Raw genomic sequence first — 111,486 nt, 5'->3', positions numbered from 1 at the left:
GCCCTCGCCGTCGACCACGAGCTCGGCGCCCGCCTCGAGCGCCTCGCCCGTCGCCGGGTCGAGGAACGCCACGGTCGCCGGGTCGAACTCGCCCAGGTCGTTGTCCAGCACCGGCACCGTCACGGCATCGCCGATCGCGTTGCCGAGGTCCGCGTCATCCTGCGCGTCACCGACGTAGCCGACGGTGATCGACGCCGTCACGACGTCGCCGTCGAGGTCGGTGACCTCGTAGGCGATGGGCGTCGGGTCGCCCTGGAAGCCCTCCTCGGGCGTGAACGTCACGACCGAGCCGTCGATCGACCACGTGCCCTCGCCAGCGACGACGAGCGGCTCGCCGGCATCCAGCACCGTGCCGTCGGCGTCGACGAGCGACAGCGACGCCACGTCGAAGGCGCCCGCGTCGTTCGCGAGCACGTCGATCGGCACGGCCTCGCCCACGACGTTGTCGACGTCGGCGTCGTCGTTCGCGACCGACACCACCGTGATCGTGATCGTGGCCGAGCTCGCGTCGCCGGACAGGTCGGCGACACGGTAGGTCACGACGGTCGGGTTGCCCTCGAAGCCGGCCTCGGGGGTGAACGTCACGGTCGAGCCGTCGATCGTCCACACGCCCTCGCCGACCACCGTCAGCGGTGCGCCGGGTGCGAGGGCCTCGCCGGTCGCGGGGTCGACGAGCGTGATGGTCGCGGGGTCGAAGACGCCCACGTCGTTCGCGAGCACGTCGACCGCCACGGGCGCGCCGATGACGGCGCCGAGCTCCTCGTCGTCCTGCGCGACGCCGACGTAGCCGACGACGATCGCGGCGCCCGTGACGTCGCCGGACAGGTCGAAGACCAGGTAGCCGATCGGGGTCGGGTCGCCCTGGAAGCCCTCCTCGGGGGTGAACGTCACGGTCGAGCCGTCGATCGACCACACGCCCTCGCCGTCGACGACGAGCGACTCGCCGGCGCCGAGCACCGTGCCGTCGGCGTCGACGAGCGCGAGCGACGCCACGTCGAACGCGCCCGCGTCGTTGGCGAGCACGTCGATCGCGACGGCGTCGCCCACGACGTTGTCGACGTCCACGTCGTCCACCGCGACGCCGACGTAGCCGACGGCGACGGAGGCGCCGGTCACGTCGCCGGAGCGGTCGGCGACCTCGTAGCGGATGGGGGTCGGGTCGCCCTGGAAGCCCTCCTCGGGCGTGAACGTCACGGTCGAGCCGTCGATCGACCACGTGCCCTCGCCGTCGACGACGAGCGACTCGCCGGCGGCGAGCGTCGTGCCGTCGGCGTCGACGAGCGCGAGCGTCGCCGGGTCGAGCACGCCGGCGTCGTTCGCGAGCACGTCGATCGTGACCGGGCTGCCGACCGTGTTGTCGAGGTCGGCGTCGTCGGCGGCGACGGGGAGGTAGGTGATCGTGATGGTCGCGTCGGAGAGGTCGCCCGACAGGTCCGCGACGCGGTAGGTGACGACCGTGGGGTCGCCCTCGAAGCCGTCGGCCGGCGTGAACGTCACATCGCCCGTGGCCGGGTCGATCGACCACGTGCCCTCGCCGTCGACGACGAGCTCGGCGCCCGCGTCGAGCGCCTCGCCCGTCGCCGGGTCGAGGAACGCGACCGTCGCGGGGTCGAACGCGCCCAGGTCGTTGTCGAGCACCGGCACCGTCACGGCATCGCCGATGACGTTGCCCAGATCCGAGTCCGCCTGCGCAGCACCCACGTAGCCGACGGTGATCGACGCCTGCGTGCGGTCGCCCGAGCGATCCGCGACCTCGTACCGGATCGGCGTCGGGTCGCCCCGGAAGCCCACCTCCGGCGTGAACGTCACGACCGAGCCCTCGATCGACCACGTGCCCTCGCCATCGACGACGAGCGACTCGCCCGCATCCAGCACCGAGCCGTCGGCATCCACCAGCGACAGCGACGCGACGTCGAGCACGCCCGCATCGTTCGCCAGCACGTCCACCGGCACAGCCGTGCCCGGGACGTTGTCGACGTCGGCGTCATCCGCCGCGACCGGCACGTAGCCGACCGTGATCGACGCACCCGTCACGTCACCGGACAGGTCGGTCACCTCGTACGCGATCGGCGTGGGATCGCCCTCGAAGCCCTCGGCCGGCGTGAACGTCACGGTCGACCCCTCGATCGACCACGTGCCCTCACCCTCGACCACCAGCGGCTCGCCGGCGCCCAGCACCGTGCCGTCGGCCGCGACGAGCGACAGCGACGCCACGTCGAAGACGCCCGCGTCGTTCGCGAGCACGTCGATCGCGACGACCGCACCGATCGCGTTGCCGAGGCGCTCGTCGTCGACGGCGGCACCGACGTAGCCGACGACGATCGCGGCGCTCGTGAGGTCGCCCGACAGATCGGCCACCTGGTAGCGGATGGGGGTCGGGTCGCCCTGGAAGCCCTCCTCGGGCGTGAACGTGACGGTCGGGCCGTCGATCGACCACGTGCCCTCCCCGGCGACGACGAGCGGCGCGCCGGCGTCGAGCACCGTGCCGTCGGCGGCGACGAGCGAGAGCGTCGCCTCGTCGAAGACGCCGGCGTCGTTCGCGAGCACGTCGAGCGCGACGGCGTCGCCCACGACGTTGTCGACGTCGGCGTCGTCGACCGCGACGGGCAGGTAGGTGATGGTGATGGTCGCCTGCGACACGTCGCCCGAGAGGTCGGCGACCTCGTAGGTCACGACCGTCGGGTCGCCCTCGAAGCCGTCCTCCGGCGTGAACGTGACGTCACCCGTCTCCGGGTCGATCGACCACGTGCCCTCGCCGTCGACGACGAGCTCCGCGCCCGCCTCGAGCGCGTCGCCCGTCTCGGGGTCGAGGAACGCGATGGTGGCGGGGTCGAAGACGCCGAGGTCGTTCGCGAGCACCGGCACCGTCACGGCGTCGCCGATCGCGTTGCCGAGGTCCGCGTCATCCTGCGCGTCTCCGACGTAGCCGACTGCGACCTCGGCCGACGTGACGTCGCCCGACAGGTCGGTCACCCGGTAGCGGATGGGGGTCGGGTCGCCCTGGAAGCCCTCGGCCGGCGTGAACGTCACGGTCGAGCCGTCGATCGTCCACGTGCCCTCGCCGTCGACCGCGAGCGGAGCCCCCGGTGCGAGCACCGTGTCGTCCGCTGCGACGAGCGAGAGGGATGCGACGTCGAAGACGCCGGCGTCGTTCGCGAGCACGTCCTGCGCGACGGCCTCGCCGACGACGTTGTCGAGGTCGGCGTCGTCCTCGGCCACGGGCAGGTAGGTGATCGTGATGGTCGCGGTGCTGATGCTGCCCCGCTCGCTCGCCACCTGGTACGTCACGACGGTGGGGTCGCCCTCGAAGCCGTCGGCGGGCGTGAACGTCACGTCGCCCGTCTCGGTGTCGATCGTCCAGGTGCCCTGGCCCTCGACCACGAGCTCGGCGCCGGGCGCGAGCGGCTGGCCGTCGGCACCGATGAAGGCGACGGTCGCGGGGTCGAGGATGCCGAGGTCGTTGTCGAGCGCAGGCACGGTCACGGCGTCGCCGATCGTGTTGCCGAGGTCGACGTCGTCCTGCGCGTCGCCCAGGTAGGTGACGGTGATGGATGCGCCCGTGACGTCGCCCGAGAGGTCGACGACCTCGTAGGCGATCGGCGTCGGGTCGCCCTCGTAGCCGGCCTCGGGCGTGAACGTGACGGTCGAGCCGTCGATCGACCACACGCCCTCACCGGGCACCGTGAGCGCGGCACCGGGTGCGAGCACCGTGCCGTCGGCGTCGACGAGCGCGAGCGTGACGAGCGCGAAGACGCCCGCGTCGTTCGCGAGCACGTCGATGGACACCGCGGTGCCGACGACGTTGTCGAGGGCGCTGTCGTCGGCGGCGACGGGCAGGTAGGTGATCGTGATGGTCGCGGTGTTCACGAGCCCGGCGTTGTCGGGGACGCTGTACGACACGACGGTCGGGTCGCCCTCGTAGCCCGCCTCGGGCGTGAAGGTGACGACGGCCGTCGCGGCATCGATCGTCCACACGCCCTCGCCGGCGACCGTCAGCGGCGCACCGGGTGCGAGCGTGACGCCCGTCGCCGGGTCGATGAGCGACACCCGCGCGGGGTCGAAGATGCCGAGGTCGTTCTCGAGCACGTCGATCGAGACGGCCTCGCCGATCGTGTTGCCCTCGTCGACGTCCGCGATGGTGGCCGGGATGTAGGTGACCGTGATGGTCGCGCGCGAGACGTCGCCCGACAGGTCGGCGACCTGGTAGGTCACGACCGTCGGGTCGCCCTCGTAGCCGACCTCCGGCGTGAAGGTGACGTCGCCCGTGTCGGGGTCGATCGTCCACGTGCCCTGGCCCGCGACGACGAGTGCCGCACCGGCCTCGAGCACCTCGCCCGTGGCGGGGTCGAGGAACGCGACCGTGGCCGGGTCGAACACGCCACGGTCGTTGTCGAGGATGGGCAGCGTCACGGCGTCGCCGACGAAGTTGCCCTCGTCGACGTCGGCGATCGCGACGCCCACGTAGCCCACCGTGATCGTCGCCGAGCGGGTGTCGCCCGAGCGGTCGGTGATCTCGTAGTCGATCGGGGTCGGGTCGCCCAGGAAGCCGCGCGCGGGCGTGAAGCTCACGACCGAGCCTGCGACCGTCCACACGCCCTCGCCGTCGACGATCAGCTGCGCGCCCGGTGCGAGCACCGTGCCGTCCGCATCGACGAGCGAGAGGGATGCGACGTCGAAGTCGCCCTGGTCGTTCGCGAGCACGTCGACCGGCACCGCGGTGCCGATCGCGTTGTCGACGTCGACGTCGTCGTTCGCGACCGACACGTAGTCGACCGTGATGGATGCGCCCGTCACGTCGCCCGAGAGATCCGTCACCTGGTAGCGGACGGGGGTCGGGTCGCCCTCGTAGCCCGCCTCGGGCGTGAAGGTCACGGTCGACCCTGCGATCGACCACGTGCCCTCGCCGGCCACGACGAGCGGCGCACCGGGTGCGAGCACCGTGTCGTCGGCCGCGACGAGCGACAGCGACGCGACGTCGAAGACGCCCGCGTCGTTCGCGAGCACGTCGACGCCCACGGCGGTGCCGATCGGGTTCCCGAGATCCTCGTCGTCGACGGCGACCGGCAGGTAGGTGATCGTGATCGTCGCCTGCGACACGTCGCCCGACAGGTCGGCGACCTGGTAGGTCACGACGGTCGGGTCGCCCTCGAAGCCGTCCTCCGGCGTGAACGTCACGTCGCCCGTCGCCGGGTCGATCGTCCATGTGCCCTCGCCTGCGACGACGAGCTCGGCGCCCGCCTCGAGCGCCTCGCCCGTCTCGGGGTCGACGAACGCGACCGTCTCGGGGTCGAAGACGCCGAGGTCGTTGTCGAGCACCGGCACGGTCACGGCGTCGCCGATGGCGTTGCCGAGGTCGGCGTCGTCCTGCGCGACGCCGACGTAGCCGACGACGACCTCGGCCGACGTCACGTCGCCCGAGAGGTCGGCGACCTCGTAGCGGATGGGCGTGGGGTCGCCGAGGAAGCCCTCCTCGGGCGTGAACGTGATGGTCGAGCCTGCGATCGACCAGGTGCCCTCCCCGTCGACCACGAGGGATGCGCCGGCATCGAGGGTCTCGCCGTCGGCGTCGACGAGCGCGAGCGTCGCGACGTCGAGCACGCCGAGGTCGTTCGCGAGCACGTCCTGCGTGACGGCGTCGCCCAGCGCGTTGTCGACGTCGGCGTCGTCGGCCGCGAGCGGCACGACGTTCGCCGAGATCGTCGCGCCGACGACGTCGCCCGTGACGTCGGCGACGCGGTAGTCGACGGGCGAGGGGTCGCCCTCGAAGCCCGCCTCGGGCGTGAAGGTGACCACGCCGTCCGCGACGCTCCACGTGCCCTGGCCTGCGATGGTCAGCGGGGCGAGGGGCGCGAGCGGCGCACCCGTGGCGGGGTCGACGAACGCCAGGGTCGACTCGTCGAAGTCGCCCGTGTCGTTCGCGAGCGGCTCGACCACGGAGGGCTGGCCGGCGGTGACGTCGTCGGCGACGTCGTCGGCGGCCGACGGCACGTAGGTGACGGTGACGGTCGCCGACGCGCGCTCGCCGCGGTCGTTCGCGACGCGGTACGTGATGGGCGTCGGGTCGACGAGGAAGCCGTCGACGGGCGAGAAGGTGATCGCGCCGGTCGCCGCGGCGATCGACCACGTGCCCTGGCCCGCGACGACGAGCGGTGCGCCGTCGGCGAGGTAGGTGCCGGTCGCGGGGTTCAGGATCGCGACGGTCGCGGGGTTCAGCGTGCCGGCGTCGTTGGCGAGCACGTCGACCCTGACGTCGTCGCCGATCGTGTTGCCGAGGTCCTGGTCGTTCACGGCGAGGGGCGCGACGCGGACGGTGATCGTCGCGGCCACGACGGTGCCGCCGTTGCCCGTGACGCGATAGCCAACGGGCGTGGGCGACGTGAGGAAGCCCGCGGCGGGCGTGAAGGTGACGATGCCGGCCCCGTTCACCGACCACGTGCCCTGGCCGGGCACGGTGAGCGGTGCGAGCGGCGCGAGCGGCGTGCCCGTCGCGGGGTCGACGAACCGGAAGGTGCCGCCCTGGAACACGCCGAGGTCGTTCGTGAGCACGTCGAGGGAGACGGGCTGCCCGGCCGGGTTGCCCTGCGAGAGGTCGTCGACGCCGACGGGCGTGTAGCGCACGGTCACGAGCGCGGACGTCGCGTTGCCCTGCGCATCCGTCGCCCGGTAGCGCACGGGCGTGGGGTCGCCCTCGTAGCCGGCGGCCGGCGTGAACGTGATGGCGCCGGTCGTCGGCGCGATCGACCAGACGCCCTGGCCGGCGACGGTGAGCGAGGCGCCGGCTGCGAGCGGGGTGCCCGTCGCCGGGTCGATGAGCGCGACGGATGCGGGCACGAGCCCGCCCTGGTCGTTCGCGAGCACCGACTGCGTCACGGGCTGGCCGATGGTGTTGCCGGTGCTCGTGTCGTCGACCGCGCCGGGCGCGTAGTCGACGGTGACGGTCGACGAGCCGCGCAGGCCGTTGGCCTTCGCGACGCTGTACGCGATGGGCGTGGGGTCGCCGGTGAAGCCCGCCTGCGGCGTGAAGGTGATGGCACCCGTCGTGGTGTTCACCGTCCACGTGCCCTGGCCGGGCGCCGTGTAGCTCGTGGCCGCGGGCGCGCCGCCCGGCGGCTGGATGCGCACGCTCGATGCGACGACGGTGCCGTCGTTCGCGACCGTCGGCACGGTGACGGGCTGGCCGATGACGTTGCCGACCGACGAGTCGGGCGCCGGCGTCGGCGCGGTGCGGTCGACGGGCAGCTGCACGACGTCCGTGCCCGTGACGGTGCCGCGGGCGGTCGAGGCCGTCACGGTCGCCGTGTTGTCGAGCGTGCCCGTGCCGGAGGAGAAGTCCGCGGCCGTCGCGGTGCGCGTGGCCGTGCACGTCATCGTCGCGTTGGGGGCGAGGGTGCCGCCCTGGCCGGGAGCCGCGCAGGTGAGGCCCGTGAGGCCCGGCATCGGGTCGGCGAGCGTGACGTTCGTCGCCGTGAGCGTGCCCGTGTTGCGGATGAGGTACGAGTACGTGATCGTCTGGCCGATCGCCGTCACGGCGGTCGTCGTCGTGGTCTTGTCGACGAAGATCGACGCGGTGCCCGGCGTGTTCGTGAACGTGCAGACGACGGGGGTGCCGTTGGCGCCCGCGGGGATCGTCGCGCTCGCGACCTGGCCGGAGCCCGACGACAGCGCCGTGCCCGTCGCCGCGTTCACGCACTGCCACGTCGTGAGGTACTGGGCGAGGTTCGTCGTGCCGGCGGCCGTCTGGGTGACGGTGTAGCTCGTCTGCGGCAGCGTGAGCTGCGGGCCGGAGATCTCGGCGGGCTGCTGGTTCTGCAGGCCGGTCTCGGCGCCGGCGGTCGTGCCGGTGGGGGCGTTCGCGCCGGTCGGCACGTCCGTGCCCGAGATCGTGGTGGTGAACTGGTCGCCGGCGGCGATGCGACCTCCGGGAAGCGTCACCTGACCGCTGATCGACGACGGCGTCGCCGCGGAGGCGAGGTCGGTCACGTTGGCGGCCGCACCCGTGATCTGGACAGTGTCGATGATCGCCCCGGACGTCGGGTTGACCTGCGTCAGCCCGACGGTTCCTGCGGATGCGTACACGTACAGGTATCCATCGCCGCCGAAGGCGATGGAGTTCACGTTGCCGGGGCCGCTGAAGACCGAGCCGAGGGGACTGGCCGCCGCCGTGGCGGGCGGAGCCGTCGTGCCGGCCGCAGCGGGCACGCGGTAGATCTGCCCGCTCGTCGCACCTCCGGCGACGAAGAAGAGGTTGCCCGTGCGGCCGAACGCGATGTCGCCGTTCTCACCGGGGGGAGCCGTCGCGAAGGAGAAGGTGTTGGTGTTCGCCGAGACCGTGTTGGACACCGGGTTGTAGGTGCTCAGGACGAGCGAGCCGTTGGAGAAGCCGCCGAAGTAGTAGAGGCCGTTCGCCGGGTTGAACCCGCCCATGGTGTTGCCGACCGCCGCGGCGGGTCGGACGATGGACTCCAGGACGGGTGCCGCCGCACCGCCCGGCGTGTACTCGTAGATGCGCGAGTCTGCCGCGCCGCCATTCGTCCAGAACATCTGCGCGCCACCCGGGCTGAGCGCGAGCTGGTTGAACACGCCGGTCGGCGACGGCACCGTGTACGCGGAGGCCGTCACCCCGGTGTCGCGGTCGACCGACGAGATGATCGGATAGTTCGTCGGCGCCTGCGCCGTCCCGGATCGCGACGTGATGTACAGCGTCGTCGGGTCGAAGTTCGGCGCGGCCTGGGCGGTCGTCGCGTCGGTCGTGGGCAGCACGGTCGTGCCGATGACCATGGTCGCGGCGACGAGCAGCGCCGCGGTCGCGGCTCGTGCCGCGCGCATGGCGCGACCCGCTCCCGAGATCGACGGGGCGGGGAGGCGAGACGAGCGTGCACGGCGCAACGGATGCTCCAGGGATCGAGCGGGATGATCGGGCACCCCGAGATCGGGGTACAACGAACGACGTTCGCGAGCCTAGCCAGATGATTCGAAGACGCGCCATGGCGACGCTGCCCTTCGCCCTCGGTCAGCCGGATCGGAGCTCGAAGATCGTTCTGTCGCGCAGCCGGCGCGAGTCGGGACTCACGCGAGGATACGCGATGAGGATCCTTCGACACCAGATGTCTGGACGGATTGGACGATGCATGCGTTCGGCGTGTCGCGCCGCGGCGACCCCCCGAAGGCGGCGGCCGCACCGGCTCTGCGGGCCTCGCTCGTCGGAGCATGCTGCGCCATGCGGGTCCGCCTCTGCCTCTGCCGTGCGCTCGCCTCCGCCTCCCCCTTCGCTCGCATCCGCCTCCCCCGCTCGTGCCCGCATCCGCCTCCACGCACGCGTCCGCGTCAGGCGCCCGCGTCCGTCGCCCTCGGCGTCGCGATCCCCTGCGCGTCCGCGATGTCCACCCCCGCTGCACCCGGCAGGTTCGGGCGCTAGCGTCGAGCCATGCGCGATCGCACCGACATCGAGTGCTGGCTGACCGACATGGACGGCGTGCTCGTCCACGAGAACCATCCGCTGCCCGGCGCGCAGGCGCTCATCCAGCAGTGGACCGACGAGGGCACCGAGTTCCTCGTGCTCACGAACAACTCGATGTTCACGCCGCGCGACCTCGCGGCGCGGCTGCGCGCATCGGGCCTCGAGGTGCCCGAGGAGCGCATCTGGACGTCGGCGCTCGCGACCGCCGACTTCCTCAAGCAGCAGAAGCCCGGTGGCGCCGCGTACGTGCTCGGCCAGGCGGGCATCATCACGGCGCTGCACGACGCGGGCTTCACGATGACCGAGACCGATCCCGACTTCGTCGTCGTCGGCGAGGTGCGCGACTACTCGTTCGAGGCGATCACGAAGGCCATCCGCCTCATCGACGGCGGTGCGCGCTTCATCACGACCAACCCGGATGCGACCGGTCCGAGCGCAGACGGCCCGCTGCCGGCCACCGGCGCGGTCGCGGCGCTCATCACGGCGGCGACGGGCAAGATGCCCTACGTCGTCGGCAAGCCGAACCCGATGATGTTCCGGTCGGCGCTCAACAAGATCGGCGCCCACTCCGAGAACACGGGCATGATCGGCGACCGCATGGACACCGACATCATCGCCGGCATGGAGGCGGGCCTGCACACGGTGCTGGTGCTCACGGGCATCACGACGACGGCGTCGATCGACCAGTACCCCTTCCGCCCCGACGAGATCGTCGAGGGCGTGCACGAGCTCCTGACGGCGGAGCCGGCCGAGTCCGACGTCGACGCCGACCGCCCGCACGCCGACCTCTGAGCGCGTTGCGCCCCTGACTGGTCGCTCGTTGCGCCGACTGGTCGCTCGTTGGGGGTGACTGGTCGCTCGTCGTCCCAAGCAGCGACCGATCACCCCTACGAGCGACCAGTCGACCACCCCGAGTGACCGGTGGGCCGAGGCGAGCGCGCGGGCGTCAACCCGAGGCGAGCAGGCGAGCCGTGTGCACCGCGAACGCCGCAGCCGTCGCGAAGGATGCGGCTGCCGCAGCGGGCAGCAGCACGTCGATGCCGCGCATCGGCACCTCGCGGCCCGACAGCCCGTCGAGGCGAACCCATCCGTAGACCGCTGCCTTGCCCTGCGCCAGCGCGAGGATGCCGAGCACGGCCGCGAGCGCCAGCGCGGCCACGCCTGCGACGAGCATGCCGAGCTGCACCTCGCCCGACCCGAGCAGCGCACCGAGCGCGAGCCCTGCGCCCACGGCGGCGGTCGCGACGGGCAGGATCCACCAGCGCACGGGCGGCCCGAAGCCGCGCGCGATGACGATCGAGAAGAGGACGGCGACGGCCATCGACGTCGCGCCGGCGATCACCCCGCCCCACGCCGCCGCGCCGCAGACGCGTGCGGAGGCCTCGCACGCGAGGGTCAGGTCGGCGAGCCCGGAGCCCGACAGGGCTGCGAGCACCGACCCGAAGCCGAGCAGCACCCACGACGAGACGAGCCCGAGCCATCCCGTGCCCGGCTGCCCCAGCACGACGGCGCGCGGCGTCGGGTACAGGCGGGAGCGCGGCATCCCTCCACGCTAGCCCCGCCGCGTGCCGCGCCCGAGGGGTCGACCGGGCGCTCGTTGGGAGCGACTGGTCACCGGTTGGGGTGACTGGTCGCTCCTGCGAACGACGAGCGACCAGTCACCCCCGACGAGCGACCAGTCAGACCCGACGAGCGACCAGTCACCCCCGACGAGCGACCAGTCGAAGGACGTCCGCCCTCAGCCTCGGCGCTTGCGCACGTCGAGCTCCTCCTGCATGTCCTCCAGCTCGACGCCCTTCGTCTCGGGCACGCGCAGCAGCACGAACACGAACGACAGCGCCGCGAAGAACGCGTAGAACCCGTACGCGAAGGTCAGCCCGATCTCGGCGAACACGGGGAACGTCGTCGAGATCGCGAAGTTCGCCAGCCACTGCGCCGCCGCGGCCACGGCGAGCGCGCCCGCGCGGATGCGGTTCGGGAACATCTCCCCGAGCAGCACCCACACGACCGGACCCCACGTCGCGCCGAAGCCGACGACGAACAGGTTCGCCGCCACGAGGGCGATCGTCGACCACGGGGCCGTGAGCACCGCCTCGCCGTCCTGCAGCGTCGCGAACGAGAACGCGAGCGCCATCGTGCCGAGCGACACCGCCATGAGCGCCGAGCCCGCGAGCAGCATGAGCCGGCGCCCGACGCGGTCGATGATGAGGATCGCCACGATCGTCACGACGATGTTCGTCACCGAGGTGATGACGCTCGTGAGCAGCGCATCCGACTCGTCGAACCCGACCGAGCGCCACAGCGTCGTCGAGTAGTAGAAGATCACGTTGATGCCCACGAACTGCTGGAACACCGACAGCAGGATGCCGACCCACACGATGGGCTTCAGGCCGAGGCGCGAGCCCAGCAGGTCGCGCAGCGACTCGCGATCCTCGCGCTCGAGCGACGTGCGGATCTGCTCGATGCGCAGGTTGACGTCGGGCTCGCCCGTGAAGTCGAGCAGCACCTGCGACGCCTTGTCGACGTCGCCGCGCGCCACGAGGAAGCGTGGCGACTCCGGCAGCCGGATGGCCATCACCCCGTAGATCACGGCAGGGATGGCCTCGGCCATGAACATCCAGCGCCACGCCTGCAGCCCGATCCACAGCTCGCCGGCCGCGCCGCCTGCGACGGCAGCGAGCGCCGCGTTCGACAGCAGCGCCGTGAAGATGCCGAGCACGATCGCGAGCTGCTGCAGCGAGCCGAGCCGGCCGCGCACGTGCGCGGGCGAGACCTCGGCGATGTACGCGGGGGCGATGACGGATGCGGCGCCGACGCCGAGGCCGCCGATGACGCGCCAGATGATGAGGTCGACGACGCCGAACGCGAGGCCTGAGCCGATCGACGAGACGAGGAAGAGCAGCGCGGCGACCATCATCACGGGGATGCGGCCGAAGCGGTTCGCGATCTGCCCGGCGAACCAGGCGCCTGCGACGCAGCCGAGCAGCGCCGACGACACGGCGAAGCCCTTCACGGCGGCCGAGAGCTCGAACTCGCCGGCGAGCGCGTCGACGGCGCCGTTGATGACGGCGGTGTCGAAGCCGAAGAGGAAGCCGCCGAGCGCGGCGGCGATGGCGATGCCGACGACCCTCGCGTTGATCCTGCTGTGTCCGTCGCCCGCCATCGCTGCCTCCTGGATCCGTGTCGTGCCTCGGCACGCTACGCCTCCTCGGCCGCGCGCGGACGCGGGCTGCGCCGTCGCCGCGCGGACGGTAGGGTCGCGCCGTGATCCCCGACGACTGGATGCCGCATCGCCGTGCCGACGGCGAGACCGTCGGCTACGTGCACCTCGCCGACGGCGGGCTGTTCCAGGCGATGGACCTGCTGGGCAGGCCGCTCGGCGAGCCGGTCGAATGGCTCGAGGTCGAGGCGCTGCTCGACGAGCACTCGATCGCGTGGCTCGACGGCGCCTGGTCGTACGCGATCGAGGAGGGCCGTGCGGTGCGCACGCGCATCGTCGAGCTCTCGAGCGCCCGCGTCGTGCTCGTCGACGATCGGCTCGGTGCCGTCGACGGCGCCCCGCCCGCCCGCTACGAGGTGCCCATCCCGGTCGAGCCGGGCGTGCTCGAGCCCGCCGCGCCGCTCACGGAGTGGCCGCCCACGCCGTAGGGCACGATCGACCCATGGATGCGTCGCCGCTGTCGAGGATGCTCGACGACGCGCTCGCAGGCCGCCCGGTCGACGAGGCCCGCATCCGCGCGACCCTGCCGACGGCATCCGAGGCGGAGGCGATGACGCGACTGCTCGCCGAGCGCGAGCGGCTCGTGCGGCGCGACGTGCAGCTGGGCGCCGTCATGGCGTCGACGCGCGACCTGCTCGACGTGCACGAGGCCGATGCGATGCTGCAGCGCATCGTCGACCGCGCGTTCGACCTCATGGGGGTCGACGTCGCCTACCTCTCGGCGTACGAGGCATCCGAGGATCAGCTCTACGTGCGCGCGACGCGAGGCATCGCGTCGCCGCGCTTCCTCGGCATGGTCGTGCCCGCCGGCATCGGCGTCGCGAGCCTCGCCGTGCGCACGCGCACGCCGCAGTGGGTGGAGGAGTACGCGCGTGCGACGCTGCCGCACGACGCGATCATCGACGACGTGCTCGCCGAGGAGGGGCTGCGGTCGCTGCTGGGCGTGCCGCTCGTGGCGCACGACCGCGTGCTGGGCGTGCTGTTCGCGGCGACGCGCTCCAGCCACCGATTCTCGGCCGACGAGATCGCGCTGCTGTCGACGTTCGGCGGCCACGCGGCGATCGTGCTGCAGGTCGCGAGCCTCTTCGAGGACGTCGCGTCGGCGTCGCAGCTCGCCGAGGATCGCCGCAGGCACACCGAGTGGGCGGCCGACCTGCACGCCGAGCTCGCACGGGCGGCCGTCGACGGCGCAGAGCCCGGGGCCATCGCGGCGACGCTCGCGTCGGCGCTCGGCCGACCGGTCGCGCTGCTCGACGCCGCAGGACATCTCGTCGCGGGCGACGCCGCGCTCGCCGATGCCGTGCCCACCCTGTCGCGAGCGCTCTCGACCTCGAGGCGCGACGGGGTCGCGGCAGTCGTCGAGGGCGCCATCGAGCTCGTCGCACCCGTGCTCGCGAGCCGCGAGCGCCCGGGCGCCCTCCTCGTCGGCCGCGCTGCCGACGGTGCGGCGCTCGACGGCGTGCGCCGCCGCACGGTCGAGCGTGCGGCGCTCGTGCTCGCGTTCCTCGCGGTGCAGCGCGACGCGGTGGCGGATGCGGAGGATCGGGTGCGCGGCGAGCTCGCCCTCGACGTGCTCGACGGCGCCTCCCCCGCCGCGCTGCGTCGCGCCGCCGCGCGCGGCCTGCCCGTGGGCGGAGCGTGGGTCGCGGTGGCGGTGCCCGCGTCGGCCGAGGCGCGCGCGCGAGCCGTCGCGGTCGCCGGACGCCGGTCGTCGTGGCTCACGGCTCCGGCACCCGACGGGCTCGTCGTGCTGCTGCCGCACGCGTCGGCCGCGGAGGCGGCACGCGAGGTGCTCGCGACCATCGAGGCCGCGATCGCCGATGCGGTGGGCGGCTCCCGCTCGACGGAGGCGTCGCCACTCGCGGTCGGCGCGGGCTGCTCGGGGCTCGGCGGCGCCGCCGACGCAGCCCGTCGCGCGGGCGCGACGGCCCAGCTCGCCGCCGGGCTCGGCATCGACGGCGCGATCGACGCCGCGTCCCTCGCGCCGTACGCGACGCTGCTGGGCGGCGACGGCGCCGCGGCCGCCGCATCCATCGACGCCGTGCTCGCACCCGTGCTGGCCTGGGACTCCGAGCGCGGCACGGCGCTCGTCGAGACGATGCGGGCGCTGCTCGACGCGCGCGGCTCGGTGCAGGCCGCGGCGGCCGCGCTGCGCGTGCACCCGAGCACCGTGAAGCAGCGCGCAGCCCGCATCGGCGCGCTGCTCGGCGAGGCGTGGACCGACCCCGAGGCGCGGTTCCGCATCGAGTTCGCGGTGCGGCTCGAGCTCGCGCGGCGCGCGCTGCTCGCGCGCTGAGCGGCGGCGCTCGCGGTCCCAGCCCCGTCACGGATGCGTGTGCCTACCGTGGGGGCATGGATGGCGACGAGCGCTCTGGCATCGGACCCTCCCCCGTCGACGGCCCGGTGCCCTCCGACCTCCGTGGCATCGGCCGCCGCTTCGGGGCATGGTGGACGGGACCGGCCACAGCCGCCGAGATGGCTGCCGCGCTCGACCGCGTCGTCGTCTCGTGGCATCCGGGCTACGCGTCGGCCGTCTCGCGCGTCGTGGGGTCGATGCGTGCGGAGGTGGAGCGCGTCGTCGAGGCCGAGCGCGCCGCGGTGCTCGCTGACGATGCGGACGCGCGCGACACGGTCTCGCCAGCATCGTGGCGGAAGGGTGCGCGCCTGCTCGGCTTCCTCGGCTCGGCGTCGGCCGTCGCGTCCGCCGTCACGGCCGTCTCGTTCGCGATGGGCGGGCGCCGGGGGATCGACCCCATCGACGTCGCGCTCCTCACCGCGATCGCGAGCGTCGTCGCCCTCGTCGGCCACGTCGCGGCGCTCATGCCGCCCGCTCGCGTCGGCATCCCGAGCCGCGCGACCTCCTTCCTGCTCGAGCTCGCGACCCTCGCGTCGGGCGCGGCGACGCTCTCGCTGTGGCTGCGTCGCGAGGATTGGGATGCGCGGGCGGCAGCCTGCGCCGTCACGTCGCTCGGCTGCGTCATCGCGCTCGCGGTGGCGACCGCGCTCGTCATCGGCGCGCGCATGCGGCTCTCCGCACCGCGCCGGCGCGCGCAGATCGCTGCTGACGAGCGGCTGCGCGCGATGATCCCGGCCCTCCTCGCCGAGCGCCTCGACGAGGCGCCGGCAGCGATCGAGGCCGCGTGGCGCGCCCTGCACCCCGACACGCGCGCCGCGATCGAGCACGAGCGCGACGGGGCCATCCGCGCCTTGCGCGAGCGGGGGTTCCGGCTCGACGAGGTGACGCTGCGCGCGGCGACGCCCGGCGTGCTCCTGCTGCCCGCCGCCGCCGATGCCGCGTGGTCGCTGCTGCACGCGGCGGATGCGTTCGAGGCGCACGGCAAGACGGGCACGCCGCTCGGGCACTTCGCGACCATCGCCCATGCGCGCCGCCTCTCCGCGGACCGCGACGGCACGGGATGAGCGTCAGCGACCCGCCGAGGGCGCATTCCACTCGACGACCCGCTCACGCTCATCCCGTGCGCGACCCGAGCGCGCGAACGCGCCCGTGCCCGCCGGCCGGAGGCCCTCGGCGGGGCGGTCCAGCTCGCGCGAACGCCTGGCCGATGCGGCCCTCGGTGCGTCAGCACTCCCGCCCCGACGTCGGCGACAGCGTGCGTACCAGCGTGCGCACTGCGAGAGGCACGAGCTGCCGCTCGTGCCGTGAGCCGTGCGCGCATCTGCGATGGACACGACAAGCCGCTTCGATGTGTCCGATGGAGACGCATCCCCGACCGCACCGCGCTGCTTCCATGGACCAGGCAGCGCGACGCCGCGCGCCAGGAAGGCCTGCATCGTGGCACGCACCTCCCGCCTCAGCGGGCTCCGCTCCCTCGCCCCGCACGAGCGTCGCGCCGCCGTCGCGGCCGAGCTCGGCATCGAGCCCGAGGACCTCGGCGCCTTCCTCGACGGCGGCATCGACATCGAGCAGGCCGACCGCATGGTCGAGCACGCGATCGGCACCATCGGCATCCCCGTCGGCGTCGCGACGAACTTCGTGATCGACGGTCGCGAGGTGCTCGTGCCCATGGCCACCGAGGAGCCGAGCGTCGTCGCCGCCGCGAGCAACGTCGCGCGCATGGCCCGCCCCACGGGTGGCTTCACGACCACGACGACCGGCCCCATCATGCAGGCGCAGGTGCAGCTGCTCGACGTCGCCGACGTGCACGCAGCCCGTGCGCGCATCCTCGAGCGCGAGGCGGAGGTGCTCGAGCTCGCGAACGCGCAGGATCCCCGGCTCGTCGAGCACGGTGGCGGCGCACGCCGCGTCGACGTGCGCATCGTGCGCGGCGAGCGTCGCACGCACCTCGTCGTGCACCTCGTCGTCGACGTGCGGGATGCGATGGGCGCCAACGCGGTGAACACGATGGCCGAGGCGACCGCTCCCCTGCTGGCGAGCATCGCGCGGGGCCGTCATCTGCTGCGCATCCTCACGAACAAGGCCGACCTGCGCCTCGCCCGCGCCCGCGTCGCCATCCGCGCCGAGGACATCGGGGGCCCGCAGGTCGTCGCCGACATGCTCGAGGCGGGCGCGCTCGCCTTCGACGACCCGTACCGGGCGGCGACGCACAACAAGGGCATCATGAACGGCATCACCGCCGTCGTGCTCGCCACGGGCAACGACACCCGCGCCGTCGAGGCGGGCGCGCACGCGCATGCCGCACGCGACGGGCAGTACCGATCGCTGTCGACGTGGGAGCGGGATGCCGACGGAGGCCTCGCCGCGACGCTCGAGCTGCCGATGCCGGTCGGGCTCGTGGGCGGCGCGACCCGCAGCCATCCCGCCGCGCAGGCGGCGGTGCGGATGCTCGGCGTCGAGAGCGCCGACGACCTCGCGCGCATCGTCGTCGCGGTCGGCCTCGCGCAGAACGTCGGCGCCGTGCGCGCCCTGTCGGCCGAGGGCATCCAGCGCGGCCACATGGGCCTGCATGCGCGCAACGTCGCCGTGTCGGCCGGTGCCGCACCCGACGAGGTGGATGCGCTCGCCGCGCGCCTCGTCGCTGCGGGCGCCGTGCGTGCCGACGTCGCCGAGCGCGAGCTCGCCGAGCTGCGGGCCGGCCGATGAGCGTGCGCGACGTGGGGCTGCCCGAGCGCCAGCCGCTCGCCGGCGCGCCCGATGACGTGACGATCTGGGAGGTCGCGCCGCGCGACGGCCTGCAGGCGGAGGCCGTGACGCTCGACGTCGACGACCGCATCCGTGCCGTGCGCATGCTCGCCGCCGCCGGGCTGCCCGTCATCGAGGTCGGCTCGTTCGTGCGCGCCGACCGCGTGCCGCAGATGGCCGGCTCGGATGCCGTGCTCGCAGGCACGGCGGGTCTGGGCATCCGCACGCCCGTGCTCACCCCCAACCTGCACGGGTACCACGCCGCGCGCGCCGCGGGGGCGCAGGACGTCGCGGTGTTCCTCAGCGTCACCGAGACGTTCGCGCGCGAGAACCTCGGCATGAGCCGTGCGGCGAGCGAGGCCGCGTCTCGCGAGGTCGTGGCGCATGCCAAGGCCGACGGCGTGCGCGTGCGAGGGTATCTGTCGATGGTCTTCGGCGACCCCTGGGAGGGACACGTGCCCGTCTCGGACGTCGTCCGCGTCGCGACGCTGCTGCGCGAGCAGGGCGTCGACGAGCTCTCGCTCGGCGACACGATCGGCGTCGCGACGCCCGGCCAGGTGCGCGGCGTCGTCGACGCGCTCGCCGACGCCGGCATCCGCCCCGAGTCCATCGCCCTCCACATGCACGACACCTACGGCACGGCGCTCGCCAACGTCCTCGCAGGCCTCGAGGCCGGCGTGCGCACGTTCGACGCCGCGGCGGGCGGCATCGGCGGCTGCCCGTTCGCGCGCAGCGCGACCGGCAACCTCGCCACCGACGACCTCGTCTGGATGCTGGACGGGATGGGGGTCCGCACGGGCGTGGACCTCGACGCCCTCACCGATGCGAGCGCCTGGCTGTCGGCCGCGCTCGCCCGACCCACGTCGTCGCGCGTCGCCCGCGCGCTGATGGCGAAGGAGCACGCATGACCGAGCAGCAGCGGACGGAGCCCTCGAGGCTCCTCGAGGTGTGGGGCGACACCGTCGACTCGCGACACCTCGTCTGGTCGATCCTGCTGGGCGTCGGCCTCGGCGCCCCCGCGTACCTGCTGGCCGAGTGGGGCTTCGCGCAGTCCGACGTCGCGCCCGGGCTGCAGCGCTCGTACGCGCTGCTCGCGGGCATCGCCGCGTGCATCGTCGCCGCCGTCGTGGCGGCGCGGCTCTTCGCGCCCAAACGCACCGTCGTCGTCGGGTCGGCGACCGTCGGCTCGCGCGACGAGGCGATGGATGCGATCGAGGCCGAGATCGGCCCGCTCGGCGACCCCGACGAGCTGCCCGCGCGCCTCCTCGCCGAGGTGCGCGCGCTCGGTCTGTACGACGACCTCGCGGCCCAGCACCGTCGCCGCTCCGAGGCCGCAGCACGGGGCGAGGTGGCGTGATGGAGGTGCTCGAGCTCATCCCGTGGGCCATCGGCATGGCCCTCGTCGGCGCCATCGTCTTCGGCCTCCTCGGCCTCGTGTCCGGCACCGACGAGACGGCGACGATCGCACCGATCACGCTGCTCGTCATCCTGCTGGGCGTGCCGCCCGTCGGCGTCTTCGCGTTCTTCATGGCCGCGATCTCGGCGAAGCACATCACGCACGCGATCCCCACGACGCTCCTCGGCATCCCAGGCGACACGCTCGCGGCACCGCTGCTGCGCGACGCGCAGCTGCTGCGCGAGCTGGGCGTGCCGCACATCGCGCTGCGGAAGGCGATCTCGGGCGGCGTGATCGCGGCGATCATCGCCGTGCCCGTCGCCGTGCTGTTCGCGTGGATCCTGACGCCGTTCTCGGATGCCATCACGGCCGTCGCGCCGTGGCTGTTCCTCGCGGCCGCCGCGGCGATCGCCGTGCTGTCGAAGGGCCGCTGGGCGGCGCTCGTCGCGCTCGTGCCGTTCGTGCTGCTCGTCGTGGGCCTGCAGGCCTTCGCCACCGGTGCGCTCGACCGCGGCCTGTCGATCGCGTTCTTCCTCGGCATCGCGACGGGGCCGCTCATCGCCGACCTGTTCCTCTCGCTCTCGCCCTCGGGCCGCGCATCCATGCGCCGGGATGCGCCGCGCACGTTCGAGCTCGCCGCCGACTCCCGCACGTGGTCGGGCAGGCTGCCGAACCCGCTGCAGGTGCTCGACGCGCGCCAGGCGGCGTCGACCGCGGGCGCCGCGGTCGTGTCGTCGGCGACGTTCGTCTTCTCTCCCGTGGCGATGACGGTGCTCATGGGCGAGACGTTCGCGGGCCGCATCAAGAACGGCTACCGCCGCCTCACGTCGATGATGGCGATCAAGAACGGCACGACCGAGTCGACGTACATCGCCGAGACGCTCATCCCGCTCATCGCCATCGGCCTGCCGCTGTCGCCCATGGCCGCCGGCCCCGCCAACCCGCTGTTCAACGCGCCGCCGGTCTACACGATCGACGCCGAGGCGGGCACGTCGAACAACCTCCACGACCTGCTGGAGCCGTGGCAGTTCCTCGTCTTCGGCCTGCTCGCGGTGATCGTGGCGGTGCTGCTGACGTACCCGTTCGCGATGACGCAGGCGCACCGTGCCGCGTCGTGGATCATGCGCAAGGTGTCGCACGAGGCCGTCATCGGCGCGTTCGCGGGCCTCATCGCGGTCATCTGCCTCTACGAGGGCGGTCTCATCGCCCTGCTCGTCGCGATCACGGTCGGCCTCGTCGGCGGGCTGCTGAACAAGATGTTCCAGATGCACACGGGCGTGCAGTTCATGGGCTACTACGTCGCGGTGCTGACGGTGCCGGCCATCACGGCGCTGCTCGGCTAGGACGCGGATCGGCCGGCGGTCGGGCTCTGGCGCTTCCTCGGCGCCCGAGCCCGTTCGGCGTCGGTGGCAAGGGGGTCTCGATGCGGGGGTGCGTGCGCTTGACTCATGGTCCGCCGACGTCAGGCCCGCCTGACCGACCGATTGGACCCATCCCATGCGCAAGCGCCTCCTCACCCTCCTCGTCACCGCCGTCGCCCCCGTGGTCGTGAACTTCGTCGTCGACAAGATCCGGTCGCGCGGGCAGGACCAGGGCGGCTCTTCGAGGCGCCGCGGCAAGCGCTGAGCCGGCGGCGCGCCTCGCCGCCTCGCCCCCATCCGGAAGCTGACACTGGGCACTCGATGCGCGGGTGGGCACTCGATGCCGTCGAGACGCTCGGATCGCAGCATCGAGTGCCCACTCGCGTCTGCGCTAGGGCGCGGTGCCGCCACGCCCCGGCCTCGACGCCGCAGATTCGGTTGCATGTCGAATCCTGTGGTCTTTTGTCGACAGATTCGCGGATGACTCCCGCTGCGCCCACGCGACCATCCGACGATCGGGATGGGTGATCACCACCCACCGCGATCGAAGGAGTCTCGTCATGATCGGTCCGAGGTCTCGCCTGTACGGGCCTACAGCCGCCGCGGCCGCCGCACTCGTCGTCCTGGCCCCGCTGCCCGCCTGGGCGGACGATGAGTCTGCCGACAACATCGCGGAGCAGGCCGCGGAGGTCGCACCTCCCATCGGCGCGACAGAGCCTGCGTCGATGCACACGGACGGGGCGGTCGCCCATGGCGACGTCATCACGCTCGAGGCACCGCTGGATCTCGACGAAGGCATCACGGGACCCGGGGAGGCCACCGCCCTCGTCGTGACCGTCGACGTGGGCGACGAGACGGCTATGGCTGAGGTGGCGTCCGACGGCAGCGTCGTCTACGCGTCGGATGCCGCTGAGGACGTCGTCGTGCACGCGACGGACGATGCGGTCCGCATCCAGACCGTCATCGGTTCGGCGGCCGAACTCCATGAGATCCCGTACGCGTTCCACGACGGGTTCGTACCCACCTCGGATGGAACGACCTTCTTCGCCATCGACGCCGAGCAGCCCAGCGGTGCCGCGGTCTACTCGATCGACGAACCCTGGGCGTTCGATGCGTCGGGCGCAGCCGTCGAGACGCATCTCGAGATGCGCGGGGACGAGCTCGTGCAGATCGTGACCCCGGATGCGAGCACGACGTATCCGATCATCGCCGACCCGACGTTCCGGTGGGTGTCGGCTGGCTTCGGCGTGCAGTTCACTCGCACGGAGACGCGCGACATCGCGAACCAGGGCGGCATCTCAGGTGCTTGTGCTGCGATCACGCGGAAGATCCCGGTGGGACCTCACAAGATCGCTGGCTCGATCGCATGCGCTGCGATCGCTGGATATGTCTTCTCCCAGGCGAACGTGGCACGCGGCGCGAACTCGTGCATCTTCCTCCAGCTGGCACCGGTTCCCGCGGTGTGGCGAGGGTGCTCGTGATGCACCATCGACTGTCAGCGCGACCGACGCCCTGTCCCGGCGTGCTGACCGAGCAGATGGGAGGATGATCATGGATCTGACCCTCGCCCTGTGCCTAGGAATGGCGGTCGGCATCCTCGTTGCCTGCGTGCCCCGAGCCGTCATCGCGCGGCTCGCCGCTCTCGCCCTCCTGGGTGTCGTGATCTGGCAGGTCACCGTCCACTTCGAAGCCTGGGAGGGTCTCGCATTCGGCATCACGACGGTCGCAGCGTCATGGGGTACGACCTGGGCGAGGAACCGGCGGCGCCGGAGTCGCGGTCACGCCCACTACCCCTTCGAGGCAACGCCGGACGGCATCGACTCCCGCGAATCCGACTCGGGGCGCGCGTGAACGATCCGCCCGAGCCGACCGAGCTGTTCCAGATGCACATGGGCGCGCGGCTCTCGGGCTGCTGCGTCGCGGTGCTCACGGTGCCCGTCAACATCGAGCTGCTTGGCTGAGCCCTTCCCGATCGGCCGACTGGTGCGGCCGACCGAAAGGCTGTGGCTCGCGACACGCCGCGTGGCGGGCCACGGCCGACCGATCGCTGGCTACGCAGACCCCGACGGCATCTGCGCGAAGACGATCCCGGCGACCTCATAGCGCTCCTCGAGCGCGATGTCGACGCCCGCGAAGTCGACGAGCACGAACCGATCCCACTCGACCTCCGAGTGCTCGCCCGCATAGGACTCCGCGTGTGCAACGGTCTCGAACCTCAGGAAGAGCCCGACATCAGAGGACCACGCCTCGACGCACGGTACCTCGGACGTGCACACGGTCGACGTGACATAGCGAAGGGATGCGGAGGCCCCGTCGGGCAGGGGCATGTCCTCGTTCGTCAAGGGACCCGCGAGCTCGAAGTCCTGTGAGACCGGTGGCTGACCGCAGCCAGCGAGCGCGAGCGACGCCAGGCTGGCTGCGATGCCTGCAGAACGAAGCAGCACACGCGGTCTCATCGCAGGCCACCATCCGCGCGGTTCCAATCGCATCTGTGGTCGACCACATTGTTGGCCCAGTGACGATTCATCGCGACGCGGGTGCGTTCGAGGTTCCACTCCCACCCACGGTAGTCGGCGATCCAACCCAGAGCGTGACACTCGAACTGCTGTCTGACGCTCGTCGTGTCGAACACGGGACGGATCCGCCAGAAGATGCGTGAGAGCATCTCCGGCCAGCCGTACTGGTTGATGATCACCTGGCCACGGAGGATGCCTTGCGGAACCGCCAGCGGCACGGGTGGCGTCGTCCTTCCCCCTCGGGCCCATACTGCGACGCCCCAAGAGCTGAGTCGAAGTGAGACCACGGTGTCCTGCGGGAAGTTCGTGCGCACAGAGGAGAACAAGCTGGTGCCCAAGGAGGGATCGGCAGCCACCGGGTAGACAGTCTCCGGACCAACGTGTGCAACCACCTGGGTCAGGGTCGAGCCAGCGAGCTCGAAATGGGTTGCGAGTTCGCTGCCGACCGCATCGACAGCCCACGGCGGAGCGACGCCGGCGACGAACGCGCCCGCAGCATCTGACACGATGACGCCGCCGGCGACCGGCTCGATCTCGACCGAGGCACCTTCCGGCACCGTGAGCTGGTACTCGAAGGACGTTGGTGCCGTCGCGCCGTCGATCACGTCGATGAGTTGCGCGCCTCCGTCGCGCTGGGGGAGGACGACCGTCGATGCGTCGTCGCCGGTCGCGAAGACGGCGTATCCGTCGCTCGACGACGACGGTTCCGAGGTGCTGTCGGCGATGCCGACCGTCACCTCCGCGTCGGCCTGGTCCAGGGTCACCACCCCGTCGCTCGTGTCGATGACGACCTCACCGTTCGAGACAGGCACCGCGACCTCGCCACCGCCATCGATGCCGCCTACCGCTCCGACCAGAGGAGCCACGCCCGAGATCCCCTCGATCGACGCCGAGGCCGCCTCGATGGAGGAGACCGCCTCGTCAGCCCCGGAGGTGGCGGAGGCCGGCATCGCTGTCCCGGAGACCATGACCCCCAGGAGTCCCAACCCGATCATGCTGCGAATCGCTTCCTTGGCACCCATGTACGCCTCCGTTCGCCTCCAGCGACCGCTGCCGCGGCGCTTCCCGAGCGATCGTGTCCACGAGAGAAGGTCGACCAACCTGCGAAGCGGCGACTTCGTCAACCACCGGTGACCCCGAAGGCGCTCCTGTCGAACCCGAGGCGCGTGCAGCCGCCATCTGCCTCTCCGAGGGCGGCAGCATCGCCCCGCTCGTGGCGATCGCGGTTGAGCTCGTCGGCGGCATCCTCAGCTGGCGAGGGTGATCGACGGCGTGGGCCGCCTCGCGGTTCGAAGACGAGGTGAAGGACCGGGGTGCGCGGCGAGAACGTGCCGGGCGACCGATTGCACGTCGAGAGCGTCGCCTTCTCGAGAGCCCTCGCGAAGGACGAGCGTTGGCGCCCACGGTGGCAACGATGGGCAAGCCCGGAGCGCGCTACGCCCGCAGCAGCCAGGCGATCAGCAGCATCACGGGCAGCGACAGGATCGTCGTGAGCAGCACGACGTCGCGTGCGACGACCTGCGCCGTCTCGTAGCGCAGCGCGTACTGGTACATGTTCTGCGCCGTCGGCAGCGCGCCCATGATCGTGCACGCATAGACGAGGTCGTCCGACAGCCCGAACGCGTAGCGCGCGAGCACGAAGGCGATCGCCGGCGCCGCGAACGACTTCAGCGCCGTCGCGAGCAGCACCTCCTTGCGGCCGGATCCGCGCTGCAGCGGACGGTCGCCGCCGAGCGAGATGCCGAACGCGAGCAGCATGAGCGGCACCGCCGCGCCGCCCAGGATCTCGAGCGGCGCGAGCACCTCATCCGGGATCGCGAGCCCCGTCGCCGAGACCACGGCGCCCAGCACGGATGCGATGAGGATGGGATTGCGCAGCGGCTGCGTCACGATGCCCCAGAACGACGCCTTGCCGGCCCGCACGACGTCGAGGATGCCGAGCAGCACCGGGGCGAGCACGAGCAGCTGCAGCATGATCATCGGTCCGACGAACTGCGCGTCGCCGATGACGTACACCGCGACGGGCAGGCCGATGTTGTTGACGTTGGAGTAGCCCGACGTCGAGGCGCCGATCGCGATGCGGCCGACGTCCTTCGTGAACGCGAGGCGCGCGACGATCGCGTACACGGATGCGACGGCGACGAACGACGCGAGCGCCACGAGCAGCACGCCCGAGAACAGCACCGAGATGTCGGAGTCGGCGAGCACCGTGAACAGCAGCGCGGGGCTCGCGCCGAAGAACGCGACCTTGTTGAGCACGAGCCGGTCGTCCTGCGACACGATGCGCGTGCGCGCGAGCACCCAGCCGACGAGGATGACGAACGCGATGATCGCGAACCCGATGAGCACGCCGCCCATCCGTCTCCTCCCCTGCCGTGTCCCGCCCGCCGAACCATGTGCGGTCTTCGGCCCCTCGTGAGGTCAGAGACGGCCGAGAACCGCAGAAGGTCGGGTCAGGAGGGCTCGAGGCCCAGGTCGTCGAGGTGGATGGCGGCGCGATACTCGACGCCCGTCGCCTCGATGGCGGCCTGGGCGCCCGTCGCACGGTCGACGATCACGGCGACGGCGACGACCTCGGCGCCCACCTTCCGCAGCGCCTCGATCGCGCGGATGGGGCTGCCACCCGTCGTCGACGTGTCCTCGAGCACGACGACGCGCTTGCCCGCGAGGTCGGGACCCTCGACCTGCCGGCCGCGGCCGTGGTCCTTCGGCTCCTTGCGCACGACGAACGCGTCGATCGCGAGCCCGCGCGCGAGCCCGCGGTGCAGCACGGCGTTCGCCAGCGGGTCGGCGCCCATCGTGAGCCCGCCGACGGCGACGACATCCGGGATGTCGGCGATGAGATCGAGCAGCACGTCGCCGATGAGCGGCGCACCGCGGTGGTTGAGCGACAGCTTGCGCATGTCGACGTAGTACGACGCCCGCTTGCCGGACGTCAGCACGAAGTCGCCGTGGAAGACGGCCTCGTCGCGGATGAGCTGGATGAGGTCGTCGCGCGCGGTCACGGCTCCAGGCTACCCAGCGCGCGAGGCACCGCCGCCCGCCTGACGGCGCGACGCGAGTCAGACGGGGCGGCCCGCCCAGGCCATGATGGCCTCCGTGCGCGACGCGCCCTCGGGCGCGGGCTGCGCGTGCGCGAAGACGACGGGCGTGCGCACGTGCTCCTCGACGACGCGAGCAGGCAGCCCCTCCGCGAACGCGAGCAGCGGCTCCGGCAGGTCGAGGCGGTCGGCGAGTCCGATGCGGGCGATGCCCCAGCGGATGTCCCACGCATGCATGAGCAGGTCGATCGTCGGCGAGTAGAGCAGCGGCAGGCGGGCGTCGTCGCACGCGTCGACCGCGGTCATCGCCTCGCGAGCGGTGCGCTCCCAGGCGCCGATCGCGCGCACGTAGGGCAGGTCGGCGCGACCCGACGTCGGCCCGGAGGGCTCGGCCTCGCCCGTGAGCGGCGCGATCACGTTGCCCCGCTGGATGGTGACGACGTGCAGCACGACGTCGGCGATCGTCCACCCCTCGCATGCCGACGGCAGCCCGAGCGAGTCCGAGGCCGCGAGCGCCTCGGCGGTGAACAGCTCGAGGGCGTCGAGGTAGAGCTCGCGGAGCGGCAGCGCCATGCGCTCATCCTGCCCGATCGGCGCGCCGCGGCCGCGCATGCGCACCCCGGCGCCGCTCGTCGTGGCGAGATGTGCGCCGCGGTGACACGCCAGTGGCCGTGCGGGCATGCAGCGCCGCGCAGCGGCACATCTCCTGACGCATCACCTCGGCGCGAGCGCGACGCGAGCGCGGCGCGAGCGCGGCGCGAGCGCGACGCACCCGCCCAAGCACCGCATCCCCCACGCCTCACGGCAGCGCGAGCGCCGCCGCGGCGCGGCGCACCTGCTCGGCCGCGACCTCCTCGGGCACGCCCTCGGCGACGACGCGGCCGCGCTCGAGCAGCACCGCGTGGTCGGCGCGGGCGAGGGATGCCCGGTCGTGCGTCGCGACGATCACGGTCGAGCCGCGCTCGGCGAGGGCGCGCATGGCGGCGTCGATGCGGTCGCGGGAGGCGGCGTCCGCGGAGGCGGTGGGCTCGTCGAGCAGGGTGAGCGGGGCGTCCTGCACGAGCCCCTGGGCGACGAGCACGCGCTGCCGCTGCCCGCCGGAGAGCGCGGCGAGCTGCCTGCTGGCGAGCGCCCGCATGCCGACGACGTCGAGCGCGGCGTCGACGCGTGCGCGGTCGTCGCGCGTGAGGCGTCGCAGCGGTCCGCGCTCGCGCCACAGCCCCATGGCGACGGCGGCGCGCGCCGTCATCGGCAGCCGCTCTGCGAGGTCGGTGCGCTGCACGACGAGGGCTCGCCGCTCGGGCAGCCCGTCGATCGCGCCGTCGTGCGCGAGCACGCCGGCGAGCACCTCGAGCATCGTCGACTTGCCCGAGCCGTTGTCGCCGACGAGCGCCGTGACGCGCGCGGCGGGCAGCGTGAGGGACACGTCGACGAGGGCGGGGTGACCGTCGCGGTGGGCGACGATGCGGTCGAGCACGAGCGTGGGCATCCCTCGATTGTACTTCGATAACCGTTATCATTTACGGTGGATGCGTGCCCTGGATCCTGGAGCCGTTCGAGACGGCCTTCTTCGCTCGCGCGCTGCTCGGCGGCGTGCTGGCCGCGACGATCTGCGCCATCGCGGGCGCATGGGTCGTGAGCCGCGGCATGGCCTTCCTCGGCGAGGCGCTCGGCCACGGGATGCTGCCCGGCGTCGCGATCGCGACGCTCGTGGGCGCATCCCCCATCGCCGGCGCCGCGGTGAGCGCCGCCATCATGGGGCTCGGGATCGGCTGGCTCACCCGCCGCTCGCGCCTGCAGCACGACACCGCCATCGGCATCGCGTTCGTCGGGATGCTCGCGACGGGCATCATCATCGTGAGCCACTCCGGCTCGTTCGCCACCGACGTCACCGCCATGCTCTTCGGCGACGTGCTCGCCATCCGCACGCCCGAGCTCGTCGCCCTCGGCGTCGGCCTCGTCGCCACCGCGAGCGCCGCCGCGCTGCTGCATCGCCCGCTCACGGCGCTCGCGTTCGACGAGCGCGTGGCGGCGACGCTCGGGATGCGTCCCCGCCTCGCGCGCGTCGGGCTCGCCGCGCTCGTGATCGTCGCCGTCGTCGCGTCCTACCAGGCGGTCGGCACGCTGCTCGTCGTCGCCCTCCTCGTGGCGCCGCCCGCGGCGGCAGCGCTCTGGGCGCGGAGCGTGCCCGCCGTCATGGCGGGCGCCGCAGCGATCGGCTCGACGGCCGTCGTCGCCGGACTCCTCGCCTCGTGGCACCTCGCCACCGCGGCGGGCGCCTCGATCGCGGTCGCGGCCGTCGCGGCCGTCGCGCTCTCCGCCGTGCTGCGCGGCGTCGTCGGCACCCGTGCCGCGACCGCCGACGACCGCGCCGAGACCACCCCCACCACGCCCACCGAGGCGGCGACCACCGCCGTCCCGGCCTCCACCCCCGACCTCGCGCACGAGCCCGCGGCCGCCGCGCGCATCCCCGACCCCTCCGAGAGGACCGCATGATCCGCCGCACCCCCGCCCTGCTGGCGCTGCCCGCGCTGCTCGCCATCGCCGGATGCGCGAGCGGCCAGGCCGCCGGCGACCCGCCCGACGACGCCGAGGCGACGCCCCACGGCTTCGTCGAGGGTGCGAGCGAGCACGAGGAGCCGCAGCTCGGGCTCGTCGGCGTCGACGCGTCGGGCGCCGTGACGCTGCTCGACCTGCTCGCCGCCGAGGGCGAGGCGCCCAGCGAGGTCGCCGAGCTCGGCCCCGTCGACGACGTCGCCTCCGACGGTCGCTTCGTCGCGGCATCCACCGCCGACGGCGTCGCGATCGTCGACTCCGGCACCTGGACGGTCGAGCACGGCGACCACAGCCACTACTACCGCGCCGAGCCGCACGTCGCGGCGACGCTCGACGTGGCGGGCCCCGTGCGCATCGCGTCGACCGAGACGGTCACGGTCGTCCTCGCCGAGGGCGCAGGCGAGGTCGTCGCGCTCGACCGCGGCGACCTCGGTCAGGGCGAGACGACCGAGCTCGGCCGCTTCGACGCGGATGCCGTGGCCGCCATCCCGCTCGGCGACGCGATCGTCGTCGCCGACGACGAGGGCGTGCGCCTCGTCGACCACGCAGGCGAGGCCCTCGGCGAGCCCACCGCATGCACGGCGCCGACGGATGCGGTGACGACGCGCGTCGGCGTCGCCGTCGCCTGCGCGGAGGGCGCCGTGCTCGCGACCGACGCCGAGGCGCCGCTCGAGGCCATCCCCTATCCCACGGGCACCGACGCCGCCACGATCGCGACGTCGTTCGACGGCCGCCCTGGCCGCCCCTCGGTGGCGGCGGTCGCCGGCGATGCGGGATTCTGGCTGCTCGACACCCGCGAGCGCACGTGGACGCTCGTGCCCACGACGACGCCCCTCGCGGCGGTCTCGGCGGTCGACGACGCCGACGAGCACGTCGTCGCCGTCGCGACCGACGGTCGCGTGCTCGCGCTCGACGCCGCAGGCACCGAGCTCGGCGCCACCGAGCCCGTGCTCGCCGCAACGCTCGGCGCAGGCGAGACGCCCACCATCGAGCTCGACGCGTCGCGGGCGTACGTCCCCGTCTCCGCCGACGGCTCGGTGCTCGAGATCGACTACGCCGACGGCGCCCGCATCGCGCGCACGCTCGCCCTGCCGGCGACGTGGGTCGCGGAGGTCGGACGATGAGGCGCCTTGCAGCGGCGATCGCGAGCGCCGCCCTCGCCACCGCCGCCCTCGTGGCGTGCGCGCCCGCATCCGAGGGGCCGCGCGTCGTCGTGACGACGAACATCCTCGGCGACGTCGTCGAGACCCTCGTCGGCGACCAGGTCGAGGTCGCCACGCTCATGCAGCCCGACGCCGACCCGCACTCGTTCGAGATCTCGGCGCAGCAGGCGGCGTCGATGGAGCGCGCCGACCTGGTCGTCGCCAACGGACTCGGCCTCGAGGAGGGGCTCGTGCAGCACGTCGAGGCCGCGGCGGATGCCGGGGTGCCGGTGGCGCTCGCGGGCGACGCGGTGGAGGTGCTCGAGTACGCGACGGAGGATGCGTCGGGCCCCGACCCGCACTGGTGGACCGACCCGACGCAGATGCTCGCCGTCGTCGACGCCCTGGAGGCGGCGCTCGTCGAGCACGTCGACGGGGTCGACCCCGACGCGCTCGCCACGGCGGCGGACGCGTACCGAGGCGAGCTCGAGTCGCTCGACGCCGACCTCGCCGAGCGGTTCGACGCCCTCGGCCCCGAGCGCCGCGTGCTCGTGACCAACCACCACGTGTTCGGGTACCTCGCCGAGCGCTACGACTTCCGCATCGTCGGCGCCGTCATCCCCGGCGGCTCGACGCTCGCGGCGCCGAGCGCCTCCGACCTCGACGACCTCGCGTCGGCCATCGAGGAGGCGGGCGTGCCCGTGCTCTTCGCCGAGTCGTCGCAGCCCGACCGCCTCATCCAGGTGCTCGCGGAGGAGGCGGGCGTCGACGTGCGCGTCGAGTCGCTCTTCACCGAGTCGCTCACCCAGCCGGGTGGCGGCGCCGCCACCTACCTCGAGCTCATGACGGCGAACGCCGACCGCATCGTCGCAGCGCTCGGCGCATGACCCCCGACCAGTCCCCGCGGCACCACCGCATCCCCATCCATGGAAGGAATCCCATGACCATCCCCCAGCACCGCCTGCGACGACGCGCGACGAGCGCGATCGCCGTCGGCGCCGCGGCGGCGTTCGCGCTCGCCGCCTGCTCGACGGCCGACGCCGAGCCCAGCACCTCGCCCGCCGCCGAGGAGGAGCACGGCCACGACGAGGCGGGTCGCCTCGCCCTCACCGTCGACGGCGGCGTGCTCGTGCTCGACGCCGAGACGCTCGAGCCCGTGGGCGACGAGGTGTCGCTCGACGGCTTCCTGCGCATCAACCCGGCTGGCGACGGCGAGCACGCGTTCGTCACGTCGTCGAACGGCTTCGAGGTGCTCGCGACGGGCGCGTCGACCGGCGACGACCCGGCGCTCACCGGCGCCGTGTTCGAGGGCGACGCCGCCGGACACGTCGTGCTGCACGAGGGCCGCACGGTGCTCTTCGACGACGCGACGGGCGACTTCTGGTCGTTCGACACCGACGCGCTCACCGACTCGGATGCGCTGCCGGAGGACGTCGACGCGTACGAGTCGGAGGCGGCTCACCACGGCGTCGCCGTCGAGCTCACCGACGGCACGATCGTGTCGACGCTCGGCACCGAGGAGTCCCGCACGGGCGTGCGCATCCTCGACGCCGAGGGCAGCGAGACCGCTCGCAACGAGGAGTGCCCGTCGGTGCACGGCGAGGGCGTCGCCGCAGACGAGCACGTGATCATCGGATGCCAGGACGGCGTGCTGCTGTACGCCGACGGCGAGTTCACGAAGCTCGACAGCCCCGACGAGTTCGGCCGCGTCGGCAACCTGTACACGACGCACGACTCGTCGATCGCGTTCACCGACTACCGCGACGACCCCGACGCGGAGGGCTCGCTGCTGCACCGCATCGGCATGGTCGACACGGCTGCGGGCACGTGGGAGATCCTCGACCTCCCCGAGGGCGTCGAGTACACGTGGCAGGGCGTCGAGCGCGACCACCACGGCGGCCTGTGGCTCATCGGCACCGATGGGCAGCTGCACGGCTTCGACGGCGAGACGGGCGAGCTCGCGTCGTCGTTCCCGGTCATGGATGCGTGGGAGGGCCCGGCCGAGTGGCAGGAGGCTCACCCGTACCTCGTGGTCGAGGGCCACACGGCCTACGTCACCGACCCGGCGTCGCTCGAGATCCACGCGATCGACATCGACTCCGGCGAGGTTCTCGCGACGGGCACGCTGAGCGCCGCCCCCAACGAGATGACGTACGCGGGCTGACCCCGCACCGCAGCGCGAGGCCCGCACCCCCTCCTCGGAGGTGCGGGCCTCGTGCGTCCCCAGCCCTGACGAGGTTCTCGGCCGCTCGTGAGGTCGAGAGCGGCCGAGAGCCGCGCATCCTTCGTCAGCCACCGACGGGGGCTTGGGAGGTTCTCGGCCGGTCGTGCGGTGAAGAGCGGCCGAAGACCTGCAATCCCTCGGTGTCGCATCCCGATGATCCGAGGGTCTCGGCCATTCCTGACGTCGGAGAGGGCCGAGAGGCTCGGACGGATGGAGGGGCGGATGCGGCGGACCGCGCGGCGCAGCCGCGTCGGTGCCACGAAATAGGCTGGCTCCCATGCGCGTCGCGACCTGGAACGTGAACTCCGTCCGCACCCGAGTGGGTCGCATCGTCGACTGGCTCGAGCGCGCCGACGTCGACGTGCTCGCGATGCAGGAGATCAAGTGCCGCGTCGACCAGTTCCCCTACGAGCAGTTCGAGGCGGCCGGGTATCACGTCGAGGCGCACGGCACGAACCAGTGGAACGGCGTCGCGATCGCCTCGCGCCTGCCGATGCTCGACGTCGTGCGGCAGTTCGACGACCAGCCCGGCTACGCCAACACGGGCGAGCCCGTGGTCGAGGCGCGCGCGATGGCTGCGACGGTCGAGGGCGTGCGGCTCTGGAGCCTCTACGTGCCCAACGGCCGCGACCTCGAGCATCCCCACCTCGTCTACAAGCTCGAGTGGCTGCGCATCCTCGCGGCGCACGCGAGGGAGTGGCGCCACGAGCGGCTCGCGCTCATGGGCGACTTCAACATCGCCCCCTTCGACCACGACGTGTGGGACATCGCGGCGTTCGAGGGCTCGACGCACGTGAGCGAGCCCGAGCGCGCCGCGTTCCGCGCGTTCGAGCAGGCGGGGCTCACCGACGTGGTGCGCGACCGCGCCGCCGGCTACACGTACTGGGACTACAAGGCGGGCCGCTGGCAGAAGGGCGAGGGCATGCGCATCGACTTCGTGCTGGGCACGCCGTCGTTCGCCGAGCTCGTCACGGCGGCGCGCATCGACTCGGGCGAGCGCGCAGGCGACGCGCCGAGCGATCACGTGCCCGTGGTGGTCGACATCGACGTCGAGACCGAGCTCGACGACGACCGCCCGATGATCTTCTAGGGATCAGAACGCACGACGACCCGCCAGGAGCCGCTCGTACAACGAAGCGGCCGAATCATTGGCCGCATCGGCACGGTCCAGATCGGGCCTCGCACCGAATCACTCCCCGTGACGTGCGCGCGATCCGCGGAACCACCGCGTTCGGCGTCGCCACGAGACCCCCGGGAGCGTCGACGATGACCCATGCCACGACCAGAGGGGATGGGCGTCGCCGCCTCTCCCTGCGCACACGACTCGCAGCGGCGGGGGTGTCGTTCGCGCTCGCCGCGGCGGCCGTCCTCGTGGGTGCGCCCGCGGCCTTCGCCGTCGAGCAGCCCTTCGCCGTGCTCAGCCCGGCGAACGGCTCGACCGTCGACTCGACGACGCCGACGTTCTCGGGCGTCGGCACGACGGGCAACACCGTGACCCTCTCGTACAGCGGGCAGCAGCTCGGCGGCTACGTGGCGGGCACGGCCACGGTCGACGACGCCGGCACCTGGTCGACCGCGACGAGCTTCGCCTCCGCGAACCCCGGCGAGACGGAGACGCGCGTGCGTGCCGTCGAGACGACGCCGGCCGGCGTCGAGACGGACACCTTCTTCGTGACGATCGTCTTCCCGACGGCGCCCGTGCCGGCGGCGACGGCGTTCACGCTCGAGTCGCCGCTCGAGGGCGAGACGAGGAACGACCTCCTCAACATCGTGCACTTCGTGGGCACGGGCGACGCGGGCAACACCATCACGGTGCGCTACTTCGACGGTCGCGGCGGCCTCGCGACCGCAGGCATCGGCGAGGTGAGCCAGGACGGTCGCTTCGACGTCTTCGCGACCTTCCGCGAGCTGCCTCCGGGGCAGACGTTCGCCAACACGTTCACGCAGCAGACGGATCCCGACGGCCAGCCCGTCTCGGGAGAGATCGGACGCACGATCAATTTCACCGTCGCACCGGTCGAGGCCGCGCCGTTCACGGTCATCAGCCCTGAGAGCGGCGACACGGTCGAGACCACGTCGCCGGAGTTCACGGGCACGGGCGCACCGGGCGACACCGTCACGCTGCGCTACAGCGGGCAGCAGCTCGGCTCGTACCTCGCGGGCGAGACGACCGTCGAGGCCGACGGCACCTGGACGGTGCCGACGACCGACTTCTCGATGGCGAGCTTCGGCGAGACCGAGATCCGCGTCGTCGCGGCTGCTACGTCGCCGGCAGGCGTCGAGCGGCCCGGTGCCCGCTTCGTCGACATCGTGCTGCCCGAGGCTCCCGCCGTGGAGATCGAGTTCACGCTGACGTCGCCGGAGGACGGCGACACGATCGCCGACCCGCGCGCGGGCGTCTCGTACGTGGGCACGGGCGAGCCGGGCAACACGATCGTCGTCGAGTACTTCGACGGTCGCGGCGGCCTCGCGCAGGCCGGCACCGCGGTGGTGGATGAGGACGGCACCTTCGAGGTGACCGCCATCTTCGACGAGCTGCCCGCCGAGCAGCTGTTCGCCAACACCTTCACGCAGCAGGAGGACGCCGACGGCGAGCGCGTCGCGAACGAGATCGGTCGCACGATCTTCTTCGAGGTCGCTCCCGTGGTGACGCCGCTCGCGCCGCCGACGCTCGACGCCCCCGTGGCCGACGGCTCGACGGTGACGTTCACGGGCACGGGCGTCGTGGGCGCGACGGTCGAGGTGTCGGTCGTGCAGGCGCAGCCGCCCACCGAGGCGGAGGGTGCGGGCTTCGGCACCGTCCTGACCGCGACGGTCGGCGAGGACGGCACCTGGGCGGTCTCGGCCGAGCTCGCAGCACGCGACTACATCGTGACGGCGACCCAGTTCACGGGCGACGGCGCCGACCGCTCGGCTCCGGCGGAGGGGCGGACGTTCACGGTGCTCGCCGCTGCGACGCCGCCCACGACGCCGCCCTCGGCCCCGCCTGCCACCGGTGGTGGCGCGGCGGGTGGTGCGGGCGGCTCGCTGCCCGTCACGGGTGCCGACGTCACCGGCTCGCTCGTCGCGGCGATGCTGCTGCTCGCGGCGGGCGCCGCGGCGATGATCGTGCGACGCCAGCGGGCGCTGCAGCAGGGCTGACCGCAGCGCGCATCGGCGCCCATCCGCTCGTCGAGGCTCGACGGGCGGATGGGCGCCTGTGCGTGCGCGCGCGTCGGCTCGTCGGGCCTCGACGGGCGGACGGGCGGATGGGCGCCTGCGCGTGCGCGCGCGTCAGGCGCGCGGCGACGCGAACCCGGCGGCGACCGCGCGCTGGAAGGCGTCGTGCTGCTCGCCGCGCAGCTCGACGATCGGCGACGCGTCGCGATTCGCGCCACCGCGCACGACGACGGCATACGTCACGTCGTCGCCGAGCGGCGAGTAGCCGCGCAGATGCGTCGTCGCGCCCTTGAGGGGCACGGTATCGAGCTCGGAGAACGCCGACGCATCGCCGGAGGCGAGGCGCGCGTAGGCCTCCTCGGCCGACGACTCGGGGATGCCGACGGCGCGCACGGCGAGCGGGCGACCGTCGCGCATCCGCCACGTCGCCTGCCGCGACGCGAGCCACAGCATCGTCGCGCACGCGAGGGGGCCGGCGACGATGAGCAGCCACCCCGTGAGCGCGTCGGCGTCGCTCGCGAGCAGGAGGAAGGCGCCGATGCCGACGCCCAGCACGAGGTCGGCGACGGCGATCATGCGGAAGATGCGGGCCACGGGGCCGCCGCGCACGAGCTCGAAGGTCTCGGGTCGAGAGGCGAGGGCGGGATCGGTCTGCACGGTGCTCCGGTCGCTCGAGGGGCGGGTGTGCCTCGACGCTAGCCGCGGCGCCTGGGGCCAGCCCGGACGCGCCGCCGATGCACGCACGCAACGAACCTGCGCGCCGCGCTCGCCATCTCTGCGACGCACGGAACGTGCAGGAAAGCCGCCTCCGCGCGCAATGCTTGTGCGGGCCACCCTTCCTACGCTGGAAGCATCCCCGATCCGACGCCAGGAAGGCCCTCTGACGTGACCATCGCCGCGCCCCTCAGCACGACCGAGCTCGTCCAGCACCCCGCGTGGCTGCGCCTCAAGGCTGCCGCCACCGCCCTGCAGCCCCTGCAGTCGAAGTCGGGTGCGATCGAGGATGCGGTGCACCACGATGCCGCGCGCGGCCAGGTCGCCGAGCTCGTGTCGGGCATGCGCGAGCTCGCTCCGCTCTTCCCGCACGACGCCGACTACCTCGAGCAGTCGGCCGTCGACTTCGAGCGCTGGGCGGAGCGCGGCTTCGACGTGCCGGATCACTTCGACTCGCTCATGCGCTTCCAGCCGCAGCAGCACCGCGTCGACGGCCTGCAGCATCTCGTCGTCTTCCCGATGTACACGCAGAACGGCTCGTCGAACCGCCTCGTGGAGGCGGTGCTCGTGGAGGTCATCTGGCCCGAGTTCATCGCCGACCTCGAGGCGACCGACTACTCGAACGCGCTCTTCGTGCCGCTGCGCTTCCTCGACTTCACGGCCGGCTACGACACGAACTCCGCCGTGCTCTTCCCCGAGACGGTCGCGATGCGCGAGATCCCCACCTTCACGTGGGGCGCGATCTTCCAGGATCGCGAGGCCGCGCGCTTCCGGCGCGTCGTGCGGGCAGCCGTCGACGTCACGAGGCTCGACCTCCCCGCCGACGTCGCCGCGATGCTCGACGACCAGCGGCTCACGGAGGAGGTCTTCGTGATGTGGGATCTCATCCACGACCGCACGCACATGCGCGGCGACCTGCCGTTCGACCCGTTCATGATCAAGCAGCGCATGCCGTTCTTCCTGTACTCGCTCGAGGAGCTGCGCTGCGACCTCACCGCCTTCCGCGAGTCGGTCGCCATCGAGCGTCGCCTGCGGGCGCAGGAGGAGCGCAGCGAGGCCGACGAGCTGCTCATGCAGCGCGCGCGCCTCGTGCAGTTCGCGGTGATCTTCGACCGCATCTTCCGCTTCTCGATCACGGGCTCGCGCGTGCGCAACTACGACGGCCTCGGCGGGCAGCTGCTCTTCGCGTGGCTGCACCAGCGCCGCGTGCTGCACTGGACCGACACGCAGCTCGCCTTCGAGTGGGATGCGGTGCCCGACATGGTGAACGAGCTCGGCGCCGCGATCGAGCACCTGTACTGGCGCTCGATCGACCGCCCGAAGGTCGCGCACTGGCTCGCCGCCTACGACCTCGTGTCCTCGACGGTCGAGCCGCATCCCGCGTCGGCGTGGAAGGCGGGCGCGCTGCCGCTCACGGGCGCGCCGCGCGAGCTCACCGACCTCGTGATGGACGACGAGTTCCCGCTGTCGATGTTCTTCGAGGCGTTCGAGCGCAAGATGCGCGACGTCATCGCGTCGACCTCGGGCATCACGGCCGAGACCGCGTAGCCCCACCCCGCACGACCACGAAGCCCCGGAGCCCTGCGCTCCGGGGCTTCGTCGTGCGGTCGCGGCGGATGCGGGCGTCGATCCGGATGCGGACGGTTGGGACGCATGAAGCGGCGAAGCGTACACCCGATGGCTGACGGGTGGGCCTCTATCCACAGCACCTGCATCGGGGTACGGTTCGGCTGAGGACACCTCACCCGTCATCCATAGGGGGCCCTGATGCGACGCACAGCAGCATGGAAGCCGATCGCGGGGGTCGCTGCGGCGACCATCGCGATCGCCGGATTCGGAGTCGCTCCGGCGACAGCCGCACCCGACGATCCGGAGCAGGCGCTCGCACGCGTCCTCGGCTCGAACCTCATCGAGGCGGGGCTGCTCGACGCAGCCTCCGCGTACACGGGGACGAGCGAGGCGGCGAACCCCGTCGCGAACCCGCTCACGGTCGACTCCGAGCTGCTCGGCGCATCCGTCGGCGTCGCCCCCGGACTCGAGCTGCCGCTCATCGACGACGGCACCCAGGACGGCCTCGTCTCCCTCGGCCAGGCGGGCACCCTCAGCAGCTACGCGGCCACGACGGCGGGCTCCTCCGTCGCGGCGAGCGGCGTGCTCGCCGCCGACGGCGCGATCGCCGTCGACGAGGCGCAGGCACCCGGCACCCCGCCCGCGGCGACCGTGAACCTCACGCAGGCGCTCGACCGGCTCGGCGTCGGCAGCATCACCGACGAGATCGTCGAGGAGCTGCGGCTCGAGGTCGGCGCCTTCGCCGCTCGAGCGGAGACCGACGGCACCGTCGTCGTCGACGACTACGCGCTCGCCGGCCTCACGCTCGAGTTCGACAGCCCGGCGGTCGCCGGGCTCTCGACCGCCCTCACCGCCGACCTCGAGACCGTCACGACCGAGCTGAACGCCGCCGTGGAGGGCCTCGGCGGCGCAGGCGGCACGATCGAGCAGGTCGTCGACCTCCTCGACATCGACGTGAGCCTCCTCGGCATCGGGCTCCTCGGGCTCGACGCCACCGGCGGCACCGCCACCGTCGAGCTCGCCGACCTCAGCGAGGTCGTCGACGACCTCATCGACGACGTGCCGGCGACGGACGACGTCGAGCTCGTCAGCGCCGACGGCGTGACGATCAACCTCACGCAGGGCACGGTGTCCCTCGACCTCGAGACGCTCGCCGGCGGCCTCGACGACCTCGACCCGAACACCCCCGTGCTCGACGCCGAGCTCCTCACGCGCGTCACGACCGCCGTCACGACGCTCCTCGGCGGCATCACGGGCAACCTGTCCACCGCGCTCGAGACGGCGATCGACGACTCGGAGATCACGCTCGCCATCCCCGTGCGCCTCACGCTGCTCGGCGCCTCGGCCGCGACCGCGCAGGTCAACGTCGTGGGCACCCTCGGCGGGTTCCTCGACGGCGTCGGCGACGTCACGGTGACGAACACCACCCTGCTCAACCTGCCCCTCACCCCCGTCGAGACGGTGACGAACGCCATCCTCGCGGCGGTCACGGGCCCCGTGCTCGGTGCCGTCGGCGGCCTCGTCGACGATCTGGTCCTGGATGCGACGGGCGGCGTCACCGACGCCGTGAGCGACCTCGGCACGGCAGCCGGCGTCCTCGTGGGCTCGCTGGGCGGCGTCTTCGACGTGCTCGACGAGGTCGCGACGCTCACCGTCAACGCGCAGCCCACCGCCGCCACCCCGGCAGAGGCGAGCGAGCTCGGCGAGGACGGCTTCACCGTGCACGCCCTCGAAGTCGTGCTGCTGCCCGCGCTCGTCGGCTCGCCGCTCGCATCCGTCACGCTCGGCTCGGCCTCGGTGCTGAACGTCGACGCAGCGGCCACCGGCACCCTCGTGATCGACCCCGACCAGGCTCGCGCAGGCGAGACGGTCGCGCTCTCGGGCACGGGCTGGGACGCGGAGGGCGGCGACGTCACCGTGACCTTCACCGACGCCGACACGGGCACGCAGGTCGGCCAGCCGGTCGTCATCACGCCCGGTGCCGACGGCTCGATCACCGGCTCCTTCACGGTTCCCACGGGCACCGAGGTCGGCGCCCTCACCGGCACGGCCACGCAGGGCGACGACTCGACGGACGCGACCCTCACGGTCGTGGCGGCACCCGTCGTCATCGTCGAGCCCGACCCCGCCGACCCGGGCGAGACCATCACGATCTCCGGCTCCGGCTACCTCTGCGGCCCCGTGACCGTCACGATCAGCGACGGCGCCACGGTGCTCGAGACGATCGCCGACATCCCCGTCGGCACCGACGGCACCTGGTCGACCACCTTCACGGTGCCCGCCGACGTCGCAGCCAACTCCCTCACGATCTCCGCGGTCGCCACGGGCGAGTGCGGCGACGAGGACGACACCGACGTCGAGATCGACCAGCCCGAGTCGCTCGCCCTCACGCCCGACCGGGTGCGCGGCGGCGACGCGGTCGCCATCGCGGGCGACGGCTGGGCCGCAGGCTCCGACGTCACCGTGACGTTCACCGACGCGGCCGGCGCCGTCGTCGGCGAGCCCGTCGTCATCACGCCCGACGCCGACGGATCCATCGACGGCAGCTTCACGGTGCCGGCAGGCACCGCGGCAGGCGTGCTCACGGGCACCGCGGCGCAGGGCGACGACTCGTCGACCGACACCGTGACCGTGTTCGTCGAGCCCACCGTCGTGGTCGAGCCCGACCCGGTCGACCCGGGAGACACGATCACGATCTCCGGCTCCGGCTTCCTCTGCGGCCCCGTCGACGTGACGATCGCCGACGGCACCACCGTCCTCGAGACCATCGAGGGCATCGAGGTCGCCGCGGACGGCACGTGGTCGACGACCTACGCCGTGCCGGCCGACGTCGACGCGACGTCGCTCACCATCACCGCGGTCGCCACGGGCGAGTGCGGCGACGAGGGCGAGACGGACGTCGAGGTCGACCAGCCCGAGACGATCGCCTTCACGCCCGGCGAGGTCCGCGGCGGCGACGAGATCGCCATCGAGGGCGACGGATGGGACGCCGACGGCGGCCCCGTGACGGTCGTGTTCGAGGACGCCGAGGGCAACCCGGTCGGCGAGCCCGTCGAGATCGTCCCCGGCGACGACGGCACGATCGACGGCGTCTTCGAGGTCCCGGCGGGCACGCCCGCCGGCGAGCTCACGGGCACCGCGACGCAGGGCGACGACGAGACGACCGACGTCGTCGAGGTCTTCGACCCCGCATCGGTGTCGATCGAGCCCGGCACCGTCCGTGCAGGCGACGACGTCACGATCGGCGGCGGCGGATGGCTGCCGAGCGGCGGCGACGTCACCGTCACCTTCGAGGACGCGGACGGCACGCCGATCGGCGAGCCGGTCGTGCTGACGCCCGCTGCCGACGGCACGATCGCCGGCGACTTCACCGTCCCCGAGGGCACGGAGGCCGGCATCGTGACCGCGACCGCCGTGCAGGGCGACGACGAGGCCGCGGACACGCTCGTGATCGCCGAGGAGCCCTCGGTCACCGTGCAGCCCGACACGGCTCGCCCCGGCGACGTCGTGACGGTCGGCGGAGCCGGCTGGACGGACGGCACGCCCGTGACGGTGACCTTCACCGACGCGGAGGGCGAGCAGGTCGGCGACGAGCTGACGCTCGACCCGGTCGACGGCGTCATCACCGGCACCTTCACGGTGCCGGCGGACGTCGAGCCCGGCACCCTCACGGCCACGGCCACGCAGGGTGGCGACGAGGCGACCGACGAGCTCGAGGTCACCCTCGCGCCGACGGTCTCCGCGACGCCCGAGCAGCTCCACGCGGGCGACGCGATCACCGTCGGCGGCACGGGATGGGATCCCGCATCCGTCGTCACGGTGACCGTGACGGACGCCGACGGCGCCACCGTCGGCACCCCGCTGAGCCTCACGCCGAGCCCCGAGGGCGTCATCACCGGATCGGCCACGGTGCCCGAGGGCACCGAGCCCGGTGCGCTCACCGTGACGGCCGTGCAGGGCGACGACGAGGCGACGGACGCCGTCGAGCTCGTCGCCGACCCGACGGTCGTCGTCGAGCCCGACCCCGCCGCTCCGGGTCAGCAGGTGACGATCTCCGGCGACGGGTTCCTCTGCGGCCCCGTCACGGTCACGATCAGCGCCGGCGACTCGGTGCTCGCGACCATCGCCGACCTCACGGTCGTCGACGGCCAGTGGAGCACCGTCTACACGGTGCCGGCGGACATCGCGGTCGACTCGCTCCTCATCTCCGCGGTCGCGACCGGCGACTGCGGCGACGAGGGCGAGACCGACCTCGAGGTCGACCTCGTCGAGACGCTCTCGGCCACGCCCGGCTTCGCGCAGCGCGGCCAGGTCGTGACCCTCACGGGCACCGGCTGGAGCGACGGGGCCGTGACCATCACGGCGACCGACGCGGCCGACTCGCTGCTCGCGACCTTCCCGGCCATCTCGGTCGGCGGCGCGTTCACGTCGCAGTTCACGGTGCCGCAGGGCGCCGCGCTCGGCACGCTCGAGTTCGTGGCCACGCAGGGTGACGACGTCGAGACCGACACGGTCTCGGTCGTCTCCATCCCCGCAGGCCCGGCGTCGCTCATCGTCGCACCCAGCGCCGTCGAGCCCGGCGACTCCGTCGCCCTCGACGGCGACGGATGGGACCCGACGCAGGGTCTCGTGACGGTGACGTTCCGCACCCCCGGCGGCGCGACGGTCGGCTCCGTGCCGGTCGCCGTCCGCGAGGACGGTCGACTCATCACGGGCACGTTCACGGTGCCGCCGTCGGCGGCAGCGCCGCAGACCCTCACGGCCACGGCCGTGCAGGGGACGCGCACCGCATCCGACACGCTGCAGCTGCGGCAGGCGGACCTGCCGGTCATCCGTCTCGGCGGACCGGAGCGCTTCTCGACCGCGGTCGAGATCTCGCGCGACGCGTTCCCGTTCGGTGCCGACGTCGTCTACATCGCGAACGCGGTCAACTTCCCGGATGCGCTGTCGGCGGCTCCCGCCGCGGCGCAGCAGGACGCACCGCTGCTCGTGACGCGTCGCGAGTACCTGGAGCCCGTCGTGATCGAGGAGCTCGAGCGCCTCGAGCCGGAGCGCATCGTGATCGTGGGTGACGTGAACTCGGTGAGCGCGAACGTCGAGCAGCAGGCTGCCGGGCTGTCCGGCGAGGTCGTGCGACTCGGAGGCGCAGACCGCTTCGAGACGTCGAGGCTCATCGCGGAGTACGCCTTCCAGGGTGCTGCCGAGGCCTACGTGGCGACGGGCTTCAACTTCCCCGATGCTCTGACGGCCGGTGCGGCTGCAGGCTCGGTGGGAGCGCCCATGCTGCTGACGCACGGTGCGACGCCTCCTGCGGCGCTCATCGAGACGCTGCGCGACCTGGGCGTCACCGACGTCCACATCGCCGGCGACGCGTTCTCGGTCGCGGCGACGCAGGATGCCGCGTTCGAGGCCGCAGGGTTCCGGACCGACCGGTACGCAGGCGAGGACCGGTACGACACGGGCGTGCTCGTCGCGCAGGACAACTTCGGTGGCCCTGTCGACCGCATCTACGTCGCCCAGGGCGTCCGGTTCCCGGATGCGCTCGCCGGCTCGGCGGTCGCCGGTGCGCAGCGAGTGCCGGTCTACCTGTCGCCGACGACGTGCCTCTGGGACGACGTGCTCGACGAGATCGACAGGCTCGGCGACCCGCAGGTGGTGCTGCTCGGAGACGAGCTCGCGCTCGACGCGAACGTGTTCGCGCTGCGCCCCTGCAACCTCTAGCTGGGAGGGCGAACGGGGGTGCGGGCTTCGGCCCGCACCCCCGTTCGTCGTTCCCGCCGCATGCGCCGCGCACACGGCTCGGCGTGCGCGTGGCGGGGCGCTCGGCTACCAGCCCATCGAGCCCGGGATGCCCTTGAACGGTCCGGCGACCTTCGACGTGATCCACCCGCCGTAGAAGCCGCCCTCCTGCGGCACGACCTCCTCGCCGTCGACGGTGCACACGAGCGGCTTGCCTGGCATGACCGCCCAGTGGCCGACGATCGTCTCGAACGGGTGGCGGGGCTCGGGATACGTCCACGCGGCGCGCTTCACGGTGTGGCCGAGCGCGTGCACGTCGGCGTACGCGGCGCGCCCCTTCCACTCGCACATGCTCGCGCCCTCCGCAGGCACGAGCGCGCCGGGCGCGAACGCCGCCTCCGGCAGGTAGTAGGTGGGCGGATGGCTCGTCTCGAGCACCCGCAGGGCGTCGTCGGTCTCGGCGACGACCGTGCCCGCGAGACGCACCACGATGTGCACGCCTGCGCGCTCGAGCCGAGGTGGGCGCGGGTAGTCCCAGACGGACTCCTGGCCGGGCTTGGGAGGGATGGGCTTCGGTCGCATCCTCCCTGCCTACCCCTCGAACCGATGCGGCGCCAGTGGTGCGTCGATCCATCGGGTGGGTGTGGGGGTGTCGTGGTGTGGGGACCTGCGGCGGCAGGTGCGGTGGGGATGCGGTGCCCTCGCGTGCATGCGTCGCGACCGGTCGTCGCGCTCCCTGGCCGCGCATCCGCCCGTCTGCGCGCGTGCCAGGCTGGTCGGGTGACCGCATCCGCACCCGCCCTCACCGACCGGCGCGTCGCGCGCGGCGGCGTCGCCCTCGTCGCGACCGTGCAGTACCTCATCGCCGAGCAGGTCGTGGCGGCCGAGTGGGTGGCTGCGCCGTACTCGTTCGGCGACAACTACATCTCGGACCTCGGCGTGCCCGAGTGCCTCGTGCTCGACGATCGCGTCGTGTGCTCGCCGCAGTGGCTGCTGATGGATGCGGCGTTCGTGCTGCAGGGCGTGATCGCGCTCATCGCCGTGTGGCAGCTCGCGTGGCTGCTGCCCGGCGCATGGCGTCGCATCGCGGCTGTGCTCGGCGTGCTCTACGGCGTGGGGATGGTGCTCGTCGGCGTCTTCCCCGGATCGATCGCCGAGACCCTGGGTGGCGATGCGGTGCGCGGCGCGCTGCACGGCGTGGGCGCCTCGCTCGCGATCGCGGGCGGTCTCGTGTGGATGCTCGCGGCCGGCATCGGCATGCTGGTGCGGCGTTGGCGGGGGCTCGGCACGCTGTCGATCGCGCTCGCGGCGGTGGGGCTGGTGGGCCTCGTCGGCCTGCTGCTCGAGCCCACCGTGCCCGGCGCCGACCTGGGGCTCGGCGTCGGCGGCATCGAGCGGCTCGCGGTCTACCCGATCGTGGCGTGGCTCATCCTCATGGGCATCTCGGCGGTGCTCGTGCATCGCGGCGCGCTGCGGCAGGAGCAGTGGGAGCGGATGCGCGCCGAGGACGAGGCGGCGGCCCAGGAGGCGCTCGGCCGGCGCCCCGCGTCGGAGGCGTGACGCTTCGGCCCTGACTGGTCACTCGTTGGGCTGACTGGTCACTCGTTGGGCTGACTGGTCACTCGTTGGCCTGACTGGTCACTCGTTGGCCTGACTGGTCACGCGTTGGCCTGACTGGTCACTCGTTGGGCCACGGTGGTCACTCGTTGGGCCACGGTGGTCACTGGTTGTTCCAACGAGCGACCGATCCCCACAACGAGCGACCAGTCCAACCGGTGGAGCCTGCACCGGACACCGCTGGTTCGGCAGACTGGGCGCATGCGCATCCTCATCGCCGGAGCATCCAGCGCCCTCGGCCGCGCCACCGCGGCGCAGGCCCGGGCGGCGGGCCACCACGTGATCGCCGTCGGCTCGTCGGCAGCGCGGCTCGACGCCGTGGATGCCGACGACCGCCTCGTCTGCGACCTCACGTCGTGGGACGCGGTGTCGACCCTCGCGGAGTCGGTCGGCGAGGTGGATGCGCTGGTGCACCTCGTGGGCGGATGGCGCGGAGGCGGCGGCCTGGCAGGCCAGTCGGACGAGGATTGGGACTGGCTCGAGGCGCGCGTCGTCGGCACCCTGCGCCACACGACGCGAGCCTTCGCCCCCGCGATCGGCGAGTCGACGGCGGGCCGCATCGTCATCGTCTCGACGACGGGCCTCGAGCGCCCGACGGCAGGCAACGCCTCCTATGTGGCGCTGAAGGCTGCGGCCGAGACATGGCTCGCCGCCGTGGGCCACGCGCTGCGCGCGACCCCGGCGACGACGCACGTCATCCGCGTGAAGGCGCTCGTCTCGGCCGAGGAGCGCGAGGCCGAGCCCGACCGCGCGTTCGACGGCTACTCGGACGTGGAGGACGTGGCGGGCGAGATCGTGGGGCTGGTGGGGAGCTAGGCGAGGTTCTCGACGGCGAGCGTTGAAGCCGACTCCGCCTGCGCCGAAGCGGCATCCTGTTCAGCCAAGGCCGTCTCGGAGCCGTAACCGAAGACGTGGAGGCTCAGCACGTCGACTTCGCGCTTGTCACCTTGGAAGAAGGCGCTGAACCGCGCCGGCATCCGACGGAAGGGCTTCTCTCGGACGGCCCCCGACCGAGACCAGTTGGCCATGGGGACCACGAGGAAGAGGTGGTGCGCGTTCGAAGCGATGTGCGTCTTCCAGAAGTCCTTGAGGTCGTGATTGTTCGTGATGGTCCCACCGCGTTCGACCTCGACGAAGATCCCGCGACTGTCGGACAGTTCGAGCACGAGATCAACCGTTGCTCCGCCGACGTAGGCGCCCGCGCCCCTCATCGGGACTTCGCTCCGAAAGCCGCGAGGTTCGAGCGCAGAAGCCACCAACGCCTGGACTGATGTCGAGCCCGCGTTGTGTATGTGCGCACGCGCGATCTCTTCTGGGTGGCCTTCGAGGTAGGTACGAAGCGCGTCGGCATGCCGCTGGACGACAACTGTTTCCGCTCGCTCAGCATCTGTCATCGATTGACGCTCGAAGCGGATGTATCGGTCGGACACGATTGCAGCTTCTCACGGACCCTTCGGTTGATCCTCAACAGCTCGCACACCGTGGCGTTGTCCACAGCGTGAGCTGCAGCCGTCGGAGGCACCGGACAATCTTCCGGCTATGCGCGACACACTCCTGCACCTCGGCGTCACCTGGCGCGACCTTCCTCGGCTCTGGATCGAGCTGCGATCGAGTCGGGCAGTGCTCGCGACCGATAGGTGGGATGCGTGGGGCGAGCCGCTCGAAGCGACGCCCCTCACCCCATTCGCGCATGTCCTCGTGTCTGGCACGTCATCGCAGCACGATCGGATTGTGGCGCACGCCCGGGATCTCCTATGCGGTGATCCTTCAGGTACATGGATTGCCGTCGAGACAACGCCGGTGAACTGGAGCGTCGATGAGGCGGGAGGGCGAATCTGGCATCGGCTCGTTGGCGACCAGGTCGACGTCGTCGTCGTCGAGGTACATCCGTGGCGAGACGACCCACCCAGCCCTCCCCCATCCGACTGAGGCGCCTCCCACCGACCGCGCCTACCCTGGAGCGCATGCCCGCCACCCGTCGCCGCCCGACGAAGACCGAGCTGCGCAACGACGTCATCGTCGCCGCCGTGCTCGGCCTCGTCAGCGCCGTCGTGGGCGTGCTCGGGGCGCTCGCGCAGTACCTCATGGTGCGGGAGGACGTGCCCGGCTGGGTCTTCGTGCTCACGTCGGTCGCGATGGCCGCGCCGCTCGCCGTGCGGCGCGTGTGGCCGTGGGCGACCGCCATCGCGACGTGCGCGCTCTACGTCGTGTTCGGGCAGCTCGGCATCGTCGAGCTCACCGTGTCGCAGATCATCATGTTCCTGGCGTTCTACACGGTCGGCGCCTGGGATCCGAACCGCCGCCGCGCGTTCTGGGTGCGACTCGTCGTCGTGATCGGCATGGCGGGGTGGCTGGGATGGGCGTTCGTCACGGTGCTCGTCGACGAGCCGGCGACGACCGCGATCGTCGCGACGATGCTCATCCAGACCTTCATCAACGTCGCCTACTTCGGCGGCGCGTGGGTCTTCGGCGACCGGGCGTACACGCGCGCGCTCGAGCAGGAGGAGCTCGAGGATGCGCACGCCGAGATCGTCTCCCAGCGCGATCGGCTCGCCGAGCAGGCCGTGACGCTGGAGCGCGTGCGCATCGCCCGCGAGCTCCACGACGTCGTGGCGCATCATGTCTCGGCGATGGGCATCCAGGCGGGTGCCGCCCGCCGCACCCTGCGCACCGACGCCGACCGCGCCGAGCACGCGTTGCGCAACGTCGAGCAGTCGGCGCGCGATGCGATCGCCGAGCTGCGCACCATGGTCGTCGCGCTCCGCAGCGACGGCGACGGCGACGGCCCCATGCCGACCCTCGCCGACGTGGATGGGCTGCTCGCGACCGCGCAGGACGCCGGGCAGATCGTCGACTACCAGGTCGTCGGCGAGCCGATGCCGATCTCGCCGATGGCCGAGCTCACGCTCGTGCGGGTGCTGCAGGAGTCGCTGACGAACGCCCGCAAGCACGCAGGCCCCACGGCGCACGTCGACGCGCGACTGCGCTACCGCGGTGACGTCGTCGAGGTCGAGGTCTCCGACGACGGGCACGGCGCCCCCGCCCGCGCGCTCGGCACCGGCATGGGCCTCACGGGCATGCGGGAGCGCGTCGCCGCCGTCGGCGGCACGGTCGAGACGGGTCCGCGTGCGAGCGGCGGATGGCTCGTGCGGGCGACGCTGCCCGCTCGCGTCACGGCGGCGCCGAGCGACGACGCTGCGAGCGCGACGCCCCGCGACCCGCGGCGCGACGCGGCCTCGTCCATCGCAGCCGCGATCGCCGCCGAGCGCGTCGAGACCGCCGAGGCGAGCGCCGCGGCCGACGCCAGGACATCACGCGCCGACGCCCCCACCCCGCAGACGACCCCCACGAGGAGCCCCGAGTGACCCGCATCCTGCTCGTCGACGACCAGGCGCTCGTGCGCGTCGGCTTCCGCACGATCCTCGAGACCGAGCCGGGGTTCGAGGTCGTGGGCGAGGCGGCCGACGGCCGCGACGCGATCGCGAAGGCCGCGGCCCTGCGACCCGACGTCATCTGCATGGACGTGCAGATGCCCGTGCTCGACGGCCTCGAGGCGACGCGCGAGATCTGCGCGAGCGACTCGGGCGCATCCGTGCTCATGCTGACGACCTTCGACCGCGACGACTTCCTCTTCGAGGCGCTGCGGGCGGGCGCGTCGGGCTTCCTGCTGAAGACCGCCGAGCCCGAGCACCTCATCGACGCCATCCACGCCCTCGCGCGCGGGGATGCGCTGCTCGCGCCCGCGGTCACGCGTCGCGTCATCGAGCGCTTCGCCGCGCCAGACGCGGCCGCCGTCATCCCCGACGCCCCCGAGCTCGACACCCTCACCGATCGCGAGCGCGAGACGCTCATGCTGCTCGCGCGCGGCCACTCGAACGGCGAGATCGCCGAGCGCCTCTACGTCGGGGAGGCGACGGTGAAGACGCACGTGTCGAACGTGCTGATGAAGCTCGGCATCCGCGACCGCATCCACGCCGTCATCTGGGCGTACGAGCACGGGGTGGTGCAGGCGGGTGCCGGGTCGGCGCCCACCGCCGACTGACGCGAGCGCGCAGCGCCGCACCTGGGAGAGAGGACGACCGATGCCGGACGACGCCGGGATGGGCACGATCACCGTCGAGCAGATCGTCTCGGCCGACGGATTCGCGGTCGGCCCGGGCGGCGACCTCGCGTTCTTCGACGCCGTCGACCACCACGACGACGACCGCACCGATTCGACGCAGCTGCGATGGCTCGAGACGGTCGACGCCGTCCTGCTCGGGCGCACGACGTACGAGATGTTCGCCGCCTACTGGCCGATGGCCGACTTCGGGGCGGAGGCGGTCGCCGACCCGATCTCGCGGCTGCCGAAGCACGTCGTGTCGTCGACGATCGAGCGCGCGCCGTGGGGCGACGGCGAGATCGAGGTGCTGCGCGACGGCCCGGTCGCGGCAGCGCGCTCCATGCGCGAGCGCTACGGGTCGACCGTGGTGTGGGGCAGCCTCGACCTCGCCGACGCGCTGCTCGAGGCAGGGCTGGTCGACGAGCTGCGGCTGCGCATCGTGCCGGTGCTCGTCGGCTCGGGGCGGGGCTTCACGCCCGCGTCGCTCGGCACGCGTCGCCTGACGCTGCGGGAGGTCGAGCAGCACGGCTCCGGGCACGTCACGCTCGTCTACGGGGTGCATCCCGCATAGGCGCGTCACGCGCTCGCCGAGTCGAGCGGGGGGGGGTGGGCGCGGCACGCGCCGAGGGGCGACACCCGCTCGCTGCGCTGCGCATCTCGCAGGCCCCCACCCACCGCTCTCACCCGCTCGGCGGAGCCCCGAATCCACCCGTCGCCGGATCCGCCGGCTTCCCGGCGCCCGTAGCGTCGAGGGCATGATCCGACTTCGAGGCATCGACCGCTCGTTCGGCGCCGTCCAGGTGCTGCACGACGTGTCGTTCGACATCCATCCCGGCCGCATGACCGGCTTCGTCGGCGCGAACGGCGCCGGCAAGACGACGACGATGCGCATCATCCTCGGCGTGCTCGACCCGTCGGCCGGCACGGTCGAGGTCGATGGCGCCCCGATGACGGCCGACTACCGCGCCCGCATCGGCTACATGCCCGAGGAGCGCGGCCTCTACCCGAAGATGCCGATCGACGAGCAGCTCGTGTACCTCGCGCGCCTCCACGGCATCGACGCCGCCACGGCGAAGCGCCGCGCGCTCGACCTGCTCGAGCGCCTCGGGCTCGGCGACCGCCACCACGACACGCTCGAGTCGCTGAGCCTCGGCAACCAGCAGCGTGCGCAGATCGCCGCGGCCCTCGTGCACGACCCGGCGGCGCTCGTGCTCGACGAGCCGTTCTCGGGCCTCGACCCGATGGCGGTCGAGACGACGCTCGAGGTGCTGCGCGACGTCGCCCGCACCGGCGCGCCCGTGCTGTTCTCGAGCCACCAGCTCGACGTCGTCGAGCGCCTGTGCGACGAGCTCGTCATCATCGGCGACGGTCGAGTGCGCGCCGCAGGCACGCGCGACGAGATCCGCGCCGCGCACACCCGCCCCGAGTGGCGGCTCGTCACCACGGGCGACGCCGGCTGGGTGCGGGATGCGGTGGGCGTCGAGGTCGTCGACCTCGCAGGCGGCGAGGTGCGCTTCGCCGCCGCCGACGACGCGGCCGCCGACCGCGTGCTGCAGCAGGCGGTGGAGCGCGGCGGCGTGCGCGCGTTCGCCCCCGTCACGAGGCCACTGACCGAGATCTTCCAGGAGGTCGTCCGATGAGCACCCCCACCGCATCCACCACCCCGTACGTGCACGGCGCGAGCCGCGTGCCGTTCTGGCGGGCGGTCGGCATCGTCGCGCAGCGCGAGATCATGGTGAACCTGCGCTCGAAGGCGTACGTCATCTCGGCAGCGATCGTGCTGCTCGGCGCGCTCGCCGCCGTGATCTTCTCGTCGGTGGGGCCGCAGCTCTTCCAGTCGACGACGACCGTCGCCGTCGTCGCCGCGACGGAGGAGGCGGTCGAGGGCCTCGACGACACCGAGGTGACCGTCGTCTCCAGCGAGGACGAGGCGCGCGAGCTCGTCGCGTCCGAGGAGGTCGACGCGGCCGTGCTGCCCTCCGACTCGCCCTCCGGCATCCTCGTGCTCGGCGAGCGCGAGACGCCCGAGTCGCTGGTGGCCGCCCTGTCGCTCTCGCCCGAGATCGAGCTGCTCGACCCGACGGCGCCGAACCCGGGCATCCTCTACATCATCAGCCTCGGCTTCGGGCTCGTGTTCATGATGGCGTCGATGTCGTTCGGCTACGGCATCGCCGGCTCCGTGGTGGAGGAGAAGCAGACCCGCATCGTCGAGATCCTGCTGGCGTCGGTGCCCGCGAAGGCGCTGCTGGCGGGCAAGATCATCGGCAACTCGCTGCTGGCGTTCGTGCAGATCGCGCTCATCGCGGCGGTGGTGCTCATCGGCGGGGCCGTGACCGACAACGCGGTGATCCTGGATGGGCTCGGTGCGCCGATCGCATGGTTCGTGGGCCTGTTCACCGTGGGCTTCGTGCTCATGGCGTCGCTGTTCGCGGCGGCGGCGGCGATGGTGTCGCGGTCGGAGGATCTCGGCTCGACGACGACGCCCATCATGATGCTCGTGATGCTGCCGTACTTCGCGATCATCCTGTTCAACTCGAACCCGGTGGCGCTGCAGATCATGTCGTTCGTGCCGTTCTCGGCGCCCGTGGCCGTGCCGATGCGCGCCTACCTCGGCGAGATGCAGTGGTGGGAGGGGCTGCTGTCGTTCGGCATCGTGCTCGCGACGACGGCGCTCGTGGTGACGATCGCGGGCCGCGTGTACGAGCGCTCGCTGCTGCGCACCGGCAAGCCCGTGAAGCTGCGCGAGGCGCTGCGCTGATCGTCCGCGCCCGCACGATCTGAGGTTCTCGGCCCTCCCTGATGTCAGGAAGGGCCGAGAACCTCCCTCCGTTCGCCCCCCTCCGATCCGTTGGGTGGCTCTCGGCCGCCTTGCACCTCACAAGCGGCCGAGAACCTCACGAGGCTCGGTGGGCGCACCGGGGGCAGGGGCGGCGCATGGGCCGAGGATGCATGATCGACGCATGACCGCATCCGCCGCGCACGTGCCGCGCACCGCATCCGCGGGACGGGTCGTCGCGATCGACCTCGCGCGGTGGCTCGCGATCGTCGGCATGATGAGCGCGCACCTGCTGTCGTCGGTCGCGGGGTCGTGGACGGGCGCCACGGATGCCGAGGCTCGCGCCGCCGACGTCGTGCTCGCGGGGGCGAACGGCAACGCGTCGTCGCTCTTCGCCGTGCTCGCGGGGGTGAGCCTCGTGCTCGCGTCGCGCTCGCTGCTCGCCGACGGGCGTCGCACGGCGGCGCTGCGGGCCGTGCTCGGGCGCGCGATCGTCGTCGGCGCGGTCGGCGTCGTGCTCGCGGCGTGCATGCCGCCCGTCTACGTCGTGCTCAACTACCTCGCGTTCGCGATGGTCGTCGCGGCACCGCTGCTGCTCGCGCCGTCCTGGGTGGTCGGAGCAGTGGCGGTGGCGCTGTGGCTCGGCGGCTCGCAGCTCGCCCTCGCCGTGCGGCAGTGGCGCTTCGGCGACGGCGTGCTGCCCATGGGCGATGCCCTCGAGGGCTCGCCGCTCGCCGCCCCCGTCGACCTGCTCGCGACGGGCGAGTACCCGGCGGTCACCTGGGTCGCGATGCTCGCCGTCGGCATCCTCGTCGCCCGCGCGGTGCTCGCGGCATCGTCGCCCCGCTCGGCGCGGCTGCGCGGGCTCGGGATGCTCGCCGCCGGCACGCTCGTGGCCGTCGCCGCGATCCTGGTGTCGGAGCGGGTGATGGCGGCCGAGGCCGACGCGTGGGCCGCGTCGCGCGACCTCACCGACATGCTGCCGTGGCTGCTGCGCTACGGCACGGGCACGCCCCCCGATGCGTCGTGGTGGTGGCAGGCGACGTCGATCCCGCACACGGGCACGATCGGCGACGTCGCGCGCGGCGTCGGCGTCGGCGTCGCGGTCGTCGGCGCGCTCGTGGCGCTGCTGCCGCCCGGTGCCCCGCTGCTCCGTGCGCTCGCCCCGGTGCGCGCCGCGGGCGCCGCGCCCTTCACCATCTACGCCCTGCATGTGTGCGCGCTGCTCGCGGCGTCGGTCGCGTGGGCGTTCACGGGCGTCGGCGCGGCCACCGAGCCCTGGTTCGTCTCGGGGTTCGGCATCCTCGCCGTGCACGTCGCCGGATCGCTGCTGGTCGGCGCCGTGCTCGCGCGGATGCACGCGAAGGGTCCGCTCGAGCGGATCGCGAGCGCCGTGGCACGTGCGTTCGCGCACCCCCGCGCCGCGACGCCCGTGCGCTGAGCCGGGTCGCTGAGCCGCCGCGCGGAGCCGACGCGCGCAGGCGAGCCGTCGTCGCACCTGCGAGGATCGGGACGATGGACGAGCACCGCGCACCCGTCGGCGAGCCCGACCTCGAGGCCGCCGCCGCGATGTGGGCCGCGTACGCCGCGGCGCATCCCGAGGCGGTCGCCGCATCCGACGAGCACACCGTCGAGCACTTCGGCGACGGCGAGGCGCTCGCCGACGAGCTGCTCGCGCTCGTGCTGTCGGGCGCCAAGCGCGCGACGGCCGAGCTCGTCGCCGAGTTCCTGGCCCGCGGCGACCGGATGCCGCGCATCGGCTCGCACTGGATCGCGTGCGACGGGCGCGGGGTGCCGCGCATCGTCATCCGGTCGACCGAGCTGCGACTCGCCGACTTCCCCTCGGTCGACGCGGGCTTCGCCGCCGACGAGGCGGAGGACGACGGCTCGCTCGAGGCATGGCGCGAGGGGCATCGCCGCTACTGGCAGCGCACGGCGGCAGCGCGCGGTGGCGAGTGGCGCGAGTCCGACGAGATCGTGCTCGAGCGCTTCCGCGTCGTCTGGCCGCCCGAGCACGCCGACCGCTAGCACCCGCCGAGCCGGCTAGCACCCGCCGAGCCGGCCTGCGCCCGCCGAGCCGGCCGGCGCCCGCCGGGCCGGCCTGCATCCACCGGGCCGACCGCCTGCACCCTCGGGCCGACCGACACCGCCCAGCGCGCCCGGCACCACTCGTCGATCTGCACGGCCAGCCGCCGCCGCGTCGTCGCGCCCGCGCGCGTCCGCTGCCCGCACCCACGACGTCCCGGCGACCTCGAGCGCACCCTTGCGCCCCTGCAGGTTCTGTGGTTCATTAGTCGAGTAATGAACCAGCGAGGCCGAGCGGATGCGCACCGCGACGCCGAGCGGGATGTGCGCACATCCTCCCCATCCATCCACCCGAGAGGACGAGCACATGCTCGATGACGGGAAGCCCCTGTTCCAGCAGATCGCGGAGCAGCTCTCGAACGACATCCTCGACGGCACCTACCCCGAGGAGACCGCCGTGCCCTCGACGAACGAGCTCGCGCAGTTCCTGCGCATCAACCCCGCCACCGCGGGCAAGGGGCTCAACCTGCTCGTCGACGACGGCGTGCTCTACAAGAAGCGAGGGATCGGCATGTTCGTCGCCACCGGAGCCCGCGACCGCCTCGTCGAGGCGAGGACGCGCGCATTCACCCACGAGTTCATCGCACCCATGCTGCGCGAGGCAGCCAAGCTCGGCATCACGCCGGCGCAGCTCGCGCACATCATCCAGGAGGAGTCGGCATGACCGCCGTCATCGAGACCACGGGTCTCTCGAAGCACTACCCGAAGGGCGTGCGCGCGCTCGACGACGTGTCGATCGCGCTCGAGCCCGACCGCATCCACGCCCTGCTCGGCCGCAACGGCGCCGGCAAGACCACGCTCATGCAGCTGCTCACCGGCCAGCTCGTCGCGACGAGCGGCGACATGCGCGTGCTCGGCGCGCATCCGTTCGAGAACGCCGACGTGCTCTCGCGCACCTGCTTCATCCAGGAGTCGCAGCGGTACCCGGACGGGTTCCGCGCGCAGGACGTGCTCGCCGTCGCCCGCACGCTGCACCCCGCATGGGATGCCGCCCTCGAGCGCAGGCTCATCGACGACTTCCGGCTGCCGATCGATCGGCAGATCAAGAAGCTGTCGCGCGGGCAGCTCTCGGCGATCGGCATCGTCGTGGGGCTCGCATCCCGCGCCGAGGTCACGTTCTTCGACGAGCCGTACCTCGGCCTCGACGCCGTCGCGAGGCAGCTGTTCTACGACCACCTGCTGGCCGACTTCGCCGAGCATCCGCGCACGATCGTGCTGTCGACGCACCTCATCGACGAGGTCGCGAACCTGCTCGAGCACGTCGTCGTCATCGACGAGGGCTCCGTGCTCATCGACGCCGACGCCGACGACCTGCGCGGTCGCGCCTACGACGTCTCGGGTCGCGCCGACGCGATCGACCGCTTCGTCGCCGGCCGCGAGGTCGTCGCGCAGCAGCGCATGGGCGGCCTCGCGAACGCGACCGTCATCGGGCGCCTCGACGCTGCGGCTCGCGCCCAGCTCGCCGAGCTCGACCTCACGACGAGCCCCGTCTCGCTGCAGGCGCTCGTCGTGCACCTCACCCGCACCCCCGAGCTCGCCGCGGCGAGCGCCTGAGAGGAGCACCGGCCATGTCTCGCACCGCCTCCGTCGTCAAGCTGCACACGCAGCAGCGCTTCAACACCTTCGTGCTGCCGTTCATCATCCTCGCGATCGCCCTGGCGGTCGTCCTCGCCATCGGCGTCGTCGCCAACCTCAGCGTCGACGCCCCCTCCGACCTCGACGCCATGCGCGAGGGGATGCGCTGGAACGGCGCGATCTGGTCGATCCTCGGCCCGCTGATGGGCTTCGGCTTCACGGCGATGCTGCAGATCTTCCCGCTCTCGCTCGGCCTCGGCATCACCCGGCGCGAGTTCGCGGGCGGCACCGTCGCCGTCTTCGCGCTCCTCGCGGCGATGTTCACCGTCGTCATCACGATCGCGAAGGCGATCGAGCAGGCGACCGAGGGCTTCGGCCTCCGCATCCGCATGTTCGACGTCGTCTACGTCGGCACGGGCGACTGGTGGCAGACGCTCGTGCAGACATTCCTGCTGCTGCTCATGGCGATGTTCGTGGGCGCGGCGATCTCGACCGTCTACCTCCGCTGGGGGCAGCGCGGCCTGTGGATCGCCATCACGTCGATCGCCCTCGTGCCGTTCCTTGGCATCTCGATCGCCATGGTCGTGCCCGGCATGATGGAGCGGCTCTTCATCGCCGTCGGCGACGTGCCGTGGATCGGGTGGATGGGCGTGATCGTGCTCGTCGCCGGCGTCGCCGCCGCAGCGTGGATGCTGCTCATCCGGCGGGCGCCCGTGCGCTGACCGCTGCGGCACGCTCCGCCCGACGCCCCGTCACCCGCTCGCTCGCGGGTGGCGGGGCGTCGTCGCGTCGCGAGCGCTCCGCGTCCGCGCGCCCCGCATCCGCGCGCCCCGCATCCATCCGCGCGCCCCGCATCCACCACGCGCCCCGACTGGGCACTCCCTGTCGCCGAACGGGCAGCAGATGTCGCGAATCGCCCCGATCGACGACATCTTCTGCCCACTCGCTCGTAGGTCAGCGCTTCGTCGCCGCCAGCCGGTCGAGCGCCTCGGCGCGCTCCTCCTTGTGGTCGAGGATGCGCTGGGGGTAGCCGTGGTCGTACGCGTCGGCGACCTTCCACGGCTCGTGCACCGCTCCGCCGCCGACGTGGCGCAGCTCGGGCACCCACCGCCGCACGTACTCGCCGCTCGGGTCGAAGCGCTGCCCCTGCAGCACGGGGTTGAAGACGCGGAAGTAGGGGGCGGCGTCGGTGCCGGTGCCCGCCGTCCACTGCCAGCCGTGGTTGTTGGATGCGATGTCGCCGTCGACGAGGTGGTCGAGGAAGTGCCGGGCGCCGTGCGGCCACCACACATGGAGGTCCTTCACGAGGAACGACGCCGTCAGCATCCGCACGCGGTTGTGCATCCACCCCTCGGCGAGCAGCTGCCGCATGCCCGCATCCACCATCGGGAACCCCGTGCGGCCGGCCTGCCAGGCTGCGAACGCCTCACCGGGCTCGTCGTACTGCATGCCGGCGAGCGCGTCGGTGAGGTCGCGCCAGTCGCTGTGCGGCGCGTGCCACAGCACGTCGGCGTAGAACTCGCGCCACGCGAGCTCGGTGCGGTAGCGCAGCAGGCTCGTGAGCCGCGCGCCCGTGCGACCGCGGGCGCGGTGCTCGAGGTCGGCGAGCATCGTGCGCGGATGGATCGTGCCCCACTTGAGGTGCGCCGACATGCGACTCGTCGTGTCGTCGCCGGGCAGGTTGCGGCCCTCGTCGTAGTCGTCGAGGTCGTCGTCGAGGAAGGCGTGCCAGCGCTCGTGGGCGGACTCCTCGGAGATCGCGGGGATGTCGGCGTCGAGCTCGGGCGCGGTCGGCAGCGCATCCGACTCGACCGAGCGCACCCAGCGCAGCCGCTCCGGATCGTCGGCCGGCGCACGCCATCCGTGCTCGAGCCACGACCGCGAGAACGGCGTGAACACCTTGTAGCGCTCGCCGGATCCGTTGCGCACGCGCCCGGGCGTCACGGCGTAGGGGCTGCCGGTCTCGACGAGCGCGACGTCGCCGGTGGCGAGCGTCTCGCGCACGCGGTCGTCGCGGCGGCGCCCGTAGGGGAAGGGCTCGGCGCTGACGTGCACGGCCGATGCGTCGACCTCGCGCGCGAGCTCGGGCAGGATGCGGGCGGGGTCGCCCGTGCGCACGACGAGGGCGCCGTCGGTCGCGCGGCGCAGGTGCGCGAGCGCGTCGGCGAGCGCGGCGCGGCGCACGTCGCCCGCCGAGGCGAGCAGCGACGGGTCGACGACGAAGACGGGCAGCACGTCGCCCTCGGCCGCGGCGGCGCCGAGCGCGGGGTGATCGCCGAGCCGCAGGTCGCGGCGGAACCACAGGATCTGTCGAGGCATCCCCTCCACGGTACGGATGCGGCGGGCGGGTGCGAGCGGGCTTGACGCGCGTCCCCCGCCGATGAGTGGGCACTCGATGCTGCATCTCGGCCCCGGGAAGAGCATCGAGTGCCCGCTCGCGCGCATCGAGTGCCCAGTCGGCGTGGACGGGCGGGGTCGAGGGAGCGGAGAACGCGCGGCGAGGGAGCGGCGCGCGAGCGCGAGAGCGCGCGCTACAGCCCGCTGAACGCCGCGATCATGTTGAGCGCCGCGGGCGCCATCACGACGATGAACAGCACGGGCAGGATGCAGAGCATGAGGGGCATGAGCACCTTCACGGGCACCTTCTGCGCCTGCTCCTCGGCGCGCATCCGCCGCTTGAGGCGCATCTCGCTCGCCTGCGTGCGCAGCACGTCGCTCACGGAGATGCCGTACGCGTCGGCCTGCAGGATGGCGCGCACGAACTGCCGCAGGTCGGCGACGCGCGTGCGCTCGGCGAGGTCGGCGAACGCCTCGCGGCGCGAGCGACCCATCCGCACGTCCTGCAGCGTGCGCGTGAGCTCCTCGCTCAGCGAGCCCGAGCCGTTCGAGGCGACGCGCGACATCGCGGAGTCGAAGCCGAGCCCGGCGTCGACGGCGATGAGCATCTGGTCGAGGGTGTCGGCGAGCTCGCGCTGGATGGCCTGGTCGCGCTCCTGCCCGCGGCCGAGCAGCAGCAGGTCGGGCACGAAGTAGCCGACGACCGTCACGAGCACGAGCAGCAGCACGATGCCCGGATGCGGGCGCAGCGCCGCGACGATCGCCGTCACCGCGAGCGCCGACGGCAGCCAGATGGCCTTGAGCGTGAGGATGCGGTGCAGCGCCCACCCGGCGGGCCGCCCGGCGCGCGCGTGCTGCTGATCGAGGATGGCGACGAGGGGTGCGGGCGTCAGCCGCACGACGAGGGGCTGCTCCCTCCTGCTCGGGCGAGCCGGCGCCTCGGCGACGACCGCGATGCCGCCGCGGCGCAGGTTCGCCACCATGCGGGAGCGCTCGGGCTGCACGCTCGTGGCGAGCGCTGCGACGACGATCGCGAGCGCGAGCGCGATCATGGCGGCGCCGGCGATGAGCGTGACGGGCATCAGAACCTGATCTCCACGGTCTTCTTCAGCCAGATGCCGCCGACGAGCATCAGCAGTCCGCACAGCCCGAGCAGGATCGGCCCGAGGGGGTGCTCGACGAACGGCGACAGGTACGACGCGTTCGTGAAGACGAGGAAGAGCGCGACGACGACGGGCAGGCCCATGAGGATGACGGCGGAGAGCCTGCCCTCGGCGCTGAGCGCCGAGACGTGCCTGCGGATCTGGTCGCGCTCGCGGATGGTGCCCGCGACGCCGTCGAGCACGTCGGAGAGGCTGCCGCCCACCTCGCGGTTGATGGCGATCGCCTGCGTCGCCCAGCGGAAGTCGACGCTCTCCATCCGATCGGCAGCCTCCTCGAGCGAGTCGACGATGGGGCGGCCGACGCGCGTCTCGTTCACGACGCGGGTGAGCTCGCCCGCGGTCGGCTCGTCCGACTCCCGGGCGACCGACTGGAGCGCCTGCATCATGCTCTGGCCGGCGCGCAGGCTCGACGACATGAGCTGCATCGTCGATCCGAGCTGCCCCGCGAAGGCCTTGCGCCGCTTCGCGATGCGGAAGCGCACGAACCCGTAGGCGAAGCCGACGGCGCTCGCTCCCATGGGGATGGCGAGGAGGCCGCGGCCCAGCACCACGCCGATGGCCACGAGCACCACGGCGCCGACGACGACGAGCACGGCGAAGTCCTGCGGCCGCATGCGCAGTCCTGCGAGGTCGAGGCTGCGGGCGAGCCCGGAGGCGCGGGAGCGGATGACGCGGGCCATCACCGAGCTCGCGACGTCGGCGGCACCCGAGAGCGCCCCCTCCCCCTCGCGGACGGCGGGGCGGCGGCGGTCTCTCGGCAGCCGCGTCCGCGTGGGCTGCAGCACCGCGAGGAGCGCGATCGCGATGCCGAGCACCACGATGCCGGCGCCGATCATCGCGGGCGTCATCGTCGCATCGGCGGGTCGAAGATGCCGTCGGGCAGTCGGATGCCGTGATCCTCGAACCGCTCGACGAAGCGCGGGCGCACGCCCGTCGCGATGGGCGCGCCGCGGAAGCGACCGTGCTCGTCGACGCCCGCCGCGAAGTCGAAGACGAAGGCGTCCTGCATGACGACGGTCTCGCCCTCCATGCCCTGCACCTCGGTGACGGCCGTGATGCGGCGCGTGCCGTCGCGCAGTCGCGACAGCTGCACGATGACGTCGACGGCGGAGGCGATCTGCTCGCGGATGGCGCGCAGCGGCAGATCCATGCCCGCCATGAGCACGAGCGTCTCGAGGCGCGCGATCGCGTCGCGCGGCGAGTTCGCGTGCACGGTCGACAGCGAGCCGTCGTGGCCCGTGTTCATCGCCTGCAGCATGTCGAGCGTCTCGCCGCCGCGCACCTCGCCGACGACGATGCGGTCGGGCCGCATGCGGAGGCTGTTGCGCACGAGGTCGCGGATCGTGATCTCGCCCTTGCCCTCGACGTTCGGCGGCCGCGACTCGAGGCGCACGACGTGATCCTGCTGCAGCTGCAGCTCGACGGCGTCCTCGATCGTGATGATGCGGTCCTCGTCGGGGATGAAGGAGGAGAGGACGTTGAGCAGCGTCGTCTTGCCCGTGCCCGTGCCGCCGGAGACGATGACGTTGAGCTTGGCCTCGACGCAGCCGTGCAGGAAGTCGGCCATCTGCGGCGTGAGCGTGCCGAATCCGATGAGGTCGTGGACCTTGAACGGGTCCTTCGCGAACTTGCGGATCGTGAGGGTCGAGCCCGAGAACGCGAGCGGCGGGATGACGGCGTTGACGCGCGAGCCGTCCTCGAGCCGCGCATCCACCATCGGCGACGACTCGTCGATGCGGCGGCCCACGCGCGTGACGATGCGCTCGATGATGCGCCGCAGGTGCTCCTCCGACGTGAAGCGCGTCGACGAGCGCGTGAGGCGCCCTCGGTGCTCGACGTACACGGTGTCGGGTCCGTTGACCATGATCTCGGTGATCGACTCGTCGTCGAGCAGTCGCTGCAGCGGGCCGAGGCCCAGCACGTCGTCGCGCACCTCCAGCATGAGCCGCTGCCGCTCGTCGTGCGTGAGCGGCGCCTGCTCGTCCTCGACGACGGCGCCGAGCTCGTCGCGCACGAGCGCGTGCAGCTGGTCCTCACCGAGCGTGGGGTCGTTGAGGCGGGCGCCGATGCGCGCGAAGAGCGCGGTCGCCGCGCGCTCCTTCACGCGCTGGAGGCCGTCGGACTCGCCGAGGTCGGGCCGCTCGTCGGCCACGGCGACGCCGACGCTCGGCGCGGCGGCGGGCTCCGGCCGGGGCGGGAGGACGGGCGGGGGCACGACGGGCGCGGCCGGCGCGGCGGCGACGGGAGGCGTGGGCTCGCTCTCGCCGCGAGCGGCGGCGAGCCGGGAGGCGAGGCCGCTCATACGGCTGCCCTGTGCCTGCCGCTCGCGCGGCGCTGCTCGGCAGCACGGTAGTAGCCGGCGAGGGTGCGCACCTGCTTCGCGACGGGGTCGCGCGGCTTCGCGAGCACGAGGGGCTCGCCGAGGTTCATCGCCGCCGTCGCAGCCTTCGAGTGCGGGATCGTGAGGTCGACCTTCGACTGGATGGTCGCCTCGACGTCCTTCACCGACAGGCCCGAGCCGGGGTTCGAGAAGTTGAGCACGACCTGCCTGGCATGCGTGAGCATCCCGAGCTCCCGCAGCGCCGTCATCTCCTTCGCGAGCCCGCGCGCACCGGGGACGTCGAAGGTGGTGAGCAGCAGCGGATCGGTCGTGTGGTCGAGCGCCGCGAGCGTCGTGGCGTCGAGACCGGGAGGGGTGTCGACGACGACGTGCGCGAACTGCCGCGACAGGGCGGCGAGCAGCGCGGCGACCTGCTCGGGGCCGATGCGCTCGGCCGCTGCGGGCGACTCGGGTGCGCAGAGCACCGAGAGCCCGGAGGGATGCTGCGCGAGGTGCGACTTCATCGCGATGGGGTCGGCGAGCGCCGTGCCGCGCACGACGTCGTCGAGCGTGTACTCGGGGTCGATGCCGAGGGCCGTCGCGACGTCGCCGAACTGCAGGTCGAGGTCGACGAGCACGACGGAGCCCGGCTCGTCGGCGGCGAGCGCCACCGCGAGGTTCGTCGAGATCGTCGTCTTGCCTGCTCCCCCCTTCGGCGAGAGCACCGAGAGCACGCGGCCCGGCGCCTGCAGCAGCACGGGTCGCTGGTCGACGGCGGCGGGCGCTGCGACGCGCAGGCCCACGGCTTCGCCGACGCGGGCGAACGTGGCACGCAGCTCGTCGGCGGGCGACTCGGGCGGGAGCACGTCGCGCACGCCGGCGCGCATCGCCTCGACGGAGAGCTCGAAGGGATCGCCGAGCAGCACGACGCCCGTGGCGGGCAGCTCGCGGTCGATGCGAGCGGCGAGCGCGATCGACTCGGCCGCCGCCCGGGTCGCGTCGATGACGACGACGTCGGGCACGATCGTCGACCCGGTGAGCGCCAGCAGATGCCGGGGCTCGGCGGGCAGCGGATGCGCGGGCACCGCCACGCAGGCGCCGCCGGCCGCGTCGTGCACGCGGGCGTGCACGTCGGGCGCGTCGGTGACGACGAGGACGTTGCTCACTGGCCGATCACATCCGTGAGGAGCGCGAGGTCGTCCTTCGGAGCCGTGTCCGACTCGAGCGAGAGGTAGACGATCTCGTACTCGATCGAGAAGACGAGCTGCTGGGATGCGGTCGGGTCGACCGCGACGGTCACCATGACCGACGGGCTGGCAGGCTGCTCGGTCTGCACGCCCGCCTCGTCGACCGCGACGGTCGCACCGCCGGCGACGTCGACGACGAGCACGTCGCGCTGCAGGAGCCGCGTCGCCTCCGGTGCCCCCTCGCCGCCCTCCGAGACGAAGACCGCGATGCGGTCGCCCGGCTGGAGGTCGCCGCCGATGACACGGCGCGGCTCGAGCTCGATCGACATGAGGAGGAGGCCCTCGGGCACCTCGACGGCACCGCCGAGCGCATCCGGCGCCGCGAACCTGCTGGCGAGCAGCTGCTCGCCGGGCTCGAGGTCGGTGCTCGCGACGGTGCCCTCGAGCGTCGAGAGGTCGGTGAGCGCACCGGGCACGACGGCGCTCGCAGGCACCTCGGCGGTCGTGAGGAGCCCGGGGAGCTCCTCGGCCGGCGTGCCCTGCGCGATGGGCTCGGCGACGACGAGCACGGTCGTCGGCTGCATGCCGGCCATGGCTCGCGCGTCCGCGCCGGCCGCATAGGAGAAGGTGAGGACGCCGCCGACGATGGCGAGGACGAGCGCGAGGGCGACGATGAGGATGCGGCGCATCAGACGCGTCCCTGCTCGGGCAGTCGCAGCTGCACGATGGAGGCGCCCATCTGCGGTCCGTTCCAGGAGAAGTCGAAGTCGGAGTCGAGGTCGGCGTAGCGCAGGAAGGTGCCGCGGATGCACCGCTCGTTCTGGTCGCACGGCCGGTTGCCGTCGTCGTACTGGCCGGCGAAGTAGTAGCCCTCGAAGCGGAAGGCGACGTAGCCGAAGATCCCGTAGGCGGCGTTGTTGCCACCGCGCCCGTTCGTGGAGTCGAAGACGGGGATGAACACCGTCTGGCCGATCCACTGCTGGAACATGCTGGGGCTGCAGCCGTGCGGGGGCGTGTTCCCGGTGTCGGACTGCGCCCAGCTGTCGATGTCCGTCACGGTCGAGCCGCAGCCCTCCGTCGGCTCGAGCCATCCGAAGCCACCGGGCACCGCGAGACCGCTCGGGCCCGTGCAGCCGGTGCCCGACGTCTTGGTCGCGAGGACCGTGACCGTCTTCCCCGCCGCCGGGATCTGGATGCCGATGATGCGCCCTTGGGCATCGCGGATGGGCGGCAGCCCGGCCTGCACCGCGAGCTCGCACCAGGACAGCGCGAACGGGAGCACCGCGGAGCCACCCGTGGGGTAGCCCCACGCGGCGGCGGACGAGGCGCCGAGGTCCGTCTCGTCGATGCCCATGACCGGTGCGAACCAGTGGTCGCGCTCCGACGACGTCGACACCTCGACCCAGCCGGGCTGCAGGTCGTCGATCCGTGCGCTCGCCGCGTCGGCCATGGGGGCGTTCGCCGTGGCGAGCTCCTGCGCGGTCGCCGCTGCGGTCGCCGTCGTGCAGCTGCGCACGGCGCACTGCTGTGCGACCGCGAGCGCCGCGGCGTCGGCGCCGGTCTGCAGCCGCTGCTGGTCGGCGTGCATCGCACCCACGTCGATGCCGAGCGCCGCGACGACGAGCAGCGGGATCATGAGCACCGCGACCCACACCGACACGGCGCCGCGGTCGCGGCGCATGGTGCGCAGCCTGGTCAGCCTTGGCATCGCATGGTCCCCGTCCCTGAGAGCCGGATGGTGCCGATGCCGCCGAGGAGCGGCAGCTGGGGCACGGTGATGGTCACGCGGGCGTTCGCTCCGCCCGCGCAGGTCGCGGGAGTCACCACGACCTGGGAGCGCGTGAGCGCGATCGACGGCGACGCCGAGTCGATCGCGGCCTGCTGCGCCGCGGCGATGCGCGTCGAGCCGGTCGTGAGCGCTGCGACGCGCACGCCCTCGCGAGCGGCGTTGTCGAGCACCGTCTGCACGTGGAACGCGTGGCCGAAGGCGAGGATGCCGAGGGTCAGCGCGGCGAGCAGCGGGAGGATGATGGCGAACTCGACCGCGGCGGCACCGCGGTCGCGTCGGCCTCGCAGGAGTCGCATGGCAGGCCTCCGCCGTCGACCGACGATGCGGTGGCGAGCATCAGCTCGCCACCGCATCCGTCGGTGTGGGCGGGCTAGTTGCCGTCGCCCGCGGGCGCGTTCTCGCCCGGGTTGAGGAGGTTCGTGTTGACCTCGCCGAACATGTCGCTCAGCGTGCCGCCGAGGATGAACACCGCGCCGATGATGACGACGGCGATGAGGCCGACGAGGAGGCCGTACTCGACGGCGGTGGCGCCGCGGTCGGTGGACGAGAAGCGGTCGCGGACCGCCTGGAGTGCTGCGTACATGAGGGGTTCCTATCGGGTCGGATCCGTGCCTGGCCGCACGGCTGCGGGAGAGTTCTGGTGGAGACTTTTTGCGCCTCCCGCAATTCGAGGACTATGGCAAGTGAAACGGCCTCAAGTCTGAGAAAGTGCTGCAAGACCACCCCGAAAGTGCTGCATGCTTCGATGCGTCGAACCAGTTCTCCACAGGGTGACAGGCACCCAAGGTCCCCCTCGGTCGCGGGGCTAGAGTGATGCGCCATGTCCGACGATCGTGGCGAGCCCCGCCGACGCCCGACGCTCCGTGAGCGCAAGAAGCGCTACACGCGTCGCACGATCGCCGACGCCGCGTTCGGCCTCGCGCTCGAGCAGGGGCTCGAGAGCGTGCTCGTCGAGGAGATCGCCGAGCGAGCCTTCGTGTCGCCGCGCACGCTCTCGAACTACTTTCCATCGAAGGAGGCTGCGATCGTCGCCTCCGGCGAGGACGACCTCGAGGCCCTCGCCGAGGCGCTCCTCGCCCGGCCTTCCGACGAGACGCCCGTCGCGTCGCTGCGCGAGCTCATGAGCGAGCGCGTCCGCGAGTGGACGCCCGAGCAGCTCGAGGCGCTGCGCGAGAAGGAGCGCCTCCTCGAGCAGCATCCCGCGCTCCTGCCGTATCGCATGGCCCAGTACGACGCGCTCGAGGATGCCCTGCGCGCCGCGATCGCCCAGCGCCTGGGCGTCGATCCCGAGGTCGAGGCGCACCCGCGCCTCCTCGCCGGCGCCGCCGCGACCGTGCTGAAGACGGCCATCCGCATCTGGGTGCTGCAGGAGGGCGACGAGCCCAGCATCGGCGACCTCGTGGAGTCGGCGTTCGACGAGATCGAGAACGGCCTGTCGGCGGAGTGACGACGGCTCGCGCATGATGGTCGCGTGCCCACTCCCCTCGCCGTCGCGCTCGCCGCGGCCGCGTGCGCCCTCGTCGCGGCGCTGCTGACGCCATGGGCGCGCAGGCTCGTCGATGCGTCGTCGCGGTGGCTGCATCGCGGCGTGCCCGCCGCGCTCGGCGCGCTCGGTGGCGCGGGCGCGGTGCTCGCGTCGGCGCATCCGGCCGAGGCGGCGGGGCTGTGCGCGCTCGCCGTCGCGTGCGCGCTGCTCGTGCCCGTCGACCTCGCGACCGAGCGACTGCCCGACGCGCTGGTGCTGACCGCGCTCGCGGCCCTGCTCGTCGGCCTCGCGGCCGCGGCCGCGCTCACGGGCGACTGGGGGCGGCTCGGCACCGCGGTGCTCGCGAGCCTCGCCGCCGGGGCAGGCTTCCTCGTGCTCGCGTTCCTCTCGCCGTCGAGCCTCGGCCTCGGCGACGTCAAGCTGGCGCTGCCGCTCGGCCTCGCCCTCGGCTGGCACGGATGGACGGCGATGCTGCTCGGGCTCGCCGCCGGATTCGTGCTGCTCGCGCTCGCGGCGATCGTGCTGCTCGCGACGCGACGCACGACGCGCGGCGGGCAGCTGCCCTTCGGGCCGTGGATGGTGCTGGGCGCCGCGATCGTGCTGGGCGTCGCCGCGGCCGGCTGACCCGCGACACGCCGTCCCGTGCCGTGCACGTGAACGTCAGGTAACGACCTCATCGCGATCCGGCGCGGATGCCTATGCGATCCATAGGCTTGCTGCACACGTCCCCCAGAACCGAGGATCTCTCACACATGCTTCGATCCACCGTGCGCCGCGGAGCCGTCTCCGCCGCCGCCGCAGCCGGGGCGATCGCGCTCGGCCTCGGCGTCGCAGCGCCCGCCTCCGCGACCGTCGACCCCGTCTCGGGCGCCGTCACCGTCGACCTGCTCTCGATCACCGACTTCCACGGCGGGCTCCGCTGGGCACCCAACCTGGCCCAGCAGGTGGCGGAGATCCGTGCCGCGAACGAGGACACGGTCTTCTCGTCGGTCGGCGACTCGATCGGCGGCTCGACCTTCGAGTCGGCCATCTTCCAGGACGAGCCGACGCTCGAGATCCTGAACGCGATGGGGCTGCAGGTCTCGGCCGTCGGCAACCACGAGTTCGACCAGGGCTTCGACGACCTCGCCGGCCGCGTGTCGGACATCGCCGACTTCCCGTACCTCGCGGCGAACGTCGAGGGGCAGAGCGAGCTCGCGCCCACCGAGATCATCACGACGGCCAACGGGGTGCGCATCGCGTACATCGGCACCGTGACCCAGTCGACGCCCGAGATCGTCGCCGCATCCGGCGTCGAGGGGCTCACGTTCACCGACCCCGTCGCCGTCACGAACGCGATCGCCGCCGACATCGTGGCGACCGACTCCGCCGACGTGGTGGTCGCCCTCGCGCACGAGGCGACCAGCGTCGTCGCGGGCGGCTTCAGCACCGACGTGGACGTCGCCTTCACGGGTCACTCGCACCAGCAGGACGTGCAGACCACGCCCAACGGCGTCACCGTCGTGCAGTCGCTCTCGTCGGGCGAGCGCCTCGGCCACGTCGAGCTCGTCGTCCCCGAGACGGGACCCGTCGTCGTCGCGGCCGCCGAGAACCTCACGGTCACGGGGATCACGCAGGCGCAGGCCGACTCGGACGACCCCATCGCGACCCCCGCCACCGAGCCGACGGTGCTCGGTCTCGTTCGCGACGCGTTCGACGCGGCGCGCCCCATCGGCGCGCAGGTCGTCGGCGAGGAGATGACGCTCCCGTTCCTGGCCGCGTCGAACACGGGCCAGCCGAACAGCGGCACGCCGCAGCACCGCGGCGCCGAGTCGCCGCTCGGCAACCTCATCGCCGAGGTCGCGCGCGTCACGGCGAACGACAACGGGCTCGAGGCCGACTTCGGCATCATCAACCCCGGTGGCGTGCGCGCCGACCTCGTGCCGAACGCCGCAGGCCAGCTCACGCTGCGTCAGGCGTTCAACGTCACGTCGTTCAGCAACGTCATCGGCACGCTCGACCTCACGGGCGCGCAGGTCGACCAGCTGCTCGAGCAGCAGTTCCTCCCCCGCGCACCCCGCCCGATGCTCGCACTGGGCCTCGCGGGCCTCGGCTTCGCCTACGACCCGGCCGCGCCGGTGGGCGAGCGCGTGCTCGACGCATGGCTCGAGCGGACCGAGGTCGTCGACGGCCAGGAGGTCGTCGTCCAGGAGGCGATCGACCCCGCCGCCACCTACACGGTCGCGTCGAACGCCTTCCTGCTCGAGGGCCAGGACGGCTTCACGGTGCTGCGCGACGGCACGAACCCGCAGGCGCTCACCACGATCGACTGGGAGGCCACGGCCGACTACCTCTCCGCGAACCCCGGACTCGTCCCCGACTACTCGCAGCGCTCGCTCGGCGTCACGGTCGGCACCGACCTCTCGCAGGTCTTCGAGCCCGGCGACGAGATCGTCGTCGACTTCTCGTCGCTGTCGTTCACGAGCACCGAGCCGAAGCCCTCGGTCGTCACCGCGACCGTGCTCGGCTCGGCGCCCGCCGTGGCGACGGGCGACGTCGTGACGTCGGTCACCGACCTCGAGCTGCCCGCCGCGGCTCCCGGCACCGTGCTGGTGGAGGCGCCCGTCGACAACGCCATCGTCGTCGACTCCAACGAGACCGGCCGCGCGAACGTCGTCATCACGATCCCCGAGGACACCGAGGACGGCCTGTTCGCGGTCGACTACGTCGCATCGGGCGCCGGGCTCGAGGACCAGCTCCTCGGCGTGCTCGTCGTCGAGGTCGAGGCCGCGGCGGTCCAGCCGCCGGTCTCGCCCGAGCCCTCGGCACCCGTCCCCTCGGCGCCCACGCCGTCGGCACCGCCCGTCGGCGGTGGCGACGACCAGGCCGGCCAGGGCGGCACGCTGCCCCAGACCGGTGCCGAGCTCGCAGGCCCCGCGCTCGCGATCGCAACGCTCGCGCTGCTCGCAGGCCTCGGTCTCGTGCTGCGCCGCCGCGTCGCCGCCTGACGCACCGCGGCTCGCGCCGCATCCACGATCCGAAGGCGGCCCCCACCTCGTGGGGGCCGCCTTCGGCGTTCGCCCGATGCCCGCCGACGCGCGAGGATGGGTGGGTGCAGCAGATCCACGACACCAGCATCCGCACGTTCGCGAGCGACAACTACGCAGGCGTGCACCCGCAGGTCCTCGAGGCGATGGTCGCCGCGAACGGCGGCCACGTCGTCTCCTACGGCGCCGACCCGTACACCGCGCGGCTGCAGGAGGTCGTGCGCGAGCACCTCGGCGGGCAGGCGGAGGCCTTCCCGGTCTTCAACGGCACGGGCGCGAACGTGCTCGCGCTGCAGTCGTGCCTGCCGCGGTGGGGCGCCGTCATCTGCGCCACCGGTGCGCACATCAACGTCGACGAGGGCGGCGCGCCCGAGCGCGTCGGCGGCCTCAAGCTGCTCGCGGTCCCCACGCTCGACGGCAAGCTGACGCCCGAGCTCGTCGACCGCGAGGCGTGGGGCTTCGGCGACGAGCACCGAGCGCAGCCCGGCATCGTGTCGATCACGCAGACCACCGAGATCGGCACGCGCTACACGGTCGACGAGATCGCGGCGCTCGCCGAGCACGCGCACGGCAAGGGCATGCTGCTGCACGTCGATGGCGCACGCATCGCCAACGCCGCGGCGGCGCTCGACGCACCGCTGCGCGCCTTCCTCACCGACGCAGGCGTCGACGTCCTGTCGCTCGGCGGCACGAAGGACGGCGCGCTGGGTGCCGAGGCCGTCGTGACGCTGACCGAGCGGGCCGGCCACGGCCTCGTCTACCTGCGGAAGGCGACGATGCAGCTCGCGTCGAAGATGCGCTTCCTCTCGGCGCAGCTGCTCGCGCTGTACGACGGCGACCTGTGGATCGAGAACGCCCGGCACGCCAACGCGATGGCGGCACGGCTGCGTGCGGCGCTCGAGGGCGTCGACGGCGTCGACTTCGTGCAGGCGACCGAGGCGAACGGCGTGTTCGCGCGCCTGCCGCTCGGCGTCGCCGACCGCGTGCGCGAGCGGTTCATGTTCTACGACTGGAACGGCGAGTCGGGCGAGGTGCGCTGGATGTGCTCGTGGGACACCACGGAGGCCGACGTCGACGCGTTCGCCGCGGCCGTGCGCGCGGCGGTCTCGACGGCGGAGGACCGGCTGCCGGCTCGCTGACCACGGGCGCCGGCGCGGGGCCTCGGCCGCAGGCGGCCTCCTCGGCGCCGCATCCACCCTCCGGCGTCGGTGGGTGGTGGGATGCTGTGCGCATGACGCAGCCCGGCACCCCTGGCGGGAGCAGCGAACGCCCCGCGGTGTTCTTCCGCGACGCCGCCGAGCTGCGCCGCTGGCTCGAGGTGCACCACGAGACGGCGAGCGAGCTGTGGATGGGCCTGCACAAGCGCTCCTCGCCCGTCGTCGACCAGGGGCTCACGTGGGCCGAGGCCGTGCCCGAGGCGCTGTGCTTCGGGTGGATCGACTCCGTCTCGCAGCCGATCGACGAGCACACGCGCAGGCAGCGATGGACGCCGCGCTCGTCGCGCAGCACGTGGTCGGCCGTCAACGTGGCCCACGTCGAGCGCCTGCTGGCCGAGGGGCGCATGCACCCGGCCGGCATCGCCGCCTACGAGCGCCGCAGCCCGGAGCGCACCGGCACGTACTCGCACGAGCAGGAGTCGGTCGCGCTCGCGCCCGACGAGCAGGCCGTGCTCGATGCGAGCGCACCGGCGACGGCCTTCCTCGAGGCCGCCGCCTCCGGCTACGTCCGCGCCGCGATCCACTGGGTCGCGAGCGCGAAGCGCGACGAGACGCGCGCCCGGCGCGTCGTGCAGCTCGTCGAGGCGTGCGAGGCAGGCGAGCTGCTGCAGCACCTGCGACCCACCTCGACGCCGCGCTGGCTCGAGCGCGCCGCCGCGGCGGCGGCCGCGGCGGGCTGACGGCGCGGGCATCCACCACGGCCGCGCCGCAGGGCTCACCCCCTGACGCAGCGCCGCGCCGCGAGCCCTCAGCGCGCGGCCACCTGCGCAGCAGCCGACACGACGCACGCTGCGAGCGCCGTCGCCAGATCGTCGAGCGTCAGGGGCGGCACGACCGACGCCCTGCCCGCATCGGTCTCGCGCCCCACGCCCGCGACGCCCGCCGACCGCACGGCGGGCACGTGCACGAACGCCGCGGGCACGTCGAGCCCCGCCGCCTCGACGGCGAGGCGGTTGCAGACGAACCCGCCCGCATCGTCCGAGACCTCGGCGGCCACGCCCGCGTCGCGGACGGCCGCCGCGAGCGCATCGACGTCGAGCGTCGCAGGTCGCAGCTCCGGCCCGTCGTCGACGGGCACGTCGCGCGGCTGCTCGCCCCGCTCGTCCGGGATGCGTGCGTCGATGCGGTTGCGGCCGTGGCGCTCGGGCGTGACCGCGGTGCGTCCGCCTGCCTCGCCGACCGCGAGCACGGCATCCGGCACGTGCTCGGCGACGAGGGCCCGCAGCGCCTCGGGGCCGGCGCGGAAGGCCACGGGCAGCACGCCGACGACCACGTCGATCCCGTCGACGCCGCGGCCCCCCAGTCGCTGCACGGCCTCGCGGCTGGCGTTCTCGGCGTCGCCGCCGAACGGCTCGAACCCGGTGACGAGGATGCGCATGTCCCCCATCCTCTCGCGGCACGGCCGACCGCCCGGGGTACATCCCCGGACGGAAGTCGAGGATCCTTCGATACGGTCTGCTCCCGGCCCGACGCTCCAACCGAGCACGACGGCCGGAGGAGACGGGTGGGCGCATGACCCTCGAGCTGCATGAGACCGCGGCGATCCGCGCCGTGCTGAGCGACGAGTGGGATGCGCTGCAGCCGCGGCTCACGGCGATCGCGCAACGCGTCGTGCGCAGACGCGAGATCGCCGAGGAGGTCGTGTCGTCGACGGTCGTCGAGCTCATCGAGCGCGTCGACGCCGGCGAGACCATCCGCGACCCCGCCGCCTACCTCGCGCGCGGCGTGCGGTTCCGCGCCATCGACGTCGTGCGATCCCGCGACGGGCAGGCGGTCGTCGGCACCGACGTCGCCGACGACGCCATCGCATCCATCGCCGACGCGCGCCTCGGCGCCATGTCGGTCGACGATCTCGACGCCCTATCGCCCGTGCGCGAGGCCTTCGGTGCCCTGTCGCAGCGGCACCGGGAGGTGCTGCTGCGCACCGTCGTCGACGGCGAGGCCATGCGCGACGTCGCGCGCGGCTGGGGCATGTCGGCCAACGCGGTGTCGGTGCTCGCGCTGCGCGCCCGGAAGGCGCTGCGCGGCGAGCTGAAGGCCGTGCTGCAGGAGCGCGCGGGCGGCGCGTGCGCCGTGCATGCTCGCTCGAGCGACCGCGCGGCCCTCGCGCACGTCGCACGGTGCGCCCACTGCCTCGACGTGCGCGCCGGGCGCGGCGTGGGCCGCTGGGTCTTCGCCACCGTGCCGCTGCTGCTCGGCGGCGCGGCGGCGGCCGTCTCCCCGCCGAGCGTCGCGCAGGCGCTGGTCGGCTCGGCGCTGCGCAAGCCCGTGCTCGCCGCGTCGTCGATGGCGGGCGTCGCCGCTGCGACGGCCGTCGTCGTGGTGACCGTCGCCACGCTGGCGGCGCCCGTCGAGCGACCCGTCGCCGACGCGCCGCCCGCGGCAGCCGCGCCCGAGCCGGTGGTGCCGGGAGCCATGGCGCAGCCGGCTCATCCCGAGGTGTCGACCCAGGCGAGCGATGCGGCGCAGGACGCGGCGCAGACCGCGGCGATCGGCCCGCGCGCCTCCGCTCCCGTCGTCGCGTCGCCGACCGTCGTGCCGACCACCGTCCGGGAGCCTGCGATCGCGGGTCTCGCCGTGCCGCTGCGCACGACGCCGCTGCCCGGTGCGACGCTGCCCGACCCGCCGAGCGCGCCGCGGCCCGCCCGCGAGCCCGCTCCGCCCCTCGTCGACCCCGAGCCGCCCGTCACCGAGCCCGAGCCGCCCGTCACCGAGCCCGAACCGCCGACCGTCGAGCCCGAGCCGCCCGTCACCGAGCCCGAGCCGCCGATCACCGAGCCCGAGCCGCCGACCGTCGAGCCCGAGCCGCCGATCACCGAGCCCCAGCGGCCGGTCGCCGCGCCGACCGTCGCCGTCGACTGGAGCGCCGGCCTCGGCGTGCTGCCGATCGCGACGATCGTCCTCTCCGGGCTCGTGCCGGGCGAGTCGTACTCGGTCGCATTGACGTCGCCGCTGCCGCTGACGCTCGTCGGCGTCTCGGGCGGCCTCTCGTGCCAGACGGTGCTGCCGTCGGGGGCGGCGTCGTGCGTCGCGGAGGCCGAGAGCGCCGTCGTGACGATCGTCGCGACCGGTGCGCTGCTGTGCGCGCTCCCGGCCACCCTCACGGTCGCGGCGGCCGACGCCGGGCGCCAGGACGCGCTCGTGGCCGACGTCGCGCCGCCCTTCTGCCTCTGATCCGACACGCCCGGGGCCGGCGTCGACGCCCACGTCGCGTCATGATGCCGCGTCTCATCCGTCCTCCCCATGACGCATCGCGTCGGCCCGTCGCTCCCGTCGACGGGTCGAGCGGAGGGGCACGGGTCGGTGCTCCTCCGCTCTCGAACCCCTCGCGGCGGCGCCTCGGTCGTGGCGACGACGCTCGGGCTCCTCCGGCACGGCAGGATGGTGCGGTGACTGTGCTGGGGATCGACGTCGGTGGCACCAAGGTCGCCGGGGTCGCGATGACCGAGGCGGGCGAGGTGCTGCACCGGTCGTGGCGCGAGCACCGCATCCGCTCGTCGCAGGGCCTGCTCGACGAGATCGCGCGCACGGCCGACGAGCTCGGTGCGGCCCTCTCGAGCGCGGGCGACCCCGCCCCGGAGCGGCTGGGACTCGGCATCGCGTCGTGGCTCACCCCCGACGCCTCGACGATCGCGTGGGCCGCGCACTTCCGCATCCGCGACTTCCCCGTGCGCGACGCCGTGTCGGCGCGAGTGGGCCTGCCCGTCGTCGTCGACAACGACGGCAACGCGCACGGGCTCGGCGAGCACCGCTTCGGCGCCGGGCGCGGCACGCAGTCGCTGCTGCTCGTGTCGCTCGGCACCGGCGTCGGCGGCGCGCTCATCGTCGGCGGCCAGGCGCTGCGCGGTGCGCACGGGTTCGCGGGCGAGCTCGGCCACGTGACGGTCGTCGAGGACGGCCCGCTCTGCTCGTGCGAGGCGCACGGATGCCTCGAGGCGTTCGCGGGCGGGCAGGCGCTCGCCCGCGTGGGCTCGCGCATCGCGGCCGCACGCGACCTCGCGGGCGGGCAGCCGGTGACGGCGAAGCATCTCGTGGATGCGGCGCTCGCGGGCGACCCCCCATCCATCGGCGCCGTGGGCGACGCGGGCATCGCGATCGCGGCGGCGCTGCGACGGATGCTGCCCGCGTTCGACCCGGAGGTCGTCGTGCTCGGCGGCTCGGTCGGCATGGCGGCGCAGTCGATCCTGCTGCCGATCGTCGAGCAGGAGCTCGCGGCCCTCGCGCCGCTGCAGTCGGTGCCGCAGCCGCGCCGCATCGTGCCCGCAGCGCTCGGCCGGTGGTCGACGGCGATCGGCTCGGCGAGCCTCGCCCTCCCCTGACCCCGTCTCTCGAGGTTCTCGGCGGCTTCTCCGGTCGCAAGCGGCCGAGCACCACGCAGGGATCCGTGGTGCTCGGCCCGTTCTGACGCCAGAAGGAGCCGAGGAGCGCAGATGCGCGGGGTCAGGTGAGGCCGGCGTCGCGCGCGATCACCGCAGCGCGCATGCGGGATGGCGCGTCGAGCTTCGCGAGCACGCGCGAGACGTGCGTCTTCACCGTGGGCTCCGAGATGCCGAGCCGATGGGCGAGCTGCGCGTTCGACAGGCCCGCGCCGAGACCCGCGAGCACCTCGCGCTCGCGCACGGTGAGGTCGCCGAGCCCCGCGGGCAGCTCCACGGGCTGCGGCGCGGCCGACCGCATCCGCTGGAGCACCCGCATCGTCACCTCCGGCGCCAGCACGCCCTCGCCCGCCGCGACGCGACGCACGCCCGCGATGATCGCGTCGGGCTCCGCCGTCTTCAGCAGGTAGCCGGATGCGCCGGCCGCGAGCGCGCCGTCGACGTGCTCGTCGACGTCGTACGTCGTGAGCACGAGCACCGCGACGCCGAGCGCCACGACCTCCGCGGTCGCGGCGATGCCGTCGAGCCGCGGCATGCGCACGTCCATGAGCACGACGTCGGGTCGCAGCGCCGTCGCCTGCTGCACGGCTGCGCGGCCGTCCGCCGCCTCGCCCACGACCTCGATGCTCCGATCGGCGGCGAGCACCGCCGCGATGCCCGCGCGCACCGCCGCGTGGTCGTCGGCGACGACGACGCGCACGGTGCGGCCCTCGCCGAGCTCGCCGACGCCATCGCTCCCGACGCCGCCGCCGCTCCCCTCGACGTCGCCGATCTCGCCCCGCCCGTCGTCGACAGATCCCACGCTCATCCGCTCGTCTCCTGCCTCGGCACCGTCGCGTGCACGATCCACCGCCCGTCGTCGGTGCGGCCTGCGCTGCCCGACCCTCCGACCGCGCGCCATCGCTGCGCCATGATCGCCGTGCCGAGGCCGTTGCCCTCCGCCTCCCGCGCATCCGGCACGAGGGCGTTCTCGACATGCAGCGTCGCCGCGTCGCCCTCGACGCGGGCCCGCAGGCGCACCGATGCACCCGGGGCGTGGCGGGCGGCGTTGGCGAGCGACTCGCGCGCGATGCGCATGAGGGCATGGGATGCGGCGGTGCCGACCGAGCCGGGCGGCACGTCGACGTCGGCCTCGAGCGCGAGGCCGAAGCGCTCGGCGTCGCGCTGCAGCGCGTCGGCGTCGTCGATGCCGACGGCGACCGCGTCGTCCTCGCGGCCCGTCGTGAGCACCTCGATGAGCTGCCGCAGCTCCTCGAGCGCCTCGACGCTCGACGAGCGCATGGCGCGGATCGAGGCGGCCGCCGCCTCGTCGGCAGCGGGCACGCGGGCCGACAGCGCCGCCGACTGCAACGCGATCGCCGACAGCCGTGCGGCGATCTCGTCGTGCAGCTCGCGCGCCATCGCCGCGCGCTCGTCGCGCACGGCGCGGTCGCGTTCGGCGTCGGCGGCGCGGGCGACGGCATCCGCCCGCTCGGTCTCGGCCTCGAGCAGCTCGTCGCGCTGCCGCACCGACGTGCCGAGCACGGCCGGCGCGCCGCCGAGCATCGCGACCGCCACGACGAGCGCGACCCCCTCGGCAGGGTCGACGGCGCCCGCCGACTGCCCGAGCCACACGCCGAGCAGCGCGACGCCCGCCGCGATGACGATCGCGACGACGAGCCCGCGGATGCGCGGGCGAGGGTCGAGCATCGCCGCGTACACCGCGTCGAAGAGGGCGACGACGAGCACGAGGCTGAGGCCCCCGGTGATCGCGGCGACGTCGAGCAGCAGCAGCACGGCGGTGCCTCCGGCGCTCCACGCCGGCAGCCGTCGCTTCACGAGCAGGCACGCCGCCGCGGCGATCGGCAGCGTCCACGGCAGCCACGGGAGCCCGAGGGGCAGCGACGGGTCGGCCGCGCGGCCCGCGTCGAACGCCACGGCCACGAGCCCGCCGACGAGCACGATCGCGGCCACCGTGACGACGCCCGCGCGCGTGCGGTAGCGCACGAGCGGCAGCACGTACTCGTCGAGCGGCGTGCGGCGGCGAGCGGCGGGCATGGCTCCCATCCCAGCACGCAAGGCGGCGCCGCGGGTCATCCGAAGGGCGGATGGGCGGCATCCGGCATGCGACCTTCCGCCGACGCGCACGCATGCGGCGCGGCGCGAGGGTCGAGGCATGGACCTCCCCACGATCGGCACGCTGGTGCTGCTGGCCCTCGCCGACTCGACGAGCTTCGGCACGCTGCTCATCCCGATCTGGCTGCTGCTCGCGTCGTCGCGCCCGAGCGTGCCGCGCATGGCCGCGTACCTCGGCACCGTCGCCGGCTTCTACCTCGTCATGGGGGTGCTGCTGTCGATCGGGGCGCGACTGCTGCTCGACGACCTGCAGGCGTGGCTCGCGTCGCCCGTGGGCGGCGGGGTCGTGATGGCGGCGGGCGCGGTGCTGTTCGCCGGCTCGTTCTGGCTCGCGAGGCGCGCGAGGGATCGCGGCGGCGAGGGCGTGTCCGAGCGCATCCTGCGGTGGCGGGAGCGCGCGCTCGACTCGGAGTCCGGCTCCGTCGCGCCGCTCATGGGGCTCGCGCTCGCAGCGACGGCACTCGAGGTCGCGACGCTGCTGCCGTACCTCATCGCGATCGGCATCATGGATGCCGCCGACCTGCCGCTGCCGGTGCACGGCGCGGTGCTCGCCGCCTACGTCGTCGTCATGGTGCTGCCCGCCGTCGTGCTGCTCGCGGTGCGGCTCGTCGCGCACCGGCGCATCGAGCCGTGGCTGCAGCGCGTGAACGACTGGCTCATGCGACAGGCTGGCGAGATGACGACGTGGATCGTGGCGATCGTCGGCTTCCTGCTGCTCCGTGCCGGTGCGGAGGCGTTCGGCGGCATCGGCGTCGTGCTGGCGACCGCCGGCGAGGTGCTGCAGCAGGTCGTGCAGGGGCTCGTGCCGCTCGGCTGAGGTGCGGCGCGCGGGCGACCCTGCGGGCGGCCGGACACGACGACGCCCGCACCCTCGAGCGAGGATGCGGGCGTCGTGCGGAGCGACGCGCGCGGGGCGTCAGCCCTGCGCGCGGCCGGCGCGGCGCGAGCCGCCCGAGCGAGCGCCACCCGAGCGGGCGGCACCGCCGCCGGAGCGGCCGCCGTCCTGCATCGAGCCGCCACCGCCCGACGACCATGCGACGGCCGAGCCGCCGCGCGTGCCGCGGTCGTCGCGACGCTGGCCGCCCTGGCCGCCCGCCGCGGCACCGCCGCGACGCTGGCCGCCGCCCGCGCCCTGCGCGCCGCCGTGGCCGCGACCGCGACCCTGGCCCTGACCCTGCAGCTCCGACCGCTGGCCGCGGTCGGCGCCGCCGCCCTCGCCCGCCGAGCGCTCGCGGCGCTGCTGCTTGGGCTCGGGGCGACCCGAGCGGTCGCGACGCGGACGACCGGCGCCCTGCGCCGCATCCGCGCCACCGCCGGTGCCGCGGCCGCGGCGCGAACGGCCACCGCCGCCGCCACCCTGCTGCTGCGGGATCTCGTTGCCCGAGCCGGGCCCGCCGGGCACGGGCTCGACGATCGGGGCGACCTCGCCCACGAGGGCGACGACGGCATCCGACGTCGCCGTCACACGTTGCGGCTGCACCGCGATGGCCGCCTTGCGCAGCAGCTGCATCGTGTCGGAGCGCTGCGCGGGCAGCATGATCGTGGCGACGTCGCCCTCCGAGCCGGCGCGGGCCGTGCGGCCCGAGCGGTGCAGGTACGACTTGTGCTCGAGCGGCGGCTCGACGTGCACGACGAGCTCGATGTGGTCGACGTGCACGCCACGGGCGGCGACGTCGGTCGCGACGAGCACCTTCACGGAGCCGTCGGTGAACGCACCGAGGTTGCGCTCGCGAGCGTTCTGCGACAGGTTGCCCTGCAGGTCGTGCGCGGGGATGCCCCATGCGGTGAGCTGCTTCGCGAGCTTCTTCGCCTGGTGCTTCGTGCGGGTGAAGAGGATGCGGCGGCCCGTGCCCGACGCGAGCGTGCGCACGAGCGCCATCTTGTCGTCGGCCGAGACCTCGAACAGGTGGTGCGTCATCGCGGCGACGGGCGAGTTCGCCTCGTCGACGGAGTGCATGATCTCGTCGTGCAGGAAGCGCTTCACGATCTTGTCGACGCCGTTGTCGAGCGTCGCCGAGAACAGCATGCGCTGGCCCGACTGCGGCGTCTTGTCGAGGATGCGCGTCACGACGGGCAGGAAGCCGAGGTCGGCCATGTGGTCGGCCTCGTCGATCACGGTCATCTCGATGGCCTCGAGGCTCGCGATGCGCTGCTTCATGAGGTCGTCGAGGCGGCCGGGGCACGCCACGACGATGTCGACGCCGCGTCGCAGCGCGTCCTCCTGCGGGCCCTGCTTCACGCCACCGAAGATCGTCGTGACCGTGAGGCCCGCGGCGTCGGCGAGGGGGCGGATGGTCGCGGCGATCTGCGTCGCGAGCTCGCGCGTCGGCGCGAGCACGAGACCGAGGGGCAGGCCCTTGCGGCGGCGGCCGCCCGCGAGGTCGCCCGCGAGGCGCTGCACCAGCGGGATGGCGAACGCCAGCGTCTTGCCGGAGCCCGTCTTGCCGCGGCCGAGCACATCCCGACCCGCGAGGGTGTCGGGCAGGGTGTCTGCCTGGATGGGGAACGGCGTGGGCCGCTCCATGGCGTTCAGAGCCGCGACGAGGCGGGGGCTGACGCCGAGGTCGGCGAACGAGGGCAGGTCGGCGTGCGCCTGGTCGTTCGCTGCGGATGCCTGCACGGCCTGGGGCTGCGCGGGCGCGATGGTCGATGGGGTGATGGTGCTCATGCTTCTTCTGTCTGGCAGCGCTGGGCATGCCGTGTCGGCCCACGCGCACGCTGGGGCGTGCCGGATGGGCGGTGGGCGTCGTCGCGTCGGAGGGGCGAAGGCGACGGTCGTCGCTTCCGTTCGCCGCAGTCCGATCGCCCTGCTGCTCGCCGGTGATCCGGTGCGAGGCTGGAGCGCGTCCACGACGCAGGCGAGCGGGAACCGCTCGCAGGTTCCCCCAGTCTAGCGTCAGCGGCGTGCCAGCGCATCCGCCGCGGGTGATCGCGGTCTCCCGGAGGCCGTCGCCCGGCACCGCTGCCCGTGCGAGAGAGTCGCGATCGGGCGGGTCACGGCAGCCACGTCGCCGCTCCCCCGGGCGGCGGATGCACGACTCGGCCGTGCGGGCGATGCCGCGGCGCCGCGCGCTGCGTAGCGTCGAGGGCATGGAGAACCTGCCGCTGTTCCTGCTGCTGCTCACCCCGGGCCTCGTGACGACCGTGATGGTCGCGATCATGGCGCCGCGGCTGAACGCGCAGCACCGCGCACGCCAGGCGGCACGGGCCGCGGCGGCCGCCCGCGGCTGAGTCCACGGTCGGCTGAGCCCACCCGCCCCTCGAGGCGGGACGTGCCGCGGAGCGGCGCGGCGTCGGCCGCGTGCACGGGATGCCGCGCAGGTGCGTGGGGGCGCAGGGGCGCAGGTGCGCAGGTGCGCAGGTGCGCAGGGGCGCAGGGGCGCAGGGGCGCAGGGGCGCAGGGGCGCAGGTGCGCAGGTGCGCACCGTGCCACTCGGAGGACGCAGGTCGCCGACACCGCCGCGCAGATGCGCAGATGCGCAGATGCGCAGATGCGCAGATGCCGACCGTGCCGCTCAGAGGACGCAGGTCGCCGCCGCCGCCGCGTCACGCGACGATCACGCCATGCGTCGCGACGCGCGCGAGGCTCAGCGACGCATCCGACCGCTTCGGCGCTCAGCGCGACGCGAGATGCTCGCGCACCATCTCGGCGACGAACGCGTGGTCCTGCAGCTGCGGCAGCCCCGAGACGCCGACCGCGCCCACGACGCCGACGCCGGCGACCGTGATCGGCAGCACGCCGCCGTGCGCCGCGTGCGTCGTGGGGTCGAGGAGCGACTCCGAGAAGTCCTGACCGCGAGCGCGGAACCGCTCGCCGACCCCGAGCGACGAGCGGTGGAAGTGCAGCACCACGTTCGTCTTCCGCTCGAGCCAGCGATCGTTCTCGGGCGTCGTGCCCGGCAGCGCCGCGTGGAAGGCGCGCTGCCCGTTGAGCATGATGCCGACGACGAGCGGCAGGCCGCGCTCGACGGCGGCGTCGCGCAGCCGCATCCCGAGGCGCCACGCGTCGTCGAGGTCGAAGCGGTCGAACACGAGCTCGCGCTCATCGCGCTCGACGAGGGCGCGCAGCTCGTCGCTGCCGTGCGGGGGCATCTCCACGTGGGTCATGCGCCCATCCTGCCGCGCCGCATCCGCATCGCTCGCGCCGAGCCGCCCGCGGGGAGTGGGCACTCGATGCTGCGATTCGGGCCGAATCGCAGCATCGAGTGCCCACTCGCGCGCATCTAGTGCCCAGTCGCCTCGTCGGGGTGTGCGTCGGAGCCGTCGGAGGCGGCACCGCGCACGTCGCCGGGCGACGCATCCGGGTCGAACGACCACTCGCGCGCCGGCGGCGTCGCACCCTCGGGGCCGAGCCACAGGCCGTCGCCGCCGGCGGCGACGTCGACCTGCACGGTGTCGCCGTCGCGCACCTCGCCCGACAGCAGCGCTCGCGCCAGCCGGTCGTCGATCTCGCGCTGCATGAGCCGTCGCAGCGGCCGCGCACCGTAGAGCGGGTCGTAGCCGCGCTCGCCCAGCCAGCGCCGTGCGGCATCCGACACGTGCACCGTGAGCCTGCGCTCCTGCAGCCGCCGGTCGAGGCCCGCGACCTGGATGCCGACGATGCGGCCCAGCTCGGAGGTCGACAGCGCGTCGAACACGACGATGTCGTCGAGCCGGTTCACGAACTCGGGCTTGAACGCCTGCCGCACCGCCGCCATCACCTGGTCGTGCGCCTGCCGGGCGTCGATCGTGGGGTCGGTGAGGTACTGCGAGCCGAGGTTCGACGTGAGCACGAGGATGACGTTGCGGAAGTCGACCGTGCGGCCCTGCCCGTCGGTGAGGCGCCCGTCGTCGAGCACCTGCAGCAGCAGGTCGAACACCTCGGCGTGCGCCTTCTCGACCTCGTCGAGCAGCACGACCGAGTACGGGCGGCGCCGCACCGCCTCCGTCAGCTGTCCGCCCTGCTCGTAGCCGACGTAGCCGGGAGGAGCGCCGACGAGCCGTGCGACCGAGTGCTTCTCGCCGTACTCCGACATGTCGATGCGCACGAGCGCGCGCTCGTCGTCGAACAGCAGCTCGGCGAGCGCCTTCGCGAGCTCGGTCTTGCCGACGCCCGTCGGTCCGAGGAAGAGGAAGGAGCCCGTGGGCTTGTCGGGGTCGGAGACGCCGGCGCGAGACCGCCGCACGGCATCCGACACGGCCCCCACCGCCTCGCGCTGCCCGACGACGCGGGTGCCCAGCTCGTCCTCGAGGCGCAGCAGCCGCTCGGTCTCGCCCTGCATGAGGCGGCCGACGGGGATGCCCGTCCACGCGGCGACGACGCCCGCGATGTCGTCGGCGGTCACCTGGTCGTTGACCATGCGCCCCTCGCCCGTCTCCCCCGCCTCGGCCTCCTTCAGCTCGGCCTCGACCTTCGGGATGTCGCCGTAGAGCACGCGCGATGCGCGCTCGAGGTCGCCTTCGCGCTGGGCGCGCTCGGCCTGGATGCGCAGCTCGTCGAGCCGCTCGCGCAGACCGCCGATGCGGTTGAGGGAGGTGCGCTCGGCCTGCCAGCGGCGGTCGAGGTCGCCGAGCTGCGCCTGCTTCTGCTGCAGCGTCTGCTCGAGCGCGGCGAGGCGCACCCTGGATGCGTCGTCACGCTCGCGTCGCAGCGCGAGCCGCTCGAGCTGCAGACGGTCGACCGCGCGGCGCAGCTCGTCGATCTCGACGGGCGCCGAGTCGATCTCCATGCGCAGGCGCGACGCCGCCTCGTCGATGAGGTCGATGGCCTTGTCGGGCAGCTGGCGCGCCGTGATGTAGCGATTCGAGAGCGCGGCGGCGGCGACGAGCGCCGAGTCGGCGATCGTGACCTTGTGGTGCGCCTCGTAGCGCTCCTTGAGCCCGCGCAGGATCGCGACGGTGTCCTCGACCGACGGCTCGCCGACGTACACCTGCTGGAACCGCCGCTCCATGGCGGCGTCCTTCTCGATGAACTCGCGGTACTCGTCGAGCGTCGTCGCACCGATGAGCCGCAGCTCGCCGCGCGCGAGCATGGGCTTCAGCATGTTGGATGCGCCCTGGCTGCCCTCGGCGGCGCCGGCGCCCATGATCATGTGCAGCTCGTCGATGAACGTGATGATGCGCCCGTCGGCCTTCTGGATCTCGGCGAGCACGTTCTTCATGCGCTCCTCGAAGTCGCCGCGGAACTTGCTGCCCGCGACCATCGCGTTGACGTCGAGCGTCACGATGCGCTTGCCCTTGAGGCTCTCGGGCACGTCGCCCGCGACGATGCGCTGCGCGAGCCCCTCGACCACCGCGGTCTTGCCGACGCCGGGCTCGCCGATGAGCACGGGGTTGTTCTTCGTGCGCCGCGAGAGCACCTGGCTGATGCGCCGGATCTCGGCGTCGCGCCCGATGACGGGGTCGAGCCGCCCCGCCCGCGCGATCGCGGTCAGGTCGGTGCCGAACTGCTCCAACGCGCTGCGTCGATCATCCTGCCCAGGCTGCATCCCGCCCATGCGTGCCATGCGTCTCCCCTCGATCCGAGCCCTGGCCCGATCGGGGCCCGAGCGAAACTTGAGTGATCTGGGCTCAAGTCTACTCTCCTCTCGCCGAAGAAGGCGAGTGCGCGCCTGACCGCTCGCCCCTAGCCCGGGAGGTCGCGCACGTCGCAGCGTCCCATCCACAGCGTGCGGACGAGCGCCGTCGGTCGGCCGAGTGCGCGGTTCCCCGATGTCGAGCGAATCGAGAACCAGCTACAGCGCTCGAGGCAGCGTGGCCCCTGGTTGACGATTGCGAGGGTGGAGCGGTTCGAGCTCGCGTCTGCGCTGCACCGTCGATCGAGGGTGGAGCAGCTCATCTCCCGATCGAAGGTGCAAGACGTGGCGATCAGCGTGGCATCGCGCTGGCAGCGCTCGGTTCTGAGCATCGGCGTCGCCGTAGCGAGCGTGACGACGGGAGCCGGATTCTCGGTCACCGATCCTGGGCCCGATGAGAGCGTCGCTGCCGCGGAATCGGACGCTGGCGCGGCGATCTGGTCGCCGAGCGATACGTCATCGAGTGGCTGGACGCGTCGGTGCCGGGAGACGACCGGCTCTTCGTCGCATCGCTCCTCGAGACCGCCCACCGCTCGCAGTGACGACGTGGTGAAGTCCTCGCCGTTCGGTGAACCGCACCGCTGGTCGCGCCCGACGCAGGCGCCGCTCGCGTCGCAGTCGTCGAGGAGTTCCCCGCATCGCTGCCAGCGTGCTCGGAGTTGCCGTGCCAGCGCCCGGCCTCGGCAGCAGGGAGCGAAGTCATGGACTGAGGAGTCCGTGTCGCTTCGCCTCGACGAGGTACTGCGCGAACTGCTCATCGTCGACGTCGCCGACACGGGCGTCGCCGAGGAAGCACGGCGGCCCGATATGGGCGATGAGAACGGGCACGAGTAGGGCGCCCATGTTGTAGACACGGAAGCCCGTCGCGATCCCGTCGCGGGCTTCGAGCAGGATCGAGGCACGCTCACCACGACTCTGCTCGAGGTGCAGGAGCCGAAAGCCCACCTCCGCCGGGTCGACGAAGAGATCCCGGCGGCCCTGCTCCAGCCACTCGCTGTCATGGTCTGGATCGGGGCGCAGCGCCTCTCGATCCTGCTCGTCGAAGACGCGTTCCAGCGCCCTTGGATCGGTGATGGTCAACAGCATCGCCGCATCGGCCTCCCGCACCTCATCATCTGCGACGAGGTCATGCGCGGGAATCGTCGACAGTGGGATCTCGTACGCCGCGTAGCGCTCGATGAGAAGGTCAGCGACCTGCCGCAGGCACATCGGTGCCGGCGGCTGTGCGCGCCACGACGCGGCGAGCGCTTCGAGCTCGGTGCGCTTCATCGTCGGGGATTCCCGAAGAAGCAGTGCGCCGCGGAGCGCGTGCTGCGGTGGTAGTGCTCGAACTTGCCAGGACCGTGTCGGTCGATCTCGGGTCCGACGGGATGGCGTCCGCCGCTCGCGAGTTGACAGACCTGCCTGGCTCCGGCCTTCGACCGAGACCAGGTGTTCAGTCCAGCGCCATGGTCGCTCGCGGGTCCGTCGCCCGGCTGCTCGATGTCGAAGCAGTCGAACGCCTCGAGGTCGGTCGCCATGCGGCCATCGATGATCGCGACCGTCGCCGATGACGCGGCGGCGTCGATGGCGCACCCGGTGACCGAGGCACCGACAGAGACCACGACGGCGGAGGCCACGACGACGGAGACTGCGGCGCGCTTGGAGAGCATGGAGCGAGCGTGCCCGGCGCATGCGGAAGAAGCATCCCATCTCCTCGCAGGTGATCGTGGCTCGAGGCAGGGGGCAGCGATCGACGGGTCGAGGGGTGATGGCTGTGCCGGCGCTGACCCGGCACACCGTGCTTCGACGACCCAGCGACGGTCGACCCGTGTCCGCGGCGACGCGTGCCCCATCTCGCTGCTTCGAGCCACCTGGCACAGTCGCCGTGCGAATCACGTGCCCCGCCCCGACGAGGCAGGATGGACGCGTGAGCGACCTCCACGTGACCCGGCTCGGCGAGGCCGGCTCGCCCGTCGTCCTCTGCCACGGCCTCTTCGGCCAGGGCAGGAACTGGACGCAGATCGGCAAGGCGCTCGGCGCGAGCCACCGCGTGACGCTCGTCGACATGCCGAACCACGGCCGGTCGGCGTGGACCGAGCGCATCGACCTCGCCGAGATGGCCGACACGATCGCCGGCCTGCTCACCGAGCCGACGGCGCTCGTCGGCCACTCGATGGGTGGCAAGGTCGCGATGCTCGTGGCGCTGCGGCATCCCGAGCTCGTCTCGCGGTTGTGCGTCGTCGACGTCGCACCCGTCGCCTACCGCGAGTCGGACGAGTTCGGGCGCTTCATCGACGCGATGCTCGGCATCGACCTCGCAGCGCTCGGCTCGCGCGCCGACGCCGACGCGGCGCTCGCGGAGGCCGTGCCCGACCCCGGCGTGCGCGCGTTCCTGCTGCAGAGCCTCCGACGCGAGGGCGACGTGTGGCAGTGGATGTCGAACCTCGAGGTGCTGCGCCGCGACCTGGGCGCCATCCGCGGCTGGTCGGATGTCGACGCCGTGTACGACGGACCCGTGCTGTGGATCGCCGGGGGCGCGTCGCGCTACGTGCGCGACGAGCACCGCGCCGCGATGGAGGCGCTCTTCCCGCGCGTGCGCCGCGCGACGGTCAAGGGTGCGGGCCACTGGGTGCACTCGCAGGAGCCCGCGGTCGTCACCGACCTGCTCACGAGGTTCCTCGCCGACTGACCGCATCCGGCCCGCGGCCGATGGAGCCGAGCGCGCATCCGCATCACGACGAGGGCGGACGCTCCCCCGAGCCGCGCGACACGAGCGTCGCCGGCAGCCGCCGCGTCGACGTCGGGTGCGCGGCGTCGACGTGCGACAGCAGCGCCGCGACCGCCTCGCGGCCGAGCGCCGACGTGTCGGCGCCGACGGTCGTGACGCCGAGCGCGTCGGCGAGCTCGAAGTGGTCGAAGCCGACGAGCGCGGGCGGATGCGGCAGGTCGCGGAAGGCTGCGATCGCGCCGATGGTGACGCGGTTGTTGGCGGTGAACACCGCGGTGGGCGGCTCGTCGAGGCGCATGAGGTCGCGCACGGCCTCCTCCGCCGCCGCCGCCGAGTGCGAGCCGCGAACGACGAGCGCGGGGTCGAGCGGGATGCCGGCGGCCGTGAGCGCAGCCGCGTAGGCCGTGTACCGCTCGCGCTGCGGCGAGAGGCGCTCGAGGTCACCGACGAACGCGATGCGCCGATGCCCGCGCTCGAGGAAGCCCGAGATCGCGGCCGTCGCGCCCCCGACGTTGTCGATGACGACGGCGTCGAGGTCGATGCCCGCAGGCGCTCGGTCGACGAGCACGAGCGGCACGCCCCGCTCGACGACGCCGCGCAGCTCGGCGTGCGCGTCGAGCGTCGACACCAGCAGGATGCCGTGCGCGCGACGATGCACGAGATCCTCGACGATCGCCCGCTCGATCGCCGCATCCTCGTCGGACGACGCCATCGACAGCTGCAGCCCGTGCTCGCGCAACGCATGCTCGACGCCCGTCGCGAGGCCCATGTAGAACGGGTTGGCGAGGTCGCCGACCACGAGTCCGACGCTGCGCACCGCCGTGCCGCGTCGCAGCTGGCTCGCGGCCGAGTTCAGCGTGAAGTCGAGCGCTGCGGCTGCGGCGCGCACCCGGCCGCGCGTCGAGTCGGCGACGTACGGCTCGCCGCCGAGCGCCCGCGACGCCGTCTTGATGCTGACGCCTGCCGCCTCGGCGACGTCTGCGAGCGTCGGCTGCCGCTGCGCGACGCGCGCGACGGCGCTCGGCGCGACGTCGTCGTGAGCCGTCATGCGGCACCTCCCTCGGTCGTGCTCCGGCGGACGCGTCGCCGGGGCGGCGGCCGTGCCCTCAGCGTCGCACACCGTCGACGCGCGGATCGGCCCGGGCAGCGGATGCGCCCGGGCCGATCCGTCATGCGCCTACGAGCAGGACGTGCTCCAGGCGGTCGCGGCGAGCGACGGCGGCCCACCGACGTTGCGCACCTCGTCGGGCGCGGTCGCCGTGATGAGCGCCGACACGGGCGCGGGTGCGCACGTGCCGAGCGTCAGCAGCAGCGGGTCGCCCGTGACGCCCACGACGGCGCTGGCCGACAGCGCATCCGGGAAGCCCGCGCCCGTCGCGATGACGACCCCCTGGCCCTCGGTCGGCTCGACGAAGCGCTCGACGAGCAGCGCGTTCGTCTCGAACCGGTCGGCGCCTGCCACGCGCTCGGCGCTGCCCGTCTCCATGCGCGATGCGACGACCACCGAGTACGACAGGCTCGGGCTGCCACCGACGATCCACGCCTGCTCGGCGCCGAGGTCGTGCAGCGCCTCGGCCGTGACGTCCAGCAGGGCGGCACGGGTCGAGAGCAGCACGGGCACGTCGCCGATGGCGGCGGCGACGCCGCTCGCCGACAGCGCATCCGGGAAGACCTCGCCGCTCGCGACGAAGGCGGACTCGGCGGAGCCGAACACCTCGGTCGCGATGAGCGCGGCGGTCTCGTAGCGGTCGGCGCCCGCGATGCGGCGCACGTCGGCGTTCGGGTACCGCTGCTCGAGCATCGTCTCGATGTTCGCGCCGACGGTCGTCGGGCCTCCCACGATGGTGATGCTCGGCGGCTGCAGCCGGTCGATCTCCGCCATCGTGATGCCGAGCACGCGGTCCGGGGGCGTGAGCAGCAGGCTCGCGTCCTCGTGCGCGGCAGCCGGTCCGGCTGCGAGCGCGTCGGGGAAGCCCTCGCCCGCCGTGATCCACACCGGCGACCCGACCTCGAAGAGGTCCTGCGAGGCGAGCACGTTCGTCTCGTACCTGCTGCCACCCGCGTAGGTGACGACGTCGGCGCCCACGTCCGCGACGACCGTGACGGTCACCGGGGCGGATGCGCTGCCGTCGACCCCGTCGCCGCCGCTGAAGGTCGCGACGTACGTGCGGTCGCCGAGCGAGTCGGCGGGCAGCTCGATCGACGCGGTGCCAGCGACGATCGGCGCGGTGCCGACCACCTCGGCGCCCTGCGAGAACGTCACCGACCCCTGCGTCGCCGCCGCGTCGCCGACCGAGACCGTGGCGACGAGCTCGATGCTCTCGCCGATCTCGACGCTCGTCGACAGCGCGCGCAGCACGGTGGTCGACGGCACGGCGGGCGTCTCGACCGTGATGGTCGCGGTCGCCGTCGCCGACGACTGCAGGCCGGTGGCGGTGACGACGTAGTCGCCGTCCGCCACGTCGCCCACGGGCACGTCGACGCGGAACGCGCCGCCGACCGCCGTGACCTCGATGGCGTCGCCGCCGCCCGAGAACGTCACCTCGACGGTCTCGTCGGGCAGGAAGCCCGCACCGTCGACGGGCACGACCGACCCGGGCGCCACGGCGCCGGCGGGGGCCGTGAGCGTCGGCGTCGGCACCTCGGCGGCACGGACGACGACCGGGATGGTCGTGGTCGCGCTCGCCGTGCCGTCGTCGACCGTCACGGTGACGGTGTGCTCGCCCTCGGCGAGGTACGTGTGCGAGCCGCGGACGACCTGCTCCACGATCTCCGCCTGCAGGCTCGCCTCGACCGCCGAGGGCGCGTCGAGCTGCGCCCCTGCCAGGTCGATGCGCGCGATGTCCGACGGCGTGCCGTCGCCCCAGCTCACGACCGCCGTGACCTGCTCGGCCGACGCGTCCACCCCGTCGAACGTCGCGAGGTCGAGGTCGAGCTCGGCGTCGACGGTGGCCTCGATCGCGGGCACGGCCGGCTGCACCTGCAGCGTCGGCGCCGGGATCGTGCCGTCGAGCGCGACGGCGGCGACGTGCACCTGGCCGCCGACGAGCGTGCCGGAGGCCGCGGGGAAGCCGATCGACACGAGCCGCAGCGGCACGCCGTCCGCGCCGGTCGCGAGCGCGACGGGTGCGGTGGCGAACAGCGACGACGGCTTGCCGTCGTTCGAGCCGGGGCCCGTGAGCCTGCCGGGCACCGTCGCCACGGCGACGTTGCCGGCGACGGGCGTCGACGTGCCGCCGACCCAGTCGCCGAACGTGACGGGCAGCTGCTGCGTGGAGCCGTCCGCGTACGTCAGCGTGAGCGTCGTCGACTGCTGGCCCTCGTTCGCGGTGCCGATGATCGACACGTGCGTCGCATCCGCGCCCGCACGCACCGGCAGCACCTGGCCGTCGGGCACGATGACGTCGTCCGCGCCGCCCGGCAGCGCCGGCAGCTCGAAGGTGAAGGTGCCCTGGCCAGCGCCCACGGGCAGCTGCACCGACTGCTGGGTGCCGAACGTGACGCCGGCGGCCTGCAGCTGCGCGAGGTCGAGCGCAGCGCCCTGCCCGTCGCAGTCGCCGCCCGCGGATGCGTCGGCGAAGCAGTCGACGTTCGCGAGCGCCGCGATCGACTGGGCCGTCGTCGACGGGCGCGCGACCGAGATCTGCGTGCGCGTCGTGGCGACGAGGTCGCCCGCCGTCACCGTCACGTGGGCGGTGAAGACGCCCGCGATGTCGAAGGCGTGCGGAGCGACCACCTCGTAGCCGCCGCCGACGGGCAGCGCCCGCAGCTCGGCGTCCACGGGGCCCTGGCCGTCGAGGTAGTCGACGGTCGCCGTGGGCTCGACGCCCTCGGGCGTGCCGAGCACGGTGGCGACGGGTGCGTCGATCTCGGCGCCCACCCAGGCCGAGATGCCCTCGGCGGGCGTCACGGTGAAGGGTCCGGGGTCGACCTCGCCGAGCAGCTCGAGCTCGGCGATCGTCGGGGGCCCGTCGCTCGAGGCCTGCACCTCGAGCCGGTACTGCGCGTAGGCACCGGGCGTCTCGACCACGAACGGACGCGTCTGCGTCGCCCATGCGAACGACTCGCCCTCGCGCTCGTCGACGACGTCCCACGACGTGCCGTCGTTGGAGCCCGACAGGGTCCACGCCGTCGGCGAGGATCCCGTCGCTCCGTTGGTGATCGTGTAGATGCTCGTCGTGGCCGAGCCGCCGCGCAGCTGCACCTGCAGCGTGGGCGCGTCGGTGTCGAACGTCACCTCGGTGGTGGAGTTGTCGTCGACGAGCGCCGCGACCGGCGGGCCCTCGAGGCCCGCGCCGATCGTGCTGACGAATCGGTTCGTCGCGTCGACGAGCGGCTCGTGCACGGGCTCGTCGGTGCTCGAGGAGCCCCAGGCCGACGGCTCCGACTGCATCGTGAACGTCAGCTCGCTCGCGTCGGCGAGCGCCGCCTGGTCGAGCACGGGCGCGTCGAGCGCCTCGCCGTCGAGGCTCACGCCGCCGACGTAGATCGTGGCGTCGTCGTTGCCGGGGGCGGTGATGGTGAGGTCGCCGCCGAAGGCCTCGTCGCGATGCACGACCGCGTGGTCGAACAGCGGCGAGCCGATGACGTACTCGCCCGAGCCGAGCGCGAGCGGGTAGAAGCCGAGCGCCGAGAAGACGTACCAGGACGACGTCTCGCCGTTGTCCTCGTCACCGGCGTAGCCCTGGCCGATCTCGCTGCCGACGTAGAGGCGCGACAGCACCTCGCGCACGACCTCCTGCGTCGTGGTCGGGTCGCCGTTCGCGGCCGAGACGTACGGGGTGTGGTGCGAGACCTGGTTCGAGAACCCGAACTGCCCCATCCGCACGTCACGCGCCTCGAATGCCTCGTGGATCGCGCTCGACGTCGCCGTCTCGGGCGTCGTGTAGAACTCGGCGAGCTTGGCGTCGAGGCCGTCGCTGCCGCCGTAGAGCGCGGCGAGCGCGGGCACGTCGAACGGCGCGTGGAAGGCGAACGTCCATCCCGGCGCCTCGGTGTACGCGTGGTTCTGCCAGTCCGTCGGGTCGTACTCCTCCGGCGACAGCTCCCAGCTGCCGTCGGGCTCGCGCGCCTGGAAGAAGCCGACGTTCGGGTCGAACATGTTCACGAAGTCGCTCGCGCGGGCGTCGAAGTAGACGGCGTGCTCGGCGTAGACGGCCTGGCGCGCGGGGTCGACCTGCGGGTCCTCGGCGAGCATGGCCGCCATGTCGGCCATCGCGGCGTCGTTGATGTTGCCCTCGAGGCCCCACGAGACGCTCTGGCCGGTCGTGGAGGCGGTGTAGCCGAGGAACTGCGACGTCGTGATGCCCTTGCGGCCCACGGCGTTCGGGTTCTCGAGCGTGGTGTCGCTGCCGGAGGAGACCGTCGCGTTCCGCAGCGCGGCCTCGTAGGCCTCCTCGGCGAGACCCGTCGAGATCGCGCCCGACGTGTACGCCTCGGCGAACGAGGCATCCGACGACGTGCCGGTCATGAGGTCGGCGTAGCCGGGCGACGACCAGCGCGCGATCCATCCGCCGTCGCGGTACTGCTGCACGAAGCCGTCGACGAGACGCTCGGTCACCTCGGGGTAGAGCAGCGAGTACAGCGGCCACACGGTGCGGTAGGTGTCCCAGAAGCCGTTGTTGACGTAGATCTGGCCGTCCATGATCTGCGCGTTCGTCTCGGTCGCGGTGGCCGCGCCCTCGCGAGCGCGCACGGGCGACGCGTACTGCCACACGGGCGCGTCGGCGGTGCCCGTGTTCTCGGACTGCGAGTTGGGGTAGAGGTTCAGGCGGTAGAGGCCCGAGTAGAAGGTGACGAGCTCGGCCTGCGTCGCATCCGACGCCGACAGGTCGACGACCTCGAGCCGCTCGATCCACTGGTCGCGCGCCGCGGCGCGGACGTCGTCGTAGGCGACGCCGTCGACCTCGAGGTCGAGGTTGTGCGCTGCCTGGTCGAGCGAGATGAAGGACGTCGCGAAGCGCAGCTCGAGCGGTGCGTCGCCGGTGGTGAAGCGCGCCCATGCGGCGCTCGTGCGCTGGGCGGCCATGCCGGTCGCGACGGGCGCGTCGGTGAACTCGCCGTAGACGAACATGCGCGAGCTGCCTGCGGAGAGCCCGCTGCCGCCCTCGACCCATCCGGTCACGACGCCGTCGGCCGAGATCTGCAGGCCCGACTGGCCCTGCACGCGGTCGACCATGACGGTGCCCACGTCGGCGCCGTCGGGGAAGTCGAAGCGCATGACGCCGCCGTGGTCGCTCGGCGTCATCGATGCCTGCAGGCCGTTGACGAACTCGACGGCGTACTCGTCGGGTCGCGCGGTCTCGTCGTCGTGGCTGAACTCGAGTCGGCGCGAGGCGAGCGTGCCGGAGGGCTGGGCCGTGTCGAGGCTCGGCATGATGGCGAGCTGGGCGCGGTCGCCCATCCAGGGGCTCGGCTCGTGGCTGATGCCGAGCGCCTCGAGCGCGGGCAGGTTGTTCGCGGTGTTGCGCGACTGCCAGTCGTACAGCCAGCTCTGCGACTCGGCGTTCGTCATCGGCACGAGGAAGTTGAAGCCGTTCGGCACGGCGGTGGCGGGGATGTTGTTGCCGCGCGAGAAGCCGCCGGAGGAGTTCGTGCCGCGGCGGGTGTCGACGTAGTCGAGCACCGTCTCGGCGTCGATGGGCGTCGCGGGCGCGATGGAGAGGTCGTCGACCCATCCCGAGAATCGCGTGGCGGCGGTGCCGCCCGGGTTGTCGTACTCGAGCAGCACCTGGGTGACGGTGCCGCCTGCGAGGGAGCCGAGGTCGACGCGGATGCGGTTCCACTGGTTCGCGTAGAGCGAGTGCGCCTCGCCCTGCCCCGCTGCGGATGCGGGGAATCCGTACTGGTCGACGAGCTGCGCGTCGGAGATCCGCACGGTCTCGCCCGCGGCGGTCTCGACGACGAGGTCGATGGCGACGTAGGTCGACGGGTACTGCAGGTCCTGCGGGAAGAGGGTCGGCAGCACGGCGTAGGAGAGCTCGGTGTCGGCGGCGATCGTCACGTCGAGGTCGTCGACGAGCACGTTGGTCGACGAGGCGGGGCCGTCGGCGAGGTGCTGGCCGCGGTACTGCACGGCGGCACGCCCGTCGAAGCCGCGGTTGGAGGCGATGTTGTAGCCGGTCGTGGGGCCGCTGCCGACGGTGGTCCGCATCGGCGAGGCGACGGCGCCGGTGTCGACGCCGCGCAGGTCGAGGTCGGCGAGCTGCAGCAGCGAGGCGCCGCCGTTGGCGGTGATCTGCAGGCGGAAGTGCTGGTGGGTGACGGGCGCTGCGAGCGCGTACGCCACCTGCGTGAAGGGGGCGGCACCGACCAGCTGGTCGGTCTGCGCGTCGACGTCGACCCAGGTCGTGCCGTCGTCGGATCCCTGCAGCGTCCAGGCGCGCGGGTTGCGGTCGGGGGCGTCGTTCGCGGAGGTGAGCGCGTAGGTCGCGACGGTGACGGGCTGCGCGAAGTCCATCTGCACCCATCCGGTGCGGGTGCGCGTCAGCCACTTCGTGCCCGGGTCGCCGTCGAAGAGCCGCACGGCCGTCTCGTTCGGCGGGTTCTCGCCGGATGCGGTGACGGCCGAGATCTGCGACGTGAGGCTCGACGACGGCAGGGTGCCGCCCTGCACGTTGACGGGCGCCTCGTAGGCCTCGGCCGGCGGCACGGGATGCGCGGTGACGTCGGCGGGCTCGAACGACGTCGCGAAGGGCGGGTCGGCGGCGATCGCGGGTGCGGCGTCGAGGCCGACGAGGGGGATGGCGAGCAGGGCCGCGAGGGCGGCTCCGACGGGGGCGAGGACGCGCCGGGATCGGGTGGTCAGCGGCGAGCGACGGTGCAGCATGCGGGACTCCTGGTGCCGTGCCTGACATCGTTGTCAGACGCGAGCAGCGTATGCGTCCCCCATGCATCCCGTCAAGCATCCGCGTGCGTCGCCCCGGCGCGTCGCGGCCGCGGCGCGGGCAGGCTCACGTCCAGCCGACCGGCCTACCCTCGCCTCATGCGCCAGGCCCACCGCATCCGCCCCCTCGCCGTCGCCGCGCTGCTCGCCGCCACGATGGCGCTCGCGGGCTGCATCCCGAGCATCCCCACGCCGCCGTCGCCGACGCAGGCGAGCCAGGCGCCCACGACCGACGCGCCCGCGGATGCCCGGCTCGACGACTACCTCACGGCCGCCACGGCCGACGGCGGCGCCGCCGAGGGCACGAGCGGCGGCGACGCGGTGACGCCCGGCCCGGGAGGCTCCGTCACCGTGACGGATGCGGCGGTGGCCGTGAACGGCGGCAGCGTCGAGATCCAGGTGAGCGCCGATGCGCCGTTCGAGACCGTGCTCGTCGGCGTCGGCCCCACCGGCGCCTCGTCGACGACGCCCACGGCCTGGCCGGGCTCGTACGAGATCGCGCTCGACGCGCCCACGACGAGCACGTCGATCGTCGTCACGCTGTCGCAGGCGCCTCCCTCGACCGAGTTCTCGGTCGTCGTCGCCGTGGCGAGCGCCGACGGCCCCGCGTCGGCGACGGACGCGACGAACGTGACCGTCGTCGAGGTCGGCACGGGCGACGTGCAGGTGAGCGTGTCGTGGAACCAGGACGTCGACGCCGACCTCTACGTCGTCGACCCCGAGGGCGACACCATCTACTACGGCTCGACGACCTCGTCGTCGGGCGGCGAGCTCGACCTCGACTCGAACCCCTCGTGCCAGATCGACGGCATCCGCAACGAGAACGTCACGTGGCCGACGGACGAGGCCCCCTCGGGCACGTACGAGGTGCGGCTCAACCTGTACGCCGACTGCGGCATCGACCAGACGAGCTGGGTCGTCACGGTGCAGGCCGTCGGGCGCACCTACCGCTGGGAGGGCGTGCTCGAGGCGCCCGGGCTCGGCGGCGGCGCCGAGGCCGGCATCGTCGTCGGCCGGTTCGACGTGCCCTAGGCGCGGGCCGAGCGCGGGTCGCGTCGCGCGCGGCCGAGCGCAGGCGCGGTGCGCAGCCGAGCCGGCGTGGATGGGCGACGCCGCCCGCGTCGCCGAGGTCGCCCGCGCGCGTGGGATCATGGAGCACATGCCCGCTGCGTCCGCGCCCCTCGACGACGCGGCCGACGCATCCGCTCGCACCCCACGCACCCCTCGGGCGCGGATGCTGCTCATCGGCGGCGCATCGGGCTCGGGCAAGTCGCGGCTCGCCGAGGCCTCGGGCCTGCCGGTGCTGCGGCTCGACGACTTCTACCGCGTCGGCGACGACCCCGAGCTGCCGCTGCTGCCCTCGGGCGAGGTCGACTGGGATCACCCCGGGTCGTGGCATCTGCCCGACGCGATCGCCGCGATCGAGCAGCTCGCGACGACCGGTCGCACGCAGGTGCCCGACTACGACATCTCGCGCAGCGACCGCGTCGGGTGGCGCACGCTCGAGCTCGGCGACGCGCACGCGTTCGTCGCCGAGGGCATCTTCGCGAGCGAGGTCGTCGCGCCCGCCACCGAGCGCGGCCTGCTGCTCGACGCCATCGCGGTGCGGCGCCCGCGCGGCGCGACGATGGCGTTCCGCTTCCTGCGCGACCTGCGCGAGCGGCGCAAGAGCCCCGCGTTCCTCGTGCGACGCGGCATCCTGCTCGCCCGCCGGGAGCCGACGATCACGCGAGCGCTGCTCGACGCGGGATGCCGCCCGCTGCGGCCTCGTGCCATCCGCCGCGAGCTCACGCGCATCGCGCCGCGCTGAGCACCCGCACGCTCTGCCTACCATCGAGCATGCGACTCGCGTCCACGACCACCGGATCCGGCCCCGACCACGTCGGGCTCGTGCACGGGCTCGGTGCCGATGGTGCCACGTGGCAGCCATTCGTCGAGCGGCTGCTCGCCGCGGGCGGCTTCACGGTGACGACCGTCGACCTGCGCGGACACGGCGCGAGCCCTCGCGCGAGCTCGTACGCGCTCGACGACCTCGCCGACGACGTGGCCGAGACCCTGCCGGGCGGACTCTCGGCCCTCGTCGGCCACTCGCTCGGTGGCCCCGTCGCCGTGCGAGCCGTCGAGCGGCTCATGCCGCGACGAGCGGTGTACCTCGACCCCGGATTCGGGCTGGCGCTGCCCACGACGGGCTTGGCAGGGCGGCTGTTCTGGGCTGCCCCCGTCGTCTCGCTCGGCATCGCGCAGCTGCGACGCGCGCGGTCCGCGAGGCACCGCACGGCGCCTCCGGCCGAGATGCGGCGGCTGCAGGAGGACGCGGCGAGGCGCTTCGACGGCAGCATGGCCATCGGGGTGTTCCGCGACGTCGCCTTCCACCCGATCGAGGTCGCACCTCCCGCCGTGCCGTCGACGATCGTGCTCTCGGACGAGTCCCCCGCGGTGCTGCCGGACGCGCTCGCGGCGAGCCTCGAGCGCGAGGGATGGGACGTCCGGCGCATCGACGGCGTCGGCCACGACATGCAGCTGGAGGCGCCGGACCGCGTGCTGCACGCGGTCGTCGACCTCCTGCGGGATCCGGACGCCGCCGACGCCTGACGGGCCGGAGCAGGGTCGAGGAGCGCGGAAGCGAGCAGCGCGGGTGCGGGGAGCGCCCGCTCGAGGAGCGCGGCGGCGAGGAACGCGGGGTGCGGCGCGCGCTCGATGCACGGGACACGGCTGCCGCCGGGCTCCCCGCATCGCCCGACGCGGTGCCCCGTGGGGTCACCCCAGCTCTCGGCGCACCCGCGCCATCCACAGCCGAGGGCCGGCGACGTAGCCGACGACCGACGTCAGCACCGTGGACGCGACGAGGTAGATCGCGATGGCGACGCCGAGCGCGAGGCCACCCGTCAGCAGGCCGAGGAGCGTCGTGAGCGCGCTCGCACCCAGCGAGAGCGCTCCCTGCACGAGCGTGCCGATGCCGCAGCACCACCACGTCACCGCGCGAGCGCGCGCGATGCCCGCGCGACGCAGGATGCGCACGCTCACCGTCGCACCGAGAGCGACGAGCCCCGCGGCGAGCAGCAGCACGACGACGATCGTGACGATCCACGGCGTCGGGTCGATGCCTGCGAGCCAGCCGGCCACGGCATCCTCGAGCCCACCCGATCCGGCGACGAGCTCGACGATGAACCAGCGGGCGATGGCGACGATCGTCGCGACCACCGACAGCGCCACCACGAGGTTGACGCCCGCCGACACGAGCGGCAGCCCCCATCCCCCGGCCTGACGCGCCGCCCGGCGCACGACCGGCGGCAGCGGCGGGCGCGCGACACGCACCTGACGCCGCTGCACGTCAGTCGACCCGCGAGAGCTCGGCGGCGTCGGCCTCCACGGCGCGACGCTCGGCGTCGACCTCCGCCTGCCGCTGCTCGGCCTCGAGCTGCGCCCACGTGGGCCGCGGACGGAATGCGAGCAGGTACACCCAGCCGAACAGCATGCCCACGAGGCCCGACAGCACCACCGACACCGCGAGGCTGCCGATCACCCCCGCCCACATCGTGCCGACCGTGAGCGACGCCGACGACGCGAGGATCGCGAAGAGCCCGAACACGAGGACGCCCGGCCACAGCACCGAGCCGACGATCGATCCGAGCACGGTCGTCGTGCCGTACGCGAGCGCGATCGACGCCCGGATGCCCTGCAGGCGCGCCGAGCGATGCCACAGGTAGCTCGTGACGCAACCGGCTGCCGCGATGGCCGCCGTGACGATGAGCACGATGAGGATCGTCACCGGCAGCCGCACCGGGTCGGCCCAGAACGCGACGACGTCGGTGAGGCTGTCGGCCTCGAGCGCGTCGAGGCCATCGGTGCCGCCCTCGGACAGCGTGCCCCAGAGCAGCAGCACGATGGCCGACGCGACGAGCAGATGCGTCGCGAGGGCGAGGAGCGTCTGGCCGACGAGCGAGCCGAGCAGCGCCGCGCGCGTCTGCGCGCGCGTGAGGCGGCGCTTCGGCGGTGCCATGAGGACGGGCGGATGCGGTGCGAAGCCCGGCGGGGAGCCTGGCGCGGCGCCGTACCCGGAAGCGTACGGCTGGCCGCGTCCGACGACGACGTACGGTGGCGGCTGCTGGCCGCCTGCGGATGCGGGGGCGGGCGCGTAGCCGGGTTGGGGCGCGTAGCCGGGCGCGGGCGCGTAGCCGGGCGCGGGCGCGTAGCCGGGCGCGGGCGCGTAGCCGGGCGCGGGCGCGTAGCCCGCCGCGGGCGCGTAGCCCGCCGCGGGCGCGTAGCCCGCCGCGGGCGCGTAGCCCGCCGCGGGCGCGTAGCCCGCCGCGGGCGCGAGCCCGGGCGGCACCGCGGACGCGGCCGGGCTCGGGAGGCCGGCCGCCGGCGCGTTCGCCGCATGCGGCATCGGGCCGGATCGGCGCTGCTGGGCCTCCCAGGCGAGCCGGGCGGCGACGTACGGCGGCACCGCATCCGCCATGGGGTTCACGACCGGAGGCGGGAGCGTCCGCGCGCGTCGCTCGCGTTCGCGCCGCTCGGCGCGCTGCTGCATGGCGTTCTTCGGCACGAGGCCGTCGGGCGCCGAGGCGGCGGCGCGCCGACGCCGCGGCGCCGCGACGACGTCGCTCGGCACCGGGGTGTCGCTGCCCGGGGGCGGCGGCGCGTCGAGCTGGCTCACACCTCGACGGTACGCCTGGCCCCTGGGACCGCGGTGCACCGCCGCCGCGCGCGACCTGCGCCCCGCCGGGCCTCCGCCCCCACCGGTCACCGCACGCGACGGCCTGTCACGACCTCGTCAGGCCGGGTCGGGCTCCCAGCGCAGCACGTCGCCCGGCTGGCACTCGAGCACGCGGCAGATCGCGTCGAGCGTCGTGAAGCGCACCGCCTTCGCTCGACCGTTCTTCAGGACGCCCACGTTGGCGGGCGTGATGCCGACCGCGTCGGCGAAGTCGCCCACCGACATGCCGCGGCGCGCGAGCATCACGTCGATGTCGACCACGATCGCCACTCAGACCACCTCGGCGAGCTCGGAGCGCAGTCCCGACGCCCCGACGAGCAGGCCGCGCATCACGAGCATGAGGAGGGTGGCGGCGACGCCGCCGACGAGCAGGCACAGGAGCACGAGCAGCACGCCGGGGCCGCCGGTGCCGACGACGGCGAGCAGGTGCACGGTGAGGGCGAGGACGATGGTCGTCGCGAGCGCGGCGGCGGCGACGATGCCGTCGACCCAGCGCAGCGCGCTGCGCTCGAAGATCGCCCCGTGCTGCACGCGTCGCAGCAGCATCCACGTGCACACGAGCACGACCTGCACGCAGACGACGAGGGCGATGCCCGCGACCGCGTAGGGCGCGATGGCGGGCACGAGGCGGGCATCGCCGTCGGCGGCCTCGCGTGCGAGCTCGGGCACCAGCACCAGCTGCAGCACGACGGCACCGAGGCCGATGACCACGAGGACGACGCGCAGCGCGGCGATCACAGGGGATGACATGCATCGATCTTCGATGGATATCGATCGAATGTCAATTGAATCGAACCGCACGGCGACGCGTCAGCCGCGGTGCATGGGCCTCCACACGACCACCTGGTTGCGCTTCGTCGGTCGAGCGCCCGCCCGGATCGACGTGACGCCCTCGACCCCCGCCGCGAAGACGCGGCCACGCCGATCGATCACCTGATCGGCGAGCGTCGCCTCGAGCTCGCGCACCCGCGCCTTCAGGCTGCGCACCTCGTTCGAGAGCTCGAGGATGCGGCGGATGCCCTCGAGCGACACGCCCTCCTGCGACAGCAGCTGCACCTGCCGCAGCTGCCCGATGTCGCGCATCGAGTAGCGGCGCGTGTTGCCTGCGGTGCGCTGCGGCTGCACGAGCCCGATGCGGTCGTACTGCCGCAGCGTCTGGGGGTGCATGCCGGCGAGCTCGGCGGCGGCCGCGATCGAGAAGATCGGGCTCGACTCGTCGAGATCCTCCGGCATGCGCCCCACGCTCATCTCGCCTTCGACAGCAGGTCGTCTCGCGGCGACTCGTCGCCCGACGCCGCCATGAATGCCTCGAGCGACTCGCGCTGCTTGGCGTTCAGGTGCGACGGCACCGCGACCTGCACGGTCGCCAGCAGGTCGCCGGGCCCCTGCTTCGTGGGCACGCCCTTGCCCTTGACTCGCAGCACGCGACCGGATGGCGTGCCCGGCGCGACCTTGAGCCGCACCGTGCCACCGCCGACGGTGGGCACCTCGATCGTCGCGCCGAGCGCCGCCTCCGCGAACGTCACCGGCACGTCGACGCGGATGTCGCGGCCATCCATCGTGAAGACGGGATGCGGTCGCACCTGCACCGTGACGATGAGGTCGCCGGGCTGGCCGTTCGTGATCGACGCCTGACCCTTGCCCGCGATGCGGATGCGCTGCCCGTCGTGCACGCCGGCGGGGATCTTGACGGTCATCGATCGCCCGCCGACCGTGAGCTTCAACGTGTCGCCCTGCACCGCCGACAGGAAGTCGAGCTGCGCGTTCGCCGTGACGTCGCGCCCCCGCTGCGGAGCCCGCTGGCCGAAGCCTGCGGGGCCCGCGCCGCCGCCGAACATGCCGCCGAGGAGATCCTCGAAGTCGCCCTGCGAGTACTGCACGCGCGGGCCGCCGCCCTGGTTGAACATGCCGCCGAAGACGTCCTCGAAGCCACCCTGCGCACCGGGCGCGAAGCGCGGGCGCCCGCCCGCCATGGCACGGACCGAGTCGTACTCCTCACGCTGCTTCGGATCGGAGAGCACCGTGAAGGCCTCGGAGATCTCCTTGAAGCGCGCCTCGGCCTTCGCGTCGCCGGGGTTCGAGTCGGGATGGAACTGGCGCGCGAGCTTGCGGTACTGCTTCTTCAGGTCGGCAGGCGCGACGTCCTTCGCGACGCCGAGGACCTTGTAGAAGTCCTTGTCGAACCAGTCGTTGCTCGCCATGCGTCTCCTACTCGCCCGCGGGCACGAACACGGCGACCTTCGCGGGCCGCACGAGTCGCTCGCCGATGCGGTAGCCGCGCTGCACGACGTCGGCGACGACCATCTCGGTCACCTCCGGGTTCGGCAGCTGGGCGATCGCCTCGTGCACGGCCGTGTCGAACGTCTCGCCCACGACGCCCACGGGCTCGAGGCCGAGCCCCGCGATCGAGGCGCGCAGCTTCTGCGCCACGATCGCGAGCGGCGAGCCCTCGAGGTCGCCGTGCTGGTCGGCGCGGTCGAGGTCGTCGAGCGCGGGCAGCAGCGCCGACAGCACGGATGCCGTCGTCGCCACCTTGTCGGCAGCCCGCTCGCGCTCGACGCGGTTGCGGTAGTTGACGTACTCGGCCTGCAGCCTGCGCACCTCGTCCTGCGCCGCCGCGATCTGCGCCTGCACGCTCGCGGCCTCGTCGGCGAGACGCTGGGCCTCGCCGTCGAGCAGGGCGCGGTCCTCCTCGCTCAGGTCGTCGGATGCGGTGGGGCCGGGGGCGGGGGTGGGGGCGGGGGCGGGAGCCTCGGCTCCCGCACCCTCCAGCGCGCCCGCGGCCGCCGCGGCGGCGACGACCTGCGCATCCGCGGGGCTCTGGCGCGCCTCGCCGGTCTCGGGGTCGATGCGCCGCTTGTCGCGGAACACGGGGCCCTCGTCCTCGGGTCGGTTGTCGTCGCTCATCGGACTACTTCTTCTCGTCCTCGTCGTCGACGATCTCGGCGTCGACCACGTCGTCGTCGTTCGACGCGGGCTGCTCGCCCTGCGGCTGCTCGCCGGCGTCGTCGGCCGGGGCCTGCTGCGCCTGCTGCTGGTACAGCGCCTCGCCGAGCTTCTGCTGCGACGCGGTGAGCGTGTCGAACGCGGTCTTCAGCGCCTCGTCGTCGTCGCCCGCGAGCGCCGTCTTCAGCGCGTCGACGTCGGCCTGCACCGAGGTCTTCACGTCGTCGGGCAGCTGCTCGGCGTTGTCGGCGAGGAGCCGCTCGACCGAGTAGACGAGCTGCTCGGCGCCGTTGCGCGTCTCGGCCGCCTCACGGCGGGCCTTGTCGGCTGCGGCGTTCTCCTCGGCGTCCTTCACCATGCGCTCGATGTCGTCCTTCGAGAGGCTCGAGCCGCCCGTGATCGTCATCGACTGCTCCTTGCCGGTGCCCTTGTCCTTCGCGGACACGTGCACGATGCCGTTCGCGTCGATGTCGAACGTGACCTCGACCTGCGGGATGCCGCGCGGCGCGGGCGCGATGCCCGTGAGCTCGAACGTGCCGAGCGCCTTGTTGTCGCGCGTGAAGTCGCGCTCGCCCTGGAACACCTGGATCGCGACCGACGGCTGGTTGTCCTCGGCCGTCGTGAACGTCTCGGAGCGCTTGGTGGGGATCGCGGTGTTGCGGTCGATGAGGCGCGTCATCATGCCGCCCTTGGTCTCGATGCCGAGCGACAGCGGCGTGACGTCGATGAGGAGGACGTCCTTGCGCTCGCCCTTCAGCACGCCGGCCTGCAGCGCGGCGCCCACGGCGACGACCTCGTCGGGGTTCACGCCCTTGTTGGGCTCCTTGCCGCCGGTGAGCCTCTTCACGAGCTCGGTGACGGCGGGCATGCGGGTCGAGCCGCCGACGAGCACGACGTGCGCGATCTCGCCGACCGTGACGCCCGCCTCGCGGATGACGTCCTCGAACGGCTTGCGCGTGCGCTCGAGCAGGTCGGAGGTCATCTGCTCGAACTGGGCGCGCGTGATGGTCTCGTCGAGGTTGGCCGGGCCGTTCTCGGTGAGCGAGAGGTAGGGCAGCTGGATGCTCGTCGACGTCGACGACGAGAGCTCCTTCTTCGCCTGCTCCGCAGCCTCCTTGAGGCGCTGGCGGGCGATCTTGTCCTTCGAGACGTCGACGCCCGTCGACTCCTTGAACTTCTTCGTCAGCCACTCGACGACGCGCTCGTCCCAGTCGTCGCCGCCGAGGCGGTTGTCGCCGGCGGTCGAGCGCACCTGGATCGTCGAGAAGTCGTCGTCCTTGCCCACCTCGAGGAGGGAGACGTCGAACGTGCCGCCACCGAGGTCGAAGACGAGGATGAGCTCGTCCTCCTTGCCCTTGTCGAGGCCGTACGCGAGCGCGGCCGCCGTGGGCTCGTTGATGATGCGCAGCACGTTGAGGCCCGCGACCTCGCCTGCCTCCTTCGTGGCCTGGCGCTCGGCGTCGTTGAAGTACGCGGGCACCGTGATGACCGCGTCGCCGACGGGCTCGCCGAGGTACGTCTCGGCGTCACGCTTCAGCTTGCCGAGGATGCGGGCCGAGATCTCCTGCGGCGTGTAGCGCTTGTCGTCGACCGCCGTCGTCCAGTCGGTGCCCATGTGGCGCTTGACGGAGGCGATGGTGCGGTCGACGTTCGTGACGGCCTGGCGCTTGGCCGGCTCGCCGACGAGCGTCTCGCCGTCCTTCGCGAAGGCGACGACGGACGGGGTGGTGCGGAAGCCCTCGGCGTTCGCGATGACGGTGGGCTGACCCGCGTCGAGGAAGGCGACGACGGAGTTGGTGGTGCCGAGGTCGATGCCGACTGCTCGTGCCATGGTGGCTGCTCCTTGGGTTCGGTGGTCGTGTCGTGGATCCGGTGCGATTCCGGTGGAGGAGCCTGCCGGCAACCCCCCATGACTGACGGCAGGCTCATCCCCCGGAACCGAGGCACGGCGTCGATCCTGCCTTGAGCCGTGCGGACTCAACCTTGGCACTTGAGCCGAGTGCAGTCAAGTTCGGCACCTTGGCGTTCGCCATGGGTTCGAGCCGCGAGCACGAGGCCACGCCCAGCGGGGTCTCGACCACGATGGGCCGTCGACGGCGCGCTCAGCGCCACCCGGCGCCGCGCGGCTAGCGTGTGCTGCATGTCGCGCGGCACGAGCATCATGCATCGGGAGGTCGTGCGGTCGACCTTCGCGACCGCGATCGCGTTCGCGCTCATGGCGGCGCTGTTCCTCGTCGGCGGCGCGCTCGGGCTCGTCGTCGCGCCCGGCGACCTGTCGGCCGTGGTCCTCGCGCTGACGTTCGGGCTCTACGGGCCGACGTTCCTCGCGCTCACGTGGCTCTCGTTCCGCGGACACCACGGCGAGCGGCTCCGCGCGCTCGTCACCCGATCCGACGAACGCAGCCGCATCGTGCGGTGGACGCTCCTCGCCGGACCCAAGTCGTGGGCGATGACCGTCATCGCGGCCGGCATCGCATCCGTCGTGCTGCTGACGACGAGCGACGCGGCGAGCGAGCCGTGGCTCGTCGCCGTGTGCGTCGTCGGCGTCGCGGGCACGTGGATCGTGATGCTCGCGGTCTTCGCCGTCGAGTACATGCGGTCGTGGGCAGCGCGAGACTCCGTCGTCTTCCCGGGCGTCGAGGAGCGCACGTTCCGCGACTTCCTCTACCTCTCCATCCAGCAGTCGACGACCTTCTCGTCGTCCGACGTGCAGATCGTGCGCGGGTCGGCACGCGGGCTCGCGATGATCCACTCCGTCGTGGCCTTCGCGTACTCCACGGCGATCATCGCGGTCTTCGCCTCGCTGCTCATCACGATCGCGGGCTGACCGGCGCCGTTCGCCGCCCCGGCTACGCGAGCGTCGCCTCGGCTCGCGGCGCGCGCACCACGAAGCGCGCGAGCAGCGGCCCCGCGATCGCGAGGATCAGCACGTAGGCGGCCGCGAGCGGCCCGAGCTCGGCGTAGCCTGCGCCGACCGCGAGCGCCGCGATGATGATCGAGAACTCGCCGCGAGCGACGAGCGTGGCGCCCGCGCGCAGCCTCCCCTTGCGCAGCACGCCGTCCCGCCTCGCCGCGAACCAACCCGTCGCCATCTTCGTCGCCGCCGTCACGACCGCGAGCAGCAGCGCGGCAGGCAGCACGGGCAGCAGGTCGCTCGGCACGATCGGCAGCCCGAACGACAGGAAGAAGATCGCCGCGAACAGGTCGCGCAGCGGGCCGAGGATCGCACGGGCGCGCTCGGCGATCGACGGCGGCACCGCGATGCCCACGAGGAACGCGCCGACCGCGGCGGAGGCGCCGAGCAGCTGCGTGAGGCCCGCGACGACGAGCGTGATGCCGAAGAGGCGCAGCAGCACCTGCTCGTCGCTCGGGTGGCTCAGCAGCCAGCGGATGCCGCCGGAGGCGCGCTGCGAGGCGACGAGGATGGTCGTGACCGCGGCGAGCGCGAGCGCGACGGCGCCGAGCGCCTGCCACCACGTCGCACCCGTGAGCACGGCGATGAGGATCGGCAGGTAGATCGCCATCGCGATGTCCTCGATGACGAGCAGCGACAGCACCGCGGGCGTCTCGCGGTTCGCGACGCGGCCGAGGTCGACGAGCAGGCGCGCGACGATGCCCGACGACGACACCCACGTGATGCCGGCGAGCGCGAGCGCCGCCTGCCACGGCATCCCCAGCACGAGGCCGATGCCGAAGCCCGCCGAGGCGTTGAGCCCCACGTCGACGAGGCCCGACCGCGAGTGCCGCTTGAGCGACTGGCCGAGCTCGCCCGCCGTGAACTCGAGGCCGAGCATGAGCAGCAGCAGCAGCACGCCGATCTCGGCGGCCGGCTCGATGAACGGCTCGGCCGCGGCGAGGTCGACGGGCGATCCGGCCCCGACGAGGAGGCCCGCGAGCAGCATGAGCGGGATGGGCGAGATGCCGACGCGGTGGGCGATGAGCCCCAGCAGCGACACGCCGAGGACGACAGCCCCGAGCTCGAGGAGCAGCGCGGAGATGTCGTGCATGCGCTACCCGCTCAGCAGGCGGGCGCGGAGCTGCGCGAGCCCCTGCGCCGAGCCGATCGCGACGAGCGAGTCGCCCGCGAGCAGCGGCTCGGCGGGCGTGGGCGCGGCGATGACGTCGTCGGCGCGCACGACCGCCACGATCGAGCATCCCGTGAGCGTGCGCGCCCTCGTGTCGCCGAGCGGCCGCCCGACGAACGGCGAGCCCGCGTCGACGAGCAGCCGCGCCGTCTCGAGGCCGGGGATGGCGCGCGTGACGTCGGCCATGGACTGCGTGATGCGGTGCGCGCCGAGCACGTCGGTGAGCGCGTCGATCTCCTCCTCGTCGAGGTGCAGGGCGAGCCGCACGTCGTCGGGGTCGTGCTTGCTCGAGACGCAGAGGTCTGCGGGGCCCTCGCGATGCACGACGACGCTGACGGGCACGCCCTTGCGCGTCGTCATGTCGTATCGCACTCCCACGCCGGGGAGCAGCGTCTGCGTGATGTCCACGGCAGGATCATGCCACCATCCGCGGCGCGGTGGCGGGGCGGGTCCCGTCGAGGGCTCCGCTGCGGCGGCCGCCTCGCGCGCGGAGTCGGCGGCGGCGTGCTCGGCGAACGGCTGGTGAACGCCGCCGCGTCGAGACGCGGTGCATCCATGCGCTCGACCTATGCTCGGCTCCGTGAGCACCGCGCCCGTCGACGACCGCATCCTGCGCACGCGCGCCCGCGCCTGGGCGCTGTGGGACTGGGGCTCCGCGTCGTTCAACGCCGTCGTCACGACGTTCGTCTTCAGCCGCTACATCGCGTCCGACCTCTTCGTCGACCCCGTGATCGTGCGCGCCGGCACCGAGACCGAGGACTTCACGCCGACGGCGGAGGGTGCTCGCGCGCTCACGGTCGCGCTCGCCGACAACGCGGCCATCGTGGCGTGGGCGATCGCGATCGCCGGCATCCTCGTCGCGCTGCTCGCACCCATCCTCGGCCAGCGCTCCGACGGCACGGGGCGCAGGCGCCTGTGGCTCGGCGTCAACACGGGCATCACGATCGTCGCGATGCTCGGGATGTTCTTCGTCGCCCCCGTGCCGGAGTACATCTGGGTGGGCGCGGCGCTCCTCGCGGTCGGCAACCTGTTCTTCGAGTTCGCGAGCGTCAACTACAACGCGATGCTGCATCAGGTCTCGACGAAGGAGACCATGGGGCGCGTCTCCGGCTTCGGCTGGGGCATGGGCTACGTCGGCGGCATCGTGCTGCTCGCGCTCCTGCTCGTGCTCTTCCTCTTCCCCGTGCGCGGCGACGGCACGAACGGCATCCTCGGCCTCCCGACGGGCCTCGAGGGCGCCGGGCTCGACGTGCGCGTCGCGATCGTCGTGTCCGCAGCGTGGTTCGCCATCTTCGCCGTCCCCGTGCTCGTCGCGGTGCCCGAGCTGCCCCGCTCCGAGCGCGCGAGCTCGGTGAGCATCGCGGAGTCGTACCGTCGCCTCGTCCGCACGATCGTGCGCATCGGCCGCCGCGACCCGAAGACCCTGCTGTTCCTCATCTCCAGCGCGATCTTCCGCGACGGCCTCTCGGCGATCTTCACGTTCGGCGCGATCATCGCCTCCAGCGTCTTCGGCTTCTCGGCGACCGAGGTGCTGCTCTTCGCGGTGGCCGCGAACGTGACCGCGGGCCTCGGCACGTTCGTGGGCGGATGGGCCGACGACCGCTTCGGCCCGAAGGTCGTCATCACGACGTCGCTCGTCGTGCTCTCGCTCACGGGCACGGCCGCGATCTTCATCGAGGGCAAGGCGGCGTTCTGGGTCGTGGGCCTGCTGCTCACGATCTTCGTCGGACCCGTGCAGGCGTCGTCGCGGTCGTTCATGGCGCGCATCACGCCCAAGGGCCGCGAGGGCGAGATGTTCGGCCTCTATGCGACGACGGGGCGCGCGGTGTCGTTCCTCGCGCCGACGCTCTTCGGCCTCTTCGTGACGATCGCGGGCGACACGCGCTTCGGCATCATCGGCATCGTCATCGTGCTGCTCGCCGGTCTCGGCCTGCTCCTCCCCGTGTCGCCGAGGCCCGCGATCCTCGACGACGCCGAGGCGGAGGCGTCAGCCGGCGCGGGCCTGCCGACGCCGCCCCTGCGCGGTGACGACCCTCTGCGCTGACCCGCCGCGCCCGCAGGCCTGGCAGGCTGGGAGGGTCGCTCGCACCCGCCCGTCGCGGCGCGGCCGCGCGCATCCACCGCCCCCGACCCTCCTGGAGGGCCCATCGTGCCTGCCGTCCGCACCCTCGTCGACCTGCTGCGCGGCGCCCTCATCGGCGTCGTGGAGACGATCCCGGGGGTGAGCGGCGGCACGGTCGCGCTGCTGATCGGCGTCTACGAGCGGCTCCTCGCCTCGGCGTCGTCGCTCGTCCGAGGCGTCGCGCACGCGGTCGTCGACCCGGCGCGGGGTCGCGGGCTCGCCCGTGCGCGGATGCATCTCGCGCAGGTGTCGTGGCGCGTGGTGCTGCCCGTCGGCATCGGCATGGTGCTCGCGCTCGTGTCCGCTGCGCGCATCGTGGAGCCGCTGCTCGACGAGCACCCCGTGACCTCGCGCGCCCTCTTCGCGGGGCTCATCGCGGCATCCCTCGTCGTGCCGGCGCGGATGCTCGGCGGTCGCTGGCGCGTGCGCGACGTGGCGCTCGCCGTGGCAGCCGCGGCAGCGGGCTTCGGCATGACGGGGCTGCCGCCCGCGACCGTGGAGGATCCGTCGCCCGCCGCGATCCTCGGCTCGGCGGCGCTCGCCGTGTGCGCGCTCGTGCTGCCGGGCGTCTCGGGATCGTTCGTGCTGGTGTCGACGGGCATGTACCAGCCGGCGCTCGCAGCCCTCAACGGCGGCGACGTGCCCACGGTGGGGCTGTTCATGCTGGGCGGGGTCCTCGGCCTCGCCCTCTTCGTGCACGTGCTGCGCTGGCTGCTGACGTCGCACCGCCGGGTCACGCTCGCGATCATGACGGGGCTCATGGCCGGGTCGCTGCGCGCGCTGTGGCCGTGGCAGTCGGACGACCGCGACCTGCTCGCACCGTCGGGCGACGTCGGCGTCGTCGCAGCGTGGTTCGTCGTCGGGGTCGTCGTCGTGGGATGCGTCCTGCTCGTCGAGCGGATCGTCGTGCGTCGGCGCTCGGCGCGGGCGGTCGACGCCCCCTAGCCGCCGACGGCCGCGTCGAGCGCGTCGCGCTGCGTCTGCACGATGCCGACCGACTCGGCGTCGCCGCCGACGACGCCCGACCGCCACGGCGTCGCGACGACGAGCTCGTCGTGCGCGACGAGCACGTACTGCACGGGGTGGAACGACCCGTCGTAGCCGACCGCGAGCTCGTGCATGCCGGCGGCGGCGACCGCAGCCGACGCCTCGAACGGACCGAGCACGGCCGTGAGCCCGTCGGGCACCTGCGCGACGCCCTGCACGCCCTCGCACGCGGCCGCGGCCGCGACGAGCGCGTCGACGTAGGCGCTCGCGTCATCGGCCGACGCCATGCGACCCACGACGATCCACGTCCCGAGCTCGCCCTCGTACGGGTAGCCGCCGCGCACGACCTCCTCGGGCACGATGGCGTCGGCGGCCGCGACCGCGGCCGCGCACTGGGGCGCCGCCTCGAACGCCGCCGGATCGAGCGCGGGCACGATCTCGTCGCGCGACTGGGCGGACCATGGTCCCCAGCGCTCCGGCTCGCCGGGTGCGTGCGGCACGGGGACGAGCGCCGCCGCGAGGTCGACGCCGTCGAAGCGCTCGCCCGCGGGCGAGGGCTCGGGCGAGGGCTCGGGCGAGGCGCTGGCCGTCGCGCTCGGCGTCGCGGGGTCGGGCGCATCCGTCGCCGCGGGATCGGCGTCGAGCGTGCCCGGCGCGCACGCGACGAGCACGAGGCTCGCCGCGAGGACGCCGCACAGCGCGATGCCGCGTCGCCCCCACGAGCCCGCCGCTCCCCCGCTCCCACGCGCGCGCATGCGCTCGTCCGCGCGCCCATCCTGCCCATGCGTCGCCGTGCTCACGTCCACCGCCGCCATCCCATCCTCGGGTCGTCCGCCCTCGATGGGGCATGTCCGGCTGCGGCTCGAGGTCACAGGCGCGCCGACGCGCGCACGAGATGCGCGTGAGCGGGCCGTCGAGGGTGCATTCCACTCGGCGGGCCGCTCACGCTCATTCCGTGCGGCGGAGGCTCAGACCTCCAGCGCCATGAACGCGGCATCCGGGTTGCCGAAGCGGTGCGCCGTGATCGACACCGCCTGCTCGCGCAGGAACGGCATGAGCTCGAGTCGACCCTCGACCGTGATGGGCGCGTCGTACACGGCGATCGTGGGGTTGCCCGCGAGCAGCGGCCGCAGCAGCGCGTCGGTGCCGCAGAGGCGGATGCGCCGCGTCGGCTCGCCCGAGCGCACGAGGCCGTCGTGCACCTCGTGGCCGCGGTCATCGGTCGCGGGCGGGCCGACGGGCGCGATGGCGGCGCCCGAGCGCAGCCGGTCGTGGAAGGCGGCGTCGGTCTCGACCACGATCTCCTCGACGCGCAGCACGGGTCCGTGCGCGGTGACGAGTCGCTCGAGCGCGGGCGGCAGCGGCTGCGACGACGAGATGCGCACCGTCGCCCGAGCGCGAGCCGCGGCGGCGAGCACGCGCACGAGCTGCCCGAGCGTGCCGTCGTCGGCGAGTCGCACGAGCGTCTGCGTGGGCCGGTGCCGCAGCACGTTGCGCTCGACGCCGAGGCTCGAGACGTCGATCGAGCGGCCGAGCTCGCCCTCCCACGCACGCTGGTCGCTGTTCGCGCCCGCTCGGATGCGGTCGAACTCGAGGAAGTCGAGCTGCGGCGTCGCCGACTCGATGAGGTTCGACACCCGCTGGTGCAGGCCCGCGAGCTTCACGTTCTTGCGCGGAGGCTGGAACACCGGCTCCCAGTCGACGAGCGTCGACAGGTACGACGGCCCGCCGGCCTTCGCACCCGGCCCCACCTGCGACAGCCGCCAGCCGCCGAACGGCTGCCGCCGCACGATGGCTCCCGTGATGCCGCGGTTGACGTAGAGGTTGCCCGCCTGCACCCGCTGCATCCACTCGTGCACCTCGTCGGCGTCGAGCGAGTGGATGCCGGCGGTGAGCCCGTAGTCGGTGCCGTTCTGCACCTCGATCGCCTCGTCGAGCGTGCGCACCGCGATCAGCGACAGGTGCGGTCCGAAGAACTCGGTGCGGTGCGTGAACGATCCCGGCTGCACGCCGATGCGCACGCCAGGGCTCCACACGCGACCCTCGGCGTCGAGCTGCCTGGGCTCGACGAGCCACGACTCGCCCTCGCCGAGCGTCGTGAGGGCCGCGAGGAGACGGCCGGATGCGCGCTCGATGATGGGGCCGACGTGCGTGCGAGGGTCGAGCGGCGAGCCGACGCGCAGCGTCTGCACCGCATCCACGAGCTGGCGACGGAAGCGCTCCGACGTCGCGACGGAGCCGACGAGGATGCCGAGCGACGCGGCGGAGCACTTCTGGCCCGCGTGCCCGAACGCGCTGCGCACGAGGTCGGAGACCGCGAGGTCGAGGTCTGCGGAGGGCGTGACGACGATGCCGTTCTTGCCGCTCGTCTCGGCGAGCAGCGGCAGGTCGGCGCGCCACGACGAGAAGAGCGCCGCCGTCTCCGACGAGCCCGTGAGGATGAGCCTGCCGACGGCCGGGTGGGAGATGAGGTGCTTCGAGACCTCGCCCTCCTCCATGTCGCACAGCACGAGCACGTCGCGCGGCACGCCCGCCTCCCACAGCGCCTCGAGCAGCACGGCCGCCGAGCGCCTGGCCTGCGGCGCCGGCTTCACGATGACGGCCGAGCCGGTCGCGAGCGCCGCGGTGATGCCGCCGGCGGGGATCGCGACGGGGAAGTTCCACGGCGGCGTGACGACGGTGAGCGCCACGGGCACGGGCCGCGCGTGCTCCGTCTGCTCCAGGCGCACCGCCTGGTCGGCGTAGTAGCGGGCGAAGTCGATCGCCTCCGACACCTCGGGGTCGCCCTCGGCGAGGGTCTTGCCGGTCTCGGCGGCCATGATCTCGAGCAGTCGCCCACGGTAGGCGCCGAGCGTCACGGCGGCGTCGCGCAGGATGCGCGCGCGACCCTCGGCGCCCTTCGCGGCCCACGCGCTCGCCGCCTCGACGGCCTTGCCGATGCGGCGTTCGAGCGTCGGCACGTCGTCGATGCGGTTCAGCTCGAGCGTGCGGACGCCGAGCGTCGTCTCGGCAGCGCGCGCGAGCACCTGGCGGCCCCATGCGCGGTTTCGTGCGAGCGAGGGGTCGGTGTCGGGCTCGTTGGCGAAGCCCGCCTCCTGCACGGGTCCGACGGCG

General features: G+C 73.1%; 90 protein-coding genes (1 of these 90 only partly in view). 47 read left to right on the top strand and 43 right to left on the bottom strand.

Annotated elements, in window-relative coordinates; genetic code table 11:
• The coding region (locus ACFQPP_RS04215; protein WP_376915277.1) for an Ig-like domain-containing protein at nt 1-8,826 on the bottom strand (8,826 nt) is incomplete at its 3' end.
• 598 nt (nt 8,827-9,424) lie between these two features.
• On the opposite strand from ACFQPP_RS04215, the gene ACFQPP_RS04210 reads away from it, so the two are divergent.
• A complete protein-coding gene (locus ACFQPP_RS04210) occupies nt 9,425-10,249 on the top strand; it encodes an HAD-IIA family hydrolase (RefSeq protein WP_376915276.1) in 825 nt (274 codons plus the stop codon).
• A gap of 154 nt (nt 10,250-10,403) precedes the next feature.
• On the opposite strand, the gene ACFQPP_RS04205 is transcribed toward ACFQPP_RS04210, so the two are convergent.
• Complete coding sequence (locus tag ACFQPP_RS04205) at nt 10,404-11,000, bottom strand: hypothetical protein (RefSeq protein WP_376915275.1); 597 nt, start codon at nt 10,998-11,000, stop codon at nt 10,404-10,406.
• 195 nt (nt 11,001-11,195) lie between these two features.
• Nucleotides 11,196-12,620: a sugar porter family MFS transporter gene (locus ACFQPP_RS04200; protein ID WP_376915274.1), complete on the bottom strand. Its 1,425-nt coding sequence runs from the start codon at nt 12,618-12,620 to the stop codon at nt 11,196-11,198.
• A 101-nt stretch (nt 12,621-12,721) separates the two neighbouring features.
• Here ACFQPP_RS04200 and ACFQPP_RS04195 point away from each other — a divergent pair, with 101 nt between their 5' ends.
• The 10 genes from ACFQPP_RS04195 to ACFQPP_RS04150 all read left to right on the top strand — a co-directional run bounded on the left by ACFQPP_RS04195 (nt 12,722) and on the right by ACFQPP_RS04150 (nt 22,386).
• Nucleotides 12,722-13,105 (top strand): hypothetical protein, encoded by a 384-nt coding sequence (locus ACFQPP_RS04195; RefSeq protein WP_376915273.1) that lies wholly within the window; start codon nt 12,722-12,724, stop codon nt 13,103-13,105.
• Between the two features lie 14 nt (nt 13,106-13,119).
• Complete coding sequence (locus ACFQPP_RS04190; protein ID WP_376915272.1) at nt 13,120-14,973, top strand: helix-turn-helix domain-containing protein; 1,854 nt, start codon at nt 13,120-13,122, stop codon at nt 14,971-14,973.
• A gap of 56 nt (nt 14,974-15,029) precedes the next feature.
• Entirely contained in the window at nt 15,030-16,097 is a 1,068-nt protein-coding gene (locus ACFQPP_RS04185; RefSeq protein ID WP_376915271.1) for a hypothetical protein, read from the top strand.
• Between the two features lie 373 nt (nt 16,098-16,470).
• Nucleotides 16,471-17,739 (top strand): hydroxymethylglutaryl-CoA reductase, degradative, encoded by a 1,269-nt coding sequence (locus ACFQPP_RS04180; protein ID WP_376915270.1) that lies wholly within the window; start codon nt 16,471-16,473, stop codon nt 17,737-17,739.
• Nucleotides 17,736-18,686 carry a hydroxymethylglutaryl-CoA lyase gene (locus tag ACFQPP_RS04175; protein WP_376915269.1) on the top strand — a complete coding sequence of 317 codons (951 nt, stop codon included), beginning with the start codon at nt 17,736-17,738 and terminating at the stop codon, nt 18,684-18,686. The genes ACFQPP_RS04180 and ACFQPP_RS04175 overlap by 4 nt, the downstream gene beginning before the upstream one ends.
• Complete coding sequence (locus ACFQPP_RS04170; protein WP_376915268.1) at nt 18,683-19,135, top strand: hypothetical protein; 453 nt, start codon at nt 18,683-18,685, stop codon at nt 19,133-19,135. The genes ACFQPP_RS04175 and ACFQPP_RS04170 overlap by 4 nt, the downstream gene beginning before the upstream one ends.
• Nucleotides 19,135-20,517 carry a tripartite tricarboxylate transporter permease gene (locus ACFQPP_RS04165; RefSeq protein WP_376915267.1) on the top strand — a complete coding sequence of 461 codons (1,383 nt, stop codon included), beginning with the start codon at nt 19,135-19,137 and terminating at the stop codon, nt 20,515-20,517. Before ACFQPP_RS04170 ends, ACFQPP_RS04165 begins: the two co-directional genes overlap by 1 nt.
• Nucleotides 20,518-20,671: 154 nt before the next feature.
• Complete coding sequence (locus ACFQPP_RS04160) at nt 20,672-20,800, top strand: hypothetical protein (RefSeq protein WP_376915266.1); 129 nt, start codon at nt 20,672-20,674, stop codon at nt 20,798-20,800.
• A gap of 259 nt (nt 20,801-21,059) precedes the next feature.
• Nucleotides 21,060-22,016: a hypothetical protein gene (locus ACFQPP_RS04155; protein WP_376915265.1), complete on the top strand. Its 957-nt coding sequence runs from the start codon at nt 21,060-21,062 to the stop codon at nt 22,014-22,016.
• 70 nt (nt 22,017-22,086) lie between these two features.
• Nucleotides 22,087-22,386: a hypothetical protein gene (locus tag ACFQPP_RS04150; protein ID WP_376915264.1), complete on the top strand. Its 300-nt coding sequence runs from the start codon at nt 22,087-22,089 to the stop codon at nt 22,384-22,386.
• 200 nt (nt 22,387-22,586) lie between these two features.
• Here the strand turns inward: ACFQPP_RS04150 and ACFQPP_RS04145 are convergent, their stop codons facing one another.
• From ACFQPP_RS04145 to ACFQPP_RS04120, 6 genes are all read right to left on the bottom strand, one after another.
• Nucleotides 22,587-22,862, bottom strand: a complete 276-nt coding sequence (locus ACFQPP_RS04145) for a hypothetical protein (protein WP_376915263.1) — start codon at nt 22,860-22,862, stop codon at nt 22,587-22,589.
• A gap of 125 nt (nt 22,863-22,987) precedes the next feature.
• Complete coding sequence (locus tag ACFQPP_RS04140; protein ID WP_376915262.1) at nt 22,988-24,073, bottom strand: hypothetical protein; 1,086 nt, start codon at nt 24,071-24,073, stop codon at nt 22,988-22,990.
• Nucleotides 24,074-24,485: 412 nt separating this feature from the next.
• Nucleotides 24,486-25,409: an AEC family transporter gene (locus ACFQPP_RS04135; protein ID WP_376915261.1), complete on the bottom strand. Its 924-nt coding sequence runs from the start codon at nt 25,407-25,409 to the stop codon at nt 24,486-24,488.
• A gap of 95 nt (nt 25,410-25,504) precedes the next feature.
• Nucleotides 25,505-26,056 carry an orotate phosphoribosyltransferase gene (gene pyrE / locus ACFQPP_RS04130; RefSeq protein WP_376915260.1) on the bottom strand — a complete coding sequence of 184 codons (552 nt, stop codon included), beginning with the start codon at nt 26,054-26,056 and terminating at the stop codon, nt 25,505-25,507.
• 57 nt (nt 26,057-26,113) lie between these two features.
• Nucleotides 26,114-26,665, bottom strand: a complete 552-nt coding sequence (locus ACFQPP_RS04125) for a hypothetical protein (protein ID WP_376915259.1) — start codon at nt 26,663-26,665, stop codon at nt 26,114-26,116.
• 226 nt (nt 26,666-26,891) lie between these two features.
• Complete coding sequence (locus tag ACFQPP_RS04120) at nt 26,892-27,581, bottom strand: metal ABC transporter ATP-binding protein (RefSeq protein ID WP_376915258.1); 690 nt, start codon at nt 27,579-27,581, stop codon at nt 26,892-26,894.
• 44 nt (nt 27,582-27,625) lie between these two features.
• On the opposite strand from ACFQPP_RS04120, the gene aztB reads away from it, so the two are divergent.
• The 6 genes from aztB (at nt 27,626) to ACFQPP_RS04090 (ending at nt 35,155) form a co-directional block, all read left to right on the top strand.
• Nucleotides 27,626-28,588: a zinc ABC transporter permease AztB gene (gene aztB / locus ACFQPP_RS04115; RefSeq protein ID WP_376915256.1), complete on the top strand. Its 963-nt coding sequence runs from the start codon at nt 27,626-27,628 to the stop codon at nt 28,586-28,588.
• Complete coding sequence (locus tag ACFQPP_RS04110) at nt 28,585-29,772, top strand: ABC transporter (protein ID WP_376915255.1); 1,188 nt, start codon at nt 28,585-28,587, stop codon at nt 29,770-29,772. Before aztB ends, ACFQPP_RS04110 begins: the two co-directional genes overlap by 4 nt.
• A complete protein-coding gene (aztC, locus tag ACFQPP_RS04105; RefSeq protein WP_376915254.1) occupies nt 29,769-30,677 on the top strand; it encodes a zinc ABC transporter substrate-binding protein AztC in 909 nt (302 codons plus the stop codon). Before ACFQPP_RS04110 ends, aztC begins: the two co-directional genes overlap by 4 nt.
• Before the next feature lie 53 nt (nt 30,678-30,730).
• Complete coding sequence (locus ACFQPP_RS04100; protein WP_376915252.1) at nt 30,731-31,954, top strand: hypothetical protein; 1,224 nt, start codon at nt 30,731-30,733, stop codon at nt 31,952-31,954.
• Between the two features lie 337 nt (nt 31,955-32,291).
• Nucleotides 32,292-33,104 (top strand): exodeoxyribonuclease III, encoded by an 813-nt coding sequence (locus ACFQPP_RS04095; RefSeq protein ID WP_376915250.1) that lies wholly within the window; start codon nt 32,292-32,294, stop codon nt 33,102-33,104.
• A gap of 248 nt (nt 33,105-33,352) precedes the next feature.
• The gene (locus ACFQPP_RS04090) at nt 33,353-35,155 is read left to right on the top strand and encodes an LPXTG cell wall anchor domain-containing protein (protein WP_376915249.1); all 1,803 of its coding nucleotides are present in this window, start codon (nt 33,353-33,355) and stop codon (nt 35,153-35,155) included.
• Nucleotides 35,156-35,287: 132 nt separating this feature from the next.
• Here ACFQPP_RS04090 and ACFQPP_RS04085 read toward each other — a convergent pair whose 3' ends face one another.
• Nucleotides 35,288-35,830 (bottom strand): hypothetical protein, encoded by a 543-nt coding sequence (locus ACFQPP_RS04085; RefSeq protein WP_376915248.1) that lies wholly within the window; start codon nt 35,828-35,830, stop codon nt 35,288-35,290.
• A gap of 228 nt (nt 35,831-36,058) precedes the next feature.
• Here ACFQPP_RS04085 and ACFQPP_RS04080 point away from each other — a divergent pair, with 228 nt between their 5' ends.
• A complete protein-coding gene (locus tag ACFQPP_RS04080) occupies nt 36,059-37,435 on the top strand; it encodes a DUF6421 family protein (RefSeq protein WP_376915247.1) in 1,377 nt (458 codons plus the stop codon).
• Nucleotides 37,436-37,654: 219 nt separating this feature from the next.
• Nucleotides 37,655-43,177, top strand: a complete 5,523-nt coding sequence (locus ACFQPP_RS04075) for a choice-of-anchor G family protein (RefSeq protein WP_376915246.1) — start codon at nt 37,655-37,657, stop codon at nt 43,175-43,177.
• A 105-nt stretch (nt 43,178-43,282) separates the two neighbouring features.
• Here the strand turns inward: ACFQPP_RS04075 and ACFQPP_RS04070 are convergent, their stop codons facing one another.
• Entirely contained in the window at nt 43,283-43,777 is a 495-nt protein-coding gene (locus ACFQPP_RS04070; RefSeq protein WP_376915245.1) for a DUF427 domain-containing protein, read from the bottom strand.
• A gap of 198 nt (nt 43,778-43,975) precedes the next feature.
• Between ACFQPP_RS04070 and ACFQPP_RS04065 the strand changes: the two genes are divergently transcribed.
• Nucleotides 43,976-44,755 carry a DUF998 domain-containing protein gene (locus tag ACFQPP_RS04065; RefSeq protein WP_376915244.1) on the top strand — a complete coding sequence of 260 codons (780 nt, stop codon included), beginning with the start codon at nt 43,976-43,978 and terminating at the stop codon, nt 44,753-44,755.
• A gap of 258 nt (nt 44,756-45,013) precedes the next feature.
• Nucleotides 45,014-45,628, top strand: a complete 615-nt coding sequence (locus ACFQPP_RS04060) for an SDR family NAD(P)-dependent oxidoreductase (RefSeq protein WP_376915243.1) — start codon at nt 45,014-45,016, stop codon at nt 45,626-45,628.
• Here ACFQPP_RS04060 and ACFQPP_RS04055 read toward each other — a convergent pair.
• The gene (locus ACFQPP_RS04055; protein ID WP_376915242.1) at nt 45,625-46,242 is read right to left on the bottom strand and encodes a hypothetical protein; all 618 of its coding nucleotides are present in this window, start codon (nt 46,240-46,242) and stop codon (nt 45,625-45,627) included. The genes ACFQPP_RS04060 and ACFQPP_RS04055 overlap by 4 nt on opposite strands.
• 534 nt (nt 46,243-46,776) lie before the next feature.
• Here ACFQPP_RS04055 and ACFQPP_RS04050 point away from each other — a divergent pair.
• From ACFQPP_RS04050 to ACFQPP_RS04005, 10 genes are all read left to right on the top strand, one after another.
• Entirely contained in the window at nt 46,777-48,177 is a 1,401-nt protein-coding gene (locus tag ACFQPP_RS04050) for a histidine kinase (RefSeq protein ID WP_376915241.1), read from the top strand.
• The gene (locus tag ACFQPP_RS04045; protein WP_376915240.1) at nt 48,174-48,854 is read left to right on the top strand and encodes a response regulator; all 681 of its coding nucleotides are present in this window, start codon (nt 48,174-48,176) and stop codon (nt 48,852-48,854) included. The genes ACFQPP_RS04050 and ACFQPP_RS04045 overlap by 4 nt, the downstream gene beginning before the upstream one ends.
• A 40-nt stretch (nt 48,855-48,894) precedes the next feature.
• Complete coding sequence (locus ACFQPP_RS04040; protein WP_376915239.1) at nt 48,895-49,485, top strand: dihydrofolate reductase family protein; 591 nt, start codon at nt 48,895-48,897, stop codon at nt 49,483-49,485.
• Between the two features lie 184 nt (nt 49,486-49,669).
• Complete coding sequence (locus tag ACFQPP_RS04035; protein WP_376915238.1) at nt 49,670-50,554, top strand: ABC transporter ATP-binding protein; 885 nt, start codon at nt 49,670-49,672, stop codon at nt 50,552-50,554.
• Nucleotides 50,551-51,672, top strand: a complete 1,122-nt coding sequence (locus ACFQPP_RS04030; RefSeq protein WP_376915237.1) for an ABC transporter permease — start codon at nt 50,551-50,553, stop codon at nt 51,670-51,672. Before ACFQPP_RS04035 ends, ACFQPP_RS04030 begins: the two co-directional genes overlap by 4 nt.
• Before the next feature lie 202 nt (nt 51,673-51,874).
• Nucleotides 51,875-53,131 (top strand): heparan-alpha-glucosaminide N-acetyltransferase domain-containing protein, encoded by a 1,257-nt coding sequence (locus ACFQPP_RS04025; RefSeq protein WP_376915236.1) that lies wholly within the window; start codon nt 51,875-51,877, stop codon nt 53,129-53,131.
• Between the two features lie 74 nt (nt 53,132-53,205).
• Nucleotides 53,206-53,718: an ASCH domain-containing protein gene (locus ACFQPP_RS04020; protein ID WP_376915235.1), complete on the top strand. Its 513-nt coding sequence runs from the start codon at nt 53,206-53,208 to the stop codon at nt 53,716-53,718.
• Between the two features lie 364 nt (nt 53,719-54,082).
• A complete protein-coding gene (locus tag ACFQPP_RS04015) occupies nt 54,083-54,439 on the top strand; it encodes a GntR family transcriptional regulator (protein ID WP_376915234.1) in 357 nt (118 codons plus the stop codon).
• A complete protein-coding gene (locus ACFQPP_RS04010) occupies nt 54,436-55,329 on the top strand; it encodes an ABC transporter ATP-binding protein (protein ID WP_376915233.1) in 894 nt (297 codons plus the stop codon). The genes ACFQPP_RS04015 and ACFQPP_RS04010 overlap by 4 nt, the downstream gene beginning before the upstream one ends.
• Nucleotides 55,330-55,343: 14 nt before the next feature.
• Complete coding sequence (locus ACFQPP_RS04005) at nt 55,344-56,072, top strand: hypothetical protein (RefSeq protein WP_376915232.1); 729 nt, start codon at nt 55,344-55,346, stop codon at nt 56,070-56,072.
• 232 nt (nt 56,073-56,304) lie between these two features.
• Here the strand turns inward: ACFQPP_RS04005 and ACFQPP_RS04000 are convergent, their stop codons facing one another.
• The 9 genes from ACFQPP_RS04000 to ACFQPP_RS03960 all read right to left on the bottom strand — a co-directional run bounded on the left by ACFQPP_RS04000 (nt 56,305) and on the right by ACFQPP_RS03960 (nt 64,729).
• Nucleotides 56,305-57,669: a cryptochrome/photolyase family protein gene (locus ACFQPP_RS04000; RefSeq protein ID WP_376915231.1), complete on the bottom strand. Its 1,365-nt coding sequence runs from the start codon at nt 57,667-57,669 to the stop codon at nt 56,305-56,307.
• 212 nt (nt 57,670-57,881) lie between these two features.
• On the bottom strand, nt 57,882-58,769 hold the full coding sequence (locus ACFQPP_RS03995) for a type II secretion system F family protein (RefSeq protein ID WP_376915230.1): 888 nt from the start codon (nt 58,767-58,769) through the stop codon (nt 57,882-57,884).
• The gene (locus ACFQPP_RS03990; protein WP_376915229.1) at nt 58,769-59,698 is read right to left on the bottom strand and encodes a type II secretion system F family protein; all 930 of its coding nucleotides are present in this window, start codon (nt 59,696-59,698) and stop codon (nt 58,769-58,771) included. The genes ACFQPP_RS03995 and ACFQPP_RS03990 overlap by 1 nt, the downstream gene beginning before the upstream one ends.
• Complete coding sequence (locus ACFQPP_RS03985) at nt 59,695-61,152, bottom strand: CpaF family protein (RefSeq protein ID WP_376915228.1); 1,458 nt, start codon at nt 61,150-61,152, stop codon at nt 59,695-59,697. The genes ACFQPP_RS03990 and ACFQPP_RS03985 overlap by 4 nt, the downstream gene beginning before the upstream one ends.
• Complete coding sequence (locus ACFQPP_RS03980) at nt 61,149-62,336, bottom strand: CpaE family protein (RefSeq protein WP_376915227.1); 1,188 nt, start codon at nt 62,334-62,336, stop codon at nt 61,149-61,151. Before ACFQPP_RS03980 ends, ACFQPP_RS03985 begins: the two co-directional genes overlap by 4 nt.
• On the bottom strand, nt 62,333-63,046 hold the full coding sequence (locus ACFQPP_RS03975) for a Flp pilus assembly protein CpaB (protein ID WP_376915226.1): 714 nt from the start codon (nt 63,044-63,046) through the stop codon (nt 62,333-62,335). The genes ACFQPP_RS03980 and ACFQPP_RS03975 overlap by 4 nt, the downstream gene beginning before the upstream one ends.
• Nucleotides 63,046-64,038, bottom strand: a complete 993-nt coding sequence (locus ACFQPP_RS03970; protein WP_376915225.1) for a Tad domain-containing protein — start codon at nt 64,036-64,038, stop codon at nt 63,046-63,048. The genes ACFQPP_RS03975 and ACFQPP_RS03970 overlap by 1 nt, the downstream gene beginning before the upstream one ends.
• Before the next feature lie 14 nt (nt 64,039-64,052).
• Nucleotides 64,053-64,442, bottom strand: coding sequence for a TadE family protein (locus tag ACFQPP_RS03965; protein ID WP_376915224.1), 390 nt, complete (start codon nt 64,440-64,442; stop codon nt 64,053-64,055).
• 74 nt (nt 64,443-64,516) lie between these two features.
• The gene (locus tag ACFQPP_RS03960) at nt 64,517-64,729 is read right to left on the bottom strand and encodes a Flp family type IVb pilin (protein WP_376915222.1); all 213 of its coding nucleotides are present in this window, start codon (nt 64,727-64,729) and stop codon (nt 64,517-64,519) included.
• 237 nt (nt 64,730-64,966) lie between these two features.
• On the opposite strand from ACFQPP_RS03960, the gene ACFQPP_RS03955 reads away from it, so the two are divergent.
• From ACFQPP_RS03955 to ACFQPP_RS03935, 5 genes are all read left to right on the top strand, one after another.
• Nucleotides 64,967-65,593 carry a TetR family transcriptional regulator gene (locus ACFQPP_RS03955; protein WP_376915221.1) on the top strand — a complete coding sequence of 209 codons (627 nt, stop codon included), beginning with the start codon at nt 64,967-64,969 and terminating at the stop codon, nt 65,591-65,593.
• Nucleotides 65,594-65,617: 24 nt separating this feature from the next.
• Entirely contained in the window at nt 65,618-66,256 is a 639-nt protein-coding gene (locus ACFQPP_RS03950; protein WP_376915220.1) for a prepilin peptidase, read from the top strand.
• Between the two features lie 128 nt (nt 66,257-66,384).
• Nucleotides 66,385-68,619, top strand: a complete 2,235-nt coding sequence (locus tag ACFQPP_RS03945; RefSeq protein ID WP_376915219.1) for a bifunctional metallophosphatase/5'-nucleotidase — start codon at nt 66,385-66,387, stop codon at nt 68,617-68,619.
• Between the two features lie 104 nt (nt 68,620-68,723).
• Nucleotides 68,724-69,797 (top strand): threonine aldolase family protein, encoded by a 1,074-nt coding sequence (locus tag ACFQPP_RS03940; protein WP_376915218.1) that lies wholly within the window; start codon nt 68,724-68,726, stop codon nt 69,795-69,797.
• Between the two features lie 92 nt (nt 69,798-69,889).
• A complete protein-coding gene (locus tag ACFQPP_RS03935) occupies nt 69,890-70,555 on the top strand; it encodes a YdeI family protein (protein ID WP_376915217.1) in 666 nt (221 codons plus the stop codon).
• 68 nt (nt 70,556-70,623) lie between these two features.
• Here ACFQPP_RS03935 and ACFQPP_RS03930 read toward each other — a convergent pair whose 3' ends face one another.
• Complete coding sequence (locus ACFQPP_RS03930) at nt 70,624-71,253, bottom strand: pyroglutamyl-peptidase I (protein WP_376915216.1); 630 nt, start codon at nt 71,251-71,253, stop codon at nt 70,624-70,626.
• Between the two features lie 134 nt (nt 71,254-71,387).
• On the opposite strand from ACFQPP_RS03930, the gene ACFQPP_RS03925 reads away from it, so the two are divergent.
• Complete coding sequence (locus ACFQPP_RS03925) at nt 71,388-73,049, top strand: RNA polymerase sigma factor (RefSeq protein WP_376915215.1); 1,662 nt, start codon at nt 71,388-71,390, stop codon at nt 73,047-73,049.
• A gap of 215 nt (nt 73,050-73,264) precedes the next feature.
• A complete protein-coding gene (locus ACFQPP_RS03920; protein WP_376915214.1) occupies nt 73,265-74,194 on the top strand; it encodes an ROK family protein in 930 nt (309 codons plus the stop codon).
• Nucleotides 74,195-74,315: 121 nt separating this feature from the next.
• Here ACFQPP_RS03920 and ACFQPP_RS03915 read toward each other — a convergent pair whose 3' ends face one another.
• On the bottom strand, nt 74,316-75,059 hold the full coding sequence (locus ACFQPP_RS03915) for a response regulator (RefSeq protein ID WP_376915213.1): 744 nt from the start codon (nt 75,057-75,059) through the stop codon (nt 74,316-74,318).
• The gene (locus ACFQPP_RS03910) at nt 75,056-76,288 is read right to left on the bottom strand and encodes a sensor histidine kinase (RefSeq protein WP_376915211.1); all 1,233 of its coding nucleotides are present in this window, start codon (nt 76,286-76,288) and stop codon (nt 75,056-75,058) included. The genes ACFQPP_RS03915 and ACFQPP_RS03910 overlap by 4 nt, the downstream gene beginning before the upstream one ends.
• A 118-nt stretch (nt 76,289-76,406) precedes the next feature.
• On the opposite strand from ACFQPP_RS03910, the gene ACFQPP_RS03905 reads away from it, so the two are divergent.
• Nucleotides 76,407-77,183, top strand: a complete 777-nt coding sequence (locus tag ACFQPP_RS03905) for a GAP family protein (RefSeq protein ID WP_376915209.1) — start codon at nt 76,407-76,409, stop codon at nt 77,181-77,183.
• A 99-nt stretch (nt 77,184-77,282) separates the two neighbouring features.
• On the opposite strand, the gene ACFQPP_RS03900 is transcribed toward ACFQPP_RS03905, so the two are convergent.
• Nucleotides 77,283-78,890, bottom strand: a complete 1,608-nt coding sequence (locus ACFQPP_RS03900) for a DEAD/DEAH box helicase (RefSeq protein ID WP_376915299.1) — start codon at nt 78,888-78,890, stop codon at nt 77,283-77,285.
• A gap of 566 nt (nt 78,891-79,456) precedes the next feature.
• Here ACFQPP_RS03900 and ACFQPP_RS03895 point away from each other — a divergent pair.
• Nucleotides 79,457-79,597 carry a hypothetical protein gene (locus tag ACFQPP_RS03895; protein WP_376915208.1) on the top strand — a complete coding sequence of 47 codons (141 nt, stop codon included), beginning with the start codon at nt 79,457-79,459 and terminating at the stop codon, nt 79,595-79,597.
• 384 nt (nt 79,598-79,981) lie between these two features.
• On the opposite strand, the gene ACFQPP_RS03890 is transcribed toward ACFQPP_RS03895, so the two are convergent.
• From ACFQPP_RS03890 to ACFQPP_RS03875, 4 genes are all read right to left on the bottom strand, one after another.
• On the bottom strand, nt 79,982-80,473 hold the full coding sequence (locus tag ACFQPP_RS03890) for a heme-degrading domain-containing protein (protein WP_376915207.1): 492 nt from the start codon (nt 80,471-80,473) through the stop codon (nt 79,982-79,984).
• A 116-nt stretch (nt 80,474-80,589) separates the two neighbouring features.
• On the bottom strand, nt 80,590-82,851 hold the full coding sequence (locus ACFQPP_RS03885; protein ID WP_376915206.1) for an ATP-dependent Clp protease ATP-binding subunit: 2,262 nt from the start codon (nt 82,849-82,851) through the stop codon (nt 80,590-80,592).
• Nucleotides 82,852-83,619: 768 nt separating this feature from the next.
• Entirely contained in the window at nt 83,620-84,189 is a 570-nt protein-coding gene (locus tag ACFQPP_RS03880; RefSeq protein ID WP_376915205.1) for a hypothetical protein, read from the bottom strand.
• A complete protein-coding gene (locus ACFQPP_RS03875) occupies nt 84,186-84,572 on the bottom strand; it encodes a hypothetical protein (RefSeq protein WP_376915204.1) in 387 nt (128 codons plus the stop codon). Before ACFQPP_RS03875 ends, ACFQPP_RS03880 begins: the two co-directional genes overlap by 4 nt.
• A 257-nt stretch (nt 84,573-84,829) precedes the next feature.
• Here ACFQPP_RS03875 and ACFQPP_RS03870 point away from each other — a divergent pair, with 257 nt between their 5' ends.
• Nucleotides 84,830-85,591, top strand: coding sequence for an alpha/beta fold hydrolase (locus ACFQPP_RS03870; protein ID WP_376915203.1), 762 nt, complete (start codon nt 84,830-84,832; stop codon nt 85,589-85,591).
• A 43-nt stretch (nt 85,592-85,634) separates the two neighbouring features.
• Here the strand turns inward: ACFQPP_RS03870 and ACFQPP_RS03865 are convergent, their stop codons facing one another.
• Nucleotides 85,635-86,678 (bottom strand): LacI family DNA-binding transcriptional regulator, encoded by a 1,044-nt coding sequence (locus tag ACFQPP_RS03865; protein ID WP_376915202.1) that lies wholly within the window; start codon nt 86,676-86,678, stop codon nt 85,635-85,637.
• 129 nt (nt 86,679-86,807) lie between these two features.
• Nucleotides 86,808-93,458, bottom strand: coding sequence for a GH92 family glycosyl hydrolase (locus ACFQPP_RS03860; RefSeq protein WP_376915201.1), 6,651 nt, complete (start codon nt 93,456-93,458; stop codon nt 86,808-86,810).
• Nucleotides 93,459-93,614: 156 nt separating this feature from the next.
• On the opposite strand from ACFQPP_RS03860, the gene ACFQPP_RS03855 reads away from it, so the two are divergent.
• The 3 genes from ACFQPP_RS03855 (at nt 93,615) to ACFQPP_RS03845 (ending at nt 96,107) form a co-directional block, all read left to right on the top strand.
• Nucleotides 93,615-94,547, top strand: coding sequence for a YfaP family protein (locus ACFQPP_RS03855; protein WP_376915200.1), 933 nt, complete (start codon nt 93,615-93,617; stop codon nt 94,545-94,547).
• 127 nt (nt 94,548-94,674) lie between these two features.
• A complete protein-coding gene (locus tag ACFQPP_RS03850; RefSeq protein WP_376915199.1) occupies nt 94,675-95,325 on the top strand; it encodes an ATP-binding protein in 651 nt (216 codons plus the stop codon).
• A 29-nt stretch (nt 95,326-95,354) separates the two neighbouring features.
• Complete coding sequence (locus ACFQPP_RS03845; protein ID WP_376915198.1) at nt 95,355-96,107, top strand: alpha/beta fold hydrolase; 753 nt, start codon at nt 95,355-95,357, stop codon at nt 96,105-96,107.
• 165 nt (nt 96,108-96,272) lie between these two features.
• Here the strand turns inward: ACFQPP_RS03845 and ACFQPP_RS03840 are convergent, their stop codons facing one another.
• The 8 genes from ACFQPP_RS03840 to dnaK all read right to left on the bottom strand — a co-directional run bounded on the left by ACFQPP_RS03840 (nt 96,273) and on the right by dnaK (nt 103,009).
• Nucleotides 96,273-96,830, bottom strand: coding sequence for a hypothetical protein (locus tag ACFQPP_RS03840; protein WP_376915197.1), 558 nt, complete (start codon nt 96,828-96,830; stop codon nt 96,273-96,275).
• 16 nt (nt 96,831-96,846) lie between these two features.
• Nucleotides 96,847-98,172 (bottom strand): hypothetical protein, encoded by a 1,326-nt coding sequence (locus ACFQPP_RS03835; protein WP_376915196.1) that lies wholly within the window; start codon nt 98,170-98,172, stop codon nt 96,847-96,849.
• Between the two features lie 117 nt (nt 98,173-98,289).
• Entirely contained in the window at nt 98,290-98,502 is a 213-nt protein-coding gene (locus ACFQPP_RS03830; RefSeq protein ID WP_376915195.1) for a helix-turn-helix domain-containing protein, read from the bottom strand.
• Nucleotides 98,503-98,982 carry a DUF2975 domain-containing protein gene (locus ACFQPP_RS03825; RefSeq protein ID WP_376915194.1) on the bottom strand — a complete coding sequence of 160 codons (480 nt, stop codon included), beginning with the start codon at nt 98,980-98,982 and terminating at the stop codon, nt 98,503-98,505. It lies immediately after the preceding gene.
• 60 nt (nt 98,983-99,042) lie between these two features.
• Nucleotides 99,043-99,465, bottom strand: a complete 423-nt coding sequence (locus ACFQPP_RS03820) for a heat shock protein transcriptional repressor HspR (RefSeq protein ID WP_376915193.1) — start codon at nt 99,463-99,465, stop codon at nt 99,043-99,045.
• 11 nt (nt 99,466-99,476) lie between these two features.
• Nucleotides 99,477-100,433: a DnaJ C-terminal domain-containing protein gene (locus ACFQPP_RS03815; protein ID WP_376915192.1), complete on the bottom strand. Its 957-nt coding sequence runs from the start codon at nt 100,431-100,433 to the stop codon at nt 99,477-99,479.
• A 7-nt stretch (nt 100,434-100,440) separates the two neighbouring features.
• Nucleotides 100,441-101,139, bottom strand: a complete 699-nt coding sequence (locus ACFQPP_RS03810; RefSeq protein ID WP_376915191.1) for a nucleotide exchange factor GrpE — start codon at nt 101,137-101,139, stop codon at nt 100,441-100,443.
• 4 nt (nt 101,140-101,143) lie between these two features.
• Nucleotides 101,144-103,009, bottom strand: coding sequence for a molecular chaperone DnaK (gene dnaK / locus ACFQPP_RS03805; RefSeq protein WP_376915190.1), 1,866 nt, complete (start codon nt 103,007-103,009; stop codon nt 101,144-101,146).
• A 309-nt stretch (nt 103,010-103,318) separates the two neighbouring features.
• On the opposite strand from dnaK, the gene ACFQPP_RS03800 reads away from it, so the two are divergent.
• Nucleotides 103,319-104,005, top strand: a complete 687-nt coding sequence (locus ACFQPP_RS03800) for a DUF1345 domain-containing protein (RefSeq protein ID WP_376915189.1) — start codon at nt 103,319-103,321, stop codon at nt 104,003-104,005.
• Nucleotides 104,006-104,027: 22 nt separating this feature from the next.
• On the opposite strand, the gene ACFQPP_RS03795 is transcribed toward ACFQPP_RS03800, so the two are convergent.
• Together ACFQPP_RS03795 and ACFQPP_RS03790 are read right to left on the bottom strand one after the other, a co-directional pair.
• A complete protein-coding gene (locus tag ACFQPP_RS03795; protein ID WP_376915188.1) occupies nt 104,028-105,185 on the bottom strand; it encodes a cation:proton antiporter in 1,158 nt (385 codons plus the stop codon).
• Between the two features lie 3 nt (nt 105,186-105,188).
• Nucleotides 105,189-105,671 carry a cation:proton antiporter regulatory subunit gene (locus tag ACFQPP_RS03790; protein WP_376915187.1) on the bottom strand — a complete coding sequence of 161 codons (483 nt, stop codon included), beginning with the start codon at nt 105,669-105,671 and terminating at the stop codon, nt 105,189-105,191.
• A gap of 160 nt (nt 105,672-105,831) precedes the next feature.
• Here ACFQPP_RS03790 and ACFQPP_RS03785 point away from each other — a divergent pair, with 160 nt between their 5' ends.
• On the top strand, nt 105,832-107,307 hold the full coding sequence (locus ACFQPP_RS03785) for an MFS transporter (protein ID WP_376915186.1): 1,476 nt from the start codon (nt 105,832-105,834) through the stop codon (nt 107,305-107,307).
• A gap of 105 nt (nt 107,308-107,412) precedes the next feature.
• Nucleotides 107,413-108,330: a DUF368 domain-containing protein gene (locus tag ACFQPP_RS03780; protein ID WP_376915185.1), complete on the top strand. Its 918-nt coding sequence runs from the start codon at nt 107,413-107,415 to the stop codon at nt 108,328-108,330.
• Here ACFQPP_RS03780 and ACFQPP_RS03775 read toward each other — a convergent pair.
• Both ACFQPP_RS03775 and ACFQPP_RS03770 read right to left on the bottom strand, forming a co-directional pair.
• The gene (locus tag ACFQPP_RS03775; RefSeq protein WP_376915184.1) at nt 108,327-109,127 is read right to left on the bottom strand and encodes a hypothetical protein; all 801 of its coding nucleotides are present in this window, start codon (nt 109,125-109,127) and stop codon (nt 108,327-108,329) included. The genes ACFQPP_RS03780 and ACFQPP_RS03775 overlap by 4 nt on opposite strands.
• Before the next feature lie 213 nt (nt 109,128-109,340).
• Nucleotides 109,341-111,486: the 3' portion of a bifunctional proline dehydrogenase/L-glutamate gamma-semialdehyde dehydrogenase gene (locus ACFQPP_RS03770; RefSeq protein WP_376915298.1), read on the bottom strand. It continues 1,433 nt past the right edge of the window; only the last 2,146 of its 3,579 coding nucleotides appear in the window; its start codon lies beyond the right edge, outside the window; it ends in the stop codon at nt 109,341-109,343.

Origin of the sequence: Agrococcus sp. GCM10030265 (genome assembly GCF_042666675.1) — a bacterium.
GTDB lineage: Bacteria > Actinomycetota > Actinomycetes > Actinomycetales > Microbacteriaceae > Agrococcus.
Note: the sequence above shows the minus strand (reverse complement) of the source record. Positions and strands in the feature narration are given on the sequence as shown.

Bases quoted from the DNA above. Each gene is read 5' to 3' on its own strand.
- ACFQPP_RS03885 (WP_376915206.1), bottom strand. From the start codon at position 82,851: ATGGCACGCATGGGCGGGATGCAGCCTGGGCAGGATGATCGACGCAGC.
- ACFQPP_RS04205 (WP_376915275.1), bottom strand. From the start codon at position 11,000: ATGCCGCGCTCCCGCCTGTACCCGACGCCGCGCGCCGTCGTGCTGGGG.
- ACFQPP_RS04135 (WP_376915261.1), bottom strand. From the start codon at position 25,409: ATGGGCGGCGTGCTCATCGGGTTCGCGATCATCGCGTTCGTCATCCTC.
- ACFQPP_RS04125 (WP_376915259.1), bottom strand. From the start codon at position 26,665: ATGGCGCTGCCGCTCCGCGAGCTCTACCTCGACGCCCTCGAGCTGTTC.
- ACFQPP_RS04015 (WP_376915234.1), top strand. From the start codon at position 54,083: ATGCTCGATGACGGGAAGCCCCTGTTCCAGCAGATCGCGGAGCAGCTC.
- ACFQPP_RS04170 (WP_376915268.1), top strand. From the start codon at position 18,683: ATGACCGAGCAGCAGCGGACGGAGCCCTCGAGGCTCCTCGAGGTGTGG.
- ACFQPP_RS03800 (WP_376915189.1), top strand. From the start codon at position 103,319: ATGTCGCGCGGCACGAGCATCATGCATCGGGAGGTCGTGCGGTCGACC.
- ACFQPP_RS04150 (WP_376915264.1), top strand. From the start codon at position 22,087: ATGGATCTGACCCTCGCCCTGTGCCTAGGAATGGCGGTCGGCATCCTC.
- ACFQPP_RS04040 (WP_376915239.1), top strand. From the start codon at position 48,895: ATGCCGGACGACGCCGGGATGGGCACGATCACCGTCGAGCAGATCGTC.
- ACFQPP_RS04185 (WP_376915271.1), top strand. From the start codon at position 15,030: ATGGATGGCGACGAGCGCTCTGGCATCGGACCCTCCCCCGTCGACGGC.
- ACFQPP_RS04060 (WP_376915243.1), top strand. From the start codon at position 45,014: ATGCGCATCCTCATCGCCGGAGCATCCAGCGCCCTCGGCCGCGCCACC.
- ACFQPP_RS04200 (WP_376915274.1), bottom strand. From the start codon at position 12,620: ATGGCGGGCGACGGACACAGCAGGATCAACGCGAGGGTCGTCGGCATC.
- ACFQPP_RS04010 (WP_376915233.1), top strand. From the start codon at position 54,436: ATGACCGCCGTCATCGAGACCACGGGTCTCTCGAAGCACTACCCGAAG.
- ACFQPP_RS03865 (WP_376915202.1), bottom strand. From the start codon at position 86,678: ATGACGGCTCACGACGACGTCGCGCCGAGCGCCGTCGCGCGCGTCGCG.
- ACFQPP_RS03985 (WP_376915228.1), bottom strand. From the start codon at position 61,152: ATGAGCGGCCTCGCCTCCCGGCTCGCCGCCGCTCGCGGCGAGAGCGAG.
- ACFQPP_RS03815 (WP_376915192.1), bottom strand. From the start codon at position 100,433: ATGGCGAGCAACGACTGGTTCGACAAGGACTTCTACAAGGTCCTCGGC.
- ACFQPP_RS03935 (WP_376915217.1), top strand. From the start codon at position 69,890: ATGACGCAGCCCGGCACCCCTGGCGGGAGCAGCGAACGCCCCGCGGTG.
- ACFQPP_RS03775 (WP_376915184.1), bottom strand. From the start codon at position 109,127: ATGCGCGCGCGTGGGAGCGGGGGAGCGGCGGGCTCGTGGGGGCGACGC.
- ACFQPP_RS03955 (WP_376915221.1), top strand. From the start codon at position 64,967: ATGTCCGACGATCGTGGCGAGCCCCGCCGACGCCCGACGCTCCGTGAG.
- ACFQPP_RS03945 (WP_376915219.1), top strand. From the start codon at position 66,385: ATGCTTCGATCCACCGTGCGCCGCGGAGCCGTCTCCGCCGCCGCCGCA.
- ACFQPP_RS03785 (WP_376915186.1), top strand. From the start codon at position 105,832: ATGCTCGGCTCCGTGAGCACCGCGCCCGTCGACGACCGCATCCTGCGC.
- ACFQPP_RS03850 (WP_376915199.1), top strand. From the start codon at position 94,675: ATGCCCGCTGCGTCCGCGCCCCTCGACGACGCGGCCGACGCATCCGCT.
- ACFQPP_RS03820 (WP_376915193.1), bottom strand. From the start codon at position 99,465: ATGCCGGAGGATCTCGACGAGTCGAGCCCGATCTTCTCGATCGCGGCC.
- ACFQPP_RS04165 (WP_376915267.1), top strand. From the start codon at position 19,135: ATGGAGGTGCTCGAGCTCATCCCGTGGGCCATCGGCATGGCCCTCGTC.
- ACFQPP_RS03900 (WP_376915299.1), bottom strand. From the start codon at position 78,890: ATGGAGCGGCCCACGCCGTTCCCCATCCAGGCAGACACCCTGCCCGAC.
- ACFQPP_RS04050 (WP_376915241.1), top strand. From the start codon at position 46,777: ATGCCCGCCACCCGTCGCCGCCCGACGAAGACCGAGCTGCGCAACGAC.
- dnaK (WP_376915190.1), bottom strand. From the start codon at position 103,009: ATGGCACGAGCAGTCGGCATCGACCTCGGCACCACCAACTCCGTCGTC.
- ACFQPP_RS04000 (WP_376915231.1), bottom strand. From the start codon at position 57,669: ATGCCTCGACAGATCCTGTGGTTCCGCCGCGACCTGCGGCTCGGCGAT.
- ACFQPP_RS04075 (WP_376915246.1), top strand. From the start codon at position 37,655: ATGCGACGCACAGCAGCATGGAAGCCGATCGCGGGGGTCGCTGCGGCG.
- ACFQPP_RS03895 (WP_376915208.1), top strand. From the start codon at position 79,457: ATGGAGAACCTGCCGCTGTTCCTGCTGCTGCTCACCCCGGGCCTCGTG.
- ACFQPP_RS03825 (WP_376915194.1), bottom strand. From the start codon at position 98,982: ATGTCATCCCCTGTGATCGCCGCGCTGCGCGTCGTCCTCGTGGTCATC.
- ACFQPP_RS03910 (WP_376915211.1), bottom strand. From the start codon at position 76,288: ATGCCCGCCGCTCGCCGCCGCACGCCGCTCGACGAGTACGTGCTGCCG.
- ACFQPP_RS04110 (WP_376915255.1), top strand. From the start codon at position 28,585: ATGATCCGCCGCACCCCCGCCCTGCTGGCGCTGCCCGCGCTGCTCGCC.
- ACFQPP_RS03845 (WP_376915198.1), top strand. From the start codon at position 95,355: ATGCGACTCGCGTCCACGACCACCGGATCCGGCCCCGACCACGTCGGG.
- ACFQPP_RS04120 (WP_376915258.1), bottom strand. From the start codon at position 27,581: ATGCCCACGCTCGTGCTCGACCGCATCGTCGCCCACCGCGACGGTCAC.
- ACFQPP_RS03970 (WP_376915225.1), bottom strand. From the start codon at position 64,038: ATGCGCCGCGACCGCGGCGCCGTGTCGGTGTGGGTCGCGGTGCTCATG.
- ACFQPP_RS03990 (WP_376915229.1), bottom strand. From the start codon at position 59,698: ATGACGCCCGCGATGATCGGCGCCGGCATCGTGGTGCTCGGCATCGCG.
- ACFQPP_RS03925 (WP_376915215.1), top strand. From the start codon at position 71,388: ATGACCCTCGAGCTGCATGAGACCGCGGCGATCCGCGCCGTGCTGAGC.
- ACFQPP_RS03960 (WP_376915222.1), bottom strand. From the start codon at position 64,729: ATGTACGCAGCACTCCAGGCGGTCCGCGACCGCTTCTCGTCCACCGAC.
- ACFQPP_RS04095 (WP_376915250.1), top strand. From the start codon at position 32,292: ATGCGCGTCGCGACCTGGAACGTGAACTCCGTCCGCACCCGAGTGGGT.
- ACFQPP_RS04035 (WP_376915238.1), top strand. From the start codon at position 49,670: ATGATCCGACTTCGAGGCATCGACCGCTCGTTCGGCGCCGTCCAGGTG.
- ACFQPP_RS03930 (WP_376915216.1), bottom strand. From the start codon at position 71,253: ATGCGCATCCTCGTCACCGGGTTCGAGCCGTTCGGCGGCGACGCCGAG.
- aztC (WP_376915254.1), top strand. From the start codon at position 29,769: ATGAGGCGCCTTGCAGCGGCGATCGCGAGCGCCGCCCTCGCCACCGCC.
- ACFQPP_RS04100 (WP_376915252.1), top strand. From the start codon at position 30,731: ATGACCATCCCCCAGCACCGCCTGCGACGACGCGCGACGAGCGCGATC.
- ACFQPP_RS04190 (WP_376915272.1), top strand. From the start codon at position 13,120: ATGGATGCGTCGCCGCTGTCGAGGATGCTCGACGACGCGCTCGCAGGC.
- ACFQPP_RS03890 (WP_376915207.1), bottom strand. From the start codon at position 80,473: ATGACCCACGTGGAGATGCCCCCGCACGGCAGCGACGAGCTGCGCGCC.
- ACFQPP_RS04175 (WP_376915269.1), top strand. From the start codon at position 17,736: ATGAGCGTGCGCGACGTGGGGCTGCCCGAGCGCCAGCCGCTCGCCGGC.
- ACFQPP_RS03975 (WP_376915226.1), bottom strand. From the start codon at position 63,046: ATGCGCCGCATCCTCATCGTCGCCCTCGCGCTCGTCCTCGCCATCGTC.
- ACFQPP_RS03810 (WP_376915191.1), bottom strand. From the start codon at position 101,139: ATGAGCGACGACAACCGACCCGAGGACGAGGGCCCCGTGTTCCGCGAC.
- ACFQPP_RS04005 (WP_376915232.1), top strand. From the start codon at position 55,344: ATGTCTCGCACCGCCTCCGTCGTCAAGCTGCACACGCAGCAGCGCTTC.
- ACFQPP_RS04030 (WP_376915237.1), top strand. From the start codon at position 50,551: ATGAGCACCCCCACCGCATCCACCACCCCGTACGTGCACGGCGCGAGC.
- ACFQPP_RS03875 (WP_376915204.1), bottom strand. From the start codon at position 84,572: ATGCTCTCCAAGCGCGCCGCAGTCTCCGTCGTCGTGGCCTCCGCCGTC.
- ACFQPP_RS04020 (WP_376915235.1), top strand. From the start codon at position 53,206: ATGGACGAGCACCGCGCACCCGTCGGCGAGCCCGACCTCGAGGCCGCC.
- ACFQPP_RS04025 (WP_376915236.1), top strand. From the start codon at position 51,875: ATGACCGCATCCGCCGCGCACGTGCCGCGCACCGCATCCGCGGGACGG.
- ACFQPP_RS04140 (WP_376915262.1), bottom strand. From the start codon at position 24,073: ATGGGTGCCAAGGAAGCGATTCGCAGCATGATCGGGTTGGGACTCCTG.
- ACFQPP_RS03905 (WP_376915209.1), top strand. From the start codon at position 76,407: ATGGACCTCCCCACGATCGGCACGCTGGTGCTGCTGGCCCTCGCCGAC.
- ACFQPP_RS03915 (WP_376915213.1), bottom strand. From the start codon at position 75,059: ATGAGCGTGGGATCTGTCGACGACGGGCGGGGCGAGATCGGCGACGTC.
- ACFQPP_RS03995 (WP_376915230.1), bottom strand. From the start codon at position 58,769: ATGCCCGTCACGCTCATCGCCGGCGCCGCCATGATCGCGCTCGCGCTC.
- ACFQPP_RS04145 (WP_376915263.1), bottom strand. From the start codon at position 22,862: ATGCCCCTGCCCGACGGGGCCTCCGCATCCCTTCGCTATGTCACGTCG.
- ACFQPP_RS04210 (WP_376915276.1), top strand. From the start codon at position 9,425: ATGCGCGATCGCACCGACATCGAGTGCTGGCTGACCGACATGGACGGC.
- ACFQPP_RS03795 (WP_376915188.1), bottom strand. From the start codon at position 105,185: ATGCACGACATCTCCGCGCTGCTCCTCGAGCTCGGGGCTGTCGTCCTC.
- ACFQPP_RS03965 (WP_376915224.1), bottom strand. From the start codon at position 64,442: ATGCGACTCCTGCGAGGCCGACGCGACCGCGGTGCCGCCGCGGTCGAG.
- ACFQPP_RS03860 (WP_376915201.1), bottom strand. From the start codon at position 93,458: ATGCTGCACCGTCGCTCGCCGCTGACCACCCGATCCCGGCGCGTCCTC.
- ACFQPP_RS03880 (WP_376915205.1), bottom strand. From the start codon at position 84,189: ATGAAGCGCACCGAGCTCGAAGCGCTCGCCGCGTCGTGGCGCGCACAG.
- ACFQPP_RS04160 (WP_376915266.1), top strand. From the start codon at position 20,672: ATGCGCAAGCGCCTCCTCACCCTCCTCGTCACCGCCGTCGCCCCCGTG.
- ACFQPP_RS03855 (WP_376915200.1), top strand. From the start codon at position 93,615: ATGCGCCAGGCCCACCGCATCCGCCCCCTCGCCGTCGCCGCGCTGCTC.
- ACFQPP_RS04070 (WP_376915245.1), bottom strand. From the start codon at position 43,777: ATGCGACCGAAGCCCATCCCTCCCAAGCCCGGCCAGGAGTCCGTCTGG.